Genomic DNA, 112,248 nt, shown 5'->3' with positions numbered 1-112,248 from the left:
CTCTCTCACCAGAAAGACCCCACCATGCTATGCGACCACCATCCCGACGCTCCCCAGCCGGCCGACCTCGCCCGGCTCAGGCCCGGTAACAGCATCGGCGCCGGCTCCGGTGACACCTTCGTGATCGTCGAGGACTTCCCGCCGAGCGGACCGAGCAGCGAGCACGTCGTGCTCAACCGACCCGACGGTCGTCGTGGCCACGAGGACTGGGCCGCCGCCGTCACCGTGGACGAGATCGCCACCCTCACCCGTATCGAACCGGACGGCAGCCGCACATGGTCGCCCACTCCGGATTCCGAGGCCGGCGTATGACTTCGCCGGCCTCGGGCCACGCTCCGAACAAGAACAGGAGACTCTCTGTGCAGCGTGACAACGGCCGTACGCTCTACTCCCGCGCCGACCTTCGCAAGGTCCACCACCTCAGCGAGCCCACCCTCCAGAACCTCTGGACGGACCGCGAGAACAACGCTCACCCACCGGTCGCCGAGACCATCGACGGCGTCATGCACTGGGACGGCGACGTCTGGGCGAAGTGGCACCACGAACTCCAACGTGAACGTGCCGCAGCCGCCACCACCCACGCCCCGAACCTCACCGGCGACCCCGACGAGGAAGTCGGCCCCGCCGAAGCCGCCCGCGTCTGCGGCTTCGCCGACTCCGCCACCGTCTCCCACTACATCAAGAGCCCGCCCGAGGGCTGGCCCGAACCCGACAGCTACGACCAACTCCCCAGCGGTCGGCAACGCCCGAAGTGGAAGCGCTGGAAGCTCTGGAAGTACGTAGCCGAACGCAAGGGCCGCGGCCACGCCGGCGGACGCCCCAAGGGTCGCCCCCGAGGGCAGACCTACCCGTACCAGGGAGACGAACGGCTCACCCTCGCCCGACAGGCCCTCGCGGCGAACCCCGGTGCGAAGAACTCCGAGCTGATCCCACAGCTCCAGCAGACGACCGAGAAGACCTACTCCCGCCCGACCTGGAACCTGATCCTCAACTCCGCCCGTGAGCACCCGGAGGAGTAGTCGCACCCGATCCCCGCGCTGCGGTGGCCCACTTGTGAACGTTCGCGCTCCCCGGCCTACGGCTGGCGAAAAGCACGCCACCGTCCCTCCGGGCCGACCGCGCTCGTTCTACGCGGTGGATGTGGTCGTGGGCCGCTGAACCTCCAGGACAACCGCGGTACCTGCCACGGATCGGTCCTCGTACATGGTGATTACTTGGCCGGGCTGAAGGTGCTGCCAATGCGAGGGGTCAAGAGGAGCCAGCCGTACCGGGGCACGCCCACCGGGCTCTAGGAAGTGCGTGAACTCCACCCAGAGCCGGGCGATGTTGAGGGTTGGTTCGCCGGTAGGGGTGCGGTTTCCGATGTTCCACATCGGTCGCAGGACGCCGACGCCGGAGATAGGTGTCTGTCGTCGCGCTTCGGCGGCCAGGCGGAGGGTGAGGTCGGCTCGGATGATGCCGTTGCGGGTCTCGTAGCAGCGCCAGTGGCACCAGGCCGCGCTCTTGTCCAGCCGCATCTGTTCGGCTGCGGAAGCCAGGGCTTCCCAGAAGCTGAGCGGAAGCGGTTGGACGTTACCGAGTTCTTCCAGCAGCCCGAGGGCCACTTCCCATTCGTCGTGGGTGAGGTACTCCCAGACGTCGTCCACCGTGATGTCGTTCTCGGTGGCGTTCTCCTCAGGAACCAGCAGAGAAGCGGCTTCCAGCAGCTTGGGCACGTCCATGCCCTGATTCTGAACCACGGTTTTCCGCCGACGGCAGGAGCTGCTCGATGACCTCATCGAGCCCATCGAGCAGGTCGTGACACTCGGCAGGCTGTATCAGGCTTCGATGCGAAGCCAGGTGTCGCCGGCGCGAAGCCACAGAAAGCCGTCGCGTCCTTGACCGCAGTGCATGACAACCCGTCCGGGCACCCGGATTTTGCGTCGCTCAGTCACGCTCCAGGTATCGCCGACCAGTTCGGCTCGGACCACTTCGGTTGCCCGCCGGTTGTGAACGCGCTCGGTCAGGACCGCTCGATGGCCGCGTACGGCGAATCCGTCCGGATGAGGTACGGGGCTGAGCCAGCTGGTCACCTCACCTGTGGAGGGGGTGATCCGCGTCAGGAACGTGTCGCCGAGCCGACCGCCGGAGTACCAGATCAGCCACACCCGATCGCCCTCGGTGGCGGTGGTGTGGCCCCCCAAGGGCACGTCGGGAAGGCGGTCTTCCGGCGCCCAGATCGCTTGCCCATCGGCGCTCCAGCCGGCGAGCCCGGCTCCCGACTCGGGATGCCCTCCGTAGATGCCCTCATCTCCATAAGCTGTCCAGATTGATCCGACGTGATCGGTCACCAGAGCAGGGATGTCGTCGCCGATGCAGAAGGTGCCCTCCTGCTCGCCGCTCTTCAGCGAGAGCACCACGGCGTTCGGCTTCCACGAGCCGGTGTCCTCCTTGCGCGTGCGACTACCTGCGATGAGGAGTCGGGAGCTCGGGAGAAGGGCGATGTGACTGGGCCAGACCTTTATGTCCTCGATCGGCCGACGCTGAACTGATCCGTCGGCCTGGCGAATCACCAGTACCCCGTCGAACGGCACCTTTGGGTGCCATCCCACCCAGCCCTTGATGTAGGGGGTTTGGCGTAGGTACGTGCGATGGACAAGCAGAACAGCAAGTTCTCCTGCCGGGCCAACAGTCCACCACAGAGGGCGTCGCCCTGCCCGGAAATCCGTAGCAGACGGCCTCCAGACCTTCTCCATCTCAACGACCACCGACACCGCATCCCCCGTTCCCGACCGCAGCTCCCGAACGTAAGAGCTGATGAGGGAGTGTATGGATAGAGGACCAAGGTATCGTCACTTCGTGACGATACAAACGGACAAGATGGCTGGTTCTGCCTGAATCAGCAACGGGGGGTGATCGGGCCGATGGGGTGGGTGACCATGATCGGCCCCTCCGGCGAGCAGGTTGAGTACCGCCTGACCGGCGGTCACGGCTGCGGGAAGTCCACCACGGTCGACGCGGCTCCCCTCGTCGCCGCCGTCGAGGCCAAGGCCGAAGCGGCCGGTGCCCCCGTCGCCTCCCTGCTCGGCTCCCGCGAGGCCAAGCGCGCGTTCTTCCGCGCCCGCGGGCTCATACGCAGCAAGGGCGCCGCGCGCTTCACCGGGTTCGACGCTGTCGAAGTCGCCGTCGCAGCCGGGTTCGACGCCCGCGAGCTGTACGGCGAACAGGCCCTTCCCCGACCGGCCGCCGACGGGCAGGTGGACTACCACCTGGATGCCAGCGAACGGCCCCTGGTGTGGATCGGCCACGGACTCGGCGAGTTCGGCATCACTCCCGGCAGCGTTCTCGCCCCGGAGCACTTCCAGGCCGCCCGCCGCCTCATGCACGGTGAGGACCCCCGGACCGGCCAGACCCTCGTAGAGCCCAAGCTCGCCATCGCGCCGGCCGCGAAGCTCCCCGCCGCCCCGCTGGCCCGTGCCATCCGCCGCGCTGCCGCCGAGCGCAGCGTGCACCCCGTGACCCTGCTGGATTCCAAGCGGAAGCAGGACGCTTTCCGCAGGATGGAGAGCCAGCTCAAGCGGTTCGGGGAGTCGCACCGCGTCCCGGCCTCCACCCTGCTCAAGCTCGCCGACGCGGTCGGCATCGACGCCGTCGGCCTGTACGGCGAAGACGCGTTGGAGAAGGCCGTGGCCGCCGAGGCGGGCGGCCACCTCGACGCCCGCGCCCTTCTGCGTGCCGTCGAAGCGCGCGCCGCCGAGACCGGGCAGCAGCCCGCCGACCTGTTCACCGCCGCGTCCGCGAAGCGTCGTTACGCCCAGACCGCGGGCGAGGGTGAACGCCGCCTCCGGGACCTGCCCATGGACGTACGTGAAGCCGTCGCCATGGCCAAGGCGGCAGGGCTCGCGCCCGAGGACGTGTGGGACGCCGAGGAGATCAAGGCCGCCCTCCTCGAAGGACGCGTGCAGGTCGGCAACTTCGGCGCCGACGTCACCTTGGATCTCGCGAAGTCGAAGTCCGCGTTCCTCGCCTACGCACCCGAGGAGATCGCCGCCGAGGTGGAGGGCATCTACACCGCCGCCGGCCGCGAGTCCATCAGCGCCCTGGAACGGTGGACGGCGTACGGCATGCGCGGTCGCCACGGCGATGGTGACGAGGCGGAGACCGTGAGGACGAGCGGGTTTTCCGGCTGGATGATGGTGCACCGCGCGGCCCGTCCCGTGGACGGTGCCCCGTACGGCGACCCGCATTTCCACCTGCACTTCACCCTGGCCAACATGGTCAAGGGCACCGACGGTAAGTGGTCCACCATGGCCGGCGGGGGCCGGGACCTCCACCGGCACACTCGCGCCACGCAGTCGCTCATGAACGCCCGTATCCGGAGGGAGCTGACGGACAAGTTCGGCATCAGCTTTCGGCGCGAAGAGCGGACCGGTGCGTGGGAGATCGCGGCGATCCCCGAGGCCACGATCCGCCTGTTCAGCAAGCGCGACAATCAGGTCCGGGACCTGCTGACCAAGCTGGGCATCGACTACGACAGCGCCACCACCCGCGAGCGCACCGCCGCGTCCACCGCGTCCAAGGCCGCGAAGAACGGCGAGGCCGCCGGGGTCGGTGACGATGTCCTCCGCGCCTACTGGCAGGCCGAAGGCCGCGCGGCCGGAGACGACCCCGACGCCATCGCAGCCACCGCAATGGAACAGGACCGAGCAGACCAGAACCCCACCCTGGACGAGCTGTGCGCCCAGGTCTTCGACCCCAAGACCGGCCTCACTGCCCATGCCAAGGAGTTCACCCACGCCGCCGCCATCGCCGCCGTGCTGGACGCACTCCCGTACGGAGTCGCGGACGCCGAGGAGGGCGAGCGGCTCACCGACTCCGTACTCCGGCATGCCGGATACGCGGTCCAGCTGAACCCCAAGGGCGCCCAGCACTTCACCCACGCCGACCGGTACACGACGGCGGACATCGTGGCCGCGGAAACGCTCATCGTCTCCGAGGCCACGAGCCGTCTCGACACGCAGGTCGCCGTCGTCAGCCGCGACACGGTCGACTTGACCCTTTCCACCGTCGAAGCCCAGCACGGCGGCACCTTCACGTTCTCCGACGAACAGCGCGCCGTACTCGAACGGTTGCTGACCGCCGGACACGGCATCGACGCCGTGGTGGGCATCGCCGGAGCGGGCAAGACCACGATCATGGACACCGCCCGGCAGGCGTGGGAGGCCCACGGATTCGTCATCGCCGGAGCGAGCACGGCCGCCGTCGCCGCCGCGAACTTGAAGGCCGAGGCGGGTATCGAGTCCCGTACCCTCGCGTCCTGGCTCACCGGCATCCGTACCGGCGGCGCCGGGCTCAAGGGTGTTGACGTGCTGGTCGTGGACGAGGCCGCGATGTGCGACGACCGCGACATCGCCGAACTCCTCGCACACGCCGCCACGACCGGCACGAAGGTCGTCGGCATCGGTGACCCGAAGCAGCTGCACTCACCCGGCATCGGCGGCAGCTTCGCCGCCGTCCACCACCTCGTTGGCGGCCTCAGCCTCAACCAGAACTTCCGGCAGAAGGACATGGTCGAGCGCCGGGCACTGGAGCTGTGGCGCGACGACAACAGGGTCGAAGCGCTCCGCGCCTTCGCCGGAACCGGCCGCGTGCACGCCCTCGCGGACAAGGACACGACACTCGCCGCGATGCTCACCGTCTGGGCAGACAAACGCGCCGCGCACACCGACGACCACACCGCCGTGCAGCAGCTCCTCATGCTCGCCGCCACCAACGAGATCGTGGAGGAACTGAACGTCGGCGCCCGCGCTCTGCGCAAGGCCGACGGCCACCTCCCCGGCCCGGAGCACGTCTACGCCCTGCCCGGCGGAGGAGAACTGACGCTGTCCGTCGGTGACCAGGTCCTCATTCGGGCCAACGACTACCGGGGCAAGCGGAGCCGAGGCGAGAACGAAGACGTGCTGAACGGCTACCGCGGAATCGTACGAGCGGTGGACGCCGAGCGCCGGGTGCTGGTCGAGTGGCGCGAGAAGACCGCCGACGGACACCGTGACGTCGCCGAATGGGTCGACGCCGACTACATCGCGCAAGGCGGACTCAGCCTTGGATACGCGATCACGGGCCACAAGTCGCAGGGCCTCAGCGTCCAGGAGGCCCTGGTCTACGGCCCCGGCGCGCAGGCGAACGCGCTCTACACGATGATGAGCCGGGACAAGAAGGAGTCCCACCTCTTCCTCCCGCTGTCCGTGTACGAGACGGACGCCGACCGCGCACGCGCTGGCGACGCGCTCACCGAGCAGGAGCAGCTTGACCGTGCTGTCGCGGGCCTCATCCGCGAGATCGAGAGTGGCACCGAGGAACGCATGATCCTCACCGAACTCCCGAAGAACGCGGTCCCCGCCCACTTGCGCCAGATCGTGGCCGACCTCCCCACGCCGCGCGCTCCAGGCACCAACGAGCCGGAGCAGGAGCACACCCCGAAGCGGAACGCCCAGCCCGCACCCAACGGCTCTCCCGCTCCCGCGGCGGACAGCACCGAGCCGGTTGCTTCGACGCCCTATCGCCACCTCAGCGACGACGTCTTGCGCGCCGCCGTCCGGAAGGCAGCCACCGCCACCCGCACGACACGAAGTGCCGCTGAAGCCAACGAGGCAAAGGCCGCACATGCCGAGCAGCAGGCAGCGTCGGGCACCGGGCCGAACGCGCTCGCGCTCATTCGACGGCGACAGGACCTCGACGCCCGCGCCGCCGCCATCCACGAGGTCCCGACACTCAACAACGCCATTGCCGAACTCACCGCGAGGCAGCACGGCACGGAAGAGCGCCTGCGGCTGCTCGAACACCAACTGACCGCCACCAGCCGTTTCGGACGTACCGCGCTGCGGGGCGACGACCGGGTGCGTACCGAGGTCGCACGCGAAGCACTGCACCGGAACCACGAGGAGAACGGGCACGAACTGAATGCGCTGAACAGGAAGCTCCGCGAGCTTTCGTCCCTTGCCGGCCCCGCCGAAGAACACGAAGACGTACTGACTGAGGCGGCGAAGGCCGAGCGTCACAAGGACGCCCTGCTCCGCCAGGCCCAGGAGCAGGACAGCGAGATCGCGAAGAACCTCCGAAAGGATGCCCGGGATACCAGAGGCACCGCGCACGGGGCTGCCCACCGCGAAGCCGGCCTGCGTGCTGAGCTGGAACGCCGCCGGTCCGCGCCGCCGCAGGCGAATCACGGGGAACGGTCACAGACACGGAAGCCCGTGAGCCCCTACAGCATGGGCCGACACCACATGACAGATGCGGTAGACCAGGCTTCCACGGGACCGGATGCTCCGTCCGCCGCACCATTGCCATGAGGCTGGACCTGCCCTGCTACGGAGCTGGTACGGGCTCCGTCGGGCTCCTCCCTATCTGGATCCAGCGCCACCTGTGACGCACCGTCCAGCCCCTCCGTACCCGAAGTGCGACAGAACCGGCGCACCTCTTCGGCGATTCCGGTAGTGCCGCTTCCTGGACTTCGGCATCGTCGTCTCTGGCCGCCCCGCATCCGGGGCGGGCCGGACACGACGGGCGAAGGGGTGGGTGTCATGAGTGAGCGGGAGACCTGGACGACAGAGGAGTTCGGCGCCTCGCACGAAGGGGCGGTCGGCGTGCTCCTGGCCGATGGCACCGTTCCGGGCCCTGTCCTCGTCGAGATGAATTCCAGCGGGAGCGGACGGTCGGTCTCGGAGTGGAGCGCCTATGACGGACGCCTCGGGCACGGCCCGCGGGCGGCCGTGCTGCGCGCGGTGTGCTCCTGCGGCTGGACCGGTACAGAGCACCGGCTCGACTGGGACGAGATCGGCGACCAGGACCTGTTCGATGCGGATTTGGCGGCGCCGGACGCGTGCTCGCAGGAATGGGATGAACACACCGATGAGGTGGCGATGTCCGCTATTCCTCTGCCGGAGACGTTCACCGATCTCCTGGGCCAGGTGGAGAAAGAGATCGAGAAGCTCGCCAAGACCTCGCCGCTGGCGGCGCTGCGGGCAGCCCGCCGGCTGGAGGTGACCGCTGTGGAGACCAGCTACTGGCCAGCTCGCGATGCCCAGCAGGATACGACCACCGAACAGGCCGCCGCCGCCCTCGGGCTGAACGAGGACGCGGCGCGGAAACTGCTGGCCCGCTTCGGCCGTTGGAGCCCCTACCTCTGAGCACCCATGTGAGGTAGGCGTTTGGGCCGGGTACTCGGGGCGTGTGTGACGATCGTGCCGGGTGGCACACAGGAATGGCGGGTTCGCACGGTATCGCCGGTAGGTGTAAGGAGAATGACCGGGAATGTTCGTAGGGGGGAACAGCACGGATGGTACTCAGCAACAACAGTGTGGTGCCGCTGGAGCTGACCGTGGAACCCTGGGCGGATATCCATTGGATGCCGCCGATGCAGGCGTGTGTCGTTGTGACCCACTCGCCGGCAACGGATGGTTCGTGGTCCGGGACTTTGCGCAGGGACGAGTCATTTCGGGTCGACCATCGACCCGACTCGATCACGGTGTGGGTCAACGGCAGCTGCTTCCACCTCAGTGACGCGGACGGAAACGCGATCAATGCGGCCGACTGGCATTGCCCTGCGCAGAACCCGGCTTCCTGAGGAAGCCTTGCCACTCGGTGAGGATCTTGGCGAAGGTCGGCGGTCAGTCGCGGTCACGCGCCCGTGACGTCCTTGAGGTCGGCGCGTAGTTGGAGGACGCCGCGGTGGGTGCGCAGGTCGCGGCGTCGGGCGAGGTCGGTTTCGAGGTCGTGCAGGATGCCGCGGACCTGGGCGGATCGTACGGTCGCGGCGTACTGGAGCAGCGAGGTGGCGGTGATCAGAGCCTGCTCTACGTCGTCGCGGCGCAGGTAGGAGCGGGCGAGCCAGGTTCCGTGGAGGAGGGCGTCGCGGTCCTCGGTGCGTTCGGCGTGGGTCCCGAGCCAGCCGGTGATGAGCGGATCGGCCTCGGTGAGCAGGGCGGTGCGGTGAGAGTCCGCCGCGTTGCCCGCGAAGGCGGCGACGATGAGGCTCTGTCCGGTGACGACCTTCAAGTCGGTGAGCCAGTAGAGCCACGGCGGCCGGCTGGCGAGCGCGTCGGGGTGGTCGAGGTGGCGCCGGGCTTCGTCGGTGGACTGGCGTAGCCCGTGGATGTCGCCCAGCGCGGCGTGGGCGTGGGCGTGTCGGGCGGCGGCCAGGGCCCGGACGGCGGGGGGTGCGTTGCGGGCGGTGGCGATGGCCGCGTTGGCGAGGTCGATCGCGTCGCGGAGGCGGCCCAGGGTGATGGCCTGATAGGTCAGGCAGCCGTGGATGTGGGAGACGAGGGCGGGATCGCGGGATTCGTGGGCGGCGGTCAGGCCGGTGAGGAAGTAGCGCTGCGCGAGGCCGTGGAGGCCGGCGTCCATCGCCATCCACCCGATGGTCTGGGCGAGTTGGGCCCAGAGGTTGATGGTGCGGTTGCGGGTGGCCGGGTCGGTGTAGTGGTTCGCCCGTACGTAGTCGGCCACGCCCGTGAACTGCCGGTGGGCGTAGCGAAGGGTGGAACGGTCGCCGCCCTCGGAGTCGTCAAGCCGGCGGACGGCATCCACGGTGGCGCTGACGGCGTCGGTGATGGCGGGCGTGACGACAAGGTCGTGTGCCGATGTGTGGTGTGCCGACGTGTTCGGAGTGGTGTCGGCGTGAGCCGCGGTACCGTTGAAGGCCGGGCCGGTGAACGTTGCCCCGCTGATGGCGAGGAAGGTCCTGCGGTCCATGTCGCCCCCGTCTTGGAGCACCCATTGCGTGGCTGTCTCCACGGTAGCGCCGGGTGCGGTGGGCGGGGGCAGGCCGTCGTCCGCCCGTACCCAGGCGGCGGAGGGACGCCGTAGCCCTGGCCCCCAGAGGTGGTGGAGCGGCACCGGGCGGCCGAGGGCTTCGGCGAGGACGTGTGCGGTGACGGTGGGCAGTGGGTCACGGGGGATACGGCCCTTGGTGATCCAGTCGGCCACGGTGGTACGGGCGACGTAGCCGGGCCCGAGAACAGCGTTGACGGCGCGGGCAAGACGCGCGGGCGACCACTTCAAGTGCTCTAAATACTTGGCTAGTTGGGCGTTCTGCGTGCCGCTGCGCTCAGTCATGGTCTCCCTTGCGCCGACCCATGACGGTAGCGGAGGAGAGCGGGCGCGGGAGGCTGTTTGGCCAGTGGCAGGAGGTGACGACTTCGCCCCTGACTCGCGCCAAGTCGTCACCTGACGAGATGCGTTGGGGCTGAGTCAGCACTCGGGCGGGGGTGGTGGGCGGTGTGGCCGAGGCGCTGGACTGTGGGAGCGCGCCGATCCGGCCCGCTAAAACCCCCTTTTTCAGGAGGAGTCCCATGTTCATGCCCAAGTCTCAGATCGCTGCCGCGGCCGTCCAGCCCGTGGAGGAGACCGAGCCCCTCACCGGGCCCGTGGTGGTCGCCGTCGACGTCGAGGACGAGGAGTAGTCCTCTCGCACGTCCTGACCCGGGTGTCCCTCCTCGCCGGCCTCCCCGCCGGGGAGGGACACCCCTCGCACCCCTCGCGATTCGCCAGGAGGCCGGAGTGATTCATGTATTCGTCGGACCGACGCTGTCACGGTCCGAACCGGAGCTCGACGAGGTGGGCATGCGGATGTGGCCACCGGCGCGGCACGGCGACCTGTTCGACGCCGCGATCCGTGGCGGGGACACGGTGGTGCTCATCGACGGGGTGTACCACCAGGCCCCGGCACTGCGCCACAAGGAGATCCTGGCCGCGATGGGCCGGGGTGTAACGGTGATCGGGGCGGCGAGCATCGGCGCGCTGCGGGCGGCCGAGCTGGCACCGTTCGGGATGCTCGGGGTCGGCCGTATCTTCACCGCCTACGTCCGGGGAGAGATCGACGGCGACGACGAGGTGGCGGTGGGGCAGGCCCCGGACGGGGGATGGTCCGCGCTGACCTGGCCGGTGGTCACCCTGCGCCACATCCTCCGGCTGGCCCGGTCGGCCGGTGTGATCGATCAGGAGCGGGCCGCCGGGCTGCTGGCAGGGCTGCGCGCGGTGTACTACCCGCAGCGCACCATGGCGGCGGTACGGGCGGTCAGTCGTCACCACGGCGAGAGCGAGTTCGCCGGGTGGCTGGCCGAACAGCGGGAACGGGACCGTCACTTCGGCGACATCAAGCGCGACGATGCCCTTATGGCCGTACGCGCCGCACGGGACGGCTGGACACCGCAGGCCGTGCACGTACCGGTGCGCGAGACCACGCACCTTCGCCGGTGGTCCAACTTCTTCGCCCGCAGCCGGGTGGACGGGCGGGAGCTGTCCACCGAGGATCGCGTCGTCTACCAGCAGGTCTTCGATCCAGGTTTCGCGCAGAGGTGGGCGGCGTACCTCGAACACTGTTCGCGGCAGCTCGGTGACGGAGGGCCGGGCCTGCCGCTCGCCGCCCGGCTGGCCGAGGCCGGCGGCTGGGTCCTGGCCGCCCATCAGCTCTTTCATCCGGCGGTGGATCTACGGGACGAGGAGAGCGCAGCCCTGCTGCTGGGCGGCGAGACCCGCGAGGACCGGCAGGCGGTCGCCCGGTACGCAGAGGCTCTCGCGCTGGCCCGCCGGGGCCGGCCCGGGTTCTCGACCGGTGCGGTGCGCGACGACGTCACCCGCGCGCTTCTGCTGGAGGTATGGAGGTGTCCTGCGGAGCGGCTCGACGCGGAAGCGTCCGCCCGTGGGCTCGTGTACGGGGCGCGCGCGGTGGAAGCGGCCAAGCGGCTGGTGCCCGGATTCCTTGCCGAGCGGAACGAGCGCACGGCGTACGGGCACACGGAGAGCGAGCACACGGCGTACGGACACACGAAGAACGGGCACACGGAGAGGGAGACGGCACATGGTGAGCGGTGATGGCCTGGTGGTGCTGCCGGGCACAGTACGGGCCCGGTCCCCCGAGGAGACGTGGGAGATGGTGGCCGGGCGCCTGCCCGACTTCGGGATCACCCGCGTCGCCAACCTGACGGGCCTGGACTGTATCGGGCTGCCGGTCTGGACGGCGGTACGGCCCGCCTCCCTGACCCTGAGTACGTCCCAGGGCAAGGGCGCCACCGATCTGCTGGCGAAGCTGTCGGCGGTGATGGAGGCGATCGAGCTGTGGCACGTCGAACAGCCCCTGCTCGTCGCGGCACGTGGCCCGGCCGAGGACATCGCCCCGGGCTGCCCCCTGCCGGCGCTCCCGCTGACCGTCCCGTACGGCGAGCGGAACCTTTCCCGGATCGTGTGGGAGTGGACGCCCGGTACCGGCCTGGTCAGCGGCGAGAAGGTACTGCTGCCGCTCGACCTGGTCCGCCGCCGGGCGCAGCGACCGCCGTGGAGCCCGGATCTGCTACGTGCGACCAGCACCGGCCTGGCCTGCGGGAACACCCGTGATGAGGCGCTGCTGCACGCCCTGTACGAAGTGGTCGAGCGGGATGTGCTGTACCGGGACGGGGCGGCGGGCGGGCGCTCGCGGACGCTGATCGACCCGGGGACGGTCGAGGACCCCGACGGCCGGGAGGTGATCGACCGGGTGACGGCCGCCGGAATGTCGGTGGAACTGGCCCTCGTGGACGGCCCGTACGGACTGCCGGTGTGTCTGGCCTACCTGTGGTCGGAGGACTTCCCGGTGGTGTTCGCCGGTGGCGGCTGCCACATCGACCCCGGCATCGCGCTGACCCGGGCGCTGACGGAGGCGGCGCAGTCGCGGCTGACGGCCATCGCCGGTACGCGCGACGATCTGCCCAGCGATCCCGGCTCGTTCGACACCCTGCCCGTACACCCGGTACGGAGCGGCAGGTTCGCACCGTGGCCGGAGGCAACGGCCCGCTACGAACAGACCGGGGACGGCTTCGCCGCCCAAACCAGGCGAGTGGCGCGCCGCATCGAGCAGGTCACCGGGCACGAGCCGGTGGCACTCGACCTGTCCGACGCCACCGAGCCCATCCACGCCGTACAGGTCATCTGCCCCGGCACACGCTCACGGATCAGAAGGGCGATGCCCCGATGACACACCCCACCACCACTCCCACACACTGCACCGACACTCCGCCCACCACGCCGGCCGCGCCCTTCGAACAGCTCGCGGCGCAGTTCGACGCGTTCCACGCCGCGCGGACACGTACCGACCTGGTCGCGCGCCTCTACAGCGCGGCGATGGGAGAGGACTACCCGCACGAGGTCGCCGACTCCAGCTCATGCGATTGGCCCCTGCTCGGGCTGATGGCCGCCCGGCTGCGGATGCGGCGCGGCCAACTCCTCGTGGACGCGGGCTGCGGCACCGGCGGCATCGGGCTCTGGCTGGCCCGCGCCCTCGCCGCACGCCTGGCCGGCTTCGACATCTCCGCCGTCGCGGTCGCGCAGGCCACCGCCCGCCGGCCCCGCTTCATCGCCCCCGCCGACCGCGCGGCCTTCCACGTAGCCCGGCTGGACGCCACCGGCCTGCCCGACGGCTGCGCCCACGGCATCGTGTGCGTGGACGCCTTCAGCATCGCCCCGGACCGGGACGGCGCGATGCGCGAACTCGGCCGCGTACTGGCGCCGGGCGGCCGACTGGTCATGACCCGGGCCCTGCGACGTGGCGCCGTACCGGCCTGGGAGAAGCAGGCCCGCGCCGTCGGACTCACCGTGGAGCACGTGGACGAGCGGCCCGCCGAGCCCGAGATGTGGGAACGCCTCTACCGGCTGTGGACCGGCCACGCGGAGGACCTGCGACGCGAACTCGGTGACGTCCAGGCGCGGAACATGCTGCGTGAGGCGCACAAAATGCTGCCCGCGCTCCCCGGGCGCCGCGCGGTCCTGCTGACCCTGCGCCGCCCGCCGCAATCACCAGCGGCTTTCGGGCCGGCCGGTACGATGACCGGGCCCGTACGCCCCTCGGACGACGGCTCCGAGTCCAGCGAGAGGACCCCACAGTGAGCCAGCACCGCCCCGCCCGTGCGGCGGTGTTCTCGGCCGGGTCGTGGGGTACGGCCGTAGCCAAGATCCTGGCGGATGCCGGCACCGACGTGATCGTGCACGCCCGCCGGGACGAGGTCGCCAACGCGATCAACACCAGCCACCGGAACCCGGGCTACTTCCCGGACATCGAACTGCCCGCGTCCCTGACGGCCACGACCGATCCGGCCGCCGCACTCGACGGCGCGGACTACCTCGTACTGTCCATCCCCGCGCAGTCCCTGCGGGCCAGCCTCGCGGCGTGGGCTCCGTACATCGGACGTGACACGGTGATCGTGTCGCTGATGAAGGGCATCGAGCTGGGCACCGGACAGCGGGCGAGCGAGGTGATCGCCGAGGCGACCGGCGTCCCCGCGGACCGGATCGCGGTGCTGTCGGGGCCGAACCTCGCCCGTGAGGTGATGGACGGCAAGCCCGCCGCCGCCACCGTCGCCTGTCCGGACGAGGACGCCGCCCGCCGCTTCCAAGTCGCCTGCCACACACCGTACTTCCGGCCCTACACCAGCACCGACGTGATCGGCTGTGAACTGGGCGGCGCCGTAAAGAACGTCATCGCTCTCGCGGTCGGCATCTCCGCGGGCATGGGCCTGGGCCACAACGCGGCGGCCATGCTCATCACTCGGGGCCTGGCGGAGGCCACCCGGCTGGCCGTGGCCCTGGGAGCCGATCCGGCCACCCTCGCGGGTCTGGCGGGCATGGGTGACATGACGGCCACGTGCTCCTCCCCGCTCTCCCGCAACCGCACGTTCGGCACCCACCTCGGCCGCGGAATGACCGTCGAAGAGGCCACCACCCACACCCGGCAGACCACCGAAGGCGTCAAGAGCGCGGAGGCGATCCTCGGCCTCGCCCGCGTCCACGGGATCGACATGCCGATCACGGACATCATCTCCGCCCTGCTCCACGAGAACGTCACCCTCGACGAGGCCGTTGCCGCGCTGATGCAGCGGCCCCCGAAGCCCGAGCGCTGACCCCGCGCGCCCTGCTACCAGGCTCTGCCGCCGGGCGCGCACCCATACTTCGCCCTCCCCCTCACACGGAGGCTCGTATCCCATGCACGTTTCTGTGCCGCCCGCTGTCCAAATCGCCGTCACCGCTGCCCTGGTGGTGTGGATGGCCACCGGCTTCACCCGCTTGCCCGGCCGCTGGCTGCGGTGGAAGATGTTCTGCCGCGCTACCTTCACCATCGTCACGCTGACCGGCACCAAGGACGGCCGCACCGAGCCGGTGAACGTGTACGACCACCTGTCCCCGGGATCCTTCATCCTCGGACCGCCTCAACTCCAGGCGATCGTCTCCCACCTCATCACCAGCGGACGGTACGACCGGATCGACGGACACGGCCGCGTCCTGTCCGAACGGGGCGAGCAGCGCGTCGAGGTGAGGGACGGCCATGTGGTTCTTTGACGCCCTCGCTTCCGGCTTCCAGCACCCCACCGACCCCGGACGGCTCCAGTGGTTCCGTGTCATCTTCGGCACCGTCTGTACGCTGAGGTTCGCGCTCTCGATGGGACAGGGCGGCTGGGACCGCTTCGCCCCCGGATCACTCAGCTCGCACCTCGCCGAGCAGCGCTTCGGACCCGCGCGCGCCCGCCTCCTCGCCGGCGTCTACCGGCCCGTGCTGGTGGCCCGCATCGCCGCTGCCTTCGCCCTGGCGGTCGGCATGGTGCCGCGCCTGTCGCTGCTGCTGGTCCTGGCCGGAGTCGCCATGGAACTCCTCTACCTCCGGAGCCCGAACGCGGTCCGCTACACCCTGCTGACCGGCGCCTGCCTCCTCCTCGCCGGCGACCTCGGCCACGGGCTCCACATCGAGCACGGCTCCAGCACGGCGAACACGTGGGCCCAGTGCCTCCTCGTACTGATCACCACCGACATCTACTGGAACAGCGCCTGGCAGAAGCTCCGCTCACCCCAGTTCCGCACCGGCCTCTACCTCGCGCAATGGATCCATGTATACGGCCAGGTCAAGGACCAGCTCCCCTACCGACGCCAGTACGCCGTACCCGGCCTCGTACGCCGCCACATGGGCAACCTCACCGCCAGGGACATCCGCCTCTGGCGCCTGGCCGCCGCCACCGTCATCACAGCCGAGATCGCGCTGCCGCCCGCGCTGCTCATCCCCCAGACGACGCCGTACGCGGTCGCCGCCGGCATCGCCATGCACGCGGCCTTCACCTGCCTCAAGCCCCGCCAACTCCTCACCTTCTCCGGCCTCACGGTCGGCACGTACGTCGCTTTCTCCGCCTGACCGGCAACCTCTCCGACCGACCGGCTCGGCCAGCCTCGGCTTCGTTCGAAGCGTACGACCTGCGCTGGAGGACTTGCTGGGTGCTGGCGCGATCATTGCGGCGCTGGAGTCGCGACGCATTGGCCTGTTGTCCTGTGAGGCAGTTGCTGCACGGACCTGCTTCACACAAACCGTCAATTATGAGAATCCAGGCGGCAGCGCATTTTCCCTGAGCCAACGGCGGACTGCCTCCGCATCGTCCTCACGCCCGAGCCCCTTAAGGAGATCTGCCTGTAGTCCCAGCGCAGTGTGGAGTCGTGGAAGCTCAGACGGCGCCGTGGCAACGTGCCTGCGGTAGAAGGCCACAGCCTCCTCCGTTGCGCGTAGCGCCACGGAAAGGTAGCCCTCCGATGCCAGAAGCATCGCGAAGACAGTGAGTGAAGTGGCGAGGTTGGACAGAGAGGCGGCGAGGTTGGGTTCGTGGGCGGCGGGGTTGTCTGTGGCCAGCCGACGCCGGATCTCCACCGCTTCCTGGGTGGTGGTCAGGGCTTCGCTCTGCCGCCCTGCCTCCGCCAGCCGGATACCGAGGTTGGACAGAGAGGCGGCGAGGTCGGGTTCGTGGGCGGCGGGGTTGTCTGTGGCCAGCCGACGCCGGATCTCCACCGCTTCCTGGGTGGTGGTCAGGGCTTCGCTCCGCCGCCCGGCCTCCGCCAACTGAACGCCGAGGTTGGACAGAGAGGCGGCGAGGTCGGGTTCGTGGGCGGCCGGGTTGCCCGCAGCGAGTTGCTGGTGAGTGCGGGCGATGACGCTGGTGAGGCGAAGGGCGAGGGGGGCGATGACGCGGGATGGGTAGGGGAGTGCGTCTGCTGCGGTCTTGACACCTTGGTAGGTCAGGGGGGCGGCGCCCAGGGCCGTGTTCATGGTGTTGAGGACTTGTTCGCTGGCGGTCTTGCGGCCGCTGTTGTAATGGGCAATGGCGGCACGGGCCAGGACGGTGATGAGCTGGGCCTGTTGTCCGGGCGCGGCCGCGCCGAGCAGGGCGGGCAGCAGGATGTCGCCTTCGGTGAGGGTGCGGGAGGCGTGGTATTCGGCGATGCGGTCGGGTTGGAGGGAGCCCCAGTAGCGGTCGCCGTCGGCCGGGTACAGGGAGGCGAGCCACGCAGCGGCGGGTTCCGTCTGGTGGGCGGGCAGGCCGGGCAGGGTCGTGATGACGCGCAGAGCCTCGTCCTTCGTGCCGGCGCCGCACAGGGCGGCCACCGCCACTGCGGCGCCCAGGGTGGGGGCGGGCAGGTCGAGTCTGTAGGCGGGCGAATTGGCGCTGGCTTCCCAGTCGCTGACGTCGATGTCGCCGCCGCCGGGCTGGTGCGGGGTCAGTTTCACGGTAACCGTGTGGGTGGCCTTGCTGCCGCTTTCCTTCTTGCCGCCCAGGCTGATCACGCTCCAGCGCAGTCCGCCGTTGACGCCCTTGGTGCCGGTCAGCTCCAGGCCGAGATCCAGCGTGATCTCCCCCAGGGTGAACAACACCCCCTGGTCCCCCCGGCCCGTGGGGTCGGCGATCCGGTCCTGAGCCTCGGCGACCTGGTCCCGCAGCAGCGTGATCGCGTCCGCCAGGTCCATCCACTCGTGATCCGAACCGCTTGCGTTACCCACCACAGTCCCCCTCCTCATCTTCCTCACCCCCTGCCGTACGGCAGGAGGCGTATCCGGCTACTTCTCCCGGCGCGAACCAGCCGAAACCACGCCACGGCCGTCGCGTTCCCGAGAACCTGTCACGCTCCGGCCCGCCGACGCTCCGGGCCAAGCCCCGGACGCGATGACCCCGTATACCCGGCCCAGGGTTCGCGCCAGCGCCGTACCCGCCGTCCGCGTCTGCGGCCGGCGGGTACGGCGTGCGTCTACGCCCGCCCGTGCAGAGACCCCCGGAACTTGCGCCCCCACTACGGATCGTCGAACTCCCGGTAGCCATAGCGCTTGCGGATCTCCCACGAGTGCTCGTACGCCGTCGGCTTGCGGTCGGTGTACCGCTTGATCACCGAGGCGTCCTCGATGTGCCAGTTGCTCGGCGAGGTAGTCCACCACCTTCCACGGCACCGCCAGCGGGGCCTCCAAAAGGAACAGCCCGACGTAGCGCACCGTGCGCAACTGAAAGGCGAAACCGGTGGCTGTCCGCCCTCCGCAGCGCGATCAGGTCCCGGTCGTCGTCATCCAGGAGAAAAAGCGCTCCAGCTCAGGACGCGTCGGCACCTCCTTGAAGGTCCCGTACAAATCGGCCTGCTCGTCAGTCAGGAATTCCACCGGCACGCAGTGACCATAGCCATGCCACAAGCCCGTCCAGCGGGTTTGCCCGAACTGCCCCACGACCGCCGATCGCTGTGCTAAATGGCCAAGATCAATATCACCGTTGCTGAAAGGGACATGGTGCCCAGCACGAGCGCGACGCGAGCGGCTGACTCTGGCCCCGTACAAAGCGACACGACCCTGCGGGGGACACGGCAACTGCCGCGACTCCCGACGTTCAGAGAACGACAACGTTCAGCACGATTCCCAGCGAGCCGAGCTGGTTCTATCCGAACTGGCCCAGCTCGGTGGCGGGTCCGCCCGCGATCTGAAGTTCCCGACGGAGGGTATTCGTGAAGAGGTTGGGTGGACGCGTTCCGTCGGGCGTGTCGATCGCGTCGTCCCTGTGCGCTTCGCGGTCCTACTGTGAGAACGCGTAGGTCCGGACGGGGTCGAGGTGCAGTTCGTTGGGCCCGAAGCAGTCGGCCGCGAGGGTCGCGACCGGAGCGCCGCAGGGGCAGGCCCGGTTGAGCCCCTCGTCTCCGGTCGGTCCGCAGCACCCAGTGCTGTTCTCCCAGTTGGGCAGGGGCTGGAGGCCGGCGGCGTCGTCGGGGTGCACCAGCACTGTCTGTCGACTGCCCGCCGAGATGACGAACCCTTCCTCCCGGCAGACCACAGGGCCGCGTGACTGAGCTGGCTTCGGGCCCTCCTGATCGTCCTGCTCGACGAAGGGGGGTCCCCAGGGCTCTGGATCGATCGCGTAGTGGCCCCGCGGAACGGTGGAAGGTGCCCGGCGTGTCTCCTTGTCCCGGTGGCGCTCGTTGTCGGAGACGTCAGGGATGGCGGCAAGCTCGGCCAGCTCCGGGGTGATCGCGGTGCCGCACTTGGAACAGAGGAAGGCGGTCATCCCCTCGTTGTAGTGCTCAGGGCTACTGCTTCGCATCCTCGTTTCGCTGCTCGGAGTCGATGTTCGCGACGAAGCGGGCCGCTTCCTGGAAGGCCCCGCAGTCGGTGGCGCGGTCAATGCGCCGCATCTTCTGGTCCGGCAGGTCCGCGAGCTGCGGGGCGTAGGCCGCAGGGAGCAGGCTCTTGACGAGGCGGGCGAGGTTCTGGGCCCTGTGCGCGGCTGCGCGTGGGGTGGGCGGGGGCGGAAGGCGGAAGGTGGAGCCGGCGGGAGGCTTCGTCGAGGGTGGCCCGCGCGCCTGTCGCGGCGTCCGAGTCCAAGGGGACGCTGCGGACCAGCGTGCGCAGATCCGCAGCAACGATCCGGCTGTACTTGGTGAACTGCTCGGATGCGCACAGCGCGACATCGACTGCGGGGAGATCGGGACTCGTCAGGTTCCAGGTGAGGGCCATGTCGATGTTCGCCAGGACCTCGGCCCTGTCGGGCACGACGGGGATCAGCGAAGCCATTCGCCTACCACGTCAGCGGTGAGGAGCTGGAGCTGCCACGCACGGGTGACCACGTGGTTCCGGTTGTGAGCGCCGAGGGTTACGAGGAGTTCGCGGCCGTTCGCGCGTACGTCGTTGATCGGCAGGTTCAGCTCCGTTGCCATCTGGGCGGCCCGCATGCCGCGTGCGATGAGCGGGACGAGGTCGCGTTGTTCGGGCGGCAGGTGCAGCGTCTCGGATTCGAGCAGCGGCGGGCGGGTGATGGCCCTGGTCGCGTAGCCGACGGCGATGGCGGCGGCCGTTTCGCGTACGCCATGCAGTTTGTGCTTCGCCATCTTGAGGTAGCTCGCGGCGGTACTCTCGCGGATCTTGAGGTCCAGCGCGACCACGGAAAGCGTGCTGCCGGCGGCCAGGCCCTCAAGGACCTGTCGCTCTCGGGGCGCGAGAACTACTGTCGCGATGATCATGCTGGCCACTGCTTAACTCCTCGGTGTGTGTGGGTGATCCGCTGGCACAGCGCGGCGTGCCGTAGCTCGTCCGGCGCGGGGGCAGTGGGGCGACGGACACGGGCCCGGGGTGGGTGGCGGCCGTCACGCGATTTCCCTCATCGAACCGGTCGCGGCGAGCCGTTCCAGCAGGGCGTTCGTAGTCCCGGCCATGCGCCGCAGGTGCCCGAGCGCGGTGGCGTAACCACCTGGCAGTTCCTCGGAGCGCAGAGCGCGGGCCCGCGTTACGAGGCCGACCACCTCGGCGTCCTTGTCTTCAGCGACGACGGCGATGTCGACGAGCCTCTTGAGGTCGCCGCGTAGCTGCTCGGCGGTCTCCTCGAACTCGTGCGGGGGCGGGTCCTGGTCGCCGAGCACGTCGCCTACGTCATCCAGAATCGCGTCGAGGGGCTTCAACTCGCGGAGCAAGGAGGCGAGAAGGGCGAGAGTGTCGGCGTTCAGGGCCGGCTTCCACCGTTCGACCGGGCGAAAGCCGGGGCTGTGGGCCTGCGTGGCGGCGGGGGAGCACATCAACAGCTCCCGATGGCGAGCGTGCACCAGGTGGTGGCGCCATCGGCACTGGTGCCCCACGAGCCGTCTCTGCTGTCGGCGATCGCCTGCACGAGGGCCAGTCCGCGGCCGTGCTCGTCGTCGTCGCCGGGGCTCCGCACGGCGAGGCGGGAGGAACCGGGAACTCCGTCGTCCACGCGGATACGCAGGATGCCGCCGTCCAAGAGGTCGACGGTCAGCCTGATTTCCCAGCCCCCGCTGTGCAGGATGGCGTTGGTGATCAGTTCTGAGACGACGAGCGTCGCGTCGTCGGCGACGCAGTCCAGACCGTACGAGGCGAGACGTTCGCGGGTTACGCGTCGCATGGCGCCGACATGGGACTCGTCCACGGGCGCGGGAGGCTCGCCGGGCTGACGTTCGGCGATGCGGAACCGTACCTCCACCAGCCCGCAGTCGCGGATCGCGGTCGGGCGCTGCGGCGCCGGGGCGTTCACCGCTCCGTTCCGATCCGTGCGGGTTCGCTGCTCCTGTGTTCGGGGGTGCAGTCGAGGGAGTCCACCAGGACGCGGGAGCGAGGGCTCCGGGCGGGGACGCGTCGGTGCAGCATTCCGGTGTAGACCGGAAGGTCGGCGATGGACGCGTCGGCCAGGTTCCGGCGGCGGGTCAGGTCGTCGGGAGTACGTCGGGACGTCACTGCGCGCCTCCGCCCGCGATGGGGGAGAGCGTGCCGAGCTTCCTGTAGAGCGCGACCGTGTCATCGGCCGTCAGAACCAGCGGTACGAGAGCGAACTCCGCGGTCCCCTCATGGAGTTCGAGGGGAACCGCGAAGCGTCCGGCTTGGGTCGGCGCCGTTTCGGCCTGGCGTGCGAGGCGGAGGTGGCGCGTGGCGGATGGTGATACGGGCGCGGTGCCGTCTTCGGCCTTCGTGTGACTCTTCGTCATGACCCAGAAAAGTAGGGCCATTTCATTGCGTCAGCCCTGAGAAATATTCAGGGCTGAGTAACGCTCAGGGTTGGCGCGATCACTAAGCGGCAAGTCCGATGTGTGTGGCGACCGCACGCAGGTCATCCCGCCACATGGGCTTCTCCCGCTTCAGCAGGTCGGCCACGGCCTCCCTGACCAGGGACGAGAACACGATCTCTTCGGGGGATTGCGCCTTCAGCTTGCCGAGGATGTGCACCGTGGCGTAGTCGTCGCGATGGACGCGGTTCAGGTTCATCACCTCGATGAGGTACCTCGTCCGACGTTCGAGCGGTAGTTCCGGATTGACCTGGACGTGGTCAGCCGCGCGCAGGGCCTCGGTCGTGTCGCCTTCCTCGGCCTTCAGATGAACCTCGTGCATCGCGAAGTTGGTGGGACCGAAGCACGTGTGCCAGTGGTTGAGGTCGGCCCCGACTCTCTGCACAGCCGCCTTCGCCCCGAGGTACAGGTCCCAGGCCCGGGGTCCCTTTGTCGCCCGTACGGCGGCGACAGCGCCTTGCAGGTGCAGCGCACCGTACGCCGACCAGTGCTCGGGGCCGGCATCGTCGCCCGGCCGGCACTGGTCGATGGTCTGCCGCGCCAGCTCGTAGCTGTCGTCCACGTCGCCCGAGGAGGTGAGCACGCAGGACAGGTTCCAGGCCGCTGCCGCCAGGAGGGCGGGGTCGCCGGCGTTGTCCGCCAGAGCCAGGCCCCGGTCGGCCGCGATCCGGGCGAGGGTGGGCTCGCCCACCCGGCGAAGCCAGATCTGGTGCAGCCCGTAGACGCTGATGAGCTGGCGAAGGACCGAACTCTCCTCCCCCGGTGTGGCGTCCCGCAGGGCCGCGTGCCCCTGCCGAAGGAGATTCGGCAGGCGTTCGCCCACGTCGAGGTAGCGGTCCTCGGCCTGAGTCTCGTACACCGTCCAGGCACCCGTCACGGACTCCTCGAAGTCGTCCGTGGCGACCTCCGCGATCCTCTGCGGCAGGAGGGACGACGGAAGCGAGAGAGCTTGGCGGATGGCGGGGACGTGCTGGTGCTCGGCCCCCGCGGTGGAGATGCCGGACACGTAGCCGCCGGTCAGATCCTCAATGCCGCATCGCAGGGTCTTACTGAGAGCGACGAGAACGGTGACCCGGTCCAGCGGCATACGGTCATTCTCGATCTTGTAGACCCAATTCTCCGACCTGCCGATAAGGTCACCCAAGACCCGTTGGGACATCCCACGGCGCTCTCGGAACCACTTGATCCTCTGCCCGATACTGAACAACTCTCCGTCATACGCCATGGATTGACCATCCGTCGTAGGGGGACAGGGCACGCACGTTCAGCGTATGCCCGCGCGGATTGGTCAGGGGCGATACTGGTTCTCTCTCCTTCGGGAGGGAACTCAACGGTCCTCCTGCGGACATGCGGCCGGGGGATCGCGTATACGCACGAGCAGATCGGCAGGGAGGCCCCTATGCCAGCCCCGTACCGTGGCCTGATTCTCGACTTCGGTGGTGTGCTCACCACCCACATGAGACTGAACGGCGAGGCATTCGAGAGGTCCGAGGGATTGCGGCCCGGGGCTTATTTCGCAGCCCTGGACGACAACCCGAAAGGCGTAGAGATCTACGCCGCTCTTGAGGTCGGAGAGGCCACTCAAGAGGACTGGAACCGCGTCATCGGCGGCATTCTCGGCATCGATCCCACGGACCTGATGCGGCGCGCCCTTGCCAACCTGCATCCGGAGCCACAGATGGTCGCCGCGGCGCAGCGCGCCCGCGCGACCGGCATCAAGGTGGCGATGCTCAGCAACTCGTTCGGGATCGAGCCCTACAACCCCTACGAGGACAAGGGCATGTGGGGAGACTTCTTCGACGCGGTGATCCTGTCGGAGCTGGAGGGCGTACGGAAGCCGTCCCCCGTCATCTACCAGCGGGCGCTCGACGCCTTGGGGCTGACCGGGCCCGAGTGCGTGTTCGTGGACGATCGCGAAGTCAACCTGCCTCCCGCCGAGGCGCTGGGTATCCGGACCGTGCACCACACGACCGACCCCGCGGCGACCGCGCGGCTGCTGGACTCGCTCCTTCTCGACCCGACCCCGGCCTGACCGAAGCGGAGGCTCCATGCGGGACGCGAATCCCTATGAGCGCTCGGCCGGACCGGCCGCGGCGGCGCTGCCGAGCCGACTGGTGGCGGGCCCCGCGGCGTTGTTCGTCTACGGCACTCTTCAGTTCGACGCCGTTCTTTCCGGGCTCATCGGACGCGTGCCCGCGCGGATTCCCGCGGTCGCCTCCGGGTGGCGGGCCGCGGCCCTCGAAGGGCGCGTCTACCCGGGGCTGGTGGAGTCACCCGGCGCAGCGGCATCCGGCTTCCTGCTGACCGGCCTGAGTCTGCGGGAGTGGGTGATCCTCGATCTGTTCGAGGACGATCAGTACGACCTGCGGGAGGTCGCGCTCGCTTCCGGTGCGCGTGGTTGGGCGTATGTCTGGCCGGTCGGAGAGGTCCGGAACGAGGTCCGGAACGGGGTCCGGACCGAGGACTGGGACGCGGACGAGTTCGCGGCCTCGCACCTCCAGGAGTACGCCGCGAGGTGTGTCCGGATCTCCGCGCGACTGGCGGCGGACGCGAGCGAGATCGTCCCGTAGAGGTTCGCTGCCCGTCGCGTGTCTTCTTGCGCTGTCCGTCGTTGCGGAGGCATGACGGTGATTGCTGTATGAAGGGCGATCGGCACCCGAAGCCGGATGTCGAAGCGGCTCTGCGGCGGGCGGAGAGCACGGGTCTGAAGGTCAAACGGGACCAGAACGGCCACCGGTGGGGATACGTCATCTGCTGTCCGTGCTCGGCCAGCACGAAGGTGTGGTCCACGCCGGCGAATCAGGGCACGGAAGGTAAGAAGATCGATGAGTTCACCCGTCGGCACAGCAACTGTGCGTGAGTGGTCGTTCATCCTGTACCCCGAGAACGAGCCGACGCAGGAGCAGTCCGACCGTTTCGACCACGCGGACGCCCTTGCCGGGGGTCAGGTCGGCTGGGAGGAGGACGGGCAGGGCACGCGGTTTCCCTGCGTGGTGGAGGCAGCCCACTTCGACGAGGCCGTGGCGTGGGCCATTGAGCGTCTGGGTGAACTGGGGTTGCCGATCGCGCGGGTCGAGGCAACGGGGTAACTGGTCACGGAGCGTCCAGTTACCTGGCCATGGACGCCGCCGGGGCGGAGGGCCAAGCGGCGAGTTGGAAGCGGGCCGTGCGAGGGTCGTGGCGGCCGACTCGGCAGTCGTCGGCGGCCTTGCCGAGGGCGTTGTTCATGCGGGTGAGGAAGCGGTCGTACTGTTCGTGCCAGAGCACGGCCGAGCCGGCTTCTTGGTAGGCGTCGGTGCGGGCGAAAGCGAGGGCCGTGATCTCGTGGACGAGGTGGTCGTGCTTCGCCCAGCACGGTGGGATGACGTGGTGGGGCTGCCAGGCGTACGTCTGGTTCAGCCAGCGGCATACGGCGTCGAGCCATTCCGGCAGCGGCGCGAGCAGCTCCGGTGGCAGTGTGCCGATGTCCCAGGGCGGAGGGCCGTCCGCTGCTGATCCTCCGGTGGCTCTCTCGGCGAGGTAGTCGGTGATCAGCGCAGGGGGTTCGGGGAAGGGCGCGAGGCGGGCGAAGGGGTTCTCGGTCATGCGGCGGTAGTTCCTCGGAGGGCCGTCCATGTGGCGGCGTGGGTGTCGGCCTGGGTCTTGTGTGCTGCGGCTTGCCTGGTGCGCTCCGTTTTGTTGGCCTCGCGAAGGTCTCGTACGTGGGCCTCGATCTCCGGCCAGGAGTTCCACGTCCACATGCCGTCGAGGCGGGTGATGACCGGGGGCAGGTTGTCGGCGAGGACGAGGGCGTGGCCTTCGTGCAGGGCCTTGATCTCGTCGCTGCGGAGGACCGGTTCCAGGGCCGTGTGTGTTGCGGTCGAGTGGCCGGCGCGGTCGCCGCCGGTGGTGGTTCTGGTCGTACGTACGCGTTCGACCTGGCCGCAGAGTTCGGACATGTCCCGGAGGAACGCGGGGTCTTTGGCGCCGCCGAAGACGACGACGTGGTTGGTGAACGACGCTAGCTCGTTCGCGGTGTCCTCGCCGAAGCGGGCACGGGCGGAAGCCCAGCCTTGGAGGCCGTAGATGACAGTGATGCCGCGTCCGCGGCCGTCGGCGACGCGTTGGCGGAGGGAGGGGATCGGCGCGATGTTCGGCGCCTCGTCCAGGGCGGCCAGCAGGGGTGGGTCGAGCCGCCCGGCTCGGGACGTGAGTGCGTGGGATTCGGCGGTGTCGAGCAGGTCCTCGGTTACGGCTGTGGTCAGTGGGGCTACGGAGTTCACCTCCGAGTCCTTGCCCAGCAGGTAGACGGTGCCGCCCGCGTCGAGAAAGGCGCGGAAGTCCGTCGGGGCCTCGCCATTGCCCTGAAGGGCGTCGATCACCGGCTGGTGGATGAGGGGTTCGAGCGCGGCGTCAAGGGTGGCGGCGGTGTTGCCGACGGTGCGGCTGTCGCCGGTGGTGGCCGTACGCAGCATGTCGGCCCAGCCGGGGCCGGCGCCTGGGTGGGCATGGAGGATGCCGAGCGGCGCGGGGTCGGTCAGCTTGCGGGCCCACTTCAGTACGGTGCCGATGCCGGCGCCGTCGAGCGCGGCGGCGTGGAGGAACGCGGCGAGGATCTTGGCTGCCTGGCCCTTGTAGAAGGCGCTGCCCTCGCTGGACTGAGCGGCCGAGCCGGGGGTGCGGGAGCCGGCGATGAAGCCTTTGGCCCGCATCATCGCGGTCTCGGTGTTCTCCGCGCGGCTGACGGGCGACCACCGGAATCTCGGCAGCGCGGGCGCGATGTTCTGCGGGTCGAAGACCAGGACCGGGCGGCCCTCGCGCCGTCGGGCGTCCAGGGTGAGTTCGACCAGGTCGGGCTTGGTCGAGGTGGCGAGGACCGGTCCGGTCCAGTTGCGGATGGTGGGCGCGAAGAACCGCAGGGTCTTTCCGCTGCCCATCGGGCCGATGACCCGGCACGCCTTGTCGGCCCGGGACCACAGCTCTACGCCCTTGGGACGCTGCGAAGTGCCGAGGGAATAGCCGAAGTCGTGAGGATCGAGAGGGTGGCGCATGACGTGCTCCGGAGCGAGGGGAGGGGCGGTCAGGAGTCGGCTTGGCGGCCCTTCGTTAGGCTCACCGCCGATGTCCGGGCGGGACGGCCTTCACTGCGGACCAGGGACGGGCGGATCTCCGTGGCCTTCAGGACCGTCCTGGCCGACAGATGCCGCTTGAGCTGGGATTTGGCCGCGAATCCGGCGTTGCTGCGGCCCCGGTTCGTCAGAATCCAGACGGTGGCCAGGGTCACCGCGCACACAGCGGTGAGGGCGTACAGAGCCACGGAGATTCCGCTCGGCATGAGGTCCATCAGCCGGCCTTCCGCGCTCGGGCGGCGAGGTAGCGCATCCGCCGGCCGCAGAGCCGGGACAGCGACGCGTCGGGACCGGCACAGCGTGGCGGAGCTGTGTGGAAGGCCAGGTGGAGGTCTTCGGCCGCACGCCAGATGTGGGTGACGGCCGTACGGACGCGGCCACCCGCGGCCGAGTAGTCGCCGTGGTCGAGCACGGCGGCCAGGGCCTTCGTCCGTTGGGCGAGTGCGAGGGCCTCGGCGTGCAGCCGGTCGATGTCTTCTCGTACCGCGTGCTCGTCGGTGGTGACGGTCATGGAGAGGGCGCGCTCCGAATCTGCGGGGAAAGGTACGGCGGCGACGAGGCGGCGGTACGCGCTCATTCGGCGTCCGAGGTGGTGCTGGTGAGGTCCGTCATCGAGCCGGAGGAGAAGCACAGGTGCTGCTCGGCCTCGACCAGGAGGTGTTGGACGCCGGGGTAGATGACCTCGCCGACCTTCCACAGCGCGATCCCACGCCGCAGGCGCATGATGTGCTCCGCCGTCCAGGACGGGAGCCCGAGACGCGACACCGTTGCCTCCGCTTCGGCCTTCTTCTGCGAGTAGATGACGATGGTGTCCGCCATCTTCAGAGCCGCCTGGGTCTCCGGGCTGTCATCGATGTCCGACAGGTGGTGGACGATGAAGATGCAGGACAGGCCGTAGCCCCTCGCGAACTTGAGGAACTTCTCCAGCAGCGAGGCGAGTTGCGGGGTCCCGAGGATGTGCCACGCCTCTTCGCAGACGAGGATGCGCTTGCGCTGTGTGTAGCGGCGGCAGCCCGATTCCGGGTTCGGTCCGAGTTCCCAGGCGCCGGAGTTCGCGTCGACCACGACGCGCTCGTGCCGGCTCGGCTCCGTACCGCACTCGCACAGCGGGCGCAGCCAGACCTCTTCGAGGAAGACGCTGATGACGGCCACGAGGATCGTCATCGCGACGCCACCGGACGGGACCTTGGTCAGGTCGAAGACGATCATGTCGGCGTCGAGGTCCACCCCGAGGCTGGTCGGTCCGTCGAGCATGCCGGTGAGATCGCCGGTCGCGTCCTGCTCGCTTCCGCAGAGCCGGTCCAGTACGTACGACGCCTCCAGGCCGTCGCCGAGGAGTTCGTCCCGCGTCCGCTGCTTCGCTGTCGCGTCGGCTTCCTCCGGTGACCGGAGCGCGGCGGCGACGTCCGCGAGGACCGGCGTACGGCCGAGACCGCCCGCGCGCCGGTGGGCCCGGCGGATCGCGATGCGCAGGGCGGAGCCGGCGAACTCGTCCAGGGCCTTGCCGAGGCCGAGTTCTACGATCGTCCGCACCAGCTCGATCTGGCGCTTGCCCGCGATGGCGGGGTCCATCGGGTTGATGCAGGAGGCGGCGCGCCCGCCGCCCGGGGCGAACTTCACCGGAGCCTTGCCGGTCAGCGAGCGGCCGAGCGCGGCCCACTCGCCCTCCTCCCGCTCCTTCTGCTCCTTGGTGTCGAGCACGACGACCTGACGGCCGAGGCGGATCTGCCGGGCGGTGTAGGTCTTGGTGAGCGCCGACTTTCCCCGGCCGGTGTCGCCCATCACGATCATGTTCCCGCCGGGCAGGCCGTCGCCGAACGCCGAGAAGGGGCAGTAGATGAACGCCTTCCCGCTGTACAGCTCCCGGCCGATGATCGCGCCCGCGGTGCCGAGCGTCGGCGGCGCGATGGGCAGGTAGAGGGCCTGGCTGGTGGTGGTTTCGGTGTGGAGGGGGCGTCGTACGGTCTCGTGTGCCGGCGTCAGGGGGCGGAGGTCGAGCAGGTCGGTCGTCGTCACTTGATGCCTCCGGCGAAGGGGAGTGTGGTGGCGAAGGCCCGCGCGTGTTCGAGGTCGAGCCACTCGATGCGGAGGTGGGCGTTGCGGGCTCGGGAGGCGGTCGTACGTTTCGTACGGTCCAATGCCTCCCTGCTGCGCGCGGAGACGGTGAGGTAGCCGACGACGGCCGCGCCGGCCGCGCCCGAGGCGGCCAGGGCCATGCCGCGTGAGCCGGTGGCGGTGGCGGCGATCATGTCGCGCGGGTCGACGTTCTTGCCGCGCCGGCGGTCGCGCAGCAGCTCGGCCTGGTTGTTGGTGTCCTCGGCGAGCATGCGTTCCACGGCCTTGTCGTTCGGCTCCAGGGCTTGAGTGATCGCGATGGTCCGGATGACGTCGGGCATTCCGATCAGCAGCGGGGAGAGGAAGTCGGGCCCGACGGGGGTGGTCGGCCACGCGGTGACGGCTGCCGTCGCGTGGTACCAGCTCTCGGTGGATCCGGCGGCGCGCGTCGCGACGTACTCCCCGTCCCGGACATCGATGTTGCGCGGGAACGCGTGTGCCTGCGGGAGGCCGGTGTCCCAGATGGCGTGGTCGGGGTCGTACGCGTTGCGGATGAACGCGGTCATCCGGCCCTCGTCCAGCGGGGCGATCACGGAGAGGTCGGCGTCTTCGCAGCGGGCCCACAGCTCCTCCAGGTACGCGGCCATCGCGGCGGCGACACCGTCGTCACCGGCGCCCCGGGCCGCGCCGTCTGCCGCGAGGTCGCGGGTGAACTTGGCGTGGATGGTGACGTAGTAGCGGTGTTCCTCGGCCGAGGTCGACACGGCGTTGGCGAGGGTGTCGTACGAGTCCTTGAGCCACGGCGGGACGGCGGCGGTGGCCGCGGACTCGTCGCGCTGGGCGATGAACCGCTGGTGGGCGTGCGGGTCGCTCTTCATCTGGCGGGCGAGGACCTGGATCCGCTTGACGGGGTGTTCTTCGACGTTGCCGAAGGCGTCGAGCAGTTCGCCCCACCGCTCCAGCGCGACGACCTGCTCGCCAACTTCCTTGCCGCCGAGGCCGGGTGAGGCGATCTCCAGGGTGGCGGTGACGCAGCGGGCCTCGGGCTGGAGTACGACGACAGCGTGTTGGCCGCGTACGGTGACCGGCACCCACGTCATCCCGGCGATGCCCTCCGGCTCGGTGAGGGCGGCGTCCGGCGGCGTACCGTCGCGGCGCACGCCTGCCTCGACGGCGGGGGACACCCACACGCCGCCGGAACGGGCGAGGGCACGGCGGTGGTAGCGCTTGATCCGCCACCAGCGGTAGACGGTACGGCGCTGGGACGTGCCGCGCGGGCGGTACGGGGCGTAGACGACGAGGAGCGCGAGGACGACGGGCAGGACGAGGCCGGCGGCGGCGAGCGCCGTGGCGCCGCTGAGGGCGTAGCCGAGCAGGATGCCGGTGGCCGCACCGCCGCCGAGGACGACTTGTTCGCCGAGGTCGCGGCGGCCGACCAGGCCGGTGGGGCGGTGCTTTCCGAACTGGTATGTGCGAGCGGACATGGGTGGGTCACTGGTCCTTGCTGGGGTTCGGCGGTGATGGCGGGCCCGGCGCGATCGACGGGCCTGGGGCGGGAAGGGGAGGGGAAGCGGGGCTGTTACCGCCGACGACTCCCCCGCCGACGACCGGACCCGATCCCGATCCCGATCCCGGGCTCGGGCCATGGCCGCGAGCGGAGGCCGGTGCCGCGGTGTCCCCGCCCTGCTTCGGCTCGGGACCGCCGCCGGTCGCGGCGTCGGGTCCCTGGGCTCCAGGGGCGCTCGTGGCCTTGTTCTTCGCGAGGTCCACGCCCGCCGTGACGACGGCGGTGACTGGTTCGGCCACGGTGCTGGCACCACTTCCGGCAGCTCCCGTAACGGCTTTTGCTCCGGCCGTCTTGGCGCTCGCCGTACCGGCCTGCCCGCCGACGGTGGCGGACGATGCCGTCGCCTTGCCGCCTGCCGAGGGAGCCGTCGCCGTACCGCCGGCCGACCTTCCGCCGCCCACCAACGCGTCCTGTACGTGCATGCCGAGGGCCCGGTTCGTGTGCGCGGCCGGGCCGTCGACCACGGCGGCCGGACCGGAGGACTGGGCGCTCTTCCGGTCGTGGTGGAGCTGCGCCATCTCGTCCCCGAAGGCGGGCACCCACTTGTAGAGGGTGGCGGAGGCGAACACCGCGAGAAGGAGGATCAGCGCGCCGACGAGCGTCTGGGAGACGGCGTCGGACATGCTGCCCGTCGAGTCGCTGAGGATCGCGCCGCCCAGGCCGAGCAGGGCGAACAAGACCGGTTTGGTCAGGCCGATGGCGAAGATCGCCCCGATCCACTTCTTGCTCTTGCCCCACAGGTCCTTGTCGACCAGCCCCGCGTTCACGAGCGGCCCGAGCGCGACGGCCACGTAGATCGCGGCGCTGCGGATCAGCAGCTCGATCCACATCAGCAGCGCGCCGCACAGCATGATCACGTTGACGACCATCAGCTGGCCGATGCCGTCCTTCGGATCGGCGGCCAGGACCTTGAGCAGGTTCTCAAGGAAGGGTTTGAAGTTGTCGGTCGCGTACGGCTCGAAGACGGCGGTGACCTCGTCGATCGCCTGCATCAGCAGGGCGATGGCCCCCGGCGTCAGCGCGTTGACCACGAACTGGAGGACCAGGAATCCGACCGCCTCACCCACCGCCGTCGTCAGCGCGACCCCACGCACCGCCCGCTTGGCCACGGCGATCAGCCACAGAGCCACCGTGATCAGCGAGGAGGCCGCGAAGATGAGCGCGTACTGCTTGAGGAAGTCGCCGCTGGTCAGGTCGATCTTCGTCGTGCTCTGCATCAGCTCCAGCATCTTCCGCAGGAACCAGATGTTCGCCTCGGTGAGCTTCTGGAGCAGGAACCCCAACGGGTCGGTGGCGAAGTCGACGGCCGCCTTCGCCTCGCACACCATGGGGATGTAGCAGAACGGATTCGCCGAGGCGGACGGCACGAAGACGAACCCGAGGAACACGACGGCCCCGACCACGGTCCCGAGGCGCCGCCCCCACCGATAACCGGCGTCGTCACGGAAGCGCAGGCGCATCGCCGGCACCTCCCACGGACGCGAAGCTCGCGGCTGACGAAGCCTGCTCCTCTGCGGGCGGAGCGGGCACCAGGGGCTCCGACGGGGTGACCGCGAGCGTCTTCCAAGTTCCTTCGGCCCAGGTGAGTTCCACCGCCATACGGAGGAAGGCGACGCGCGGGCGCTGCGTCTCGTCCGTACCCGCGACGCCACCGACGGACGCCGTCCACAGCTCGACGCTCGCGGCCTGGCCGGAGTACGCCACGGAGCGCGTCGCCAGGACAGCGGTCCGCGTGACGAGCGCGCCTCCGTCCACGGTCCTGCCGTCCGCGCCGAGCGCGCGGTTCTCGACGACCAACCGCGCGGTCGTGTCGGCTTCGGACGTGACCGTCCCCAGCACACTGGGGGCGGCCGTGGCATTCAGCATCCGGTGCCGCCAGCCGCTGTCCGTAAAGAAGCGTGGATCGCCGTAGAGCATCGCGGCGCTGGTCGCCGCCGCGCGCGCTTCCCGCTCATTCCGTACGTACGCGGCAGGGAAACCACCCGCACCCACCGCACCGCTCATGACCGGGTCGGCGGCACTGGCCGGTACGTAGTCCGCGAAGTCCCGCGTGACATTGGACGCCTGCCGGGTATCGATCGGAGCGACCAGCCCGCCAGCGGCAGAACTACCCTGCATCTTCCAGTCGTTGTCCTCCCAGACCAGGATGAGCGTCACCGACTGGAAGGCCGCACGCGGCGTCGCGTGCCCGGCCGCATTGCCACGCACAGTGGTTATCCATAGACGGACTGCGGCCTTGTGGATATCGAATCCCAGCACCCGCGCGGAGAGCACACCGGTACGCGCGATCGCCTGTCTGGGATCGGCCTTGGCGTTTTCACCGCGCAGCTCGCCGACCACCCGATCGGCCCTGCGATCGGCCTCCCTGGCCACTGCTGAGGCAGCACTGCTCACACCCAGGACCGACACGGCGCGACGCCGGAAGCTTCTGTCAATGAGGAAGCGCGAACTCCCCATAACTACCGTGTAATTCGCAGCAGCGGCCTTGGCGCCGGCTTCCGTGTGGGGATAGCCGACGGGCACACCATGGACGAGACGGACCCGGCTCTCAACGTTCTCCTGCGCCATGTGCCCCGGGGAGGAGGTGACGGAAGACGGTGTCGCAGTGTCGTGGGTGGAGAGGCTCAGGATCAGCCCGGTCGCAGTGACGGCGGCGACCGCGCCGGCTGCGAGACCCCAGAGTTTCGCTCGGACTCGGACAGGCATGGGTCACACCCCCATGCCGTAGGTGATGCCGACGATCGTGCCGAGGGATGCCACGAGGAAGATGCAGGCCAGACCGCCGACCATCATGCCCTTGCCGCGTGAGCTGTCCATGGTGGAGTGCCCCTCGCCGAACCACCCCTTGCTCTTCCCGATCCCGGCGAGGAAGGCGCCGACCCCGACGGCGAGAACGATGGCGGCGAGCACGCCGAGCAGGACCTTCGCCGTGTTCCCGAGCTTCCCGAACGGGCCCCAGTCCGGCTTGACGCCGGTGACGACATCGGCGCCGGCCGCGAGTGTGGTGTGAAGGGATGGATCGGCAGCAGCAGAGATGAGGGCGTGCATGAAGGTTCCTTCGTTGTGAAATGAGGAAAAAGGGCTACGGGCTACGGGCGCGATCAGCCGACGTGGCGCATCGCGACGATCTGCGGCGTCCAGTAGCTGAGGGGCTTGATCCGTACGACGGCCCCGGTGTGCGGCGCGTCGATGACCTCGTTGTTGCCGATGTACATCCCGACGTGCTCGGGGCCGGCGCTGCCTGGGACGGTGAACAGCAGGTCACCGGGCTGAAGTTGGGAGACGCTCTCGACCGCGGTTCCCGACCGCACCTGTTCGTAGGTGGTGCGGGGCAGGTTCACACCGGCCGAGGCCCAGGCCATCTTGGTGAGCGAGGAGCAGTCACAACCGCCCTGCCCGGAGTACGGCGAGACGCAGTTCCCGCCCCACTGGTACCAGGACCCCAGCGCCGTCCTCGCCGCCGCGATGGCGCGGGCGGCCCCCTTGCCCGCTGGCAGGCCCGGGTTCACGGCGGCTGCCCACTCGGTGGCGAGGGTGCGGATGCTCTTCACGTAGCCGCGCGTTTCCGCGTAGGGAGGAACGCCGCCGTACTTGATCACATTGCCGTCGCCCGCGTTGTACGCGGCGAGCATGTTGTCTGTGGAGTCCCCGGGGACGTCCTTGACCGCCTTGGCCAGTACGCAGTCATAGCGGGCCTGCGAGGCGATCGCATCGGCCGGGTTCAGGATGTCCTTGACCCCGTCACCGTCACCGTCCACGCCGTACAACAACCAGGTGCCCGGCATGAACTGCGCGATCCCGCGAGCCCCCGCAGGCGACTCGGCCTTCGGATCGAAACCGCTCTCGGTATACAGCTGCGCGGCCAGCAGCGAAGCTGTGACCTGCGGACACGTCCCGGCCTGCTTCTCGACGAGCACACGCACCCACCCGGGAACCGGCGCGTCAGCCAAAATGACCCCACCCGGCCCCGAGCCCAACGCCGAGGCACGCCCCGACCCGCCGAGCGTCATCAGCAGAACAACCCCCGCGACCACCAAGGCCACAAGGAAACCCAGCCCGACACTGACGATCTTCATCACCGCAGCCCGCCCCCGTCAGACCCAAGGCAACGCAGTAACGCGCCAACCGCCGCCGACGTACTCCAGCCGCAGCACGAGCTGCTCGCTACTACGCCGTGACGGCCCCGACTTCGGCGTCGTCACGAGGACATACCCCACCCGCACGAGAGCGGACGCGGAGGTCACGGCCGGGGCGCCGTCCGGCACCACGACAGAGGAGATCTCGACCCTCTGCCGCGCCTGCTCCGCGCGCAGGACAGCCCAAGGCGCATCCTGCCCAGGCCGCTCCTGCGCAAGGACATCCACCAACCCACCGGCGGCGAACCCCGCCGCCCGAACACCGGCATCCGCGTACGCCCGATCCCGGCCGTCCCGAGCGTCGTGCTCCGCGTACGCCGAGGTGAACGCACGCGCCGTACGGTCAACGGCGGCAGGCAGGGCCTGGCTCGGAGCCGCGCTCCTCTCTGCAATCACGGTGGTTGGTGAACTGCTGCCGACGGACATGGGACGGGGGTGCGAGCCCGTGGTGTCGATGACTGAGTTGGAGCAACCGGTCGCCAGCATGAACGGGGAAGTCACGGCACCAATCGAGAGGAATATACGAATGAATCGGGTAGAGCAGGGCATGCGGGAACCACGGCCTCGGTACGGATGGAACAAGTAGGTGAGTGGGTGTTACGACTCCAGGGGAACGGTCGCAACACCCCTTCGCAGAAGCGGGGTGGATCCCGCTCCTGCGGTTTTATCAGCATCAACTGCGAATAGTTTTGTGGTCGCGCAAACTGTCGTAGCTCATAACAAATCAATCCACCCTCACGCTGGATAGGCATTGATACGCGGAACCCATGCGCCCAACCGCATTGCGCGTTGGTTGCGCTGCAAGATTGACAGGGGTCTGCGGACAACTCGAATGAGAGGGAAAGGGGGAACTGGTTTCCCGGAATTTCATTCCGGGAAGTTCACTGTTCTGGTAAATGCGGGTGCGCACTCGTCACCTTCGGCTCGCACAGCCGGAGGAGACGGCCTCATCGGCCGGGACGACGGTGCTGCCCTCGATCTTTCTTGACGGTCCGCCGACTCCGTCTGCGGACCGTTTCGCATCCGGTGGCTGAGAGTGGGCAGCCCGGCAGTCAGAGTGTCGCGTCGGGTGGGCGCCAGGTTCCACGGTCCGTGGGATGTTGCCGCTCGCGGACGGCCGCCCCCGCCTCCAGGCCATCGTCCCCCGGCCGGTGACCGACCCGCTGGCGGCCTGCGCGACGGGGATGGTGCTGGTGGGCGGTTGGCGCCCCGGCGGAGACCAGAGCCGCGCTGCTTGCCGTGCCCGGCGTACGGGACGCCCTCGTGGTCCCGTGGCGAGACCACCGGGACGTACAGCGCCTGGTGGCCTATGTGGTCGCCGACGCCTCCGATGTGGCCCACCTGCGCCGTCTGCTCTCCGCCACCCTGCCCGCCGCTCTCGTTCCCGGCGTTTTCGTCGCACTCGACCGTATCCCTCTGACGGCGAACGGCAAGCCGGACCGATCCGCTCTACCGGAACCCGAGACGCCTGCCGACCGCGCCTTCCTTGCCCCGAGCACTCTCGTCGAGCAGACGATCGCCGACATCTGGTCGCAGGTACTGGGCCTGGAGCGGGTGAGCGCGCACGACAACTTCTTCGACTACGGCGGGGACTCCTTGCTGACCATCAGGGTGATCGGGGCGGCACGCCGCCGTGGTCTGCCCCTGACTCTGCGGATGTTGTACGAGTACGACACCCTGGCCGCCCTGGCCAAGGCCGTCGACTCGCTGACGGAAGGACAGAGCATGACGACCGAGATACCTCCACGCTCCGGGGTGGCCCGGCCCGTCCCGTTGCCACAGACCTTCAGGGAGGAACTCCAGGAGGTCATGAGGGCCCACCACGTACCCGGTGTGAGCATCGCACTGCTGCACGGCGGCGAGGTGGTGTCCGTGGAGGGGCACGGAGTGACGGCTGCCGACCACCCCGAACCTGTCACCTCCCGCACCGCCTTCCAGGTGGCCTCGGTAAGCAAGCACGTCACGATGCTGGCCGTGCTCCAGCTTGTCGGCGACGGTCTGCTCAACCTCGACGCCGACATCAACCGGTACCTCACCACCTGGCAGGTCCCCGGCGGCGCCAGAATCACCCTGCGCGAGCTGATCAGCCATCAGTCTGGCCTCAGTCATGTCGCCCCGACCAACTACTTGCCCACCGAACTCATGCCGGAGATCCCCGAGATCCTGGCCGGCCACTCGCCTGCCACCAACGCGCCAGTGCACGCCGAGCACCTGGCGGGCACCGTCTTCAAGAAGTCGAACATCAACTTCTCGGTCCTGGAGCAGTTGCTCCTCGACGTCACTGGTGAGCCCTTCGAGTCGATGATGCGGCGCCTCGTTCTGGACCCGCTGTCCATGGCCGACAGCACCTTCGACCAGAATCACCCCGTTGACGCGTCCGTCCCGGTGGCTGTCGGCCACGCCACCGATGGCACGCCGATACCCGGCCGTTGGCGCATCCGCAACGAGGTCGCGGCCGGCGGGCTGTGGGCGAGCGCCGACGACCTCGCCAAAGTGGCGCTGGAGATACGCCGCGCATACCTCGGCGAACCCGGCACCCTGCTGAGTCGCCCACTGGCGCAGCAGATGCTGACGATCTGGCATCCCGGCAGTTTCTACGGCCTCGGCACCGTCGTCGACATCACCGGAGGCGATCTGGAGTACGGGCACGGTGGCCGTACCGTCGGCTACCGCGTGGGCACCTTCACCCGCGTCGACAGCGGCGAGGGCCTCATCGTGCTGACCAACTCCGAGAACGGCAAACAGGTCAACACCTTCGTCGCGGACGCCGTCCGGCGGGCGGACGGCGGCCTCGGAACGGGGGAGATGATCACCACATGGGCTCATGCCGACGACGAGCCGGTGGAACGGGGGACATCGGGTGAATGAGGCGCTCGAAAAGGCAGTGGGGAAGCGCCCGGACAACGAGGCCACCGCAGTACTTCTGCGGGTCGAAGGACCGCGGGGCCCCTGGTCGGCGGCTTCCGGGGTGGCCGACCTCACCACCGGCGAGAAGGCCCGCCACGACCACAGGTTCCGCATCGGCGGAGTCACCAAGACCTTCGTCGCGGCGATCGTGCTCGGGCTGGTCGACGACGGCCTGATCGACCCGGACGAACCGCTCCAGCGTCACTTGCCCGGGCTGCTCAAGGAGCCCGTGACGGTACGCCAGCTCCTCGACCACACCAGCGGACTCGCTGACGACAGCGACGTCCGCTACAACGACACTCCCTGGTTCCTGCGCCACCGCTTCGACGTCTTCACCCCGGCCCAGCTGATCGACCTCGCTCTGCGGGAGCCGCTCACCTTCGCCCCCGGCACCCGGCAGCAGATCACCCGTGCCAACTACGTGGTGGCGGGGATGCTGGTCGAGCAGCTCACCGGACGTCCGTACGCACAGGTGATTGAGGAACGTATCCTGCGCCCCCTCGGGCTGACCAGGACCACGCTGCCGGGCACCGACCCCACCATGCCCACACCGCACATCCGTGGCTATGAGAACGAGGTCGACATCACCGAACACAGCCCGACGATTCACGGTGCCGCCGGCGAGATGATCTCGTCCGTCCCGGACCTGGACCGGTTCCTGACAGCCTTGTTCGGCGGCGAACTCCTCACCGGGGAGAGCCTCGCGCACATGTTCCGGGTCCCGGACGTCCCCTACGTTAGAGGCGGCCAGGCATTCTGCGGCGCGGGACTCGACAGCATGGTCCTGCCCGACGGTACGACGGTGTGGGGCATGGCCGGCGTCGTCCACGGCTATCTCGGCGGAATGGGGGCCACCCGTGACCTGGAGCGCCGAGCCGTCTACATGATGAGTCCGCGTACACGAGGTGACCTGCGGGTGCCACCGACGGTTCAGTCGCTCCTCACGGCGGCCCTCACACCCGGCCGCTGACACCCCGGATGGCAACGGCCGAAGACCGGCGCGGTGCCCGAACAGAGCTACCGCGCCACCTCGTCGGGACAGGTCCGACGCCTGGGGACGCCTCCCCGGGCGTCCCCAGGCGTCGTGCCTGCGTCCCGCGCGGGCGACGAGGGCTGCCGCACGACGTGGGGGCCGACACCAGGCTCGGGCTGAGGAGGGGAACGCCTGGTGCCGGGTTGACGGGTCACTCCTGTAAGCCCGCCAGCTCCACCGCCCTGCGGCGCAGGAGGAGGCCGGCCGGGGCCACCGCCGCGACGACGGCGAGCACCGCGCAGGCGGCCACGGTCGCAGCGAGCGTCGCCCACGGGATCTCGATCGATGTCCACACCGAGAGCAGGCCCAGCGCGCTCCACATGCCCATCAGATTGAGCACGGCGACCAGCGCTCCCAGCACGCCTCCGAGCACCACCACCATCAGCGCCTCGGCACCCACCAGGCGCAGTACCTGCCCCTGGGTGGCCCCGGCCAGGCGCAGTACGGCCAGATCGCGGGCCCGGTCCGAGGTTGCCATGACCATGGTGTTGGCCAGCGAGATGCCGGTGTACAGCAGGGCGATGCCGAGGACCAGCAGGAAGCCCATCTGAGTCGTCCGGTTGGTTTCTGGGTACGCCGCCTGCACCCACTGTTCATTGGTGGTCACCTCCCCGCCCGACACCCCCACCGCGTCCCGCAGTCCAGCGGCGGAAGCGGCCGCGTCGGCGCCGTCCGCGAGGCGTACGTCGACCCGGTCGACGGGCGCGTTGGGAGCGTTGCGCGGCGTGACGTAGACGCCGTTGCCGCCGGTGCCGATCGCCATGACCGCGGCGATCTTCAGGGGCTTCTTCGTGCCGTCGCCGAGCCAGACGTCCACGCTCTGCCCGACGGCGCGCCGCTCCCATTCCTCGTTGACGATGATCGAGTCGTCGTCGAGGTCGCTCACCTTTCCGGCGATGACCGGCAACCGGGTGGTGCCGGCGAGCAGACGGGGATCGGTGGCGCGGGCTTCGGACTTGATGAGCGCTACGCCGTCCTCCAGGACGTACACGGCACTCGACGAGGTCGCGGAGACCTCGGCGCCGGGTACGGCGCGCAGCTTCTTCAGCGTCGCGTCGTCGAAGCCCGCGTTGCCCGCAGAGGTGACCACGAAATCGGCGGTCGTCTGTTTGCGGACTTCGGTGGCCTTTGCCTCGTTGAGGGTGGCCGTGGCGCCCAGCAGTGATCCCGCCAACGCCACCGTGACCAGGACGGGCGCCGCGACGGCGGCTGTGCGCCGGACACCAGCGGCGGCGTTCTCACGCACCAGCATTCCTGTGGCGCCGGGCAGCTGGGCGGGCAACCAGGCGATCAGCCGGGCCAGCGGACGCACCAGCACCGGCGCGAGCAGTGCCACGGCGGTGATCAACGGCATCGGGCGGCTCACATAGGTCTTACGGTGCAGCAGGTCGCTCGGGTCCGTCATCAGGGCCAGGGCCAACGTCACGACGGCGGTCAGCAGCAGGGCCGAGCCGAGCAGCCAGCGGCCCCACGTCATCGCCCGGGCGTCCACGGCCGCCTCGCGCAACGCCTCGGTGGGGCCGGTGCGTCCAGCCCGCCAGGACGCCGCCAGCACCCCGGCCAGGGAAACGAGCAGGCCCGTCCAGAAGGCCATGTGGTACGGCCAGGTGAAGTCGCCGATGGTGAACCAGCGGGGTGCGAGGCCCTCGTCGACCGCCCACTGGGCGAGCTTCGGCGCCCCGTAGGAGCCGAGCACGCATCCGGCCGCCGAGGCGAGCACACCGATCAGCACGGCCTCGAAAACGACCATGCGGCGAATCTGCCCGGGGGTCGCCCCGGCCGTGCGCAACAGCCCGAACTCGCGTCGGCGCTGGGCGACCGCGAACGCGAAGGTCGACGCCACCACGAACACCGACACGAACCCGGAGACACCTCCAGCTGTGCCGAACATCGCGTTCATCGCGGTGAGAGCCTCGCTGTCCCGGTCAGGGTCAGCATCGGCGTACCGGCGAGCGTCGCCTGTGAGTACCTGGACGTCGTTGCTGCCGGCCACCGCCGTGCGCACGGCTGCCGCGTCCGCGTCGACGGCGAGCTGGAGGCTGCGCGGCGCCAACTCGGCGGCCCGGGCATCGGTGTGGAAGACGGCGTTCTCGAAACCGAGTCCGGCCACGGTGCCGACGACCCGTACGGTGCCGGTGTCGGTGCGCACCTGCATGCCCGGCCGGGCCCAGTCGCCGCTGACGACGACCTCGTTGGCGGCCTTCGGCGGGCGTCCCCCGTCGAGCCGGTAGGACGCGAAGGCGGCGGTTGACCAAGGGTGGCCCACCAGACCGTCCGGGCCGCCCTGGGCCTGTACGGTGAACGATCGGTCCTCGACGACGGTTCCGAGCTTCTTGAGCTTGGCGACCACGATGTCGGGCACGGCGCGCGGCTGCGCGAGTTTCTGCGTTCGCTCGCCGATCAGGGTGGACACCCGCAGCGTGTCCACGCCCTTGACAACGACCGGTGCCACAGCGAACCGTTCCGGTCTGCGGTCGGGCGCATCCAGCGAGGACGCCAGGGCCAGCCCCATGACGGCGATCAACGCCACGCCCAGCGAAAGCGCGACGAAGGTACCGACGAAGGTGACCCAGCGGGTACGCAGAGTGCGCAGTGCGGTGCTCAGCACGGAGACGCCTCCAGCTTGGTCATGCGCGCGGCGATGTCCTCGGCACCGGCGCCGATCAGCTCACCGTTGACGCGCCCGTCGACGAGGAGGACGACGCGGTCGGCGTAGGAGGCGGCGACCGGGTCGTGGGTGACCATGATGATTGTCTGCCCCTCGCGGTCCACCATGCCGCGGAGCAGGGTGAGCACCTCGCGGCTGGTCTGTGAGTCGAGCGCACCGGTCGGCTCGTCGCCGAACAGCACCTCAGGGTGCGTGATCAGCGCGCGGGCCAGGGCGACCCGCTGCTGCTGGCCGCCGGACATCTCCGTCGGCCGGTGCCGCGCCCGATCACCCAGTCCCACCTGCCCCAGCACCTCGCGGACCCGAGCCTTCGCAGGGCGCCGACCGGCCAGCCGCAGCGGCAGGGCCACGTTCTGCTCAGCGGTGAGAGAGGGCAGCAGGTTGAACGCCTGGAACACGAATCCGATGCGTTCCCGGCGTAACCGGGTCAGCTTGGTCTCGCTCAGCTTCGTCAGATCGGTCCCGCCGATGGTGACAGTGCCCGACGTGGGCCGGTCGAGGCCGGCGGCGCACTGGAGCAGGGTCGACTTGCCGGAGCCGGACGGACCCATCACGGCGGTGAACGTCCCCGTCGGGAAGGCGAGCGATACCTGGTCGAGGGCGGTGACGGACATGCCGCCCGCGCCGTAGCGCCGGGTTACGGCGTGCAGTCGGATTGCGTCGTTACTCATGAGTTCCCACTCGTGTCGGTGCCGGTCCTCCCGCACACTCGGGCGGGACGAAAACTTCTGGAAACGGTGCTGAAGCGCTCATTGTTGGGGCGGCGGGGACGCCTGGGGGCTGTGACAGTGACAGGTGTCCGCCGTCGCGGGACCCTGCGCACCGGTTGTCACCCGGGCCCGGCCGACCCGATGACGTAGCCGATCAGGACGAAGGCCGACGCCCAGATCGTGCTGCTGAGCACGGACCACAGCAGGTAGCTGCGCAGGGGAATCCCAGCCGCCCCGCACAAGGCCGGTACGAGGGTGCGCAGGACGACGGTGAAGCGGCCCACGAACACCGCACTGGCGCCCCGGCGCTCGACCAGCCCCAGAGCCAGCCCGGCGTACCGGCTGGGGCGGGAGCGGGCCCCCAGGCGGTCCGTCAGCCGCCCTTGCCAGCGGCGTCCGACGGCATACCCTGCCAGGTTTCCGAGCACAGCACCGGTGAAAGCGGTCAGCAAGGTCGCCTCAACCGCGACGTGACCGTGCCAGGCAAGCGTTCCGCCCATCACCGCCGCGGTCTGCCCGGGCATCAGCGCGCCGATCGCCGGAAGCGCAGCCTCCAGCGCGGGCAGCAGCAGCACCGCTGCGAGGATGCCCAAGCTACCGTGCGCCAGCACCTGTCCAGCCGGCCAAGTCGCCATGGGGTGCCTCCTCCCTCGTCTCCGTGATGCTTCTACGAAACCGCGAGAGGCCCGCACGACGCACTGTGGCAGGGGCGAGACTTGAGGTAGGGCCAGGCCTACCCCACGGCGTCGGCCCAGCTCACCCCGAGCTGCGCCCACTGGCCGACATCCTGGGGCGAGCGACGCGCCTCAACCCGCCGCAGCAGCTCCCTCTCCGCAGGAGACTCATCCAGGCTCGCCGCGGTGAGACGGAGCAGGGGATGGAAGCGGTAGCAGGGTGCGCCCATGGCGTCGATGCCGCACACCTCCAACAGTGATGCCTCGACCAGCCGCTCCAGGAATTCCTCCGCCACGTCTTCGAGCAACCCGAGCAGCACCGCGGCCCGCACCATGGTCAACTCTCTCTCCGAGTCGACGGCGAGTCGTCGGATCAGCTGCAGATCAGGCGCCGGCCGTTGCTGGAGGGCCGTGGACAGCGTCCGCCGTATGTCGAGCGTGCCCACCCGCAACTCATCGAGCCGGGAAGCCGGATCGGCAAGGCGGCGGGCGATCCGCGCCATCGGCCAGTGCGGCCGGGCTGCGAGGCGGGCGGCCGCCGCCCGCAGAGCCAGCGGTAGCCGCCCGCAGGCATCAACGACGGCGTGGGCCGCCTCGGGGTCCGCGGCGATCCGGCTGTCCCCGGCGATCCCGGCCAGCAGGGCCAGCGACTCCTCGGCCCCCATCGGGTCCAGCACCACGGTCCACGAACCGGGCACCGCGGAAAGCCGGTTCCGGCTCGTCACCAGGACGGCCGCGTCCGTCGTGGTCGGCAGCAGCGGGTCCAGTTGCAGCTCGCTCGCCGCGTCGTCCAGCAGGATCAGCAGCCTTCGACCCGCCGTCCGGGCTCGGTATCTGTGTACCAGCTCGTCCGTCCGGGCGGGCTCGCCGGCTGGCGTCAGCACGTCCTCGGAGGTGTCACCGAGTCCCCGTAACAGTGTGACCAGTATCTTGTCGCCGTCCACGACACTGCCGTCGTCGTTGCGCAGCCGGGCGTACAGCAGGCCATCGGGGAACTCCCCGGCCACGGCGTGCGCGACCCGGCCGGCGAGCGCGGTCTTGCCGACGCCGGGCATTCCGGTGATCAGCAGTCGGCGAGGCTGGAACGCAGCACGCCGATCCGCCGACGACGGCGTCAACCGTCGGCACAGCTCGTCGAACTCCTGCTCACGGCCCGTGAAGTCGGCCGAGACCACCGGCATCATGGCAATGGGCGCGGCCACCGGCGGCGTACCGGACGACAAGTGCGGTTCCTGTTGCGGGAGGGTGCTCAACTCTCCGCTCAGCACGGCCTGATAGGTGGCCGCGAGGTCGACCCCGGGGTCCACGCCCAGCTCCTCCGCGAGCACCTCGCGCCCCTCTTGATAGGCGTGCAGGGCCCCGGCCTGTCGCCCGCAGCGGTACAGCGCGGTCATCAGTTGCGCGCGCAGCCGCTCACGCACCGGGAACTCGCTCACGTACCGCATGAGTTCCGAGGTCAGTCGCTCGTGCCGGCCGAGTGCGAGCTCGGCCTCGATCCGGTGTTCCAGAGCACTCATCCGGATCTCCTCCAGCTGCGGCAGCTCCGCCTCCGCGAGGTGCGCAGTGACATTGGCCAGCGCCGGGCCCTGCCACAGGTCGAGGGCCTTCCCAAGGGTTTCGGCGGCCTTCGTGAACTGCCGTTCCTCCAGTGCCCGGCGCCCGAGCCGTTCCAGGCGCTCGAACTCGATGACGTCGACGTGCGCTCCGGCGGCAACCAACTGGTAGCCGGGCTGTCGGCGGACCAGATCGACCCCGGGGCCCAGGAGTTTTCGCAGCCTCGAAATATAGGTGTAAATCTGAGCGTTCCACGTGGCCGGCGGATTCCACCCCCACAACAGTTCGCTGAGCCTCCCGTCACTCACCACTCGCCCTCGGGCGAGCAGCAGCGCAGCCAGTACCGTGTGCGCCATGGCGCCTGGCATCGCGATGCGACGCGCCCCGTCTCTCGCCTCGACCGGACCGAGAAGCTGGAATTCCATGTAAACCCCCCACTGGGTTCAACCACAGCCGCACGAAGGCGGCGGCAGCCGGATCAGAACATCGGAGTGTCGGCCTCACGGCCCGTGCTTGCGTTGGAAGTTGAAGGAACGGCACCTGCCCGTCGGCGGTAACCTTCGGGGGCAAGTCCCTGCGGCCTCTGCCTCGTGATCTCAGCGGGGCGGCTGCGTGAGCCTGTGGCCTCCTGGCCCAGTACGGGGGCATGGCTAGCCCTACCCCCGGTCTAAGCCCTGGACCGATGGCACCGGAGGCGTGCACCCCCTACGGTGATCCCCATGCACCCGCGGAATGTTTGGGAGGCCATGTCCCGGCCGGGCTTCCTGCTGTCGGCCTGGCCCTGGCGCTCGGTCGCGTACCTGCTCACGGGGGCAGTGACCGGTGTCGCCGCCTTGGTGGCGATCCTGGTGGTGGTGGTGGTGTGCGGGGCGCTCGCCGTCATCGTGGTGGGGATCCCTCTGCTCGTCGTGATCGCCCTCAGCGGGATTCCGGTGGCGTCGGTGGAGCGGCGCAGGCTGCGCCTGATTGACCGCGATCCTGCGTGGGGTCAGCATGGCGAGCCGACTGCACCAGGACTTTGGGCTTGGTTGACCACCCGGCTGCGCGAGCAGGCGACTTGGCGGGAGCTCGGGTACGCGCTGCTGTTTGCCGGGTTGCTGTGGCCGGTCGACGCTCTGGCGATCACGATTGCCCTGCTCTTCCCGCTGTCCATGGTCGCCACCCCGTTGCTGATGGCCACGGTTGGCGGCGGCCACGAGACGAAGGTTCTCAAGCAATGGACGGTCACCACGTGGCCGACCGCGTTCGGCGTCGCCGTGTTGGGCCTGCTTCTCATGGGTCTGTGCTGCTACGTGCTTGGTGTCGCGGCGGGTGCCCGCGCTGAGTTGACCCGGCTGCTGATCGCCTCCCGCGAGGGTGAACTTGGTGCCAAGGTGGTCGAATTGGCCAGCTCCCGCTTCCGGTTGGTGGACGCCTTCGAGACGGAGCGGCGCCGCATCGAGCGCGATCTGCACGACGGTGCCCAACAGCGGTTGGTGGCCCTGACGATGGCCCTTGGCCTGGCCCGGCTGGACGCACCGCCCGGTACACTCGCCGACCAGCTCGCCAGGGCCCACAATGAGGCGGGCAAGGCACTCGAGGAGCTCCGCGAGCTCATCCACGGCATCCACCCCAAGGTCCTCGCGGACTATGGCTTGCAGGCCGCGGTCGCCGACGCCGCGGACCGCTCCGTGGTCCCTGTGGACGTCGACCTCGAACTGCCTGGCCGACTGCCGCGGGCGGTCGAGTCCGCGGCGTATTTCGTGGTCTGCGAAGCGCTCACCAACGTCGCCAAACACAGCGGGGCCGACCACGCGCAGGTGAGCGGCGGTCACCGAGACGGCCGCCTGTTCCTCCAGATCCGCGATAACGGCGGGGGTGGTGCGGACACTTCAGCCGGTAGTGGACTCACCGGCCTTGCGGACCGGGTGTCCGTTCTCGATGGCAGACTTGCCCTGTCCAGTCCGCCGGGTGGGCCGACCCTGTTGCTTGTGGAGTTACCTTGCGAGTTGACCATGGCAGCCGATCGCTCCGCGTAGTGCTGGCCGAGGACAGCGTGTTGCTGCGTGAAGGACTCATTGGCCTGCTCAGCCGCTGCGGTCACGAGGTGGTGGCTGCTGTCGGGGACGCGGAGGCGCTGGTCGCTGCGGTCGAGGAGCACGCCCCCGACATCGTGGTGACGGACGTGCGCATGCCGCCCGGTTTCCAGGACGAGGGGCTGCACGCGGCCGTGAGTCTGCGCGAGCAGCGGCCGAGGTTGCCGGTCCTGGTTCTCAGTCAGTACGTGCAACGAACTTACGCCTCCGAGCTCTTGGATTCTGGTGACGGCTCGGCGGTCGGCTACCTGCTGAAGGACCGTGTTGGCCAGGTCGAGGAGTTCGTCGATGCACTTCTCGAGGTCGCGGATGGCGGGACGGTGGTCGACCCCGAGGTGGTGCGCCAGTTGCTTCGCCGACGCCGCGATCCGCTGAGTCGGCTCACGCCACGCGAGCGCGAGGTTCTGACACTGATCGCTGAGGGTAAGTCCAACGGCGCGATCGCAAAAGAGCTGATGGTTTCCGAGGCTGCGATCGGCAAGCACATCAGCAGCATCCTCACCAAGCTGGACTTGCCTCCGGCCGACGAGACCCACCGCAGAGTGCTGGCCGTCCTGACGTATCTGAGGGCCTGACTGGTGGTCCAGGCGTACCTGAGCCACCGTTCGGCCTATGAGACGGGCCCGAGGCGCCGTCCGGTCGCGTGCCCGCCGTTTCGATCTCCCAATACGACACCCGCGTTGATTGAGTTGTGATGACATTTACGGAGTCCCTGATGCGGTCCGGGCCATGGTTGAGACGACCTCTTCCTCGCGGTGCTGGTGATGTCTCCCGCATGTGTCTTGGCGGGCATAGAGATGCACATGGAGCGGCAACGCTGGTGTCGTCGATGCAACCTTCGGACTTCAGATGTCGGCGACCAATACATGACCTTGCGAGCCTCAGAGGCCGGGGTCCGCCTGCTTCCGGCAGGAAGAGGGGCGCTCTACAGTGAATGGAACGGGCAGTTGAGCCGTATGCCGGACGCCCTCTGATCACTGAAAGGTGAAACTATCGCCTTCTGTCGATCCGTTCAAGTGCCTAGATTTTTCTAATCAACCAACTCTGTGGAGGACCTGTGCCCGACCGCGTCTTCGACGGCAGCAAGCTGCGCGATCGCCGTGTGGTTAAGCGTCTGTCGCAGGCCGATCTGGCGACAGGCTTGAACGTCAAGACGAACGCCGTCTACCGCTGGGAGAGCCAGCTGGCCACGCCGCCGCAGGAACGCTTGCCGACGATCGCCGCGATGGTCGGAGCCGAACTCAACGAGCTCTTTCCGCGGCTGGAGCCGCCCAACCTCGCCGATCTGCGCTGCGACGCCGGCATGAGACAGTCGGACACCACGTGCTACACCAACTCCGCGTCGCCGATGCCGATCCGCGCAGCCGAACAGGGAAAGCGAGTGTTGTCCGATGAGGCGGTGACTGCGCTGGCAACCGCGTACAGCGTCACCCGCGCAGAACTGCTGGCCGCACAGAGACGCTCGTTCGGTCACGACGTACCGGCCGTGAAGCCGGTGAAGAAGGCGTCGCCACAGGCCGTCGACTCTATTGCAGAGAAGATCAAGTACCTGCAGACAGAGGTCCAGGATGGGGCTGTGCCCTCGGACGCGGACCTTGCCTCGTCCGGCAACTGTAAGAGCGGCCGGTCTCTCCTGACGGAAGCCCTGGTCAGGGATTTGCGCGTGGGCACGCTGCCGACTGCTCCGGACGACGTTCTCGATGCCCTGGCGCTGGCGTTCGGCGTCCCTCCGGTGTTCTTCCGCAGTAGTGATCCGGAGATCGACCGCTTGGTCGTCTCGGCGCGCGCTGTGCGCCGCCAGTTCACGATCATGGCCGCGCGCGGCGGCGAGGGGGAGATTTCACAGGAAGCGCGGGACCAGCTCCGTGACTTCATCAGCCACACCATGGCGGAGATCCTCGGCTCTGATGGGAACGGCATGCCGTAGCAGTCGCCCCCACCGCCGACATCTCCTAGTACTCCAGCAGGATTTCGCTGTCTGAGCTGCGGGTTTGGCTGGGCTGCCGGAGTGTAGCGGGATGTGGAACGGTCGGGGGTGGTTTCACGGGGGCCGTCCCTCGATCGTGCGACAACGCCGCACGTAATGACAGCGACGGGGAAAGTGCCCCCGTGTGATGACCGAGCGTGCTGCCGAGCAGTGGGACCTGGAACTGGACGACCTCTTCGTGACCATCGGCCACCGTTTCGGCCGTGTGGAACTGCGCCGCCGCATGCGGGACTACGTGCGCGGGCTGCTCGCACCGGTGGCCCGCAAGAACAGCTGGCAACTCGCCGAGCAGGCAGGCCACTCGACTCCCGACGGACTGCAGCACCTGCTCGCCGGCGCGAAGTGGGAGTCCGAGGACATCCGCGACGACCTGCAACAATACGTCGCTGACAAGCTCGGGGAAGACGACGGAGTCCTCATCATCGACGACACCGGCTTCATCAAGAAGGGCACCACTTCCGCCGGGGTCCAGCGCCAGTATTCCGGGACCGCCGGCCGCACCGAGAATTGCCAGATCGGCGTCTTCGCCGCCTACGCCACCGTCCACGGTCGGGCTCTGGTCGATCGCGAGCTGTACCTGCCCAAGTCCTGGACCGAGGACCGCGAACGCTGCCGCCTGGCGAAAGTCCCGCACGAGCGGACTTTCGCCACCAAGGGCGAACTGGCCCGGCACATCGTGCTCCGCGCGCTCGCCTCACCACTGCCCGTCGCCTGGGTCACCGCGGATTCCGCCTACGGACAGGAGAGCCGCTTCCGCCGGCTCCTGGAGCAGTCGGGCGTCGGCTACGTACTGGCCGTGCCCAAGTCCCAGTTCAGTGTGGGCGGTCCCCGCATCGACGGCCTGTTCGCGCAGGCGCCGGACGAGGCATGGGAGAAGATCTCCTGCGGTGACGGCGCGAAGGGCCCGCGCGTCTACCACTGGGCGGCGGTGCGGCTGCCGGCTGTCGCCGAGTTCGACCACCAGGGCGAGGTTCCTCACCGGATGCGGTGGGCGCTGGCCCGGCGCAGCATCCGCAAGCCCGACGAGATCGCCTACTACCTCGCCTACGCCCCGTTGGAGACGACCGTTGTGGAGCTGGTGCGGATCGCCGGGTCGCGCTGGGCGATCGAGGAGTGTTTCCAGGCTGCAAAGAACGAATGCGGCCTGGACCAGTACGAAGTCCGGCGTTACCCGGGTTGGTACCGGCACATCACTCTGGCGATGCTCGCGCACGCCTTCCTCGCCGTCACGGCACACCGGGCCCGGGAAAAGGGGGCGGGACCGGTGAGGCCGCCGGGGCCGTCGAGCTCACTGTGGCAGAGGTTCGGCGACTCCTGGCAGCTTGTCGTCCCCAACCCCCGCACCTGCTCGGACGCCGAGGCCGACACCACGCGCTGAGCTGGTCGAACTGGCGCCGGCGACGCCAAGCAGTCGCCCGTCGCTGTCATTACGTGCGGCGTTGTCGCACGATCGAGGGACGGCCCCCGTGAAACCACCCCCGACCGTTCCACATCCCGCTACACTCCGGCAGCCCAGCCAAACCCGCAGCTCAGACAGCGAAATCCTGCTGGAGTACTAGCTTTTGTTTGCGCCGGTACCTTCTTCGAGGCGTCCCGCCCGGTTGTGGCCTCGGGCACCTCGGCGGCGGCATGGAGACTCTGCGTGCTCGGGTCGGCCAATCGCCCCCGGCCCTCACGCACCTGCCAGCGCAGCAGGTCGTCCGCGCTGCACATCATTCGGCCCTGTCTGTGAGGTCGTCTACGAAGATCGGATGTGCTGGCATCACTTTGATTGTTTTCGGGGCAGGTTTATTGATTACTTTGTGGATCTCATGATGCAGATCTGCCCACATTACAGTGAGATCTTCAGGGGGCGGTCCTGCATCCAGGAAGGCGATGGGGACTGGCCTGCCTTGCACCTTGCAGGAACTCCACATAGTCGCGTTCAAGATCTGATCAGCCAGTTTCCCCACGCCAATCGGTGACACCGCGCAGAAGTCGAGACGGGCGTAACTGGCCTCCTTGGCCGCGTGGCCGATCGCTTGAAAACTCCGCCGAAGTTCGCTGGTTGAGGAGTCTTGCTGCTTCGCCGCCTGAAACGCGAGAGAAGCCGTGAGCCACATCTCGATGAACACGCGGAACTTTTGGTAGGCCGCCAAAAAGTCAATGTGATCGGGATGCATAGCGAGAGCGTACGGAGAGAACGGGCTCAGGTTCGCCTTGTACTGGAGCATAGACAGGCGGTCGATGTGGCCTCGATCGAAGAGAGTGTGGCAGTTTGGGCAGAGTGCGATCAGGTTCTCGAACTCATGTCGCTTTACCTTGGCCCAGGGCCGGATGTGGGCAATCTCGGTGACGGGGATGCGGCAGACCGGTATGGCGCAGCGATGGCCAGCTTCCACACGGACTCGCCGGTCCAACTTACGAGGAATTTTGGGGCGATTGGCAGGCACGATTCTCATGCTAGAGCGGCCCACTGACAGTCGATGTCCGATGCCCACCGCCTGCGCGAGCGCACCTTCCAGGAGCCAAGGCGGCAGCCCCGATCAGCCAGCGTCCGCGCCCAAGTCACGCCCAGATGTGTTGCCTGCTACCGAGTGGTGCGGCGCAGGTGCTCGACCGCGACGCCGAGCCACGGTGCTGCTGGGCCAGTGAGGAGCAGGGGCGCGCACACGCTGTACGAGAGCACGATTTCGGGCTGTCCCGCCGTGACCCCGGTCAGGAGAGCGTGGTCGAACGGCAGCCAGGTACGCGCCCCGGTAGGCCGGAGTCGTACTCCGGTGGAGGTGAGCACCACCCGCGCCATGGTGTGATCTCGCCACTGCGGTACGGCGGCGTTCTCCGCGTTCTGGCGTTGCCGGGCGTCGAGGCGTCGGTTGGGCACCCACTGCCGGCCGAAGGTCGGGTGGTTCTCGAAGTAGCCGGCCGGGGGCGAGTAGACGACCTCGGTTCCGTAGAAGCGGGCCACCGAGCATGCCGCGTCCGCGAACGTGACCTCCCCGTCCGTGAGAGGAACGTCGTCGACCTGGACCGGCGTGAGTTCGCCGCCGTTCTGGAGGTGAAGCGCGAGCGCGGACGCCGCCTGCGTGGCGTCGGGCCGGGCTGTTTCCTGCGCGCGGTCTCGGCGGCGAAGCCACATGGCCATTCCTTCCTGATCAAGCGAACTGTCCGGGGCCTCTACGGTGCGAGCCGCAGAGGCCCCTGGGCGCTCAACGCGATGAGATCACCAGAGGACGCTGGAGTCGGCGGTAGGTGTCCTCCCCGGTTCTTCCTCCTCTTCCTTCAACCGGGCCAGCAGCACCCCCAAGCGGTCGTTGCTGATCGGCTGGTGTGCGCGGACGGCACCTGCCACCGCGTCACGACTGATCCGTCCGGCCTTCTCGGAAGCGGCCCGTGCGATCGGCAGCAGCTCCGCCAGCCACTCGTCGTCAGCCTCTCGGCCCTGCGGGAAGTCTGCGTGGTCCGGGGCGGGCGGATTCTCGCCGTCTGCAGATGCGCGGACCGCCGCTAGGGCGGACGGCTCGGCCGCCACGGAGAGGGCCGTCCCGTCCGCCCGGTCCGCGAGGGCTACTGACGGTCCGTCCGTATCGTGTCGGCCCCTGTCCGAGCCGTCCGCACCTGCGGACGAAGCCGGGTGGGGATCTTCCGTACGGGGGCCACCGGCACAGTCAGCCGTGCGTTTATGCAGTTCAACGGAGGTATCAGCAGAGCTTTCCGCAGCGGACGGATGAACGAGGAGGGGCCGGGTCTCGGCCGCCGCCGTTGTATCCAGCGGACGAGGCTCCGGCTGTGCCTCGATCCTTCCGAGCTGCGAAACCTCTCTGCGGACTGGTCCGGGCCCGTTGTCTGCACCGTCCGGGACGGACGACTCGGCCGTCCGCGCCATCAGGATGTAGAGGTGTACGGAGCCCGCCAGCGCCAGTGGCGCGAGCGTCGAGAGGACGCCGACGACGCCGTCGGCGAGGTGCAGTGCGGACCGTCCGGCGTCCGGTCCGCGGTTCAGGGTGATCGCGTGGAGCGCGTTCGCCCAGAGGCTGGCGCCGGTGGCCGCGAGGAAGAGGAACCAGGCGTACAGGCGGGCGCCGAAGTGGCGGTTCCGTAGCAGTACGAGCGCCCGCACCCCGTACGCGATGAACCCGTCGATGAAGACCGGGAAGAGGTACGAGAGCGACTCGCGCGCGTGGATCGCGACGGCGATCTGGCGGAGGGCGTCGTACGAGAAGGCGAAGCCGGCGGAGCCGAGCAGGATGATCGCGGCGCCGTCCCAGAGGGTCATTCCGCGGAGGCTGGGCCGGTTCTGCTGGCCCTCCCGGTCTTCCGCGTCCTCGACATGCGGCGAAGGCGCCGTCCGTATGTGGGCGCGGGACATCAGCGGACACCGCCGTTCCGCGGGTTGATGAACTGCCAGGCGGGCGTCTGGGAGAGGAGCTGTCCGAGCTGTTCCAGTGACGTCACTTCGTGCACGTGCTGGCTGGGGCAGCTCACGCACGACACACGCAGCTCCAGCCGTTCCGTGCCGCCCTGATCCGTGAAATACAGCTCCAGGTGCTGGCCGCCCACCGTGTCGAGAGACGCGACGGCTTGCAGGTGTTCCTCGAAGGAGAGGAGCCCCAGAACCTCCCAGCCGAGCGTCGCCGCCTCGGCGCCGAGGACGTGACGTGCGTACCGGGAAGCGGCGGCCACCGACCTCGGCCCCCAGGTACGGAAGGCGTCCTCGCGCGCGGCGGTGCGCCGTTCCTCGGCGGTGGTGAGCTGCTCGGCCGCGGCGAGCATGATCGGGTGGGTCATCGGGGGCCTTCCAGGGAGCAAGCGGTGCGGTGTATGTCGCCGTCGGCAGTGTCAGGCGTGTTGGCCAGGCGCAGGAGGACATCGGCGTGGCACGGCGCGTCGAGGGGGCAGGGGCATACGAGGTCCAGGCCGCGAAGCGCGCGGGCGAACAGGGCGGCGTAGCGACGACCCACCGGGCCCCGGAGCGTGGCGGCGTAGAGGCCGACGGTCTCCGCCTCGTCCATCGGGCCGCCGAGCACGGAGGGGCCGGAGTCGCCGGGCCGGAACGGATTCGCGTACGTGCTGCCGGGGCCCACGTACGCGCAGGACGTGGGGAGCGCGACGGCATCGCGCGCCGAACCGTGTCGTCGTACGGGCATCACGCCGCCCTCCCGCCGCGCCGCCGGTCGCCGCCGATCATCGGGACGAGGGCGGTCACCATCTCGGCCAGGCGGCTTGCCACGCGGGCGCCGACGAAGTCGGTCAGGTCCGGGCCTTCGGCGTTACGGGCGGGAAGGTTGGACGTGATGATCGTCGGAAGGCAGTGGTTGTACCGGTAGTTGACGAGCCGATAGGTGACCTCCTCCGTCCACTCGGACGTCTTGGCGGTCCCCAAGTCGTCCAGCAGGAGGAACTGCACCTCGCTGAGCCGCCGCAGCTCCCGTTCTGAGGCGCCCATGACCTGGGACGGCCGCAGGCTTCCGTACATGTCGGCGCTGTTCACGGTGGTCACCTCGAAGCGGTCCGGGCCGCCGGCCGCGATGCGGCGGAGCGCTCCGTAGGCCTGATGAGTCTTGCCGGTGCCCGTGAGGCCGGTGAGCAGTAGCGCTCCGGCAGACGCGGTGTCGGCGAGCGCACGGTCCGCCCACGCGGTGACCTCCGGCAGCGTCGCTTCGGCGGTGCGGAAGCGGGGTGGTGTGGCGGTCTGCCAGCGGTTCAGCGCGTACTCGGCGCGGGCGCGGCGGTGCCAGTCCAGGTCTCCGGGGTTCTCCTCCCGGGGGTGATCGCCGCCAGGTGCGAGCGGGATCCCCTTCGAGGCGAGGATGCGTTCGAGGGCGCGCATTGATCGGGCGCTGCCCACGCGTTCGGGCTTGGCCATGATCAGAATCCGTTCTCGTACGCGCTCGGCTTTGCTGTGTTCTGGAAGGGCACCCACCCGCCGGACTGGCGGCGCAGGGGTACGACGTTGCCTTTCCCCGGCAGGTTGGAACCGGTAGTGGGAGCGGGAGCAGCGGCGGGGCCCTGGGCCGGGAGATCGGCCCATATACGCAGCAGATAGCGGGCGGACTGGGGAGGCCGAGCTGTATTCCAGCGACGGGCGACCAGCTCGACCAGCCGATTGTGTCCCCAAGTGGCGGCGAGAGCTGTTACCCGGGCCCATTCGGATTCGGTGAGCCGCCATCCGACGAGCATTCCGGCGTTCGTTATCGCCTCGACGAGGCCGCTGGCGCCTTCCGGTACGTCAACCGGCTCCAGGCCGGACAAGCTTGCTTGCTTTTTGGTGGTGGTAGTACTCCCGTAGGGAGTACTACCACCACGCGTACGCGAGGAAGAAACTTCCTGATTTCGCCGCCGCGAGTTCCCACTTGAAGCCGGGTGAGGATCGTTCTGGGAAGAAGATTCCCGGACATCCGTTCCGTCTTCGTGGCCTGCGACGAGCAGGATGGTGTAGCTGTTGGGGTTGTCGCTGCCTCCGCCCCGTTCGTAGCTGATCTCACCGAGAGCGGTCAGATCTCCAAGGCATTTGGTTATGGCGCGCGTTGTAAGTCGGGTGATCTCCGATATGCCGTCCAGGGTCAAGCTGACCTTGCCCTGATGATCCGCTTTCCGGGCGAGGGCCAGCATCACCAGGCGTGATCCTCTGCGCGATTTCGAGGACGACCAGACCAGATCCGTTGCTGTGTCGCTCATGAGTCGGCCCTGCCGGATGTGCCGATGTAGCGGGTCGACGCGATGCCGAAGGAGGAGTCGTCCTCCGGCACGTAGCCGCTCTGGAACGGCTCGGGAGTGCGGTAGAGGGCCCTGGTAGGGAGGTGGAAGTCATGAGCGCGACGCCAGTCGGCAGCGCGTGCGAAGCGTCTCCGAATCAGGCGTGCGGCATCTTCTTCGGACTCCCTGTCCACCAGAATGCGATGGAAATCCAGACCGTAGAGATGGGTAACAGCTTGCTCTGGCGGAAATACGCGTACCAGGACTGCCGCCGGCGCGATGGCTCTGATGGCATCGCTGAGATCGGCGCATGGCGAAGCAGCCGAAGGATTCTGAGACATGGGAGAACTCCCGTGAAGCGCAAGGAATTCCTTGCGTGAAGAATGGTTGCCCAGATCGGGCAGGAGATTCAGGCGGCGTCAGCAGCGGGCGCGGCAGCCGAGCCGGACGCGGCGGACGCGGAGGCCGAGGAGGGAGCCGCCGCAGCGCGCTTCCGGTGTCGCCGGGCGAGCTTCAGCAGGTAGGCGTGCGTGACACCGAGCCCCCGAGCCACGAGGACCGGGTCCAGCGACGTATCAGCCGCGAAGCGCGCCACCACCGCTTCCCGCTCGACCTTGCCGAGGGCCGCAGTCGCACCGCCAAGGGCACGGGATACGGCGTCGTCGTCCATGCGTTGCTGCCACGCGGACCGCAGCGCTGACCGCTCGGAGGCCAGCAGCCCCGCGCGGATACCGAACTCCTCGTCGTGCTGGAGCGAGTCGACCAGACACCGGGCGGCGATCGCCAAGGGGCAGGCCGCGCACAGGTTGAGGGGGCGGTTCAGCGACACGCCCAGCTTGGCCCTTACCTCGCCGGGCTCCTCGTACGGGCCGTCTCCCGGCGGGACGAACATCTCCGTATCGTGCCCGTCGCATTGAGCGTCTTCCGCCCAGTGCTTTCCGGGAACCTGTCTCGCCTTCTCGATAAGGGGCCGCCAGTCGCCCTGACTCGCGCCCTGAATCAGGCCGTATATGTCTGTGCTCATTTTGACTCACGATGTGCGGCACTCAGGCAAGCTGTGCTTGCGTACGAGCGCGGGAGGAGGAATCAGAGACGCTTACGCGAACGCTTGGAGGGCTGTAGCGACATAATCGTCGACTGCCCCTCTTTCACGTCGGACCGGCCCGGCTGCACGAAATGCATATCGGAAATGGACCGCAGATCGTCCTCGGTGAACTGAACGAACTTCCCGAGCTTCCGGTGAGGAAGCGTGGAGATCCGTTCCCTCAGCCACTTCTCCGGGATATTCAGCCGCTCGGCTGCTTCGCCATACCCGATGTGAAGGCGGTTGTCCCGAGGCTCCGGGCTCCGGCCCAGCAGGGCGTCGAAGTCGCCGGTCCGCGCGAGCAGGCTCGCCACAGCGGCGAGCCCCTGCCACGCGGCGGGTCCGAGGTCGGCCGGGGGTGCGTCCGCCGGGGCTATCGCCGTCGCCGTCATCGCGCTTCCAGCCCGTGGAGCTTGGCCGTACGTAGGTCGAAGGCGTGACCGTCGGCCGCCCAACCGGCGTGCGGGAACGAGCGGATGATCCAGCGCGCGATGGTCAGAGCCTTGGCCCGGGGGATACGAAGGACGTGTCCGCGCTCGTTCACGGCGGTGAGCCGCAGATGCGGCCACAGGGTCCGCGGACCCATGAGGCGCACCTGAACGACGACGGCATCGGGAAGTATCGACGCCAGCTGCTCAGCCAGCCGCTCCGCCGGAGGAGCGCAAGCGGGCGGCGCGGAAGTGCGCGGCGTGGAAGCGTGCGGCGCGGGCGTGGGCCGCGCGGCAGCCCTCGGGTTGCAGTCCGCAATGGGGGACATGCGACACTCCTCTATGTGGTACGCCACTCCACCAGTGCCCTGCAAGGACCGCGGAGTGGCTGTTCAAGTGACGTCCGCACCCCCTGCAAGGGGTCGGAAATCATGAGCTGTCCGGCGTCCGGGAGGTGCGAACTCTCGGACGCCGATGGCGTTTTGGAGGGAAGGGGAGCGCACGAGTCGTACGCGTCTTCTCCTCTCCACCGGCCGGTTCACAGGTGGGTCGGTGGGTGGGTGAAAGCGGAGGGGGTGCGAACACCCTCGTTTTTCACTAAACTGAAGCTATCGCAGCTCCCCAGAAAAGTCAACGGACTGAGGTTTCCTCGGTTCTCCCGAAAAGGCGAGGTCTGATGCCAGCCCGACGCTTCGATCGAGCCCGCGTTCGCGCGGTACGTCGAGCTGCCGAGATCTCGCAGTCCGACGTGGCATCTGCCCTCGGCGCTGCGGACTCGACGGTGGCGGGGTGGGAACTGGGCACAAACGTCCCCGACCAGGAGAAGCTGCCCGCCCTCGCCGGGGTACTCAAGAAGCCGTTGGACGAGCTGTTCCCCCGCTCCGGTTTGCCCGACCTCACCGACCTGCGCTGCGACGCAGGCCTCTACCGGTACGAGATGGCAGCTGTCATCGGTACCAAGAGCGATGGTCCAGTGGCCGGCGCGGAGAATGGCATCCGGCGCCTCAAGGACCGGTACCTCGCTGATCTGGCGGAGGCGTATCGCGTCACCGTGGACGAGGTGAAGCGAGCGCAGGAGCGGTCCATGGCGAAGGCCCGGGGCGAAGAAGCGGAGGGTGAGGCCGCCGACGCTGCGGATGAGGAGCCGCCCCGCACGCTCGCCGAGAAGATCACCCTCCTCCTGGAACGCTCGTATCCGGCGGGGGCGACGCCGGGGGACGGAGAGATCGCGGAGGCCGTGAACGCTTACGCGGGGGCGAAGGTCACCACGGCCGAGAAGGTGGAGGCTTTTCGTACCGGCACCGACGAAGCCGAGGCCCCTGTTCCGGTCGTCCTGGAAGGTCTCGCTCACTTCTTCGGCGTCACGCGCCTGTACTTCGAACCGGACGATGCTGTCGCCCGGCAGGTCTACGAAGGACTTCGCCTGATGTCGGCCGCCAAGAGCGGGAAGGTGGGCCGAGTCCGGGCCCGTGGCCTCGGCGGGGAGGGTCTGCCGGCCGACGTGCTCTCGATCCTGAACGACCTCGCGACCGAGTTCGAGAGGAAGGCCGCCCCCGACGCCTCGGACGGGTGAAGGTCAGTCAAACGCCTCCACCGACGTGCACGGACACGCATGATCGGCCCGAGCGTGCGCGGTCGGCGCACCGGCAAGGGAAGGCACTGTCGTGGCCGAGGTCGAGTTCTCGTACGATCCTCCGGAAATTTCCGAGGAGGGGGACACGGTCACCTGGACCTGGCGGGTGGTGAACAACCTGCCCGAGGCGGCCGAGAAAGTCGTGCTGAAGCACGTCATCCGCCCGGAGATTCCCATCACGTCGGTCACCGGCCCGTCCGAGATCGTCGGGCAGGGTGTGAGGTCCCAGTGGGAGACCCTGGCCGCCGGTGAGACGGCGGAGGGTCAGATCATCGCCAAGCTGCCCGAAGACGTGAGCGGCTCCATGCAGATTTCGGGCCGGGTGACCTGGAAGAAGTCCTGACCGCAGCGATCACGGCGAAGGCGCCCACCCCGTCTCGGGGCGGGCGCCTGCTTCGTGTCGAGCCCAGCCCAAGATGCAGGGAGTCGCGGGAGCAGGGCACTGAACGGCTACTTCTGCTCGGCCGCCGCGTTGGGCTCGTGGCGCAGGCCGGAGGCGAACACGGCCCGGACGTTCTTCAACGCGTCGAGGTCCGAGAGCGGGTCCCCGTCGACCACGAGGAGGTCCGCGCGGTATCCGGGAGCGATCCGCCCCGTTGTGGAGCCCAGCCCCAGTGCGGTGGCCGCTTCGGACGTCGCCATGTCGAGGATTGAGGCATTCGCCAGGCCCAGGTGGGAGTAGAACGACAAGGCCGGGACCAGGCCCTCGAAGCCCGCGCGCTGCACGCCCGCGTCCGTTCCGGCCACCAGGCGTACGCCCGCGTCCGCCATCCGCCGCACCAGATCGAACATCGCGGTGGCACGCTCCTCGCCGAAGATGCGGGGGAGCATCTGCCAGTGGGGGCTGACGGCCGGGCAGACGGTGATTCCCCGGTCGATGATCTGCTGCACCACGTCCGGACGGAAGTCGAGGCCACCGCTCGTCATCCAGGTGCAGTGCTCGATCGTGTCCACACCGGCCTCGACCGCCGAGGCGATGCCGTCGGCGCCGTGCGCGTGGGCCGCGACGGGGACACCGCCCTTGTGGGCCTCGTCCACCAGGGCGGTCAGCTCCTCCGCGGTGAACTGGGACTGGTGGCTCTTCGGCCCGTCCTTCGTCAGACCGCCACCGGTGACCATGGCCTTGATGACCCCGGCCCCCGCCGCGAGGTTGCGACGTACGAGGTCGCGGATCTCGGCTTCACCGGAGACCTCGCCGCCGAGGAAGTGGCAGTGCCCGCCCACGGTGGTCGCGGGCGTGCCCGCGGACACGATCCGGGGACCGGCCGTACGGCCGTCGGCGACCTCGCCGGCCAGCCGCAGCGCGAGGCCGCCACGATCGCCGAGGTCGCGCGCTGTGGTGACACCGCTGCGCAGCAGCTGCTCCGCGCGGTGGCGCATGTCCTGCAGCAGCGTTTCGTCGGTCGACTCCTGGAGCGTGGCGACGGGGTCCGCCCCACCGTCGAACGCCAGGTGCACATGGGCGTCGATCAGCCCGGGCAGGACGGTTCCCGAGAATGCGAAGCGGGGCACCTCGGCGCCCGCCTGCTCCTCGATCCGGGCTCGGGGGCCGACCGCGGCGATCGAGTCGCCGTCGATGAGGACCGCACCGTCGTTCAGATAGGTCCCGGAGCCGACAAGCACCCGGTCCCCAGTGATCAGCAGCATCTCGTCTCCTTCGTTTCCTTCGGTGTCTTCGTCATCGCTGTCTACGCGGCGGGCCGGAGGGCGTCCGACACCGCGATCAGTTGTCGTACGTCCGACTGCCGGTCGCTCCCCAGCGCCATCGCCAGCGGCACCGCCCGGCGCGGCGCCGGACCCCCCTGCCCGATCCTGGCCACGGCCTCGCGGAGCCGGCCCGCCAGCTCCGCGGAGTCGAGGTCAAGGAGTGTGCCGTCGTCGTCCTCGTCGACCAGGTACGGACTGATATCGACCAGGCCGTCACGACATTCCACTATCCGACGGTGGTACCGCCGGTGCACGCCACGCGCCCGCCACCGGTCCCGGGCGGCCGGGGATGCAGGTCGCAGCACGTTCTCGGGGTACGCCTCGGACAGCAACCGCCACAGCGGAGTCAGCCGACGGTGGTCACGCCAATGCCGCAGCCAGAGCCGCGTGGACGTGAACCTCGCGCGGGCTCCCGAGTAGGTGATGCCCGCTACGAAGAGCAGGATGGACACCATCAACAGCACCGCAACCCCCGCCATGAGTGGCTGCGGTACGGTCCGCCCCGTCCACCGGATGACGACGATCACGGCGCGAACCGCGCAGGCCACCGCCATCGCGTCGAGGCCGACGGCCGCCATCCAGAGCCCTGTTGAGTGCGGGCGCCGCGACATCCGCGCATACCGGCGGGTCCATCGGCCGGCCATGCCCAGGGCGTACATGAGGTAGAGGCCGGCGCCGCCGTAGAAGAAGGCGATCTGCGGGACCGTCATGTCTGCCGTGCTGAACGAACCGGCGAATACCCTGTGCGGAACCGTCACCGCGGCGACGGTGATCGACACCGCTACTACGGTGACGACGATGGCCTCTGTGCGTGCCCGGCGCCGCCCGGTCTGCCCGTCGGCCGAGTACAGGTAGAAGCACATCAGGAAGTAGACAGTCAGAAGCAGCAGCACGTTCTGGAGCAGCTTCGCCGCCCCGTGCCCGGCCACTGTGTCGACGCCGGACGCGCCGCCCGGCATGGCCAGGGGGTACGAGAGCGCGGCGCAGACCAGGCACAGGGTGACCGAACGGAGAGGTGTGTCGTGCGGGGACCGCGTCAGCTGGTACAGCTTCCAGACGACAGCAGCTGCGAATCCCAGGAGGAGCAGTTGCACGGATTACAGCCATCCCCGCCGGTCACCGAGGGCTGACTCGACCCGGCGGAGCGAGGGATCCTCCGACATCGGGGTGACACCGTCGAGGACCGACGACCACTCCAGGATGATCGTGGCCACCAGCTCGACCTCGCACTCCTCGCCGTCCTCGTACGAACAGCGCCGTGCAACCCGGCGGATCAGCGCGGGATCGAGCACCGGGATCATGGTGGCCCAGCCCTCGACGAAGTCGTCGGCGGGCTCGTGGTTGTCAGCGACGCCATCGTCCTCGGACACGAGGATGTGGCCTACCTCGTGCAGGATGATGTGCTCCTGGTGCAGGCGCGTCGTCTCCCGCTGGTAGAGGATCACGTCCATATCGGCGAGGTCGACCCAGAGCCCGGAAGGCCCCGGCTTCTCCAGCGGCGCCGCCCGGAGAACAATCGGCCGATCGCGCCTCTCACCCAGCGCCCGGCACAACTCCTCAACGTCCAGCGGGGGATGGATACCGAGGTCTTGCAGCTCCCGCCGGATCCGGCGGTGCAGATCCTTCTCCACCGTACGATTCGCGGCAGTCCGCCACCGGCCCAACCGGCCCCGGCTCACTTCGCCCCGCACCGGAGCCTTGGGTGCAGCGGCCTCACGGCCACTCTTCCCGGACCACATGAGTAATCCCCTTCGTACCGGCTGGTGTTCGTTCTCCCCCGAACCGGGCGACAGCCGCGCCCCGTGACGATGACGGTCAGTTCCCGCGCCGAAAGAGGAGGCGCAAGCGCAGCGTCCACGTCTCCTCGCGCGCCCAAGATATTGCGGGCGCGAACGGGCAATGAAGTGCCACCGAGTGGTCTCGGCGGCGCCTCCAGGAACCTCGTTGGACAGTACGTGAAGTCCCAGGACAAGGTGTGGCCGGAAAGTGGTGGTAGGTCCGTGTGGTGAGTAGTCCTAACGGTGCGTCAAATCGCTCCAAATCATCATCTATGTGTCTCGATCATGCCCCTGAGCTGGCGATTCGCTCCCGCGGCGGGTGTGTCTGATGGATTGAGTGTCCCGTTATCGATTTGAAACCTTCCCTCGGTGTGTGACTGGATCATGTAATGACCAAACGGGCAAATCCGTCTCCGGTGAGGCCCTGGTGGTGGAGTGTGGTCATGCTCACTTGAGGATAGTTCGGGCAAATCGGCGATTACGCTTTCGGCATGTCCAACGAAATGCTGAACCAAGCCGATGGCTACCTGGAGTTCTGGAACGAGTACCACTTGTGCACGCTCACGACGGCTCGTCCTGATGGGCGACCTCATGTTGTCCCCGTCGGTGTGACGATCGACGCTGATTCCGGTATCGCTCGGGTTATCACCCGCAAATCCAGCAAGAAAGTCGCCAACATCCTGGCGGCGCCCCACGGTGAGGCGCACGTGGCCGTCTGCCAGGTGGACGGCGGACGGTGGGCCACGCTGGAAGGCGTGGCGACGGTTCACGCTGAGCGGGCAGCCGTCGAGGCTGCTGTGGCTCGTTACGGGGAGCGGTACCGCCGGGTTCCTGCCCCCGACCCGGAGCGCGTGGTGATCGAGATCCAGATCGAGCGGGTCATGGGGCAGACGGTTCAGGGACGGCCGACAGGCCGCGCGGCATAGCCCGAGGAGCCTTCGGCCGACCCCCGCCGACGGGCGTGCGGCGGCGGGGGACCAAATGATGAGTAGGTCATGCCGCCATGGGGTTCATGCTCCACTCGATGGCCTCAATGATCTCGTCGTCGAGCATGGCGAGGAGGTGGCCGTACCTGTCGACCGTCGTCGTGATCGACTCGTGGCCCAATCGGGCTTGGATGCCCGGCAGCGGCACCTTCTTGGCGATGAGCCAGGAGGCGTGTGTGTGGCGGAGGTCGTGGATGCGTGGCCTCTTCGTCAGCCCGTCGTGAGTGGCACGTGTGAGGGCGGTCTTCCAGCGTGCGTGGTAGAAGCCGCCCGAGTCCCACGCGCCGCCTTCCGGCGCTGTGAAGACGAAGTCGTTCGGCTGTTTCCCGGCGCAGTTGCGCTTGAACAGCTGCACCAGATATGGCGAGAGGACCAGGGTCCGTCGGCTTCGCTTCGTCTTGGGGGCGCCGAGCGTCTTTCCTCCGTCTATCCGCTTCCACGCCCGTTGGACGCGCAGCATCGGGCGGGAGCCGTGGAGGGTCAGGTCGCGGGGCTGGAGCGCGGCCATCTCGCTCCAGCGCAGCCCCGTGGCGGCGAGAGCGTCCACCAGGTCCACGGAGTCGGCGTGGACATGCGAGCGGAGGATGGCGAACTCCTCGCGTTCCAGGAACACCTGTTCATCAGCTGTGTGTTGGTCCTCCGGCAGTCTGGTGTGGACGCAGGGGTTCGTGGATCGCAGTGGCGGCTCTGCGATGACCGCCGCTTGGAGGATGCCGTACAGCAGGCCGTGCAGGTTCCGGATCGTCTTGGGCGCGAGCGCCCGTCGCTTGGCCTGTGGCGGGTGATGAGGTCCGGGCCGGCCGCTTTGGAGGTCGTTGATCCAGGCGCTGATTTGGTCCTGGCCGATGCCGCCGGGGCCCTGGCGCACCGAGAGTTCCTTGAACCAGGGGACGAGGTGGGTGGCCAGCATCTTGCGGTAGTTGGAGCGTGTCCCGTCCTGAACACCGGTGAGGAGGTCTATGTACCGCTCGGCGTACGCCGGGATCATCTGCTCCGGGGGGAGATCCGGTTCGTCTTCGTCGTCCGTTTCCTCGACGAAGCCCTCGCCCTTCACCCAGCCCGGTGGCCATTGCTGTCCGTGACCGTTGACCAGGTCGCGGAAGCGCTTCGCCAGTTCCTCGTCATCGAAGTTCTCGTTGTTCCACGCGCCGTCGCGGGTGCCACCTGTGCGCCAGACGACGGTGTACGTGATCTCGCCATTGGCCCGTTTGCGCGGCTTGATTGATGCCATGGCGAAGAATCTTAGGAAGGTCCCGTGTGGACGTTCGTGTGGACACGAGGGGCGCAAAAAACCGCCCCCAACCTGTTTTCGCAGGTCAGGGGCGGTTCTTAAGGGCGGTAGCGGAGGGATTTGAACCCTCGGTGAGTTTCCCCACACTCGCTTTCGAGGCGAGCTCCTTCGGCCGCTCGGACACGCTACCGAGAGAGAGCTTAGCCCACAGTGGGCCGTGGTTCGAAATCGATAGGGGGTGGGGGGTCAGCGGTCGCGGAAGAAGGTGGTCAGCAGGGCGGAGCACTCGTCGGCGAGTACGCCGTGGATCACTTCGGGGCGGTGGTTGAGGCGGCGGTCGCGTACGACGTCCCAGAGGGAGCCGGCCGCGCCGGCCTTTTCGTCGTGTGCGCCGAAGATCACGCGGTCGATCCGGGACTGGACGATCGCGCCCGCGCACATCGTGCACGGTTCCAGGGTCACCACCAGGGTGCAGCCCGTCAGCCGCCACGCGCCGAGGCGGGCGGCGGCGCGGCGCAGCGCGAGGATCTCCGCGTGGGCCGTCGGGTCGCCGGTGGCCTCGCGCTCGTTGTGGCCCGACGCCAGCACCGTGCCGTCCGGGGACAGTACGACCGCGCCGACCGGCACGTCACCGGCCCCGCCCGCCCGTGCCGCCTGGTCCAGGGCCAGGCGCATGGACGCCCGCCAGGGGTCGCGTACGGGGTCGGGGCCGGGCGCGGTGTCGTGCCGGGTGGTCACTAGCGGACGGTCTCCAGTACCTCGGAGGCGCCCAGCGCGTCGGCGATCTCGGCCATCGCGTCGGACTCCAGGGCCAGCAGATCCGCCTCGGACAGTCCGAGGTCGGTGAGGATGCCGCGGTCGCCGACGGGGCCCGCGGGCGCGGTGTCCCCGGCCGTCAGGCCGCTGTCCGCGCCGTCGTTGTCGTCGTCGGCGGCGTCGTTGTCGTATCCCTCGTCTCGCTCGTCCGGCTCGCCGTCCTCCGTACCGTCGAGGTCCAGCGCGTCCAGGTCGTCGGCCGGGTCGTCGTCGTCCCCGCCGAGCAGTTCGTCAATGAGGATCTCCCCGTACGAGGAGCGGGCGGCCGCGGCCGCGTCGGAGACGTAGATCCGGGGGTCCTCCTCACCCTCCACACGGAGGATGCCGAACCAGGAGTCCTCCTGCTCGATGAAGACGAGAACCGTTTCCTCGTCCACCGAGGCTTCGCGGGCCAGGTCGGTCAGGTCCGACAAGGTCTCCACGTCGTCGAGATCTGTATCGCTCGCTTCCCATCCGTCTTCGGTGCGCGCGAGCAGTGCGGCGAAGTACACCGTGACTCTCCCACTGGTCTGAGGTGTGACGATTCAGAGATGTAGAGATCTGATGTGACGATTCGGCGGGTGCGCTGCGGTGCTCCGACCCGCCCAATCGGCATCGTGACAGAAACGAGCGCTTCGCGAGAGGTCTTCCGCCGTTGCGTCGTCACGGCATTTTATTAGGCCCCTGTTCGGCCCTCGGCACGGGATCCCCAAAGGGACGCCTCTTCACCAGCGGAACGTACGCATCCGCATCTGCTGCCGCATCCGCGCGGCCCGCGCCCGGCGCGGCTTCACGCGCTCGCGCAGCGCCTTGGCCTCGTACAGCTCCCGCAGGAACTGTGCGCGCCGTCTCCGGCGTGCCGCCTCAGCCTCAGCCTCAGCCTCCGGTTCCGCCTCAGCCTCCGGTTCCGCTTTCGGGGCTGTGTTCGCTGCTTCGGGGGGTTGTTCGTCCCGCATCGGTGCCTCACCGTTCCACGGCCGTCGCTCGTCCCCCACCTTGCCCCGTTACCGGCGGTCGGTGCCAGCGCGTAGCGCCTTGGCCCCCGGTTACTGTTGACGCCATGCGGATTCATGTCGTCGACCACCCGCTGGTCGCGCACAAACTCACCACCCTGCGCGACCGGCGCACCGACTCCCCGACCTTCCGGCGCCTCGCCGACGAGCTGGTCACCCTGCTCGCGTACGAGGCGACCCGGGACGTACGGACCGAACAGGTCGACATCCAGACCCCCGTCCAGGGCACCACGGGGGTGAAGCTCTCCCACCCGCGCCCGCTGGTCGTCCCGATCCTCCGGGCCGGGCTCGGCATGCTGGACGGCATGGTGCGGCTGCTGCCGACCGCCGAGGTGGGCTTCCTCGGGATGATCCGTAACGAGGAGACGCTCCAGGCGTCCACGTACGCCACCCGCATGCCCGAGGACCTCTCGGGCCGCCAGGTGTACGTGCTCGACCCGATGCTCGCGACCGGCGGCACCCTGGTCGCGGCGATCCGTGAGCTGATCAAGCGCGGCGCGGACGATGTGACCGCGGTCGTGCTGCTCGCCGCGCCCGAGGGCGTCGAGGTGATGGAGCGCGAGCTGGCGGGTACGCCGGTGACGGTCGTCACGGCGGCGGTCGACGAGCGGCTCAACGAGCACGGCTACATCGTCCCGGGGCTCGGTGACGCGGGCGACCGTATGTACGGGACCGTCGACTAGTCAGCCGGTCTTTTGGTAGTCGGCTTGTAGTCAGCTTTTCTTTTTGCAGGAGGGCGTGGCGGGTGCGCTGAGAGTGGCCAGCGCCTCGTCCACGTCCTTCTGTACGTTCAGCTTCTTGAACGCCGTGCCGATGACCAGGTCGACGTCCTTCGTCTTGCGCGCGTCCGTCTTCACCGTGGCGCCCGTGAGCTGCGTGCCGAGCACGGTCATCGCGGTGTCGGTGACGGCGGCGGAGCCCAGCAGTATCCCGGTGCCCGGCACCTTCTTGTCGTACGCCTCCGGGGCGTTGCCCACCTCGCCGATCACGAAGCCGCGCTTCTTCAGCTCGTCGGCGGTGGTCTTGGCGAGTCCGGCCGTCGGGGTCGCGTTGTAGACGTTGACCTTGATCTGCCGGGGCTTGGGCAGCGCCTTCGCGGTCTTCGCGGACGCGGCGGCCAGGGCGGAGGCCGAGGCCGCGGGCTCGCAGGCGGGGTCCTGGCCGGCGGTGGCCGTGCTCTTCCTGCCGCCGCTGCCGTCGCCGCCCGAGAAGACGTCGATGAGTTGCGTCGTACCCCAGCCGGCCAGGCCGAGGGCGACCGTGGCGGCGACAGCCGCGAGCACGATCCTGCGGCGATTGCGGGGGCGGCGCATGCGGGGGTACTTGGAACCCGTGATGCGGTATTTTCCGCCCATGCCGGGGGGAGTCAGCATGCTCATGGCCGCAGCGTAGTGCGCGCCGGAGATGTTTCCTACTAAATGATCAACAGGTTGCGCGGTATGGGTTCGGAATGGGTCCGAAAGGGTTAGTCGTCATCGGCCGAGGGCCGGCTGACGGCTCAGCCGGCGTCCAGTTCCAGTACGCGCGCGTGCAGCACCTGGCGCTGCTGGAGCGCGGCGCGTACGGCGCGGTGCAGTCCGTCCTCCAGGTAGAGGTCGCCCTGCCACTTCACGACGTGCGCGAACAGGTCGCCGTAGAAGGTGGAGTCCTCGGCGAGCAGCGTCTCCAGGTCGAGCTGACCCTTCGTCGTCACCAGCTGATCGAGGCGGACCGGGCGCGGCGCGACATCCGCCCACTGCCGGGTGCTTTCCCGGCCATGGTCGGGATACGGCCGCCCACTTCCGATGCGCTTGAAGATCACACGGAAAGCCTACCGGGCGATCGGCGCCGGGCGCAGCCGTGGCGGGGGAGAGGGGCGGAGCGTACCGGCCGGTAGCGATGGCATTCCATAGGAAAGCGGACGTCGCGGGCCGGAAGTGTGCCCGAAGAGTGCGGGAGCGGCGCCGGATGGGTGCCGGACGGGTGCCGGATGGGTACGGACCGATGGGGGAAGCGGGCACCGGAACGGACCTGTCCGGCCCTGAATCCGGTCCCTGTCCGGCCGGATCAGGCATCTGTCCGGCCCCCGTCAGTTCTTCGGGGCGTCGATGATCTTGCCGTTCTCGTCGAGGGTGTGCGTGTTCCAGTAGGTGTCCCACTTGTCGCCCACGTGCTCGGGGACCTTGCCCTCGGGGTAGCGGGCGTAGCCCTTCGGGGGCTCCTCGCCGTTGGGTACGCAGGCGCTGCCCGTGCTGCCCACGTTCAGTACGGGGTACTCGCCGCCCCCGCAGGTGGCGTCCTCCGTCGAGCACGCGGTCAGGGCCAGGCCCATCACGACACCCGCGAGGGCGAGGGCGGGCGCGGTGCGCATACGGCGGCTGCGGGTGATGGTGCGGCGTACGTTCATGGTGGTAACTCCCCTGGGCTGTCGCGGACTTGGCGCCTGCTGTTCGATGAGTTCAGTCTTGTCGCCGCCCGGCGGGAGCGTATGAGCGCAACTACTCAGATGATCTGGATGATGTGCTTACCGCGGACGCCGCCCGCCTCCAGGGCACGGTGGGCCGCGCCGATCTCCGACAGCGGGCGCACGGTGTCCACGACGGGGCGGATGCCGTCGGTCTCGACGCGCTCGGTCACATCGGCGAGGAGCTGGTGGTCCGGGTTGCCGCTGAAGACGCGGATCCGGCGCGATCCGTGGACGGTGGAGGCGAGGATGCGGGCGAGGCTCGGGAGGACATGGGCCTCGTCGAACGCGATGGCCACCATCCGGCCGCCGGGGGACAAGAGCCTCCGGTACGCCGGTTGTTCGGTGCCGACCGTGTCCAGGACGACATCGAAGCGGCCCAGGTCGGCGGCGCGGTTCGTACGGTAGTCCAGGACCTCGTCGGCGCCGAGGCCGCGCACGAAGTCCTCGCTCGCCGCGCTCGCCAGGGCGGTCACATGGGCGCCGAGGCTCTTGCCCAGCTGGACCGCCACGCTGCCCACGCCGCCCGCGCCGCCGCGTACGAGAAGGCGTTCGCCGGGCCGGAGGCGGGCCTTGTCGCGCAGCGCGGTGAGGGCGGTCGTGCCGCCCGCGAGCAGTGAGACGGCCTCCGCCGGGGTGAGACCGGCGGGGGCGGGGGCGATCTTGCCGGGGCTGACGGCCACGTACTCCGCCGCGCTGCCGAGCGTGGTGCGGCCCATGAAGCCCCAGACCCGGTCGCCCACCTGGTTACCCGCCCGGCTTCCCGTTACCGACGGTCCGGCCTCGGCGATCTCGCCGACGAAGTCGATCCCCGTACGCTGCGGGAAGCGGCGCCCGGTCACGAGGCGCACCTTTCCGGCCCGGGCGCCCAGCTCGCCGCCGTTGACGCTCACCGCGTGGACGCGGACCAGCACCTGGTCCGGCGTGATGTCCGGGACGGGCAGGCGGCCCTCGTACAGCACCTCCGGAGGGCCGTAGCGGTCGTAGAGGGCTGCGCGCATGTCGTTCATGGGTCCGTCCTGATGTCGTCGGCAACGGGCGATGTCCCGGTGCCGCCCACTCACGCTACGGCCGTAAGCGGACGATGCCTTCCACTTGGCCTAAAGTGAGAGACATGCCTGATCAGACCTCGCAGAAACCGGGACTCCGTGCCGACGCGCGGCACAATCGCGAGCGCATCCTCGACGCCGCCCGCGAGGCGTTCATGGCGCACGGCATCGATGTGCCCCTCACCGCGATCGCCCGGCGCGCGGGCGTCGGCGTCGCGACCCTCTACCGGCGCTTCCCCACGCGTGCCTCCCTCGTCAGGGAGGCCTTCGACGAGCAGCTCGCCGTCTGCGCAGGGGTGCTCGACGAGGCGCTGGCCGACCCGGATCCCTGGCGCGGGTTCTGCACCGTCGTCCACAAGGTCTCCGCCATGCAGGTCGGCGACCGGGGGTTCACCGCCGCGTTCCTCAACCAGTTCCCCGACGGCGTCGACATCGACCTCGCCCTCGAACGCACCCGCGCGCAGGAGGGCCTGGAGCTGCTGGTGCGGCGGGCCAAGGAGACGGGCATACTGCGGGACGACTTCGAGCCCAGCGACCTCGTGCTGCTCCTGGTCGCCAACTGCGGCCTCGTCGGGGCGCTGCCGTCGGCCGCGCCGGCCGCGGAGGCGTCGCACGCCGCGTCCCGGCGGCTCGTCTCGTACCTCCTCCAGTCCTTCCGGGCCGACCACGCCACGCCCCTGCCGCCGGCCGCGCCGCTGGAGCTGCGGCAGATCACTGCCCGGGGAGCCTGAGCGCGGCTCTCCGGGCAGTGGGCGGTACCTGGTGGGGGAAAGGGGGCGGTTACGCCTTCGGGTCGTGCTCGTGGTCGTGGTCCCGCGCCTTGGTGGTGGCCTTGAGGCCCTTCGGCGCCACGGCCGCCTTCTTGACGGTGCTGACGTCGTGCGCGTATGTGCCCACCGCGTTGGCGATGACACCGATGTTGATGCCGAACGCCTTCATGTTTACGTTGCCGATGTCGTCGCAGGCCGCGTGGTAGCACGCGTCGTACGCGACGTCCGCCTCACCGCCGTAACGCTTCGCCTGGGCCGCGGTCTTGATGCCCTCGGCGCCCGTGAACGTACCGCCCGCCGGGATGCCGACCTCGATGAACGGGCCGTAGTCCGAACGGCCGTTGAACTCGGATCCCTCGTGCGGGATCCGCTTCGTGTCCAGGTACTTCTGGATGGCCTTCTCGATCTGGGCCGAGCCCTCCGGGCCCGGTTCGGCGGTGTCGCTGTCCGAGCCGTCGCCGTCGTACACGAACTGCGCGTGGTTCGGGCTCGCGATCATGTCGAAGTTCAGGTAGAGCGCGAGGTCGGCGCGCTGCTTGTCGGTCAGCTCCGCCACGTAGTGCTCGGAGCCCAGCAGGCCCAGCTCCTCCGCCGACCACCACGCGAAGCGGACCTTGTTCGTCGGCTTCTCGTGCGTCTTGGCGAGTTTGAGGGCGACGTCGAGAAGACCGGCCGAGCCCGAGCCGTTGTCGTTGATGCCCGGGCCCGCGTCGACCGAGTCGAGGTGGGAGCCGAGCATGACCGTACGGTCGGAACGGCCGCCCCTGGTCTCGGCGATCACGTTGCGGGTGGTGCGCTGCTCCTGGAGCTGGCGGACCTCGAAGGAGACGCTCACCGGGCCCCCGGCGACGTCGGCGGCGAGCGCCCGGCCGTCCTCCTGGCTGATGCCGCCCGTGGGGATCACGCCGACGTCCGGGTCGCCGAGGGTGCCGCTCAGGGCGCCCGTCGTGTTGTTGTAGATGATCGCGCCGACCGCGCCCGCCGCGCCGGCCTCCTGCTGCTTCTGGGCGAAGGTGCAGCCGCCGCGCTGGATGAGCGCGATCCTGCCGGTGTACGCGTCGGCCGCGTAGTCGCCCGCGGCGCAGCCGGTGGCCGCGCTGACCGGGACGGCCGCGATCTCCGCCGTGACGCCACCCACCGGGGTGGACCTGGTGTACGACATGGCGTGGATGTCGATGTCGCGCGGCGTCGGCGCGGTGACGGCGAGCTTCTCGGCCAGCGTCTTGATGTAGGTGATCTCGAAGTCCTGGTACGAGACCTGGTAACCGGCCTTCTTGAGCAGGTCGTGGACGTACGACGCGCTCTTGTCGTGGCCGGGGGTGCCCGCGGCCCGGTTGCCGTCGTTGGCCTCCGCGATCGCCTGGAACTTCTGGAGGTGCTTGTAGGCGTCCTTCGCGGACGAGTTGCGGACCAGCTCCTTCGCGAGCTTCGCCCCCTCCTTGGCGGGGTCGTGCCGGCCGGCGGCGGAGTGCTGCGAACCGTTCTGCGAACCGGCTACGGCGGGCGAGGAGGCGGAGAGCAGAAGGGGGGCGGCGAGCGCGGTGGCGGCTGCTACTGCCACGAATCTGCGGGACGTTGCGGTCACAGGAGTCCTCTCGGTGCGATCGAACGTGAGCGAAGTTCCAGGAAAACTAGCGACCTGCGCGGCGGTTGTGAACACATGTGGCGCACGTCACGGAACGTTTCCGCAGATCGCGGCGTTAAAGGGGCGCGTCTGCGCCGGAGATCGGCCGGAACTTGCTCAAGTCGCCTTGCCGCGAGGTGACTTGCGGGTAGCTTTGGTGGCGGACGCCGGCTTCGCGGCCGTCTTCTTCGCCGCCGTCGTCGTCTTTTTCGCTGTCTTCTTTGCCGCTTTTTTCGCCTCCTGCTTGAACGCCCGTACCTTGGCCAGCGATTCGGGGCCCGTGATGTCCGCCGCCGAGCGGTACGCGCCCTCGTCGCCGTACGCGCCCGCCGCCTTCCGCCAGCCCTCCGGGCGTACGCCGAACTGCTTGCCGAGCAGCGCCAGGAAGATCTGGGACTTCTGCGCGCCGAACCCGGGCAGCTCGTTCAGCCGGTTCCGCACCTCCGCGCCCGTGGTGGCGTCGCGCCAGATCGCGGTGGGATCGCCGTCGTAGTGCTCGACCAGGTACTGGCAGAGCTGCTGTACGCGCCCGGCCATGGACCCCGGATAGCGGTGCACGGCGGGCTTCTCCGCGAAGAGCGCGGCGAAGGCGTCGGGGTCGTGGGCGGCGATGGCGCGGGCGTCGAGGTCGTCCTGGCCCATGCGGACGGCGATGGTGTACGGGCCGCTGAAGGCCCACTCCATCGGGACCTGCTGGTCGAGGAGCATGCCGACGAGCGCGGCCAGCGGGCTGCGGCCGAGCAGGGCGTCGGCCTCGGGCTGCTGTGCGAGATGAAGGGTGGGACTCATCCCACGATGATCGCCCGGGGCGGGTGGTGGGGCAGGGAGCCACGCGCCATCTGTGTGTTCATATGACTATTTAATGGTCCGGATGGGGGATTCTCCGGCTGGGTAGATCACGGTGTCAGCGCAATCTCGGGAAACGCGCGTCTGCGGAAAGCGCATCGTTCGGAAAGGCCGTTCCACCGTGACTCAGCCCTTCGTACTGCCGGATTTCTACATGGCGTATCCGGCCCGTCTCAACCCCCATCTGGAGGAGGCCAGGGTGCACTCCACGGAGTGGGCCAGGGGCATGGGAATGCTGGAGGGATCGGGGGTCTGGGAGGAGTCCGACCTCGCAGCCCACGACTACGCGCTGCTCTGCGCGTACACCCATCCCGACTGCGACGGACCGGATCTGTCGCTGGTCACCGACTGGTATGTGTGGGTGTTCTTCTTCGACGACCACTTTCTTGAGGTCTACAAGCGCCCCCAGGACCGGGAGGGCGGCAAGGCGTATCTCGAACGGCTGGCCGCCTTCATGCCGATGGATCTCGCGGACGGTTTCCCCGAGCCGACGAACCCGGTCGAGGCCGGCCTCGCCGACCTCTGGGCGCGTACGGTCCCGAGCATGTCGCCGGCCTGGCGGAGGCGGTTCGCCGAATCGACGGAGAACCTGCTCAACGAGTCCGACTGGGAACTGTCGAACATCAACGCGGAGCGCGTGGCCAACCCCGTCGAGTACATCGAGATGCGCCGCAAGGTCGGCGGCGCGCCCTGGTCCGCCGGGCTCGTCGAGTTCGCGGCGGGCGCCGAGATCCCGGCCGCGCTGGCGGACTCCCGGCCGCTGCGGGTCCTGAAGGACACGTTCTCGGACGCGGTCCATCTGCGGAACGACCTCTTCTCGTACCAGCGGGAGATCGAGGAGGAGGGCGAGCTGAGCAATGGCGTGCTCGTGCTGGAGACCTTCCTCGGCTGTACGACACAGGAGGCGGCCGACGCCGTCAACGACCTGCTGACCTCCCGTATCCAGCAGTTCGAGAACACCGCGCTGACGGAGCTGGGGCCGCTCTTCGCGGAGACGGGCACGGACCCGGTGGGCGCCGCCGCCACGCTCGCGTATGTGAAGGGGCTCCAGGACTGGCAGTCCGGCGGGCACGAGTGGCACATGCGCTCCAGCCGGTACATGAACGGCGCGGGGGAGGGCGGGGGCGAGGGTGCCGGAGAGGGTGTGGGCGCTCCGCCGCCGCTGTTCTCCATGACGCCGGTCGGGCTCGGTACCTCCGACTTCGCCCGGGTCATCGGGTCTCTCGGTGCGGGAGCCCCCGCGCGGGCGCGCAGCCACAGCCATATCCCGTTCCAGCAGGTCGGCCCCTCCCAACTGCCCGACTTCCAGATGCCGTTCGCGCTGAAGCTGAGCCCGCATCTGGACCACTCGCGGGAGCACACCGTCGAGTGGGCCCACCGCATGGGGATCCTGGAGGCGCAGCCGGGCATCCCCGGCTCCGGCGTCTGGGACGAGGAGCGGATCCGCCGGATCGACCTGCCGCTCTGCTCCGCCGGCATCCACCCGGACGCCACGCCCGAGGGCCTCGACCTGACCTCGGACTGGCTCGCCTGGGGGACGTACGGGGACGACTACTTCCCGGTGGTGTACGGGAACGCGCGGGATCTGGCGGGCGCGAAGGCGTGCAACGACCGGCTGGCGCTGTTCATGCCGGTCGAGGACCTCACCGCGACGCCGGAACCGGCCACCGCGCTGGAGCGGGGGCTGGCCGACCTCTGGGTGCGGACGGCGGGGCCGATGGAGCCGGAGGCGCGGCGTACGTTCCGTACGACGGTGGAGGAGATGACGGCCAGCTGGCTGTGGGAGCTGGCCAACCAGGCGCAGAACCGTATCCCCGACCCCGTCGACTACATCGAGATGCGCCGCAGGACCTTCGGCTCGGACATGACGATGAGCCTGTCCCGGCTGAGCCACGGCAAGCGGGTGCCGCCCGAGATCTACCGCACGGGCCCGATGCGCTCCCTGGAGAACGCGGCGCAGGACTACGCCTGTCTGCTGAACGACGTCTTCTCATACCAGAAGGAGATCGAGTTCGAGGGCGAGGTGCACAACGGGGTGCTCGTCGTGCAGAACTTCTTCAACTGCGACTATCCCACCGCCCTGCGGATCATCGACGACCTGATGAACGAGCGGATGCGGCAGTTCCAGCATGTCGTCGCCCATGAACTGCCCGCGCTGTACGACGACTTCGCGCTCGACGCGGACGCGCGCGCGGTGCTGGACGGCTATGTGGCCGAGCTGGAGAACTGGCTCTCGGGGATCCTCAACTGGCACCACGGCTGCAAGCGTTACAAGGAGCACGAGCTGCTGGAGGACCGCGCCGGGATCGCGGGCTGGCTGCCGCCCGTGCCGAGCGGTCTCGGCACCTCGGCGGCGCGGACGCGGCTGCTCGGCTGGGAGCCGACTCGGTCATCCGTACGAGAGGTGCCCCAAATGGCGCAGTAACTCGTTCGAGCGTCAGGGAGTTTGGCATCCGGTCAGGGGGATCGACTACCGGATGGGGGCCGCGGGTGGTGAGCGGAGACGCGCTGAACGGGCGCGGGGACGCGCGGTACGGACGGGGGGACGCGCGGTACGGGCGGGGCGGTGTACGGGCGGCCGTGCTGACGGCCGTCGCCGGCTGGGTGCCGGGCGAGCCGGTGCGGAACGAGGCGCTGCCCGCCGCGTGGGAGGTCGACGACGCGTGGGTGCGCAAGCGCACGGGCATCGGCAGCCGGCACCGGGCGGGCGCGGGGGTGTCGACGGGGGACCTGGCGTATGAGGCTGCCCGGCGGCTGGTCGGTCCGGGACCGGGGCCGGGGCCGGGGCCGCGGCCGGACGCCGTTGTGCTGGCCACGGCCACGCCCGACCATCCCTGCCCCGCCACCGCCCCCGCGCTGGCCGCGCGGCTCGGGCTCGGCCAGGTGCCCGCGTTCGACATCGGCGCGGTGTGCAGCGGCTTCGTCTACGGACTCGCGGTCTGCCACGGTCTGATCGTGTCCGGGCTGTACGACCGGGTGCTGCTGGTCGGCGCGGACGTCTACTCGACCTGGCTGGACCCGACGGACCGCTCGACCGGCGTCGTCTTCGGTGACGGCGCCGGCGCGGCCCTCATCGGCGCGGGCCGGCCCGGCGATCCGGGCGAGCTGCTCGCCTTCGACCTCGGCAGCGACGGTACGGAGCACGGTCTCGTCACCGTGGCCGGCGGCGGCGCCCGGGCGCGGTCGCTGCCCGGTCCCGACGGCGAGCGTGACCCGTACTTCCGGATGCGTGGCCGGACTGTTTATCAGCACGCGGTTGAGCGAATGACCGGTTCCTGCCGATCGTTGCTGCACACCGTGGGCTGGGAAGCGGACGAGGTCGACCATTTCGTACCGCACCAGGCCAATGTCCGGATCCTGCGCTCCGTCGCGGACCGGCTCGGGATCGGTGCCGAGCGCTGTGTCGTCCATCTCGACCGCGTGGGCAATACGGGCGCCGCGTCGATCCCGCTGGCCCTGGCCGACGCGGCGGCGGACGAACGGTTCCGGGCGGGCGACCGGATGCTGCTGACCGCCTTCGGCGGCGGCCTGACCTGGGGAACGGCCGCGCTGCGCTGGCCCGGCCCGGCCCCCCGAGAGCAGAGACGTACGACGGAAGGAAGGGAAGGGCAGTCATGACGTGGACGACAGCTGAGCGGGGGAGCGCGGGCGGGGGAGCCGATCGGGGGAGCGGGCGGCGGGGGCCGGCCGAGGTCGCGGTGACCGGGCTCGGGGTGGTCACACCGGCGGGCACCGACGAGCGGGCGTTCTGGACCGGGCTGTGCGCCGGGTGGTCCGTCGCGCGGCGGCTGCCCGAACTGGCCGGGATGCCGGTCGACTTCGCGTGCGCGATCGGCGACGCGGCGGAGGCGGGCGGTCCGGCGGAGGCGGACGGTTCGTCCGGCGCGGGGGACCCGTTCGGCGCGGGGGACCCGCCCTGGGCGGGGGGCTCGCCCTGGGCTGCGGAGATCGATTTGGACGCCGTCGTGGGCGGGCGCTCGGTGTGGCGGATGGCGCGCTTCGTGAAGCTGGCGCTGATCGCGGCCCGGCAGGCGGTGGCGGACGCCGGGCTCGACCCCGCGACCTGGGAGGCGGGCCGGGTCGGCGTGGTGCTCGGGGTGGGGGTCGGCGGGGTCTCCGTACTCGTCGACAACGCGCTGCGGCTGCGCGACGAGGGACCGGAGGCCGTCTCCCCGCTGCTGGTGCCGATGATGATCCCGAACGCGGCGGCCGGGGAGGTGGCCATCGCGCTCCGCGCCCAGGGCCCGAGCTTCTCCCCGGCGACGGCGTGCGCCTCCGGGGCCACCGCGATCGCCCTGGCCCGCGATCTGCTGGCGGGCGGGCAGTGCGATGTGGTGGTGGCGGGCGGCGCCGAGTCCGTACTGACCCCGCTGGTGGTGACGGCGTTCGCGCGGATGGGCGCGCTCTCGGTCCGTACCGGCGACCCGGCCGCGGCGTCACGGCCGTTCGCGGCGGACCGGGACGGGTTCGTGCTCGGTGAGGGGGCGGCCATGGTGGTGCTGGAGCGGGAGGCGGACGCGCGGGCGCGGGGGCGTGCGCCGCGCGCGCTGCTCGCGGGCGCGGGTTCGAGCACCGACGCACACCATCCCACGGCGCCCGCGCCGCACGGGCGGGTGGCACAGGCGGCGGTGGAGACGGCGCTGCGGGAGGCGGGGTGGAGCCCGTACGACGTGGAGCATGTCAACGCGCACGGCACATCCACGCAGCTCAACGACGCCATGGAGGCCGCGCTGATCGATCGTGTCTACCCGCGCCGGCCGCCCGTCACCGCGCCCAAGGGCGTGCTGGGGCACACGCTGGCGGCGGCCGGGGCGATCGAGGCGGTGGCGACCGTACTGACGCTCGAACAAGGGATCATTCCGCCGATCGCCAATCTGGACGCGCCCGCGGTGGAGTTCGACGTGGACTGTGTGACGAAGCAGCCGCGCCGGCAGTGGGTGGAGACCGCGGTCAGTCACTCGTTCGGTTTTGGCGGGCACAATGTCGCGCTGGCGTTCCGGAGGGCTTGACGTGGTGTGACCAGGGACGACGAGGTGACTGGCGGGGCGCAATAGGGGCGCGTTCGGAGCGTGCGGGGAGGCGCGCGGGTGGCGCCGTTGTGCGCCCGTCGAATGGATGTCTTGGGGCCACCTTGGGCTAGAGAGTCGTTTCTTCGTGATCGCTTGATCGTTCTACCTCTGTGACCGTAATGACCAACAGCGACGCCGTGAATCCCGTCATTCCACCGGACCGGACGGATCCGGCGGGTCTGGCGGATCCGGCAGATCTGGCGGATCCGGCGGGCCCTACCGTGGAGCGGTTGACGGGCGTGCTGTTCGGTACGGACTTCGGGCGCGAACACGAGCCGTGGCGCCGGCTCGCCGCCTCGGAGCCGTTCCGCCGCCGGCCGGGCGCCACGGCGGAGCGGCGGCTCTCGCTGGCGTACGACCGGTTGCGTACGGTCAACGACTCGCTCGCGGATCCGGCGGCCCTGGTCGCCGACCCGCGCGCGCTCGCCGCGCTGCACGAGTGGCTGAGCCCGGTCGATCCGGTGTTCGCGACGGTCGCCGGGATCCATTACAACCTGTTCCTCGGCAGCCTGGCCGACCATCAGCCAGGCCCGGGGGGAGGCCGGGATCTCTCCGACTTTCTCGCGCTGCGCCGCGTGGGCACGTTCCTCTGTACGGAGGTGGCGCACGGCAACGACGCGGTCGGCGTCGAGACGACCGCGACGTACGACCGCGAGCGGGACGGCTTCGTGCTGCGCACGCCGCACGCGGGGGCGCAGAAGTTCATGCCCAACACCGGTCCTGCGGGCGGCCCGAAGAGCGGGGTGGTCGCGGCGCGGCTGCTGGTGGACGGCGTGGATCACGGCGTCTTCCTGTTCCTGACGCCACTGACGGAGCTGACGGAGCTGACCGAGCTGACCGAGCTGACGGGTGGGGCATCCGCTTCCGTACGGCCGCTGCCGGGGGTACGGGTGCGCGCGCTGCCCGCGCGGCTCGGCGCCCCGGTCGACCACTGCCTGACCTCGTTCGACGACGTCTTCGTCGGGCGGGACGCGCTGCTGGCGGGCCCGCACGGCGGCCTCGGCGCGGACGGGGCCTTCCACAGCGAGAGCCCCAACCGCCGCCGGCGCCTGCTGCTCTCCATCGCCCGCGTCACCCCGGGCAAGCTCTCGATGAGCGCGTGCGCCGTCGGCTCCGCGCGGCTGACGCTGGCGCTCGCCGTACGGTACGGCGGCCACCGGCTGATCTCCGGCGCGCGCGGCGCGGGCCCGGTGCCGGTCCTCGCCCACCGCAGCCACCACGGCCCGCTGGTGGAGGGGCTGGCCATGGTCTTCGCGATGACCCTGCTGCACCGTACGGCGGTCGACGCGTGGGTGACGCGTACGGCGGCGACCGAGGCGGCGGCGGAGCGGCTGGTCGCGGTGGCCAAGGGGTGGATCACCTGGCGGGCGCGCGAGGTGATCGTCGAGTGCCGTGAACGGTGCGGCGCGCAGGGCCTGTTGGAGAACAACGGCATGGCCGAGCTGCTGATCGGCGTCGAGGGCGCCATCACGGCGGAGGGCGACAACCTCGCGATCCACGTGAAGGCGGCGGCGGAGATGCTGTTCGCACCGGAGGGCGACGGCGTTCCGGCGGACGGTGGCGTCCCCGCCGAGGCGCGCGAGCTGGCGGATCCCGACTTCCAGGACGACCTGCTCGCCGCCGTCGAGGACCTGTGGCTGGACCGGGCCCGCCGCCGTATGGCCGACGCGCCCCTCGGTGACGCCCTCGTCCGCTGGAACGCCGCCTCCGGTGCCGCCCTGCGCGCGGTCGAGGCGCACGCGTACCGCCGGGCGGCCGAGGCGTATGGAACGGCGCTGGAGGGGACAGGGGCGGAGAAGGAGACAGCGGCGGAGGAGGGGACAGGGGCGGAGGAGGGGACAGGGGCGGAGGAAACGGCGGAGGCGCGGGCCGCGGGTCTGGTGCGGTCGCTGCGCGGGCTGTTCGTGCTCCGCTGGGTGGCGCGCAACAGCGGCGATCTGCTGGCCGCCGGGCGGCTCGCCGCGCGGCACGTCGCCGAGCTGCCCGAGGCCGTCGAGGCGCTCGTCGAGCGGCTGGCGCCGGACGCGCCCGTGCTGGTGCGCGCGTTCGCGCTGCCCGAGGAGCTGCTCGCCGATCTGCCGATCGCCGGGGCGGGGTACGTCGAGGCGTACGACGACCCGGAGGGGCCCTGGCACGCCGAGGGGCATCCGGACGTACCCCGGGCCGCCCAGGACGCCCAGGACTCCGGGGACGCCCAGGACGCCCAGGACGCCCAGGACTCCGGGGATGCCCAGGACCCCCGTGCCCTCCAGGACCCCCGTGACCTGCGGCGACGAGGTGCGGTTCCGTGCGGGACCGGATGAGCGAGTCCGCCGCCCCGCCCCGCCCGCCCCGGCTGCCCGATCCGCATCCGCGCGACCCGGCCGACCCGGCGTACCCGGCCGCCCCATCGACTTCGTACGACCCGCGCGTCCCGCGAAGGCGCGCTTCCGGCGTGTGCCCAGCACGTATGACCGTGACTGCGTACGCGCTCCCCACCCACCCTGCGAGAGGAACCTGCCATGACCACGAACGTGACCCCGATCCACCCGAAGATCGCCGAGGTGCTCACCGGAACCTTCAAGGTCCCCGCGGCGGAGATCGTCCCCGAGGCCACCATGGACAGCCTGGAGATGGATTCCCTGGCCGTCGCGGAGTTCGCCGTCATCATCAAGGAGACGCTGGGCGTCGTCGCCGACTCCGAGGCGGTTCTCAAGGGCGCCTCGCTGGCCGAGATCACCGCGTACCTCGACCAGACGGCCGAGGACGACGGCCGATGACCGGACCCACTGTCGCCATCACCGGCCTCGGCATGATCACACCGGCCGGCCTGGACACCGGATCCACCTGGGACGGTGTGTGCGCCGGTGTCTCGCTCGCCCGTACGATCCCCGAACTGCGCGGCGGCGCACTGGACTTCGCCTGTACGGTCGGCGGCGGACCGGGGGACGGACCGGGCACTGCTTCGCATGACGGCCGGGGTGGCGGCGTCGATCTCGACGCGTTGATCGGCGGGCGTACGGCCTTCCGGATGGGCCGGTACGTGAAGTTCGCGCTCCTCGCCGCGCGCGAGGCGGTCGCGGACGCCGGGCTCGACCCGAAGAGCTGGGACGGTACGCGGGTCGCCGTGGTCGTCGGCACCAGCAGCGGCGGCACGGCGAACCTCACGGAACAGGCCGTGGTGCTCGACCGGCGCGGTTACGACGCGACCTCGCCGTCCGCGATCCTGCTGACGATCCCCAACATGCCGGCGGCCGAGATCGCCATCCGGATGCGGGCCACCGGGCCCAGCATGGCGCCCTGCACGGCCTGTTCGTCCGGTGTCACCGCGCTGCACGTGGCGCGCGACCTGCTCGCCACCGGGCAGTGCGACATCGCGGTGGCGGGTGCGACGGAGTCGATCATCTACCCCGTCGCCATGGCGGGCTTCGCCCGCTCCGGCGCGGCGGCGCTGGCCGGGCCCGGGGACGATCCGGCGCTGCTGTCACGGCCGTTCGCGAAGGACCGCGCCGGTCTGGTGGTCGGTGAGGGCGCCGCGATCATGGTGCTGGAGCGCGAGGTCGACGCGCGGGCGCGCGGCGCGGCGCCCCGGGCGCTGCTGGCGGGCGCCGGTGCCACCACCGACGCGTACCACCCCACGAGCCCCCACCCGTCGGGCGTCGTGGCGCAGCGCGCGGTGGAGGCGGCGCTGCGGGACGCGGGGTGGAGCCAGTACGACGTCGACCACGTCAACGCGCACGGCACCTCGACCCAGCTCAACGACGCGACCGAGGCGGCGCTGATCAGCAGGCTCTTTCCGCACCGGCCGCCGGTCACGGCGCCCAAGGGGGTGCTGGGGCACTGTATGGGCGCGTCCGGGGCGATCGAGGCGGGGCTGACGGTACTCACCCTTCAGTACGGTGTCGTACCGCCGATCGCCAACCTGGACGCGCCGGCGGTCGAGTTCGACATCGACTGTGTGACGAAACAGCCGATGCGGATGCCGATGGACCGGGCGGTCACCCACTCGTTCGGCTTCGGCGGGCACAACGCGGTGCTCGCGCTGGAGCGCGCCTGACGCGGTCCGCGTGCGCCCAACTCCCGTTACCGGCCTGTGCGCCCACCCGGCGTATCGCCGTCCCCTTCCCGCGCGTACCACGCGTAACGCGGGGGACGGCCCAGCGGCTGCGGCTCCTGTTTCCTGCTGCTGCTCTTGCTGCTGTTCCCGTTTCCTGCTCCACACCCAAGCCCCCTTTCGGCCACCCCTCAGCCCTACTTGGAGATCCCCCCATGCCCAGGCGCCGCCCACGCCCGTCGTTCCGCGGACGCACCGTCGTCATCACCGGCGCCGCACGTGGTGTCGGCGCGCAGCTCGCCCGTACGCTCTCGGCGCGCGGCGTCCGGGTGGCGCTCGTCGGCCTGGAGCGCGCCGAACTCGCCTCCGTCACACGGTCGTTGGTGGGTGAGGCGGACTACTGGTACGCGGATGTCGCCGACGCCGAGGACATGTTCCGTACGGCGCGGTCCGTCGCGCGGCGCTTCGGCGGGGTGGACGCGGTCGTCGCCAACGCGGGGGTCGCGGTGGGCGGGCCGTTCCTGCACGCCGACCCGGCGACGTGGCGGCGCGTCATCGAGGTCAACCTCGTCGGCGGCGCCAACACCGCCCGCGCGTTCCTGCCCGCGCTGCTCGACTCCCGCGGCTACTACCTCCAGATCGCCTCGCTCGCCGCGCTCGCGCCGACGCCGATGATGACGGCGTACTGCGCGTCCAAGTCCGGTGTGGAGGCGTTCGCCCACGCCCTGAGGGCCGAGGTCGCCCATCACGGGGTGGGGGTCGGGGTCGCGTACCTGACCTGGACGGACACGGACATGGTGCGCGACGCGGAGCGCGAGCCGATGCTCCGCGAGCTGCGCGCCCGGCTGCCCCGGCCCGCCGGCCGTACGTATCCGCTGGCGCCGGCGGTCGACCGTATCGCCGACGGCCTGGAACGCCGCGCCCCCCACATCTACGCCCAACGCTGGCTGCGCGCCGCCCAGTTCCTCCGCGCCGCCCTCCCGGCGGCGGCGGCCCGCCGCGCCCCGGACTACATGCCCGCGCTGGAGTCCCTGACCCCGCCCCTGACCACGCCCGTGACCACTGCCGTGACCACCCCTTTGGTCGGCCCGGGCGGCGCGGCAGACGCGGCGGAGTGGTCCGCCGGGACGGCGGCAGTTCTGCGACGTTAGATTCATCTCCGGCAAGATTTTTGACTCTTGTGTCGCGGCTGCGTGGAATTGGGCGGGCCGCGTCGCGAAGAGGGGGACGCGGTTGACGTCGGCCCGTAGGCTTGTGGTATGAGCGATGCTGGGAAGCACATCAAAGAGGTACGTAAACGTCGTGGACTGAGCCAATCCGAACTCGCCGCCGCTTCAGGCGTTTCGCTGTCCATCATCCGCAAGCTTGAGCAAGGCGAACGGGAATCCGCTCGCCTGGAGACGCTTCGCAAGCTGGCGTCCGCCCTTCGAGTGCCGACGATGCGGCTGACGAACGGTCCACGGGAGGAGGGGCCCACGGCAGGTACCGAAGAACGCTGGGGATCTGTACGGGCGGCCCTTGAACGACCGCCGCAGGATCCGGACCTGGAAGACGAGCGGCCGACCAGCGGCGGGGTGTCCCGGGCTCTCGCGGATCTTCAGGAGCAGCCGCAGTACCGGAAAGACAGGTTCAGTGAACTGACTGCCTTACTTCCGGCTCTCCTGCGTGACGCGGAGGCGCTGGGGACGGAGGGGCGTGAGGTACGCGTCCGTGTTCTGCAATTCATCGGCGTGCTCATGGTCCAGACACGGCAGTTCGACGTGGCGGAGCTTGCACTCAACCGAGCCATGGATGACGCCGCCGACCGTATGGAGCGGGCCACTACGGCCAACACGCAGAGCTGGTTGCTGCTGCGACAGGGCAAGTTGGACGACGCCTTGAACGTGGCCGTGAAGTGGGCGGATGAAGTGGAGCCGCGCCTGTCCCGGGCGACACCGGCGGAGCTGAGCACATGGGGGCTGATGCTCCTGAAGGTCTCGTCGGCCGCCATGCGCAACAACCAGCCCGGACAGGGCCACGATGCTCTCAAACTGGCCAAGGCCGCAGCTGTGGCGATGGGTCGGGAAAGGGTGACGGAGGCGGACGCGAACCGCACGTTCGGCCCCACGCGCGTGCAGTTGATGCAGGTGGAGAACGCGGGCGTACTCGATCGGCCGGACGCCGTACTTCGTCTTGCCGAGCGTGTCCCGGCGATCACGCTGCGGCCCACGAGTGGCAGCCGCAATCGGCATCATCTCGACGTGGCAGAGGCGTTGGCCAAGACCGGAAACTATGTTGATGCCTTCGAAAGGCTGGCGGCTGTCGGTCGGGCGGCGCCCGAATGGCTGCCTCATCAGCCCTACGCGCGAAGGGTTCTCAAGCGAGTCATTGAAGGACGTCGAACGCTGACACCGGAGATGCGCACTATGGCAACACACATCCACCTGGAGGTGTGAGCGGTAACGTGGCACTTCTGGCCAATGGGTAATCGAAGTGACACAGACAGTGACGGACGATTCCTCTTAGTGTGACGTCAACCACCCATCCCATGGGGATACCCCCGCAACCGTGCGACCGGTCCGGGGGCGTGGTCAACGCCAACTGGGAGCGTCAACATGCGCCACACTATCGCCCGTTTGATGAGACGGGCGGAGCGACCTCCGGTTTCCGCCCAACTCCCCTCCCCCTACGCCCGAGCCAGGGCGTTCCCCCTGGTCACCGCCCCTCGCACGCCGGCCGTCCTGCTCGTCGACAGGATGGAGTTCGGACGCTGGGAGCGTGCCCGGCAGCGTCGGCGCCGGTGGGGCCTGCGGGCGGCCTGGGTCGCGCGGCAGGGTGGCGATCCCGGGCCGTACATGAATCCCGGGCCGTACATGGTCTCCGGCCTGGGGGTGGCGTGATGGAGTGCCACGGCTACGGCCACGGCGACGGCCAGGAGTGGGCTCCCGTCATCCTGCGGTGGAAGCGGCACGCGTGTTCCGTGGGGCTGGCGCGGGCGGAGTTACGTAAGACGCTGGGCGCTTGGGGGCTGGGCGCGCTGGAGGAGTCGGCCGTGCTGGTCGTCTCCGAGCTGGTCACCAACGCCGTACGCCATGCCCATGTGCCGCCCGGGCGGGAGATCGAGACCCGGTTTCTGGCCGTGCCCGAGGGGGTGCGCCTTGAGGTGCATGACGCGTGTTCCGTGCGGCCGGAGGCGCGGCGGGGACCGTCGGGTGCCGTCGACGGGCGCGGGCTCGTCCTGGTGGAGGCGCTGGCCGATGCGTGGGGCGTGGCGGACCGCGACGGTGTGGGCAAGGCCGTCTGGGCGGTGCTGCGCGGATGACATGGCTTCTGTTCCGGCTGGTGCTGGGTTCGGCGCTGGGGTTCCCCGGCGCTGATCGCCCGCGCCTGCCGGCGGGCGCGTGCCCGTGCGCACGCTGCGCCGGACTCGGTGGCCCGCCCGATCCGCACCTCATGGACCGGCTCCTCGCGTACGAGCGCGAGTCGGCGGAGTGGGAATCCCTGATCGCCTGGCTCCGGGCGGAGAGCCGCACCGGATAGGGACGGGTCTGTCCCGTTGCCGTCGGGGGAACGCCGACCGCGGTGGCCGCGCATTCGACTGCACCGCCACGGCAGTCGATGCGCGGTGGCCCGCGCTCCGTCACCGGGGCCCCGACCGGCGAGTACTGATGCGGTCAGCGAAGCATGAGCGGTCCTTGGGGCCGATGTGAAGCCCGGGGAACTGATACGGCAGACCCGGCAGGCAAAGGGCCTCACGCTCGCCGAACTGGGGAAGTTGACCGGATACTCCGGGGCCCAGGTTTCCCGGTACGAACGGGGCATCTCCCCGATGACCGACGTCGATGTGCTGCGGTGCTTCGCCGACTCCCTCGAACTTCCGCACCGGGCATTCGGCCTGGCCCCGCTCATGCCGCGACCGGAGCTCCGACACGGGCAACCGATCGGAGCAACTGGTGCCTTCCCCCGCATGCCCGCCCATAGGCTGGGTAGACCCGGGTCGGAGGGCGGTGAAGATCCTTTGCAGCGCAGGAAGTTGCTTGCGGGCCTGGCGGCCACCGCCGCAGCGGCCGCAACCCCAGTGCTTGGGAGCGGAACCGTTCAGGCAGATGAAGCCCTGCTCGGCGAGCTGCTCGTCGCTCGCTTGCGGGACGCGATGCTCGGCCTGGGGAAGGCCCCCGCCGCACCACCGGCCGAGACTCTGTCCAGCGACTTCCCCCGTGCGCTCGCAGACTTCGACGCCTGCCGTTATGCCTCTCTCGCCGTGCGCCTGCCCCGCCTCATCCGCGTCGGCCACGCGCACACACCTGGCGGCGGTACCGAGGACGACTACAGGCTCCTGGCCAAGAGCTACCTGCTGGCCACCCGCATGCTCGTCAAACTGGACGAGCAGCAGTTGGGCTGGATGGCCGCCGACCGCGCCCGCCAGCTCGCCGAGGCCGCCGGCGACGTCCTCGCGGTCGCCGAGTCAGCCCGCCAACTCGCCGTGCTCGCCCGCAAGGCCGGATGGCATGGGGAGGCCCTGTCGATCGCGCTGTCCGCCGCCGACCACCCCGACCTGCGCGACGCCGGACGAGCCGGTGCGGCAGTACGCGGTCTCCTTGTCCAGAGTGCGGCCTACACCGTGGCCAGGCGGGGCGACCGCGACGGGATGCGGGAGCTGACCGACGAGGCCGCGGCCATCGCCAAGGAACTCGGCGGCGCCACCCTGGTCCGCGACCACGGCGGTGGCTTCAGCCCTGTCACCGTGCAGCTCCACCGCATCTCCGCCGAGAACTACGCCGGCGATCCACTGGCCGCGCTCGCCGCCGCCCGCTCCATCTCCCTCAAGGCGCTGCCCAGTGTCGAGCGCCGCTCCCGGGCACTGAGCGACATTGCCGTCACCTACGACAGGCTCGGCCGCCGCAGCGACTGCATCCGCACCCTCCTGGCCGCCGAGCACTGCGCTCCCCAGGAGACCCACGCCCGGCCGGCGACCAAGTCGCTCATCTCCAGCCTCCTGGTGTCCGGACCCGCCTCAACGGAGCTACGCGGTCTCGCGGTACGCAGCGGCGTCCTCGCATAGCACCGGGGGCTGGTAATCCCCGGTGCCCGCGGACGTGGCACAGATCACCGTGGCGGCCAGCCGTGACGAGGGGGAACGGTTCGGCGATCTCGACGGGCTCCGGCTGACGGTGACGCCGACGCGCGGGGCGCCGATGGGCGGGGTCTGACCCGTGCCCGTTCGGGGAACGCTGACCGCGGTGTACCGGGGCCTGCGCTCCCTCACGGGGTGCCGTCCCGCCCCTTTCCGATCCTGACGATCGGCTACGGGAACGGGAACGGGAACGGGTACGTGGCGCGGCACGGGTCAGTGGCCATGGTCCGGAAGGTCGTTGACCGCGTGCGTTGATGTCTCGCGGAATTGTTTGGGCGAGCAGCCGACCACGCGGCGGAACGCGGTGCTGAACGCGCTCTCGGATTTGTAGCCGATCGCGAACGCGAGTTCGGAGATCGTTCGCGTGCCACGGCTCAGAGCGTCGCGGGCGAGGCTCATTCTCCACTGGATCAGATAGTCCAACGGCGTCGTTCCGACCTGGTTCTTGAAGGATGCGGCGAAGGCGGACCGTGACATGCGGCTGATACCGGCGAGCTCTTGGAGAGTCCAGGGGTGCGCCGCGTCGGCGTGCATGGCTCGAAGTGCTGCACCGATGGCGTCGTCGTTGAGCGCGCCCAGCCAGCCGGTGGGCCGTTCGGCCCCTTCGGCGTGGGCGCGCAGCATGTGGACGAACAGGACCTGTGCGAGGTGGTTCAGGACGAGAGCGCTGCCGGCGGCGGCGGTTCTGGTCTCGGCGAGCAGGAGCTCGCAGAGGTGCGCCAGGAGCTTGCCGCGGGGATCAGCGGCACGGACCAGCACGAGCAGCGGGAGAGCCTGGGCCAGGACCGGGGCGTTCGTGTCCGCGAACGAAAAGTGCCCACCACAGAGGTACGTGTCTTCCTCGTCCTCCGGGCCGATGCGTACGACACCGTCCCTGGCGCTGTCCCACACCGGCTTCGCCGGGCGCGGTGGTGCGCTGAGTGTGCTGCCCAGGATGTAGGGCGGGGGGTTGCCCAGCAGGTAGAAGTCGCCCTCCTCCAGCAGTACGGGCTTGTGCCCGTCAAGGGTCAGCCGGCATGTGCCGCGCGCGACGATACCCAGCCTGACATGGGAGGACTGATCGAAGCGCAGCGCCCACGCTCCTGCCGTTCGGAGGCCGGGGTCGAGCAACACGCGTGGGCGCAGGAGACCGATGGCGTCGGTGATCGGATCGCCGGAGCCGAGCACACGCTTCTCCTTTCGTGATGACTTTTCGTGACGAATCTCTGGACGATGCATAAAGAAATAAGGACTATGCGTGATGCATCGTACCGGGGTGTTCCTGCAGTATCGCTATCGAAGCAGGTCAGCACAGAGGGCTATGGAGGCACTCGCATGGGACACCTTGAGGGCAGAACAGCTGTGGTCACCGGCGGCAGCACCGGAATCGGTCTGGCCACCGCCGTACGTCTGGCGGACGAGGGCGCGCACGTGTTCATCACAGGCCGGCGCAGGACCGAGCTGGACGCCGCCATCGAGACCATCGGAACAACCAGGGCCACCGCGGTGGCCGGCGACATCTCCGAGGCGGCCGACCTGGACCGGCTGTACGACGCGGTGCGGGCCCGGGGGCAGGGACTGGACGTGCTCGTCGCGAACGCGGCGATCGGTGCGTTCGTGACACTGGAGCAGACCACCGAGGAGCACTTCGACCGGACCTTCGGTGTCAATGTCCGGGGGACTCTGTTCACCGTGCAGAAGGCGCTCCCGCTGCTCAATGACGGTGCCTCGGTCATCCTGACCGCTTCCACGGCCGCCGACAACGGCCAGGAGGCGTTCGGTGCGTACGCGGCGTCCAAGGCCGCAGTCCGGTCGTTCGCGCGGACGTGGTCCAACGAACTCAAGGGCCGGGGCATCCGGGTCAACGCGGTGTCGCCGGGCGGGGTCGAGACTCCCGGGCTCACCAATCTTCTCGGCGGCGAGGAGACTCTGTCCGTCGTCAAGGAGCATGCCGCCGCGACGGTGGCCAAGGGCCGCATAGGGCGTCCCGAGGAGGTCGCCGCCGCCGTGGCGTTCCTCGCGTCCGACCAGAGCGGCTACATCGTTGGCGCGAACATCTACGTCGACGGCGGGCAGAACCAGATCTGACGGACCTGACTGACCGGGGGCGGCGTCAGCGCGCGCCGAGCTTCCGGATGCGATCCGAGGGGCGAGCCGGTGGATCCCACAGCGTCAATCGGCGTGGTTGGCGAAGCCTGACCTGAGCTAATTTCGGCCGGGCAGATCGGGCGGATCAGGCAGAACGGACAGATCGCTGTCCGGATCGGACAGATCGGCCGACTCGGTGCGCTGGTCGGCCGGCTCGGTGCGCTGGTCGGCCGGCCGCGTGGCCGCCCGGTCGGCCGCCTCCCGTACGTACGTCTCCGCGCTCCGTACGAACATCGCGTGCAGGTCGCGGGCGGCCTGGGTCATGGTGGCCGACAGGGGGTGCTGGATGACCATCAGGACGGCCGGGGTGTCGGCGTCGAGGGGGCGGGTGGTGATCATGCCGGCGCGTTCCAGGGGGTCGCCGATGACACTGAAGTCCGGCAGGACCGTGGTGCCCAGGCCCTCCGCGACCATCAGCTTGCCCATCTCGGCGCCGTCCGTGGAGTACGAGAAGGTCGGGCTGCGGCCCTCCAGGAGGCGGTGCACGTAGCGGTGCATGACGTAGCCGGAGCGCATCACGATCAGCGGTTCGGAGAGGAGGTCGGCCACCGAGACCGTACGGAGGGCCGCCAGGCGGCTGTCGGAGCGTACGCAGACGACCGGGCGGCCCCGGAGGAGTTCGGTGGTGTGGAAGCCGGGCGGTTTGTCGTCGCCCTGGAGGTAGTTGACCAGCCCGAGATCGAGCCCGCCCTCCAGCAACTCCCGGTGGATCTCCGCCTGTTGAGCGCCGGTGACCTCGACCTGGGTCTCGGGGTGCGCGGCGCGGAACGCCTGGATGGTGGGGACGAGCAGCGGCACCGTCGCCGCGTTCACCGTGCCGAGCCGGATCATCCGGGTCGTACGGTGCTGGTCGTCGGCCGCCCGGCGCAGTGTGTCGACCGCGTCCAGCACACCGATGATGTGCGGCAGCAGCTCGCGCCCGGCGGCGCTGATCCGGGCGCCGGAGCGGCGCCGGTCCAGGATGTCCACGCCGAGCTCGCGCTCCAGATTCCGTACGGTCTCGCTCAGCGCGGGCTGTGAGACGTGGAGCGCCTCGGCCGCGCGGCGCAGGGACCCGAGCCTGGTGACGGCCTCGATGTATTCGAGTTGCTCTATTCGCATCCGGGCGTCTCGCATTCAACGGTGGAAGGGAAACCCTATCACCGGGTCGAATTTGCCGAATCGACCGTTGATGGGTCCGGGGGTACGCTCATCCACGTAAGAAGCCTGGGAAGCCGGGAAGCTGTCGAATAAGCCGGAAAGGCGGTGGCGCGGCAATGAACGATCTTCGGGAACTCACCCGGCGGCGCCATGTCGACCTGGTCCGTGTCTCCAGCTCCCTGTGTCTGCGGCGCCCGGTGCTCGCGGCTTCCGCTCCTGTGTCCGCGTAACGGCTGAGTAGCTCCACACCGCCGTAGCGGCCGTAGCCGGACGTAGCGCTTTCTCTTTCCCGTCTCGCGGGATTTCTTCGCGCCTTCGCGCCTCCGTGGAATTCATCCACTTTTCACATTCGCCTGCCTGAATCCGTACACCGGGAGTTCCCGATGTCTTCTCCGTCTTCTCCGTCTGCTCCGTCACCTCTCCGCTTCGCCTACTGGGTGCCCAATGTGAGTGGCGGCCTCGTCACGAGCAGGATCGAACAGCGCACCGACTGGGGATACGACTACAACCGCGAACTCGCCGTACTCGCCGAGAACAGCGGCTTCGACTACGCGCTCAGCCAGGTGCGCTACATGGCCAGTTACGGCGCCGAGTACCAGCACGAGTCGACCAGCTTCAGCCTCGCCCTCCTCCTCGCGACCGAGCGGCTCAAGGTCATCGCCGCCGTACATCCCGGGCTCTGGCACCCGGGTGTGCTGGCCAAGCTCGGTGCCACCGCCGACCACCTGTCAAAGGGGCGGTTCGCGGTGAACGTCGTCAGCGGCTGGTTCAAGGACGAGTTCACCGCACTCGGCGAACCGTGGCTGGAGCACGACGAGCGCTACCGCCGCTCGGAGGAGTTCATCCGCGCGCTGCGCTCCGTCTGGACCGAGGACCACGCCGAACTGGCCGGGGACTTCTACCGGATCAGGGACTTCTCGCTCAAGCCCAAACCGCTCAACACCCCCGAGCGCCCCCACCCGGAGATCTTCCAGGGCGGCAACTCCACGGCCGCCCGCGCGATGGCCGGCCGGGTCTCCGACTGGTACTTCAGCAACGGCAAGGACTTCGACGGCGTCACCGAGCAGGTCAGGGACGTACGGGCCGCGGCCGACGCCGCCGGGCGGGCCGGGCGGGTGCGGTTCGGGCTCAACGGGTTCCTCATCGCCCGTGACACCGAGGCCGAGGCGCGCGATGTCCTGCGCGAGATCGTGGCGAAGGCGGACACCGAGGCGGTCGAGGGCTTCGGCTCGGCGGTGAAGCAGGCGGGCCGGTCCGCCGCCGACGGCAAGGGCATGTGGCAGGACTCGTCCTTCGAGGACCTCGTCCAGTACAACGACGGCTTCCGTACCGGGCTGATCGGTACGCCGGAGCAGATCGCCGAGCGGATCGTGGCGTACAAGCGGCTCGGCGTCGACCTGTTCCTCCTCGGCTTCCTGCACTACCTGGAGGAGGTCGAGTACTTCGGCAAGCGGGTGCTGCCGCTGGTGCGGGAGCTGGAGGCGCAGCTGCCTGAGGAGGAGCGGGAACGGCTGGAACGGGGCGAGCCTGTGGCCGCCGCCGGCTCCTCGTCCGTCACGGTCTGATCCCTCGCCCCTCCCTCGTACCCCTCTCGCTCCTCCCTCGCCCCTCTCTCGTCCCCCTCTCGTACCGTCAGCCACAGGAGACGCACCCGCATGAGCACCCTCGCCGCCGCCGACTGGACCGCCCTCCCCACCCCCACCGACGCCCCCGGCTGGCTCGCCCGCGCCGCCGACGTCGCCGCCGTCCTCGCCACCGACGCCGCCGCCCGCGACAAGGCGGCTGCCACCCCGTACGCCGAGGTCCAGCTGCTCAAGGACGCCGGCCTGGTCACCCTGCTCGGCCCCGTCGAGCACGGCGGTGGCGGCCAGGACTGGACGACGGCGTACCGCGTCGTCCGCGAGGTGGCGAAGGCCGACGGTTCGATCGGCCAGCTCCTCGGCTACCACTACCTCTGGAACTGGGCGGCCCGGCTCGTCGGCACCCGCGCGCAGTGGGAGGCGGTGGAGGCCGAGGCCGCCCGTAACCGCTGGTTCTTCGGCGGAGCCGTCAACCCGCGCGACAACGACGTCGCCGTACGGGAGACGGCGGACGGCGAGTCCCTCGTCTTCACCGGGCGCAAGACCTTCTCCACCGGCAGCAAGGTCTCCGATGTCACCGTCCTGGAAGGGGTGTTGGAGGGTACGGAGAACCACGTCTTCGCCATCGTCCCCTCCGACAGCGAGGGCCTGACCTTCCACGACGACTGGGACAACATCGGCCAGCGCCTCACCGAGAGCGGCGGTGTCACCATCGACGGTGTGCGCGTCCCGTGGGCGGCGGCGGCCGGTTACACCGACAAGGTGTTCACCCCGCGCGTGTACAACACACTGAACGTCCCCACCATCCAGCTCGTCTTCATCAACTTCTACCTCGGGATCGCGGCGGGCGCGCTGGAGACCGCCACCACCTACACCACCACCAAGACGCGCCCCTGGCTGCACGGCGGGTACGAGCGCGCGGTGGACGAGCCGTACGTCATCGACGTGTACGGGGACCTCACCGCCAAGCTCTGGGCGGCCGAGGCCCTGGCCGACCGGGTCGCCGAGGAGGGGCAGCGGCTGCACGCGGACCCCGACGCGGTCACACCGGAGGCGCGGGGCGCGTTCGAGGTGCGGGTGGCGGCGGCGAAGGCCGTCGCGACGGAGGTGGCGCTGGAGGTCACCGGCCGGATCTTCGAGGTCACCGGCGCGCGGTCCACGGCGAGCGCCGAGGGGCTCGACCGCTTCTGGCGGAACGTCCGTACGCACACACTGCACGACCCGGTGGCGTACAAGCGGCGCGAGGTGGGGCGGTCGGTGCTGCTGGGTGAGCTGCCCGAGCCGACTTGGTACTCCTGATCGGTCCGGTCCGCTCCGGTCCGGTTCAGTCCGGTTCGGTTCGGTCCGGTTGCGATCGCTGCGTTCCCTCCCCTCCCCTTCTGCTCCCCTTCCTTCCTTTCCCCGAGGTGAATCCGTATGGCCACCATCCTCTCCGTCTCCGGCAGCCCGTCCCCCACCTCCCGCACGGCCCGGCTGCTCCGCCACCTCGACGGCCGGCTCGCCGACCAGGGGCACCGGGTCGTCCCGTTCGATGTCCGTACGCTGCCCGCCGACGCGCTGCTCGGCGCCGACTTCGGGCATCCCGCGATCGTGGCGGCGCGGCGGCTGTTCGAGGAGGCCGACGGGGTGGTGATCGGGACGCCCGTCTACAAGGCCGCGTACTCGGGGCTGCTGAAGTCCCTGCTCGATCTGCTGCCGCAGTACGCGCTGGCGGGCAAGACCGTGCTGCCGCTCGCGACGGGCGGTTCCACGGCGCATGTGCTGGCGATCGACTACGCGTTGCGGCCGGTGCTGTCGTCGATGGGCGCGGCGCACATCGTGCAGGGGTGGTTCGTGCTGGACAAGCACATCACGGTGGCGGAGGACGGGGTGTCGGTGGCGGTCGATCCGGCGTCGCGGGAGGCGCTGGAGCAGGTGGTGGACCAGTTCTCGGCCGCGCTGGGGTCGGCGGCATCCGGCTCCCGTCTCTCGGCCGTGGCGGCCTGAGATGGCCGTACGTGAACAGCGTGCGCGGGTTATCGCGGACGACGCCGAGGCGCTCGCCGTGGCCGCCGCCCTGGCCGAGGAGTTCCGTACCGGAGCCGCCGCCCGGGACGAGGAGCGCGCCCTGCCGCGCGCCGAGCTGGACCGGTTGTCGGCGTCCGGGCTGCTCGCGGTCTCCGTGCCGCGCGCGTACGGCGGCGCCGAGGTGTCCGCCCGTACGCTCGCGGAGGTCTTCCGGCTGCTGGCGGCGGCCGATCCGAGCCTGGCGCAGATCCCGCAGAGCCACTTCGTGTACGTGAACGTGCTGCGGAGCCAAGGGACCGACGCGCAGCGGAAGTTCTTCTTCGGGGAGGTGCTGGCGGGGCGGCGGTTCGGCAACGCGCAGTCGGAGAAGGGGACCGCGCATGTGCGGGACATCCGGACCCGGCTGGTGCCGCGCGCGGATATCGATGGTGTGCTGCTGCTGAACGGTGAGAAGCACTACGCGACGGGCGCGCTGTTCGCGGACTGGATCCCGGTGCTGGCGCGGCTCGGCGCGGGGGACGAAGGCCAGGGGAACGGCGACGACGACGCGCCGCTGCACGTCGCGTACGTACGGCGTGACGCGCCCGGTGTGACCGTTGTGGACGACTGGGACGGCATGGGCCAGCGCACCACCGCCAGTGGCACCGTACGGCTGGTGGATGTCGAGGTGGCGGCGGATCGTGTCGTACCGCACCACCTGACCTTCGAAGGGCCGCAACTCCATGGAGCGGTGGCCCAGTTGCTGCACGCGGCCATCGACGCGGGGATCGCGGTCGGCGCGTTGGCGGAGGCCGCCGCGTTCGTCCGTACGCACAGCAGGCCGTGGTTCGAGGCGGTCGGGGAGGGCTACGGGACGACGGCCGAGGACCCGCTGCTCGTGCAGCGCTTCGGTGAACTCGGCCTGGACGTACGGGCGTCGGACGCGCTGCTGCGCGCGGCGGCGGACGCGGTGGACACCGCATCCGCCGACCTCACGGACCGGTCGGCCGCCGAGGCGTCGATCGCGGTGGCTGCGGCGAAGGTCCACGCGGCGCGGGCTGCGGTGGAGACGGGCAGCGCGCTGTTCGAGGTGGCGGGGACGCGGGCCGCCCTGGACGGGCTCAATCTGCACCGGTACTGGCGCGACGCGCGGACGCACACCCTGCACGATCCGGTGCGCTGGAAGGTGCAGCACATCGGCCGGTATGTGCTGAGCGGGACGAGGCCGCCGCGCCACGGCCTGCTCTGACCTCATCTTCCTTTCCTTGTACGGTGTTTGGAGAATCCCGTGAGCCTCACCTTCCACTGGTTCCTGCCCACCTACGGCGACAGCCGCCATGTGATCGGCGGCGGTCACGGTGTGGCGGCGGGAGCCGCCGGAGCCGCCGGAGCCGCCGGCGGGCAGCGGCCGGCCGATCTCGGCTATCTGACCCAGATCGGCCGGGCGGCCGAACAGCTCGGCTTCGAGGGCGCGTTGACCCCCACCGGCGCGTGGTGCGAGGACGCCTGGCTGACCACGGCCATGCTGGCGCGGGAGACCGAACGGCTGAAGTTCCTGGTCGCCTTCCGCCCCGGCTTCGTCGCGCCGACGCTGGCCGCCCAGATGGCCGCCACCTTCCAGCGGTACGCCCCCGGGCGGCTGCTGCTCAATGTGGTGACGGGCGGCGAGAGCCACGAGCAGCGCGCGTACGGCGACTTCCTCGGCAAGGACGAGCGGTACGCGCGTACCGGTGAATTCCTCGACATCGTACGGGCGTTGTGGCGCGGCGAGAGTGTGACCCGGCTCGGTGAACACCTTCAGGTCGAGGACGCCCGGCTGGCCCGCGTCCCGGATCCGGTGCCGCCGATCTACTTCGGCGGGTCCTCCCCGGCGGCGGGCGAGGTCGCGGCCCGGCACAGCGATGTCTATCTGACGTGGGGCGAGCCGCCGGCGCAGGTCGCGGAGAAGATCGCGTGGATCCGCGCGCTGGCGGAGAAGGAGGGCAGGACCGTACGGTTCGGCATCCGGCTGCATGTGATCACGCGCGACACCGCCGACCAGGCGTGGGCCGAGGCGCGGCGCCTGCTGGACGGGTTCGACCCGGCCGCGATCGCCGCCGTACAGGCCGGGCTGGCGCGCAGCGAGTCGGAGGGCCAGCGGCGGATGCTGGCGCTGCACGGCGGGTCCGCGGACGGGCTGGAGGTCTCACCGAACCTGTGGGCCGGGATCGGCCTGGTGCGCGGGGGCGCGGGGACGGCGCTGGTGGGCAGCCACGGGGAGGTGGCGGAGCGGATCGAGGAGTACCACCGGCTGGGGATCGACGAGTTCGTGATGTCGGGGCACCCGCATGTGGAGGAGGCGTACTGGTTCGGGGAGGGCGTACTGCCGAGGCTGGCGGCAACGGGCCTGTGGACCCACCCGGCGGGCGCCGCCACCGGTGCCGCTGATGTCTCCGCCGCGGTGCCGTTCGCGGCGGGGGTACGGAGGTGAGGCCGGCGCCGGTGCCGGTGGTGCCGGTGTCCGGGGGTGCCGGGGTGCCGGGGCAGCCGGTTGGCGCCCGCCTCGGTCACCAGTGCCTCAGAGCAGCGCCACTCCCGTCACGACCGTCGCCACGAGCACGACGAGTACCGTGAAGTCGAAGATCGTCTCCCGTCGCGCCGAGCGGTGTTCGGCCGTGGGGTCCAGTGTGAACTCGGCCGGGTCGGCGGGCGGGTAGTGGACCGTGACCTCCCGGCCGTACGCGCGGGCGGGGTCCGGGAGGTGTGACATGCAGTACGCGGTGACGGCCGTGCCCTCGCGCGTGGTGAACGCGACGACCGGAGTGATGGTGGTCGAGGTGTGGCCGTCGTCCTGGTCGACGCTGACGTCCTTCAGGACCGCGACAATCCGGCCGGGGACGGTCTCCAACGCGGCCAGCCGCTCGACGCGGCGGTTCCTGTCGCGTACCGATCCGGGCAGATAAACGGCGCCGGAGAGCGCCCACGGCCCGCCGAAGCCGATCAGCGCCCACGGCCACCCGCGCTCGACCGCGGCGAGGACCACCAGCCCGGCGTAGACGAGGAAGACCGCGACGCCCGGCAGCCACAGCCCGCGACCGGGCTCCAGCGGGACAGCGGAGAACCGGTACGCGTGCGGCCTCCCCCGCACATAGCTGACCCCGATCTCCCGGCCCTCCCACGCGGCGGTGACCGAGTCACCTCGCTCGCCGTCATTCGTCACCCTCACCTCCCGGCCCGAGACCGGGTCACGGTAGGAGACCACCACCGAAATCCCACCCGTGCGGGAGCCACCGTGCCGGGACTCCCGCACCCGCTCGATCCGCCCTGTCAACCGGACCGTCCGCTGCTCCTTGGTGACCCCGGCCAGCGACATCCCGTACCCGACCAGCGCCGCCACGCCCCACACCGCACACCACAGCGCCACCCACCCGTCCCACCCCATACGCCCGTTCTCCTCCAGCCCGTCCGGGAACCGATCAACTTCCGCTGCGCCGCAGCACTTTGCCCCGGCCGTCCGCCTCCACCACTCCCGTATCCCCACCGTCGCCGGTGACCACAACCCTCAGCGTGAGCGTGCCCGCGACGCCGTCGGCGGTCACCTGCCAGCTCCGCGGCGACCCCGCGCCGAGACCGGTCCCGGCCTCCTCGACCAGGGCGGGGACGCGGTCGTAGGGCAGGGACCTCGGATCGAACCCGGCGGTCGTCACACCGGTGGGGGAGAAGACGATGGTGAGCAGGCGGTCCTGCACGACGGCGGTGAGCGCCTGTCGTCCGTGCGCACCTCGTGTCAGCGACTCGACGGCCCTGCGCAGTTCGCCCTGGTCGAGCATCGACCGGCCAGGGCCGAGGGTGACCGTGCCCGTCGCCGATGTCACGGTAGTTGTGGATGTGGACGTGGACGACGATGAGGAGGTGGAGGCGGAGACGGACGGCTCGGGCGCGCCGCTCCCGCCGCTCCCGCCCTTGGAGGAGTCGAACAACTCCGCGCGGAACAGCAGGAGTACGGCGGCCACACCGAGCAGCAGGCCGAGCATCGTGAGGAGCCCGCCGGCACAGCCCTCCGGGGTCTCGCTCGTCATGGCCGGACCGGGCACCGAGTCCAGCGCGGCCCCGGCCGCCCGCTCCTCCCACTCCGGGGTGGGGCGCCTCACGATCCGCGTCTTCCACGGCCGGTCCGGCGGATACTCCACCACCACGACTCCGCGTGGCCGGTATTCGGCCAGCTCGACCAGGTTGATGTCCTGCCGTATCGCGACCCGGAACGCGGGCGCGTCGTCCGGCATGACGGACAGCTCGAACCGCACCGGCACGTCGCTCGACTCACCCCCGACGGCCTCCAGACCCTCGATCACCGCCAGCGCCGTACGCGGCACGACGGCCGCCTCCCGAAGCCGGCGCGGCAGCGTACCCAGGAAGAAGAGAAGCCCGTAGACCGCGGGCAGCACCAGCCCCGTGACGATCAGCGGCGCCCTCTCGACGACACACCCGCCGATGAAGGCGGTCAGCGACGCACCGACCACCCCGCCCGTCAGGAACCCCAGCGCGAGGCCGGCAGGCGTGTTGTGCGTGGGCGGCGCGCCCGCGGCGATCGTCATGTGGCCGATTCTGCACCTCACGGCCAACGGCCGACAGGGCCTGGACGCCTCGCTCAGCGGAAAACGGTCGTCGGAAATATGATGAATATGTTCCATTCCTTCTGAATTCCATCAACCCATCCATGACGACGTACCTCGGAGCGGTGATGACCAGGCGTCGTCCTCCCGGCAGGTCCGACATCGAGTCCGCGAGCGCCGACGATCTGCTGACCACCCTCGGCCGGCTCACCGCGCAGGCGCGGCAGGGCGCGGAGCTTCAGCGTGCCCGGGTGGAGCTGGCGCAGGCGCTGCAACGGGAGATGCTGCCGGCCGAGCTCCCGGCGGTGCCCGGACTCCGTACGGCGGCGAAGTACGCGCCCGCGCGCGACGGCCTGGACATCGGCGGCGACTGGTACGACGGCTTCGCGCTGCCGGACGGCGCGCTGGCGTTCTGCGTGGGCGATGTGCAGGGGCACGATGTCGAGGCCGCCGCGATCATGGGGCAGGTACGGATCGGGCTGAGGGCGGTGGCGGCCACGGCGGGCGGCTGGGACGCCCGGGGCGGCTGGGGGACGGGTGCCAATGCCGGTGGCGGTGCCGGTACGGCCCCGGTCGTCGACCCCGGGCTGGTGCTCAGCCGGGCGAACGACCTGCTGCTCTCCGTGAACTCCAGCCTCTTCGCGACCTGCAGTTTCCTCCGCTACGACCCGGTCACCCACGAGCTGGAGAGCGCGCGGGCCGGGCACGTCGGCTCCGTCTGGGCCACGGCCGACGGCCGGTCGGGCGTCGCCGAGGACGCGGGCGGCCTGCCCCTGGGGATCCAGCAGGGGGAGGCGTATCCGGTGACGCGGCGCCGGCTGACGGTGCCGGGCGCGTTCGTACTGCTCACGGACGGTGTGGTCGAGGGGCCTTCGTTCCCGCTGGACGAGGGGCTGGCGCGGGCGGCCGGGTTTCTGTCGGCCGGGGTGCTGGCGGGGGAGGGGCCCGAGGAGCTGGCGGCGCGGGTGATGCGGGTCGCGGAGCTGACGGGGAACTCGGACGACGCGGCGGTGCTGGTGCTGTGCCACGACGGTCAGACGTGACGGTGTTCCTCGGTGCGCACGTGGTGACGTAGGGGTGGGGGCCGCGTGTCACGGCGGAGCCGGGCGGTGGGCGTTGTCTGATGGCGGGTGTGGTGCGCACCGAGGGAAACAGCAGCCCGGAACCCGGCAGACCGGAACACGGCAAACCGGAACCCAGCGGTCGGCCAGGCCCGCCCGGCCCGCCTGACCCGCCCGGCCCGCCTGACCCGCGCGGCCCGTCCGGCCCATCCCGCCCGCCCGGCCTCCTCGTGACGGTCGCGCAGATCCTCTGCGTCGCGGGCGCGTACTACGCGGTCGGACGGCTGGGGCTGCTGAGGCAGGTGGTGATGGACGAGTCCAGCTCCGACGGTGTGGTCATCACGCCGCTCTGGCCGCCGACCGGGGTGGCGCTGAGTGCTCTGCTGCTCCTGGGGATGAGGATCTGGCCGGGAATCACGCTGGGTGTCTTCTTCAGCATCGTGACGATCGGGCCGTTCCGGGCCACTGACATCGGGATCCTCGCGGGAAACACCCTCGCCCCCGTCTGCGCGTATCTGCTGCTGCGGCGGGTGGGCTTCCGTATCGCCCTGGACCGGCTGCGGGACGGGGTGGCGCTGGTGTTCCTGGGAGCGCTGGCCGGGATGCTGATCAGCGCGAGCGTGGGTACGGCCGTGCTGGTGCTCAGCGGCCGGCTGCCGGCGCACGGCGTCTGGCCGACCTGGTCGGCGTGGTGGACGGGCGACGCGATGGGCGTTCTGGTCGTCACGCCGCTGATCCTCGTACTGCGCAGGGCCCGGCTCCCGCTGCCGCGCGAACCCCGGCGCTGGGCGGAGGCGGCGGCCCTGACGGTCACGGCGGTCTGCGTCGTGCCGCCGGCCACGCGCAGCCCGCTCTGCCTGCTCTTCCTCGTCTTCCCGCTGCTGGTCTGGGCCGCCCTGCGCTTCCAGCTCGCCGGCGCGGCGCCGTGCGCGCTGTTCGTCTCCGTACTTGCCATCACGGCGGCGATCGACCGCGTCGGGCCGTTCGCCCGGCACAGCTTCGTCGAGGTCATGGTCAGCCTCCAGGCCCTCAACGGCTCCGCGGCGCTGACGGCGCTGCTGCTGGCCGCGATCGTCACGGAACAGCGCAACATCCGCCGCAAGATCGAACAGGCCTGCCTCGAACTGGCCGAGGTGGTCACCCGCTTGACGCCACCGCCGGACGCGGCGGAGCGGCGGCGGCCGTACGGGGACTGACGCGGAGTCGGGGGCGGACGTCACGCGCGCGAGTGAATCATGGCCCAATTGCCCGTATTGAGAGGCCGGTTCACACCATAGTTCGAGCCCTGACAGCTGAGGGAGTTCGGAGATGGCGTGGATTTGTCCCGGGTGCGGTACACCTGATGCGATCGCTTACATCGAGAACGAGGACGGCTCGCACCCGTTCCCCTGTCTCTTCTGCAACCACTCGGTACTGGACAGCGGTGGCCGCTCCACGGTCTGGGCCTCCCACGCGTGTGCGGTCAAGGAGTGTGCGGGGATCGTCAGGGACCTCTTCCACTACTCGCCGCGGGCCGGGCTGACGGAAGTGGCGCGGCTGCCGTGCAACGAGTGCGGCGCGGGGAAACCGCGGCAGGCGGTGCACTACGGGATGGCGGCACGGCGAACGAGGTAGCGCGATCCGCTGTTCGGTGGATTGATCAATAAAGATCGTTTTTCATATTTTCCGCACGGCATAACCTCTTCATGTCGTCTCTCTGTGGCTTCAGCCGCGTGGCCGCTGTCGGCGCGCTCGCGCTCGCGCTCTGCGGATTCGCCGGTACGGGTATGGGGGTAGGTACGCCTGCGGGCGCGGAGAGCGGCGCCTCGGCTTTCCCTTCGCCGGTTTCCTCGGCTGCGGTTCCCTCTGCCGGGGATCCGTCAGCTGTGGCTCTGTCAGTACCTGCTTCGTCCGTGCCGGTTCCGGACGCTGTATCGCCGTCCACGGGCGCCACACCCATCCCCGTCCCGGCCCCCGTCCCCGCCCCCGGCCCCCTCGTCGGTGCCGGCCACGCCGATCTGTCCGTCACCTCGTCACCGGCCCGCACCGCCCCGGCCGCCACCGGCCTCCGTACCGGCCCCGACGACACCTTCCGCTACACCATCACCGTCCACAACCACGGCCCGTCGCAGGCCACCGGCGTCAAGGTGACCGACCTGCTGCCCGACTCGCTGGTATTCGTCTCCGGGCAGCAGGGGTGCGCCGCGGAGGGGCAGCAGGTGACCTGCGGGCCGCTGGCGACGCTCGGGGTCGGTGACACCTTCTCCTGGGTCATCACGGTCCGGCTGGCCGACGGATACGACGGCGACGGCTCCGACATCGTCAACGAGGCCGCCGTCACCGCCGCGACCCACGACCCGGTGACGGACAACAACACCTCCTCGGTCACCGGCCTCCCCGTGCCGCCCGGTACGCGCGGAAGCGCCGACCTGGAGCTGACCAAGCGCGCGGAGCTGCCGGAGGGCAAGCGCTACGTCTCGCCGGGCGACTACTTCGCGTACGTCATCTCCGTACGGAACCACGGGCCCGCGACGGCCCTCGGTGTGCGGGTGACCGATCCGCTGCCGCACGAGCTGCGGTTCGAGTCCTCGCCCGACGGCTGCGCGCCGGCCGGTGCCAGGACCGGGCAGAAGATCGTCTGTCCGCTGCTTGACCGGCTGCCCGCCGGGGAGACGGCGGTGTTCCGGCTGGTCGTCCGCGTTCACGACGCCGGCTCCCGGGCGCTGCTGCACGGCGTACAGCTCGACAACATCGCCTCCGTCACCGCCACGACGAAGGACCCCGACCTCAGCAACAACCGGAACAAGCCCGGTACCACGGGCCCCAACGGCGGCCCGCTGTACCTCAAACCGGGACACGGCGGTGGCGGTACGAGCGGTGGCGGTACGGACGGAGGCGGTGCGGACTCGGGTGGCAGCCACAGCGGTGGCAGCCACAGCGGTGGCGGTGACAGTGGCGGCGGTGACACCGGTGGTCACAGCGGCGGTGGTCACCACTCCGGCGGGCACCACGGCGGCGGGCAGCTCCCCGACACCGGCTCCGGCGTCCCCTCCTGGCTGATCTGGCTCGCCGCGTCCGCTCTGGCCGCCGGCTCCGGGCTCGTGGTGCTGGCCCGGCGGAACTCCCTCCCGCACCTCACGAAGGACGAGAGGCCCCTCGTATGAGAATGAGATCCTCCCTCTTCCGCGTCCTTCTCATCGCCCTCTGCGCCGCCCTCTCCCTCGGCGCGGCTCCCGCCTCCGTCCCCGCCCCCGCCCCCGCCCACGTCCACGTCCACGCCCATGCCCATGCCCAGCCCCGGGCGCTCTCCTTCCCCGTGCACGAGACCTTCGACGCGACGCCGAACCTCGGCACCACCACCGGCAACGCCTCCTACCCCGGGGGTGGTTGGCTGCGCCTCACCAGCGCAGCCACCGGGCAGGCGGGCTCGTGGGAGATGAACGACTCGTTCTCCACGAACCTCGGCATCGTCGCCGAGTTCACCTACGCCACCTACGGCGGCACCGCCTACGACGGCAGGCGCGGTGACGGCCTCACGTTCTTCCTCGCCGACGGCACCGCCGCGAACGGCACCGGCGCCTCCGGCGGCGGCCTGGGCTACGCCTGTGCGGGATCGGTCAACTCCTGTAACCGCGGCGGGGTTCCGGGTGCCTTCCTCGGGGTCGGGCTGGACGAGTTCGGGAACTTCTCCTCGCCCGACGTCGGCAACGGCGGCCCGGGCCCCCGGCCGAACGCCATCGCCCTGCGCGGCGGCGGCAGTGGCACCAGCGGCTACCGGTACGGCACGGCGGCCGACGGCCCCGGCGGCAGCGTCGAGACCGGCAGCCGCGGCAACTACCGCACCGTGCGCGTCCAAGTCCTCCCCAAGAACGGCCGGTTGCTGGTCTCCGTCTGGTCGGACTCGGGCCCGGGCACCGCGCTGAACAAGGTGATCACGGACTACGACGTGTCCACCATCGCCAACCAGCCGTCCCTTCCCGCCACCCTCAAGGTCGGCTTCTCCGGCGGCACCGGCGGCGCGACCAATATCCACGAGATCGGCGATCTGACGATCAACGTCCCGGCGAATCTGTCGATCACCAAGTCCGGTCCGGCGAGCGTCCCGGCAGGCAGCGCCCCGGCCACCTACAAGGTCACCGTCGGCAACAGCGACGTGAACGACGTCGAGGGCGCCGTCATCCAGGACACCGTCCCCGCGCTGACCCAGGTCAGCTGGGTCTGCACCGCCACCACCGGCAGCGCCTGCCGGCCCGCGTCCGGCAGTGGCAACGCCATCAACACCCTCGCCGACATCAAACGCAACGGCTCGGTCACCTACACCATCACCGGCACCGCGCCCGCCCAGCCCGTCACCCTCCGTAACACCGCGACCGTGACCGCGCCCGGCAACCGCATCGACACCGACCCCTCCGACAACTCCGCCTCCGTCACGACGACGGTGACCGCGCTCGCCGACGTGGCGGTGACCAAGGCGGGGGCCGGCGCCGGGCCCGTACGTCCCGGCGACCAGTTCGACTACCGGATCACCGCCACCGACAAGGGCCCGTCGGACACCACCAACGTCCGGGTGACGGACACCCTGCCCGCCGGGCTGACGTTCGTCTCCTCGGCCGACGGGTGTACGGCGTCGGGCCGGGTGGTCGGCTGCCCGGCCAGGAGCACGCTGGCGGCGGGGAGTTCGGCCGTCTGGACGTTCCGGGTCAAGCTGGACGACACGTACACCGGTACCGGATCCGACCTCGGCAACGTCGCGACCGTCAGCCACGACATCACGGACCCCGACCCGTCGAACAACACCAGCGGGGCCGCCGCGCCGCCCGGCGGGGTCACGGCCCCGCAGGCCGACCTGCGGGCCACGAAGGCGACGGTGACGACCACCCCCGTGGCGCCCGGTGAGTCGTACGAGTACACCGTGACCGTCACCAACCAGGGCCCCTCCGTGGCCCGTCAGGTCCGCGCCACCGATGTGCTGCCGTCGGCCCTCCGGTTCGTCTCGGCCACCGGCGGCGCCTGTACGGCGGTGACCGCCACCCGCACCGTGACCTGCGGCCCCGCCGCCACGCTGGCCGTGGGCGCGACCGTGACATGGACGTTCCGGGTGGCGCTCGACGCCATGTACAGCGGCGACGGCACGGACCTCCGTAACACCGCCACCGCCGACGCGGACACGGCGGACCCCGACCGGACCAACAACAGCGGTACGGCCCCGCCGCCCGGCGGGAAGGTCAAGTCCCCCACCGCCGACCTGGAGTTCGACAAGAAGGCCGCGAGCTGATGGCCGGCCGGACGACCCCATTTCTTGACATGAACGGAATCGATGCGATGAGAAGGACAGCAACCGGGACGCCCCGGCGGCGCGGTGGCTTCGCGCTGTGGCCGGCGCTGGTCGCGCTGGTGTGTGTGGTGCCGTTGTGGTCGTCCGGACAGGGCACGGCCACCGCGGCCTCCGCCGCCGCCGTACCGCCCGGCGGGACCTTCACGTACACCCTCACGGCGAAGAACAACGGGCCCTCGGTGGCCCGCAACGTGACGGCGAAGGACACCCTGCCGAACGGCGTCGAGTTCGTCTCGTCGGTCGACGGCTGCACAGCTTCCGGACGTACGGTGACCTGCGGGCCCGAGCCGCAGCTGTCGGTCGGGCAGACCAGGAGCTGGACGATGCTCGTACGGCTGAGCGCCTCGTACCAGGGTGACGGATCGGACCTGGGGAACACGGTCACCGGCTCGTCCGACGCCACCGACCCGAACCCGGGCAACAACCAGAACCCGACCCCCGTAAAACCGCCGGGCAGCTTCGAGCCCGTATCGAACCTGTCGACCGAGAAGCGGGCGCTGGGCACCGGGCCGACGGTCCCCGGGCAGGAGTACGAGTACCGGATCACCACGGCGAACGCGGGCCCCTCGGACGCCCGCAACGTCACCGCGACCGACACGCTCCCCGCCGGGCTCAGCTTCGTCTCGTCGGCCGACCCGTGCACCGCCTCGGGCCGTACGGTGACCTGCGGCCCGCGCGCGCGGCTCGCGCCGGGGGCGTCCGTGAGCTGGACGTTCCGGGTGAAACTGAGCGCCGCGTACACCGGTGACGGTACGGATCTGCGCAATACGGCGACGTCCACCTCCGACTCGCGCGACCCCGACCCGTCGGACAACACCAGCCCGCCCGTGACCCCGCCCGGCGGTGTCAGCGAGCCGCAGGCGGATCTGTGGGCGGCCAAAACACCGACCACCAGCACCCCGGTGGCGCCCGGCGAGAACTTCTCGTACGCCGTGACCGTCACCAACGACGGGCCCTCGCGAGCCGTGAACGCGAAGATCACGGACACACTGCCCGCCCGGCTGAGATTCGTCTCGTCGGCCGACGGCTGCACGGCGCCAGGGACCGACTTCGGGACCACCGTGACCTGCGGTCCGCAGGCCGTGCTGGAACCGGGAGCGTCCAAGACCTGGACATTCACCGTGCAGTTGGACCCGAACTACCGGGGCGACGGCTCGGACATCCGCAATACGGCCACCGCGTCCTCCGACACCGAGGACCCCAACACCAACAACAACACCAGCCCGCCGGCCGGCCCTCCCGGCTCCACCGTCAACCGGCCCAACGCGGACCTGTCGGTGACCAAGCAGGCGGTCGGCACCGCGCAGCCGGTGCCGGGGACGACGTTCGACTACCGGATCACGGTCAGGAACAACGGCCCCTCGGCGGACGCCTACAACGTGACGCTCGCCGACGACCTGCCCCAGGGGCTGTCGTACGTGGCATCCTCGCCGGACGGCTGTACGGTCTCGGGCCGGGCGGTCTCCTGCAAGCGCACGGCCCCGCTCAGGGTGGGGGAGACCACCGAGTACCTCCTCACCGTCAAGGTCGACCCGGCGTACACGGGCGACGGCAGCGACATGAAGAACACCGCCCGGGTCACCGCCGGCAACATCGACCCGAGCAGCGACAACAACAGCAACACGGCGAATCCGCCGGGCGGCGGGATCGCACCGCCGGCCGCCGACCTCGGGATCGTGAAGAAGACCGTCACGGACACCCCGGTCGCGCCGGGCGAGACGTTCGAGTACGCGGTCACAGTCACCAACAACGGTCCCTCGCAGGCCCAGCAGGTGCGGGTGACGGACGCGCTGCCGGCCGCGCTGAGCTTCGTCTCGTCGGACGACCCGTGCGTCTCGGGCCGTACGGTGGTCTGCGGCCCGCTGGACACACTGGCGCCCGGCGCGTCCGTGTCGTACGTGTTCAAGGTGAAGCTCGCCGCCGACTACACGGGCGACGGCAGTGACATCGGGAACCGCGCGACGGTCACGTCCCCGACGGGCGACCCGAACACGGGGAACAACACCAGCACGGTGACGGGCCCGCCGGGCGGCACGGTGACCAAGCCGACGGCGGACCTGGAGGTGACGAAGGAGACGCCGTAGCGGATGTCGTTGCCGACGTCGTAGCGGCCACCGCTGTGTGACGCGGGGCGCCGGGCCGGCCCGATGAGCCTGGGGGGTTGTCAGGGTTCATCGGACGGCCCGGCTGGTCTGTGTCTGTGCGGGGGCCGGGCGGCTCAGGCCGCCAGCGCGGTGGGCGGGGCGGCCGTCGCGTAGGAGCGGTCCCGCAGGATGTCCAGGAACAGCGCGCCCGCCAGCAGATGGGCGCTGCCCCGGGGCCGCAGTCCGTCGGCGCGCAGGGTCCGGTCGAGGTCGCGCAGCGCCTGCCCGCCCGCGTCGCTGCCGGCGCCGCCCGCGTCGAGCACGGCGCGGGCGCCGTTCTGGACCTGGCGCAGCCCGTGCGGTCCGGCGGCGTGGAGCAGGCCGGTGTCCTGGAGGGTGCACATGATGGTCAGGAGCGCGTCGAGGCGGGCCTCGGGCTCGCGGGCGCCGGCGGCTCGTGCCGTACCCAGGGCCGTCAACGCCCTTCGTATGTGCGGGAATCCGGCGCGCGCCTCGCCGCGCGCACCGGCGGCTCCGTAACGGGACGCCACCGTGGCCCCGGGGGAGGGGACGCGCGGCGCCGACGGATCGGGGAGCGCGGCGAGGCGTCTGGCGGCGGCGGGCAGCTGGTCGGGGGCGGTGCCCGGCTCCAGCGCGGCGGCGGCCACGAGCAGCCCGAGCGGCCAGACCGCGCCGTGGTGCAGGGCCGTGCCGGTGTTGGCGCGGGCCATGGTCCGCTCGGTGTGACGGCCGATCGCGCCGAGTTCGCGGCGGAGTTCGCGGCCGGGCTCGCGGGGAAGCGTGGGGCCCGGGCCGCCGCCGCCCGAGCGGCGGGCGGCGGCGGCCATGGCCGCGAGGCCGGGTGCCAGCGAGCGCGCGGACCAGCGCAGCGCGCCGAAGTCCGCCTCCCGCCGGTCGGGGAGGCCGGGCTTGGGGGTCAGCTCGGCCTCGGCCAGCAGGGCGTCGATCGCCGCTTCGGCGAGCACCTCGTCCTCGCGGTTCATGGGCATGGGGGTCCCCTTACGAGTCGGTAGTCGGTCGTGCGGGCGGTGAGGGACGAGCGGTGGTGTGGGGTGTACCCGCAACCGGGCCGGATTACGGGTACACCCCGTGCCACGTTCGCGTTACGAGGAAGACGGCTCCCCGGTGGGCGGCGTACCGGTCGGGGGCTCGCCGCCCTCGCCACCGCCACCGCCGGCGCCGCCACCCGCGCCGGTGTTCTCGGCGTCCGGGTCGATGCCGAGGACGATCGTGCCCTTGTACCCCTTCGACGGGTCCTTCTTGTGGACGGGCGTGAGCGTCAGCAGCCCGCCGGCCGCGCCGTTGCCCTCGTACACCATGTCGTCGTCCAGCTTGGTGTAGCTGCCGGAGTGCTTCGCGTACGGCTCCAGCGTGAAGATCTGCTCGGCGACGTCGTCGTCGAAGAAGAGCTGGCCGGTGAAGTTGACCTTGCCGCCCTCGTACGTCCCGTCGGCCTTCTGGCCGCCGGTGTGGACCTTGACGTGGATGTGGCAGGTGCGGGGGGTGTACCAACCGGGCACGATCGTCGTGAACTTGACGACGCCGTTGGCGTTGGCGACCTGGTAACCACGCAGATACGTCGCGTCGTTGGCGGTGGAGCCGTCCTCGTCCTCCGCCGGGGCGCTGCCGCCGGGGTTGGCCGTGGTGTAGCCGGAGTAGTAGCCCCAGGCGTCGCAGTGCCAGATCTCGACGGCCGCGCCGGCGACCGGGCCGCACGACTCCGTGGTGTCCTGGACGGTGATGCGCAGGCTCAGCGGGACGCCGTCCTTGCCCTCGGTGATGTCCTTGCGTACCAGCGCGCCGTCCAGGTAGTACGGGCCCTCGGTGACGCTCGACATCAGGACACACTGCCCGGTCGAGGCGGTGGTGGAGCCCGAGGCGGCCGTGGTGGCGGTGGCGGCGGTGTCGGATTCCTCCGAGGCGAAGGCGTTGACGCCGACCACGGCCACCGCGCCGGCACCGGCCACGGCGCCACCGCCGATGGCCAGGGCACGCCTTCTGCTGACCGTCTTGTCCACGTGTTTCGCTGTCATGTACTGAACGGTAGGGACCGAGCCTGGGAGGAACCCGGCCCTGGCCTGTGCGCTTCCTGTGAGGGGGGCCTGAGGGGGGCCTGAGGGGGGCCTGAGACCGGCCGGGGACGTCCGTACGGAGGCGTTCGGCGCGGCCCGAGCGCGCCGAACGCCTCGCTGAACACGGACGTGCGTTTACGCGGGGTGCAGGGTGTAGGCGTACGTGTAGGTGCGGCCCGCGGTGAGCCGGTAGGCGGCGAGCGGGGCCGCGCCCCAGGAGTTGATACCGCCGACGCCGGTCTGGCGGTGGTTGACACCGAGGACGGTCTCGTCGCGGCGCTTCAACTCGTGCGGGTGGCGGGTGTTTTCGAGGTCGGAGGGGGAGTAGTGGAGCGCGCTGATCTCCAGAAGGTCGCCGGTGTCGGCCGCATTGTTCTGAGGGTCGGCGGTGACCGTCAGGCCGTTGCCGGTGCGGTCGGTGAGCGAGAACCGGCGTACGTCCGTCATGTTGCCCATCTGCTGGGGCCGGATGTACGGCGCGACCTGGGCGTCCACCGTGGAGCGGTAACGGCCCACGAGCGCACCGGTGTTGCGGTCCCAGTAGTTCTCGTGCGGCCCGCGCCCGAACCAGTCGAGCCGCTCCAGCCCCGCCGGCACGGTCAGCAGCGCGCCCACCACGGGCAGGTCCGGGAGACCGGCCGCCGCGGTGAGGGTGTGCCGTACGCGCACCTCGCCGCTGCCGAGGACCCGGAAGACGGTGTGCCAGGTGGAGGCGGCGGGCGCGGTCGGGAGGGTCGCCGTCACCTCGATCACCACCTCGCCGGGCGACGGGTGGTCGACGGCCACGGAGGTCACCGTACGGTCGGCGCCCGCGTCGCGCCAGGTGCGGGCCGTCGTCTGGAAACGGCGGCCGATGTCGTTGTCCGTCGGGCCGCGCCAGAAGTTGGGCACGGGCCCGCCGGCCAGCAGCAGCCGGCCCCGGTGGCGGTACGAGGCGAGGGTGCCGGTCCGCGGGTCGAGGACGACCTCGCTGTTCCGGCCGGTGACGCGGATGCTGCTGGCGCTCTCGGTGAGGGTGAGGGCGGGGAGTGCGGACGGCTCGGGGGACGGTGATGTTTGTGGCGCGTGCCACGGCAGCGCGATCTGGTCCGCCGCCACGGTGTGTCCCGCGTCCGCCCAGCTCGTGGCCTTCCGGAGCACGAACGCGATGTTGAGCCAGTACTCGGTGCCGGGTGCTGGTGCTGGTGCTGGCGCCGGTGCTGGTGCGTCTGGCCTGCGGCAGGGGATCCGTACCGTCGCCGCCGCGCCGGGCGCGGCCTTCGGCGCGGGGAGGGTGCCGCGCTGTACGGGGTCGCCGTCGCGGGTGACCGTCCAGACGAGGTGGTACGCGTCCAGGCCGCTGAAGAGGTGCTTGTTGTGCACGCGGACGGCGACCACCGAATCGTCAGTCGTGACCTCGGCCACGTCCTCGGCTGCCGCGATGCCGATCGGCTCGTACACCTTCTTCAGCTCCAGCAGGCCCGGGTGGATCTGCCGGTCCGCCGCGACCAGCCCGTTCGCGCAGAAGTTGCCGTCCGACGGATAGCCGGGCTTCCAGTCGCCGCCGTACGACAGGTAGGTGCGCCGGGGAGCGCCGGGGGCCTGGTCGGGGATCGGGAGGCGGACGGCCTGGTCGGCCCAGTCCCAGATGAACGCGCCGTGCAGGTTGGGGTAGCGCTCGAAGACGTCCCAGTACTCGCGCAGATTACCGCCGCTGTTGCCCATGGAGTGGGTGTATTCGCACAGGATGTACGGCTTCGGGTTGCCGGATCTGCCGTACGCCTCGACGCCGGCCGGGCTGGTGTACATCTCGCTGTGTATGTCGGTGACGGCGTTCATGCCCTCGTAGTGGACCGGGCGGGAGTCGTCGCGGGCGTGTGTCCAGTCCGCCATGGCACGGAAGTTGTCGCCCTGGCCTGCCTCGTTGCCGAGCGACCAGACGATGACGCTCGGGTGGTTCTTGTCGCGTTCGACGAGCGAGCGCATCCGGTCCAGGCACGCGCCGGTCCACTCGGGGCGTGAGGCGGGGACGCGGTCGCGTACGCCGTGGGTCTCCAGATTGGCCTCGTCGATGACGTACAGGCCGTACTCGTCGCAGAGTTCAAGCCAGTGGGGGTGGTTGGGGTAGTGGGAGGTGCGGACGGCGTTGATGTTGTGCCGCTTCATCAGCAGGATGTCCTGGAGCATCCCCGACGCGGTGACGGCCTGGCCGAGTACGGGGTCGTTCTCGTGGCGGTTGGTGCCGCGCAGTACGAGGGGCTTGCCGTTGATGGTGAACGTACCGGGTCCGTAGTCGACTTGGCGGAAACCGAGGCGGGTGCGGTGGATGTCGACGGTGGTGCCGGAGGCGTCCTTGAGGGTGACGACGAGGGTGTAGAGGTGCGGCGCCTCGGCGGACCAGAGGGCCGGTGCGGGTACGTCGGCGGTGAGGGTGACGGTGGCGTCGCCCGCGCCGGGGGTGGGGGCGCGGCCGGTGAGGGGGCGGGGCAGGACGCGACGGCCGTCGGCGTCGTAGAGGACGGCTTCGACCAGCAGGTCCTCGGCTTCGGCTACGGCCTCGGCCCCGGCCCCGGCGGCTCCCCGGTTCCGAACGACGGCCGAGACGGTGAGTGTCGCGTCCCGGTACTCGGAGTCCAACTCCATACGTACGAAGAGGTCTTGGAGGTGCACCGGCGGGATCGCGTACAGATACACGTCCCGGAAGATCCCGGACAGATCGATCAGGTCCTGGTCCTCCAGCCAGCTCCCGTCGGACCAGCGGTAGACCTCGACGGCGAGCGTGTTGTGCCCCGGCCGGACGTACGGGGTGATGTCGAACTCGGCCGGTGTGTAGCTGTCCTCGCTGTAGCCGACACGCTCGCCGTTCACCCAGACGAAGAACGCGGACTTCACCCCCTGGAACGAGATCAGCGTGCGCCGGCCCGTCCAGTCGACGGGCAGGGTGAAGGCGCGGCGGTACGAGCCGACGGGGTTGAACTTGTGCGGCACCTGGGGTGGTTCGGGCGTTTCGTAGCCGATCCAGGGGTACGAGATGTTGAGGTAGATCGGCTCCCGGTACCCCTCCATCTCCCAGTTCGAGGGGACGGGTATGCGGTCCCAGCCGCTGTCGTCGTACTCCGGCGCATGGAAACCGACGGGCCGCGCGTCCGGATTCTCGGACCAGTGGAAACGCCAACTCCCGTTGAGTGAACGGTAGTACGGCGACCGCTCGTGCTTCCCGCGTAACGCGTCGACGGCGGTCGCGTACGGCACGAGCCGGGCCCGTGCGTCCTCGCGGTTGACCTGGAACACCTCCGGCTGGGCATCCCACTCGGGCGCCCCGGCGGCACGATGGCCGGAGGTACCGCCACTGCCGCCACTGCCGCTACTCGCCGCGAAGGCCTGCTTCTGCCCGACGAAGGCCGCCCATCCCGCGAGGGCGGCGCCGGAGAGCAGCAGTGAACGGCGGCGCGGATGTTGGTTATTGCTCGGACTTTCAGCACTCATGTGCGGCTCCGAACGGAAGGCAACAAGAACAACCACCCCAGCATCAGACGTAGCCGCGCGCCACACAAGACCGCTGCGACGGCGGGGGCGCGGGTCAATGCGACGCTGAGTGGGGTGGGTGGGTGGCGCGGGTTGTGGGGGAAAGGGGCCGCCCCTCCTGCTGTGAGTGTCGCGTCTCCGTGACAGGTGTAAAGGGCGCTCCTGCGTCG

The 112,248-nt window shown here is 69.9% G+C and carries 105 protein-coding genes, 1 tRNA gene and 2 pseudogenes; 50 read left to right on the top strand and 58 right to left on the bottom strand.

What is annotated here, in order from left to right:
• Positions 1-24 precede the first annotated feature (24 nt).
• Both AB0389_RS19285 and AB0389_RS19280 read left to right on the top strand, forming a co-directional pair.
• Positions 25-312: a DUF6211 family protein gene (locus AB0389_RS19285; protein ID WP_366396620.1), complete on the top strand. Its 288-nt coding sequence runs from the start codon at positions 25-27 to the stop codon at positions 310-312.
• A 47-nt stretch (positions 313-359) separates the two neighbouring features.
• On the top strand, positions 360-1,019 hold the full coding sequence (locus AB0389_RS19280; RefSeq protein ID WP_366396619.1) for a hypothetical protein: 660 nt from the start codon (positions 360-362) through the stop codon (positions 1,017-1,019).
• A 108-nt stretch (positions 1,020-1,127) separates the two neighbouring features.
• Here AB0389_RS19280 and AB0389_RS19275 read toward each other — a convergent pair whose 3' ends face one another.
• Both AB0389_RS19275 and AB0389_RS19270 read right to left on the bottom strand, forming a co-directional pair.
• On the bottom strand, positions 1,128-1,721 hold the full coding sequence (locus AB0389_RS19275) for a hypothetical protein (RefSeq protein WP_366396618.1): 594 nt from the start codon (positions 1,719-1,721) through the stop codon (positions 1,128-1,130).
• 96 nt (positions 1,722-1,817) lie between these two features.
• Positions 1,818-2,573: a hypothetical protein gene (locus tag AB0389_RS19270; RefSeq protein WP_366396617.1), complete on the bottom strand. Its 756-nt coding sequence runs from the start codon at positions 2,571-2,573 to the stop codon at positions 1,818-1,820.
• A gap of 345 nt (positions 2,574-2,918) precedes the next feature.
• On the opposite strand from AB0389_RS19270, the gene mobF reads away from it, so the two are divergent.
• The 3 genes from mobF (at position 2,919) to AB0389_RS19255 (ending at position 8,602) form a co-directional block, all read left to right on the top strand.
• Positions 2,919-7,328, top strand: coding sequence for a MobF family relaxase (mobF, locus tag AB0389_RS19265; RefSeq protein WP_366396616.1), 4,410 nt, complete (start codon positions 2,919-2,921; stop codon positions 7,326-7,328).
• A gap of 231 nt (positions 7,329-7,559) precedes the next feature.
• A complete protein-coding gene (locus AB0389_RS19260; protein ID WP_366396615.1) occupies positions 7,560-8,165 on the top strand; it encodes a hypothetical protein in 606 nt (201 codons plus the stop codon).
• Between the two features lie 149 nt (positions 8,166-8,314).
• Positions 8,315-8,602 (top strand): hypothetical protein, encoded by a 288-nt coding sequence (locus AB0389_RS19255; protein WP_366396614.1) that lies wholly within the window; start codon positions 8,315-8,317, stop codon positions 8,600-8,602.
• 53 nt (positions 8,603-8,655) lie between these two features.
• Here AB0389_RS19255 and AB0389_RS19250 read toward each other — a convergent pair whose 3' ends face one another.
• Positions 8,656-10,095 carry a hypothetical protein gene (locus tag AB0389_RS19250; protein ID WP_366396613.1) on the bottom strand — a complete coding sequence of 480 codons (1,440 nt, stop codon included), beginning with the start codon at positions 10,093-10,095 and terminating at the stop codon, positions 8,656-8,658.
• 444 nt (positions 10,096-10,539) lie between these two features.
• Here AB0389_RS19250 and AB0389_RS19245 point away from each other — a divergent pair, with 444 nt between their 5' ends.
• From AB0389_RS19245 to AB0389_RS19220, 6 genes are all read left to right on the top strand, one after another.
• Positions 10,540-11,853 (top strand): TfuA-like protein, encoded by a 1,314-nt coding sequence (locus AB0389_RS19245; RefSeq protein WP_366396612.1) that lies wholly within the window; start codon positions 10,540-10,542, stop codon positions 11,851-11,853.
• Positions 11,840-12,988: a YcaO-like family protein gene (locus AB0389_RS19240; RefSeq protein WP_366396611.1), complete on the top strand. Its 1,149-nt coding sequence runs from the start codon at positions 11,840-11,842 to the stop codon at positions 12,986-12,988. Before AB0389_RS19245 ends, AB0389_RS19240 begins: the two co-directional genes overlap by 14 nt.
• Positions 12,985-13,896: a class I SAM-dependent methyltransferase gene (locus AB0389_RS19235; protein ID WP_366396610.1), complete on the top strand. Its 912-nt coding sequence runs from the start codon at positions 12,985-12,987 to the stop codon at positions 13,894-13,896. Before AB0389_RS19240 ends, AB0389_RS19235 begins: the two co-directional genes overlap by 4 nt.
• Positions 13,893-14,906 carry an NAD(P)H-dependent glycerol-3-phosphate dehydrogenase gene (locus AB0389_RS19230; protein ID WP_366396609.1) on the top strand — a complete coding sequence of 338 codons (1,014 nt, stop codon included), beginning with the start codon at positions 13,893-13,895 and terminating at the stop codon, positions 14,904-14,906. The genes AB0389_RS19235 and AB0389_RS19230 overlap by 4 nt, the downstream gene beginning before the upstream one ends.
• Before the next feature lie 82 nt (positions 14,907-14,988).
• The gene (locus AB0389_RS19225; RefSeq protein ID WP_366396608.1) at positions 14,989-15,342 is read left to right on the top strand and encodes a hypothetical protein; all 354 of its coding nucleotides are present in this window, start codon (positions 14,989-14,991) and stop codon (positions 15,340-15,342) included.
• Positions 15,329-16,183: a hypothetical protein gene (locus AB0389_RS19220; protein ID WP_366396607.1), complete on the top strand. Its 855-nt coding sequence runs from the start codon at positions 15,329-15,331 to the stop codon at positions 16,181-16,183. Before AB0389_RS19225 ends, AB0389_RS19220 begins: the two co-directional genes overlap by 14 nt.
• Before the next feature lie 177 nt (positions 16,184-16,360).
• On the opposite strand, the gene AB0389_RS19215 is transcribed toward AB0389_RS19220, so the two are convergent.
• From AB0389_RS19215 to AB0389_RS19175, 9 genes and pseudogenes are all read right to left on the bottom strand, one after another.
• Positions 16,361-17,812: a trypco2 family protein gene (locus tag AB0389_RS19215; RefSeq protein ID WP_366396606.1), complete on the bottom strand. Its 1,452-nt coding sequence runs from the start codon at positions 17,810-17,812 to the stop codon at positions 16,361-16,363.
• Between the two features lie 290 nt (positions 17,813-18,102).
• A pseudogene (locus AB0389_RS19210) lies at positions 18,103-18,463 on the bottom strand (DUF4158 domain-containing protein); the annotation flags it as partial.
• Positions 18,464-18,860: 397 nt separating this feature from the next.
• Positions 18,861-19,382: a hypothetical protein gene (locus AB0389_RS19205; protein WP_366396605.1), complete on the bottom strand. Its 522-nt coding sequence runs from the start codon at positions 19,380-19,382 to the stop codon at positions 18,861-18,863.
• Positions 19,383-19,839: 457 nt separating this feature from the next.
• Entirely contained in the window at positions 19,840-20,298 is a 459-nt protein-coding gene (locus tag AB0389_RS19200; protein WP_366396664.1) for a LuxR C-terminal-related transcriptional regulator, read from the bottom strand.
• A 123-nt stretch (positions 20,299-20,421) separates the two neighbouring features.
• The gene (locus AB0389_RS19195) at positions 20,422-20,847 is read right to left on the bottom strand and encodes a DUF6415 family natural product biosynthesis protein (RefSeq protein WP_366396604.1); all 426 of its coding nucleotides are present in this window, start codon (positions 20,845-20,847) and stop codon (positions 20,422-20,424) included.
• Positions 20,847-21,320, bottom strand: coding sequence for an ATP-binding protein (locus AB0389_RS19190; protein WP_366396603.1), 474 nt, complete (start codon positions 21,318-21,320; stop codon positions 20,847-20,849). Before AB0389_RS19190 ends, AB0389_RS19195 begins: the two co-directional genes overlap by 1 nt.
• Complete coding sequence (locus AB0389_RS19185; RefSeq protein WP_366396602.1) at positions 21,317-21,520, bottom strand: hypothetical protein; 204 nt, start codon at positions 21,518-21,520, stop codon at positions 21,317-21,319. The genes AB0389_RS19190 and AB0389_RS19185 overlap by 4 nt, the downstream gene beginning before the upstream one ends.
• The gene (locus AB0389_RS19180) at positions 21,517-21,768 is read right to left on the bottom strand and encodes a hypothetical protein (RefSeq protein WP_366396601.1); all 252 of its coding nucleotides are present in this window, start codon (positions 21,766-21,768) and stop codon (positions 21,517-21,519) included. The genes AB0389_RS19185 and AB0389_RS19180 overlap by 4 nt, the downstream gene beginning before the upstream one ends.
• Positions 21,769-21,850: 82 nt before the next feature.
• Entirely contained in the window at positions 21,851-23,071 is a 1,221-nt protein-coding gene (locus tag AB0389_RS19175; RefSeq protein ID WP_366396600.1) for a helix-turn-helix transcriptional regulator, read from the bottom strand.
• 174 nt (positions 23,072-23,245) lie between these two features.
• Here AB0389_RS19175 and AB0389_RS19170 point away from each other — a divergent pair, with 174 nt between their 5' ends.
• The 3 genes from AB0389_RS19170 to AB0389_RS19160 all read left to right on the top strand — a co-directional run bounded on the left by AB0389_RS19170 (position 23,246) and on the right by AB0389_RS19160 (position 24,935).
• Positions 23,246-23,878, top strand: coding sequence for an HAD family phosphatase (locus tag AB0389_RS19170; protein WP_366396599.1), 633 nt, complete (start codon positions 23,246-23,248; stop codon positions 23,876-23,878).
• A gap of 16 nt (positions 23,879-23,894) precedes the next feature.
• Positions 23,895-24,416, top strand: coding sequence for a gamma-glutamylcyclotransferase family protein (locus AB0389_RS19165; RefSeq protein WP_366396598.1), 522 nt, complete (start codon positions 23,895-23,897; stop codon positions 24,414-24,416).
• A gap of 255 nt (positions 24,417-24,671) precedes the next feature.
• A complete protein-coding gene (locus tag AB0389_RS19160; RefSeq protein WP_366396597.1) occupies positions 24,672-24,935 on the top strand; it encodes a hypothetical protein in 264 nt (87 codons plus the stop codon).
• A 19-nt stretch (positions 24,936-24,954) separates the two neighbouring features.
• Here AB0389_RS19160 and AB0389_RS19155 read toward each other — a convergent pair whose 3' ends face one another.
• The 10 genes from AB0389_RS19155 to AB0389_RS19110 form a co-directional block, all read right to left on the bottom strand.
• Positions 24,955-25,431, bottom strand: coding sequence for a hypothetical protein (locus AB0389_RS19155; protein WP_366396596.1), 477 nt, complete (start codon positions 25,429-25,431; stop codon positions 24,955-24,957).
• Positions 25,428-26,876: a TraM recognition domain-containing protein gene (locus AB0389_RS19150; protein ID WP_366396595.1), complete on the bottom strand. Its 1,449-nt coding sequence runs from the start codon at positions 26,874-26,876 to the stop codon at positions 25,428-25,430. Before AB0389_RS19150 ends, AB0389_RS19155 begins: the two co-directional genes overlap by 4 nt.
• Before the next feature lie 29 nt (positions 26,877-26,905).
• Positions 26,906-27,160 (bottom strand): hypothetical protein, encoded by a 255-nt coding sequence (locus AB0389_RS19145; RefSeq protein WP_366396594.1) that lies wholly within the window; start codon positions 27,158-27,160, stop codon positions 26,906-26,908.
• Between the two features lie 8 nt (positions 27,161-27,168).
• Complete coding sequence (locus tag AB0389_RS19140; protein ID WP_366396593.1) at positions 27,169-27,531, bottom strand: DUF6238 family protein; 363 nt, start codon at positions 27,529-27,531, stop codon at positions 27,169-27,171.
• Positions 27,528-28,970: an ATP/GTP-binding protein gene (locus AB0389_RS19135; protein WP_366396592.1), complete on the bottom strand. Its 1,443-nt coding sequence runs from the start codon at positions 28,968-28,970 to the stop codon at positions 27,528-27,530. Before AB0389_RS19135 ends, AB0389_RS19140 begins: the two co-directional genes overlap by 4 nt.
• Positions 28,967-30,493, bottom strand: a complete 1,527-nt coding sequence (locus AB0389_RS19130; RefSeq protein ID WP_366396591.1) for an SCO6880 family protein — start codon at positions 30,491-30,493, stop codon at positions 28,967-28,969. Before AB0389_RS19130 ends, AB0389_RS19135 begins: the two co-directional genes overlap by 4 nt.
• Before the next feature lie 7 nt (positions 30,494-30,500).
• Entirely contained in the window at positions 30,501-32,036 is a 1,536-nt protein-coding gene (locus tag AB0389_RS19125) for a hypothetical protein (protein WP_366396590.1), read from the bottom strand.
• Positions 32,017-33,144 carry a hypothetical protein gene (locus tag AB0389_RS19120; protein ID WP_366396589.1) on the bottom strand — a complete coding sequence of 376 codons (1,128 nt, stop codon included), beginning with the start codon at positions 33,142-33,144 and terminating at the stop codon, positions 32,017-32,019. Before AB0389_RS19120 ends, AB0389_RS19125 begins: the two co-directional genes overlap by 20 nt.
• Before the next feature lie 141 nt (positions 33,145-33,285).
• Complete coding sequence (locus AB0389_RS19115) at positions 33,286-33,624, bottom strand: hypothetical protein (RefSeq protein WP_366396588.1); 339 nt, start codon at positions 33,622-33,624, stop codon at positions 33,286-33,288.
• A 53-nt stretch (positions 33,625-33,677) separates the two neighbouring features.
• Positions 33,678-34,493: a bifunctional lytic transglycosylase/C40 family peptidase gene (locus tag AB0389_RS19110; RefSeq protein WP_366396587.1), complete on the bottom strand. Its 816-nt coding sequence runs from the start codon at positions 34,491-34,493 to the stop codon at positions 33,678-33,680.
• Positions 34,494-35,942: 1,449 nt separating this feature from the next.
• Here AB0389_RS19110 and AB0389_RS19105 point away from each other — a divergent pair.
• Together AB0389_RS19105 and AB0389_RS19100 are read left to right on the top strand one after the other, a co-directional pair.
• Complete coding sequence (locus tag AB0389_RS19105; protein WP_366396663.1) at positions 35,943-37,580, top strand: serine hydrolase; 1,638 nt, start codon at positions 35,943-35,945, stop codon at positions 37,578-37,580.
• Complete coding sequence (locus AB0389_RS19100; protein WP_366396586.1) at positions 37,573-38,589, top strand: serine hydrolase domain-containing protein; 1,017 nt, start codon at positions 37,573-37,575, stop codon at positions 38,587-38,589. The genes AB0389_RS19105 and AB0389_RS19100 overlap by 8 nt, the downstream gene beginning before the upstream one ends.
• Positions 38,590-38,803: 214 nt before the next feature.
• Here AB0389_RS19100 and AB0389_RS19095 read toward each other — a convergent pair whose 3' ends face one another.
• The 4 genes from AB0389_RS19095 to AB0389_RS19080 form a co-directional block, all read right to left on the bottom strand.
• Entirely contained in the window at positions 38,804-41,260 is a 2,457-nt protein-coding gene (locus AB0389_RS19095) for an FtsX-like permease family protein (protein ID WP_366396585.1), read from the bottom strand.
• A complete protein-coding gene (locus AB0389_RS19090) occupies positions 41,254-41,991 on the bottom strand; it encodes an ABC transporter ATP-binding protein (RefSeq protein ID WP_366396584.1) in 738 nt (245 codons plus the stop codon). Before AB0389_RS19090 ends, AB0389_RS19095 begins: the two co-directional genes overlap by 7 nt.
• Before the next feature lie 158 nt (positions 41,992-42,149).
• Positions 42,150-42,665 carry a DedA family protein gene (locus tag AB0389_RS19085; protein ID WP_366396583.1) on the bottom strand — a complete coding sequence of 172 codons (516 nt, stop codon included), beginning with the start codon at positions 42,663-42,665 and terminating at the stop codon, positions 42,150-42,152.
• Between the two features lie 98 nt (positions 42,666-42,763).
• Positions 42,764-44,614 (bottom strand): BTAD domain-containing putative transcriptional regulator, encoded by a 1,851-nt coding sequence (locus tag AB0389_RS19080; RefSeq protein ID WP_366396582.1) that lies wholly within the window; start codon positions 44,612-44,614, stop codon positions 42,764-42,766.
• 363 nt (positions 44,615-44,977) lie between these two features.
• Between AB0389_RS19080 and AB0389_RS19075 the strand changes: the two genes are divergently transcribed.
• From AB0389_RS19075 to AB0389_RS19060, 4 genes are all read left to right on the top strand, one after another.
• Positions 44,978-46,276 carry a sensor domain-containing protein gene (locus AB0389_RS19075; protein WP_366396581.1) on the top strand — a complete coding sequence of 433 codons (1,299 nt, stop codon included), beginning with the start codon at positions 44,978-44,980 and terminating at the stop codon, positions 46,274-46,276.
• Entirely contained in the window at positions 46,276-46,908 is a 633-nt protein-coding gene (locus AB0389_RS19070; protein ID WP_366396580.1) for a response regulator transcription factor, read from the top strand. The genes AB0389_RS19075 and AB0389_RS19070 overlap by 1 nt, the downstream gene beginning before the upstream one ends.
• Positions 46,909-47,390: 482 nt before the next feature.
• Complete coding sequence (locus tag AB0389_RS19065) at positions 47,391-48,260, top strand: helix-turn-helix transcriptional regulator (RefSeq protein ID WP_366396579.1); 870 nt, start codon at positions 47,391-47,393, stop codon at positions 48,258-48,260.
• Between the two features lie 187 nt (positions 48,261-48,447).
• Entirely contained in the window at positions 48,448-49,698 is a 1,251-nt protein-coding gene (locus AB0389_RS19060) for an IS701 family transposase (RefSeq protein WP_366396578.1), read from the top strand.
• Positions 49,699-50,032: 334 nt separating this feature from the next.
• Here AB0389_RS19060 and AB0389_RS19055 read toward each other — a convergent pair whose 3' ends face one another.
• The 11 genes from AB0389_RS19055 to AB0389_RS19005 all read right to left on the bottom strand — a co-directional run bounded on the left by AB0389_RS19055 (position 50,033) and on the right by AB0389_RS19005 (position 56,665).
• Positions 50,033-50,752: an HNH endonuclease gene (locus tag AB0389_RS19055; protein ID WP_366396577.1), complete on the bottom strand. Its 720-nt coding sequence runs from the start codon at positions 50,750-50,752 to the stop codon at positions 50,033-50,035.
• Between the two features lie 137 nt (positions 50,753-50,889).
• Positions 50,890-51,438 carry a hypothetical protein gene (locus AB0389_RS19050; RefSeq protein ID WP_366396576.1) on the bottom strand — a complete coding sequence of 183 codons (549 nt, stop codon included), beginning with the start codon at positions 51,436-51,438 and terminating at the stop codon, positions 50,890-50,892.
• Between the two features lie 84 nt (positions 51,439-51,522).
• Positions 51,523-52,575: a DUF2637 domain-containing protein gene (locus AB0389_RS19045; RefSeq protein WP_366396575.1), complete on the bottom strand. Its 1,053-nt coding sequence runs from the start codon at positions 52,573-52,575 to the stop codon at positions 51,523-51,525.
• Positions 52,576-52,667: 92 nt separating this feature from the next.
• On the bottom strand, positions 52,668-53,087 hold the full coding sequence (locus tag AB0389_RS19040) for a DUF6195 family protein (RefSeq protein ID WP_366396574.1): 420 nt from the start codon (positions 53,085-53,087) through the stop codon (positions 52,668-52,670).
• Complete coding sequence (locus AB0389_RS19035; RefSeq protein ID WP_366396573.1) at positions 53,084-53,446, bottom strand: DUF4326 domain-containing protein; 363 nt, start codon at positions 53,444-53,446, stop codon at positions 53,084-53,086. The genes AB0389_RS19040 and AB0389_RS19035 overlap by 4 nt, the downstream gene beginning before the upstream one ends.
• Positions 53,446-54,165, bottom strand: a complete 720-nt coding sequence (locus AB0389_RS19030; protein ID WP_366396572.1) for an ATP-binding protein — start codon at positions 54,163-54,165, stop codon at positions 53,446-53,448. The genes AB0389_RS19035 and AB0389_RS19030 overlap by 1 nt, the downstream gene beginning before the upstream one ends.
• Before the next feature lie 2 nt (positions 54,166-54,167).
• The gene (locus AB0389_RS19025; protein WP_366396571.1) at positions 54,168-54,977 is read right to left on the bottom strand and encodes a hypothetical protein; all 810 of its coding nucleotides are present in this window, start codon (positions 54,975-54,977) and stop codon (positions 54,168-54,170) included.
• Complete coding sequence (locus AB0389_RS19020) at positions 54,974-55,336, bottom strand: hypothetical protein (RefSeq protein ID WP_366396570.1); 363 nt, start codon at positions 55,334-55,336, stop codon at positions 54,974-54,976. Before AB0389_RS19020 ends, AB0389_RS19025 begins: the two co-directional genes overlap by 4 nt.
• Positions 55,337-55,404: 68 nt before the next feature.
• Positions 55,405-56,019: a WhiB family transcriptional regulator gene (locus AB0389_RS19015; RefSeq protein ID WP_366396569.1), complete on the bottom strand. Its 615-nt coding sequence runs from the start codon at positions 56,017-56,019 to the stop codon at positions 55,405-55,407.
• A 62-nt stretch (positions 56,020-56,081) separates the two neighbouring features.
• Entirely contained in the window at positions 56,082-56,471 is a 390-nt protein-coding gene (locus AB0389_RS19010) for a hypothetical protein (protein ID WP_366396568.1), read from the bottom strand.
• A complete protein-coding gene (locus AB0389_RS19005; RefSeq protein ID WP_366396567.1) occupies positions 56,468-56,665 on the bottom strand; it encodes a transcriptional regulator in 198 nt (65 codons plus the stop codon). The genes AB0389_RS19010 and AB0389_RS19005 overlap by 4 nt, the downstream gene beginning before the upstream one ends.
• Before the next feature lie 518 nt (positions 56,666-57,183).
• On the opposite strand from AB0389_RS19005, the gene AB0389_RS19000 reads away from it, so the two are divergent.
• Positions 57,184-58,080, top strand: a complete 897-nt coding sequence (locus AB0389_RS19000; protein ID WP_366396566.1) for a helix-turn-helix domain-containing protein — start codon at positions 57,184-57,186, stop codon at positions 58,078-58,080.
• 91 nt (positions 58,081-58,171) lie between these two features.
• Positions 58,172-58,483 (top strand): hypothetical protein, encoded by a 312-nt coding sequence (locus AB0389_RS18995; protein WP_366396565.1) that lies wholly within the window; start codon positions 58,172-58,174, stop codon positions 58,481-58,483.
• A 107-nt stretch (positions 58,484-58,590) separates the two neighbouring features.
• Here AB0389_RS18995 and AB0389_RS18990 read toward each other — a convergent pair whose 3' ends face one another.
• Genes AB0389_RS18990 through AB0389_RS18980 form a run of 3 tightly spaced genes read right to left on the bottom strand, consistent with a single transcriptional unit; the run spans position 58,591 to position 61,478 of the window.
• Positions 58,591-59,784: an amidohydrolase family protein gene (locus AB0389_RS18990; RefSeq protein ID WP_366396662.1), complete on the bottom strand. Its 1,194-nt coding sequence runs from the start codon at positions 59,782-59,784 to the stop codon at positions 58,591-58,593.
• A gap of 44 nt (positions 59,785-59,828) precedes the next feature.
• Positions 59,829-60,941 (bottom strand): MAB_1171c family putative transporter, encoded by a 1,113-nt coding sequence (locus tag AB0389_RS18985; RefSeq protein ID WP_366396564.1) that lies wholly within the window; start codon positions 60,939-60,941, stop codon positions 59,829-59,831.
• 3 nt (positions 60,942-60,944) lie between these two features.
• Positions 60,945-61,478 (bottom strand): hypothetical protein, encoded by a 534-nt coding sequence (locus tag AB0389_RS18980; RefSeq protein ID WP_366396563.1) that lies wholly within the window; start codon positions 61,476-61,478, stop codon positions 60,945-60,947.
• A gap of 638 nt (positions 61,479-62,116) precedes the next feature.
• Between AB0389_RS18980 and AB0389_RS18975 the strand changes: the two genes are divergently transcribed.
• Positions 62,117-62,551 carry a TIGR03618 family F420-dependent PPOX class oxidoreductase gene (locus AB0389_RS18975; protein ID WP_366396562.1) on the top strand — a complete coding sequence of 145 codons (435 nt, stop codon included), beginning with the start codon at positions 62,117-62,119 and terminating at the stop codon, positions 62,549-62,551.
• A 67-nt stretch (positions 62,552-62,618) separates the two neighbouring features.
• Here AB0389_RS18975 and AB0389_RS18970 read toward each other — a convergent pair whose 3' ends face one another.
• The 5 genes from AB0389_RS18970 to AB0389_RS18950 all read right to left on the bottom strand — a co-directional run bounded on the left by AB0389_RS18970 (position 62,619) and on the right by AB0389_RS18950 (position 65,593).
• The gene (locus tag AB0389_RS18970) at positions 62,619-63,842 is read right to left on the bottom strand and encodes a site-specific integrase (protein WP_366396561.1); all 1,224 of its coding nucleotides are present in this window, start codon (positions 63,840-63,842) and stop codon (positions 62,619-62,621) included.
• Positions 63,843-63,947: 105 nt separating this feature from the next.
• A tRNA-Ser gene (locus tag AB0389_RS18965) sits at positions 63,948-64,032 on the bottom strand.
• 56 nt (positions 64,033-64,088) lie between these two features.
• Entirely contained in the window at positions 64,089-64,517 is a 429-nt protein-coding gene (gene tadA, locus AB0389_RS18960) for a tRNA adenosine(34) deaminase TadA (RefSeq protein ID WP_366396661.1), read from the bottom strand.
• A 62-nt stretch (positions 64,518-64,579) separates the two neighbouring features.
• Positions 64,580-65,149 carry a hypothetical protein gene (locus AB0389_RS18955; RefSeq protein ID WP_366396560.1) on the bottom strand — a complete coding sequence of 190 codons (570 nt, stop codon included), beginning with the start codon at positions 65,147-65,149 and terminating at the stop codon, positions 64,580-64,582.
• Between the two features lie 213 nt (positions 65,150-65,362).
• Positions 65,363-65,593, bottom strand: coding sequence for a hypothetical protein (locus tag AB0389_RS18950; RefSeq protein ID WP_366396559.1), 231 nt, complete (start codon positions 65,591-65,593; stop codon positions 65,363-65,365).
• A gap of 104 nt (positions 65,594-65,697) precedes the next feature.
• Here AB0389_RS18950 and upp point away from each other — a divergent pair, with 104 nt between their 5' ends.
• Positions 65,698-66,333: a uracil phosphoribosyltransferase gene (gene upp / locus AB0389_RS18945; RefSeq protein WP_366396558.1), complete on the top strand. Its 636-nt coding sequence runs from the start codon at positions 65,698-65,700 to the stop codon at positions 66,331-66,333.
• A gap of 30 nt (positions 66,334-66,363) precedes the next feature.
• Here the strand turns inward: upp and AB0389_RS18940 are convergent, their stop codons facing one another.
• The 4 genes from AB0389_RS18940 to AB0389_RS18925 all read right to left on the bottom strand — a co-directional run bounded on the left by AB0389_RS18940 (position 66,364) and on the right by AB0389_RS18925 (position 69,103).
• Positions 66,364-67,029 (bottom strand): LytR C-terminal domain-containing protein, encoded by a 666-nt coding sequence (locus AB0389_RS18940; RefSeq protein WP_366396557.1) that lies wholly within the window; start codon positions 67,027-67,029, stop codon positions 66,364-66,366.
• A 119-nt stretch (positions 67,030-67,148) separates the two neighbouring features.
• A complete protein-coding gene (locus AB0389_RS18935; protein WP_366396556.1) occupies positions 67,149-67,451 on the bottom strand; it encodes a type II toxin-antitoxin system VapB family antitoxin in 303 nt (100 codons plus the stop codon).
• A 267-nt stretch (positions 67,452-67,718) separates the two neighbouring features.
• Entirely contained in the window at positions 67,719-68,000 is a 282-nt protein-coding gene (locus tag AB0389_RS18930; RefSeq protein ID WP_366396660.1) for a hypothetical protein, read from the bottom strand.
• A 131-nt stretch (positions 68,001-68,131) separates the two neighbouring features.
• The gene (locus AB0389_RS18925; protein WP_366396555.1) at positions 68,132-69,103 is read right to left on the bottom strand and encodes an NAD(P)-dependent alcohol dehydrogenase; all 972 of its coding nucleotides are present in this window, start codon (positions 69,101-69,103) and stop codon (positions 68,132-68,134) included.
• A 104-nt stretch (positions 69,104-69,207) separates the two neighbouring features.
• Between AB0389_RS18925 and AB0389_RS18920 the strand changes: the two genes are divergently transcribed.
• Positions 69,208-69,873, top strand: coding sequence for a helix-turn-helix domain-containing protein (locus AB0389_RS18920; RefSeq protein WP_366396554.1), 666 nt, complete (start codon positions 69,208-69,210; stop codon positions 69,871-69,873).
• 49 nt (positions 69,874-69,922) lie between these two features.
• Here AB0389_RS18920 and AB0389_RS18915 read toward each other — a convergent pair whose 3' ends face one another.
• On the bottom strand, positions 69,923-71,497 hold the full coding sequence (locus AB0389_RS18915) for a M28 family metallopeptidase (protein WP_366396553.1): 1,575 nt from the start codon (positions 71,495-71,497) through the stop codon (positions 69,923-69,925).
• A 156-nt stretch (positions 71,498-71,653) separates the two neighbouring features.
• Positions 71,654-72,325 carry an HhH-GPD-type base excision DNA repair protein gene (locus AB0389_RS18910; RefSeq protein ID WP_366396552.1) on the bottom strand — a complete coding sequence of 224 codons (672 nt, stop codon included), beginning with the start codon at positions 72,323-72,325 and terminating at the stop codon, positions 71,654-71,656.
• 178 nt (positions 72,326-72,503) lie between these two features.
• Here AB0389_RS18910 and AB0389_RS18905 point away from each other — a divergent pair, with 178 nt between their 5' ends.
• The 12 genes and pseudogenes from AB0389_RS18905 (at position 72,504) to AB0389_RS18850 (ending at position 86,525) form a co-directional block, all read left to right on the top strand.
• A complete protein-coding gene (locus AB0389_RS18905; RefSeq protein WP_366396551.1) occupies positions 72,504-74,807 on the top strand; it encodes a family 2 encapsulin nanocompartment cargo protein terpene cyclase in 2,304 nt (767 codons plus the stop codon).
• A gap of 155 nt (positions 74,808-74,962) precedes the next feature.
• On the top strand, positions 74,963-76,000 hold the full coding sequence (locus tag AB0389_RS18900) for a beta-ketoacyl-ACP synthase 3 (protein WP_366396659.1): 1,038 nt from the start codon (positions 74,963-74,965) through the stop codon (positions 75,998-76,000).
• Complete coding sequence (locus AB0389_RS18895) at positions 75,997-77,391, top strand: beta-ketoacyl-[acyl-carrier-protein] synthase family protein (protein WP_366396550.1); 1,395 nt, start codon at positions 75,997-75,999, stop codon at positions 77,389-77,391. The genes AB0389_RS18900 and AB0389_RS18895 overlap by 4 nt, the downstream gene beginning before the upstream one ends.
• Before the next feature lie 179 nt (positions 77,392-77,570).
• Entirely contained in the window at positions 77,571-79,754 is a 2,184-nt protein-coding gene (locus AB0389_RS18890; RefSeq protein ID WP_366396549.1) for an acyl-CoA dehydrogenase, read from the top strand.
• Positions 79,755-79,964: 210 nt separating this feature from the next.
• Positions 79,965-80,210 carry an acyl carrier protein gene (locus tag AB0389_RS18885; RefSeq protein WP_366396658.1) on the top strand — a complete coding sequence of 82 codons (246 nt, stop codon included), beginning with the start codon at positions 79,965-79,967 and terminating at the stop codon, positions 80,208-80,210.
• Positions 80,207-81,487: a beta-ketoacyl-[acyl-carrier-protein] synthase family protein gene (locus AB0389_RS18880; RefSeq protein ID WP_366396548.1), complete on the top strand. Its 1,281-nt coding sequence runs from the start codon at positions 80,207-80,209 to the stop codon at positions 81,485-81,487. The genes AB0389_RS18885 and AB0389_RS18880 overlap by 4 nt, the downstream gene beginning before the upstream one ends.
• A gap of 212 nt (positions 81,488-81,699) precedes the next feature.
• On the top strand, positions 81,700-82,635 hold the full coding sequence (locus AB0389_RS18875; RefSeq protein WP_366396547.1) for an SDR family oxidoreductase: 936 nt from the start codon (positions 81,700-81,702) through the stop codon (positions 82,633-82,635).
• A 108-nt stretch (positions 82,636-82,743) separates the two neighbouring features.
• Positions 82,744-83,919 carry a helix-turn-helix transcriptional regulator gene (locus tag AB0389_RS18870; RefSeq protein ID WP_366396546.1) on the top strand — a complete coding sequence of 392 codons (1,176 nt, stop codon included), beginning with the start codon at positions 82,744-82,746 and terminating at the stop codon, positions 83,917-83,919.
• A 443-nt stretch (positions 83,920-84,362) separates the two neighbouring features.
• Positions 84,363-84,785 carry an ATP-binding protein gene (locus tag AB0389_RS18865; RefSeq protein WP_366396545.1) on the top strand — a complete coding sequence of 141 codons (423 nt, stop codon included), beginning with the start codon at positions 84,363-84,365 and terminating at the stop codon, positions 84,783-84,785.
• The gene (locus AB0389_RS18860) at positions 84,782-85,003 is read left to right on the top strand and encodes a hypothetical protein (protein ID WP_366396544.1); all 222 of its coding nucleotides are present in this window, start codon (positions 84,782-84,784) and stop codon (positions 85,001-85,003) included. The genes AB0389_RS18865 and AB0389_RS18860 overlap by 4 nt, the downstream gene beginning before the upstream one ends.
• 166 nt (positions 85,004-85,169) lie before the next feature.
• Positions 85,170-85,328, top strand: a pseudogene (locus tag AB0389_RS18855) (helix-turn-helix transcriptional regulator); the annotation flags it as partial.
• 213 nt (positions 85,329-85,541) lie between these two features.
• Positions 85,542-86,525 (top strand): XRE family transcriptional regulator, encoded by a 984-nt coding sequence (locus tag AB0389_RS18850; protein WP_366396657.1) that lies wholly within the window; start codon positions 85,542-85,544, stop codon positions 86,523-86,525.
• Positions 86,526-86,810: 285 nt separating this feature from the next.
• Here the strand turns inward: AB0389_RS18850 and AB0389_RS18845 are convergent, their stop codons facing one another.
• A complete protein-coding gene (locus AB0389_RS18845; protein WP_366396543.1) occupies positions 86,811-87,764 on the bottom strand; it encodes an AraC family transcriptional regulator in 954 nt (317 codons plus the stop codon).
• A gap of 147 nt (positions 87,765-87,911) precedes the next feature.
• Here AB0389_RS18845 and AB0389_RS18840 point away from each other — a divergent pair, with 147 nt between their 5' ends.
• Positions 87,912-88,664 (top strand): SDR family oxidoreductase, encoded by a 753-nt coding sequence (locus tag AB0389_RS18840; RefSeq protein ID WP_366396542.1) that lies wholly within the window; start codon positions 87,912-87,914, stop codon positions 88,662-88,664.
• A gap of 117 nt (positions 88,665-88,781) precedes the next feature.
• Here the strand turns inward: AB0389_RS18840 and AB0389_RS18835 are convergent, their stop codons facing one another.
• Positions 88,782-89,825 carry a LysR family transcriptional regulator gene (locus tag AB0389_RS18835; protein WP_366396541.1) on the bottom strand — a complete coding sequence of 348 codons (1,044 nt, stop codon included), beginning with the start codon at positions 89,823-89,825 and terminating at the stop codon, positions 88,782-88,784.
• Between the two features lie 155 nt (positions 89,826-89,980).
• Here AB0389_RS18835 and AB0389_RS18830 point away from each other — a divergent pair, with 155 nt between their 5' ends.
• The 6 genes from AB0389_RS18830 (at position 89,981) to AB0389_RS18805 (ending at position 95,900) form a co-directional block, all read left to right on the top strand.
• The gene (locus AB0389_RS18830) at positions 89,981-90,094 is read left to right on the top strand and encodes a putative leader peptide (protein ID WP_366396540.1); all 114 of its coding nucleotides are present in this window, start codon (positions 89,981-89,983) and stop codon (positions 90,092-90,094) included.
• 153 nt (positions 90,095-90,247) lie between these two features.
• Positions 90,248-91,429: a dimethylsulfone monooxygenase SfnG gene (gene sfnG / locus AB0389_RS18825; RefSeq protein ID WP_366396539.1), complete on the top strand. Its 1,182-nt coding sequence runs from the start codon at positions 90,248-90,250 to the stop codon at positions 91,427-91,429.
• A 90-nt stretch (positions 91,430-91,519) separates the two neighbouring features.
• Positions 91,520-92,743 carry an acyl-CoA dehydrogenase family protein gene (locus AB0389_RS18820; protein ID WP_366396538.1) on the top strand — a complete coding sequence of 408 codons (1,224 nt, stop codon included), beginning with the start codon at positions 91,520-91,522 and terminating at the stop codon, positions 92,741-92,743.
• A gap of 117 nt (positions 92,744-92,860) precedes the next feature.
• Positions 92,861-93,430, top strand: coding sequence for an NADPH-dependent FMN reductase (ssuE, locus tag AB0389_RS18815; RefSeq protein ID WP_366396537.1), 570 nt, complete (start codon positions 92,861-92,863; stop codon positions 93,428-93,430).
• A gap of 1 nt (position 93,431) precedes the next feature.
• A complete protein-coding gene (locus AB0389_RS18810; RefSeq protein WP_366396536.1) occupies positions 93,432-94,679 on the top strand; it encodes an SfnB family sulfur acquisition oxidoreductase in 1,248 nt (415 codons plus the stop codon).
• 39 nt (positions 94,680-94,718) lie between these two features.
• Entirely contained in the window at positions 94,719-95,900 is a 1,182-nt protein-coding gene (locus AB0389_RS18805; protein ID WP_366396535.1) for an LLM class flavin-dependent oxidoreductase, read from the top strand.
• Between the two features lie 87 nt (positions 95,901-95,987).
• Here the strand turns inward: AB0389_RS18805 and AB0389_RS18800 are convergent, their stop codons facing one another.
• Both AB0389_RS18800 and AB0389_RS18795 read right to left on the bottom strand, forming a co-directional pair.
• Positions 95,988-96,851, bottom strand: a complete 864-nt coding sequence (locus AB0389_RS18800; protein WP_366396534.1) for a DUF3592 domain-containing protein — start codon at positions 96,849-96,851, stop codon at positions 95,988-95,990.
• 34 nt (positions 96,852-96,885) lie between these two features.
• Positions 96,886-98,004: a hypothetical protein gene (locus AB0389_RS18795; protein ID WP_366396533.1), complete on the bottom strand. Its 1,119-nt coding sequence runs from the start codon at positions 98,002-98,004 to the stop codon at positions 96,886-96,888.
• Between the two features lie 146 nt (positions 98,005-98,150).
• Here AB0389_RS18795 and AB0389_RS18790 point away from each other — a divergent pair, with 146 nt between their 5' ends.
• The 6 genes from AB0389_RS18790 to AB0389_RS18765 all read left to right on the top strand — a co-directional run bounded on the left by AB0389_RS18790 (position 98,151) and on the right by AB0389_RS18765 (position 106,481).
• The gene (locus AB0389_RS18790) at positions 98,151-99,065 is read left to right on the top strand and encodes a PP2C family protein-serine/threonine phosphatase (protein WP_366396656.1); all 915 of its coding nucleotides are present in this window, start codon (positions 98,151-98,153) and stop codon (positions 99,063-99,065) included.
• Positions 99,066-99,313: 248 nt separating this feature from the next.
• Positions 99,314-100,279 (top strand): MASE1 domain-containing protein, encoded by a 966-nt coding sequence (locus AB0389_RS18785; protein ID WP_366396532.1) that lies wholly within the window; start codon positions 99,314-99,316, stop codon positions 100,277-100,279.
• Positions 100,280-100,391: 112 nt separating this feature from the next.
• Positions 100,392-100,697 (top strand): hypothetical protein, encoded by a 306-nt coding sequence (locus AB0389_RS18780; RefSeq protein ID WP_366396531.1) that lies wholly within the window; start codon positions 100,392-100,394, stop codon positions 100,695-100,697.
• A 278-nt stretch (positions 100,698-100,975) separates the two neighbouring features.
• Positions 100,976-102,226, top strand: a complete 1,251-nt coding sequence (locus AB0389_RS18775) for a DUF11 domain-containing protein (protein ID WP_366396530.1) — start codon at positions 100,976-100,978, stop codon at positions 102,224-102,226.
• Positions 102,223-104,337, top strand: a complete 2,115-nt coding sequence (locus tag AB0389_RS18770) for a hypothetical protein (protein ID WP_366396529.1) — start codon at positions 102,223-102,225, stop codon at positions 104,335-104,337. The genes AB0389_RS18775 and AB0389_RS18770 overlap by 4 nt, the downstream gene beginning before the upstream one ends.
• Before the next feature lie 47 nt (positions 104,338-104,384).
• Positions 104,385-106,481, top strand: a complete 2,097-nt coding sequence (locus AB0389_RS18765) for a DUF11 domain-containing protein (protein ID WP_366396528.1) — start codon at positions 104,385-104,387, stop codon at positions 106,479-106,481.
• 134 nt (positions 106,482-106,615) lie between these two features.
• Here the strand turns inward: AB0389_RS18765 and AB0389_RS18760 are convergent, their stop codons facing one another.
• The 3 genes from AB0389_RS18760 to AB0389_RS18750 form a co-directional block, all read right to left on the bottom strand.
• Complete coding sequence (locus AB0389_RS18760) at positions 106,616-107,491, bottom strand: triphosphoribosyl-dephospho-CoA synthase (RefSeq protein ID WP_366396527.1); 876 nt, start codon at positions 107,489-107,491, stop codon at positions 106,616-106,618.
• A 114-nt stretch (positions 107,492-107,605) separates the two neighbouring features.
• Positions 107,606-108,535 carry an intradiol ring-cleavage dioxygenase gene (locus tag AB0389_RS18755; protein WP_366396526.1) on the bottom strand — a complete coding sequence of 310 codons (930 nt, stop codon included), beginning with the start codon at positions 108,533-108,535 and terminating at the stop codon, positions 107,606-107,608.
• A gap of 174 nt (positions 108,536-108,709) precedes the next feature.
• Positions 108,710-112,039 carry a glycoside hydrolase family 2 TIM barrel-domain containing protein gene (locus tag AB0389_RS18750; RefSeq protein WP_366396525.1) on the bottom strand — a complete coding sequence of 1,110 codons (3,330 nt, stop codon included), beginning with the start codon at positions 112,037-112,039 and terminating at the stop codon, positions 108,710-108,712.
• Positions 112,040-112,248 lie beyond the last annotated feature (209 nt).

This window comes from Streptomyces sp. NPDC093109 (genome assembly GCF_040701725.1).
In the GTDB taxonomy this organism is placed as follows: domain Bacteria; phylum Actinomycetota; class Actinomycetes; order Streptomycetales; family Streptomycetaceae; genus Streptomyces.
Note: the sequence above shows the minus strand (reverse complement) of the source record. Positions and strands in the feature narration are given on the sequence as shown.

What these genes read in the sequence shown, in the direction of transcription:
- AB0389_RS19285 (WP_366396620.1), top strand. Translation starts at nt 25, where the DNA reads ATGCTATGCGACCACCATCCCGACGCTCCCCAGCCGGCCGACCTCGCC.
- AB0389_RS19275 (WP_366396618.1), bottom strand. Translation starts at nt 1,721, where the DNA reads ATGGACGTGCCCAAGCTGCTGGAAGCCGCTTCTCTGCTGGTTCCTGAG.
- mobF (WP_366396616.1), top strand. Translation starts at nt 2,919, where the DNA reads ATGATCGGCCCCTCCGGCGAGCAGGTTGAGTACCGCCTGACCGGCGGT.
- AB0389_RS19260 (WP_366396615.1), top strand. Translation starts at nt 7,560, where the DNA reads ATGAGTGAGCGGGAGACCTGGACGACAGAGGAGTTCGGCGCCTCGCAC.
- AB0389_RS19255 (WP_366396614.1), top strand. Translation starts at nt 8,315, where the DNA reads ATGGTACTCAGCAACAACAGTGTGGTGCCGCTGGAGCTGACCGTGGAA.
- AB0389_RS19250 (WP_366396613.1), bottom strand. Translation starts at nt 10,095, where the DNA reads ATGACTGAGCGCAGCGGCACGCAGAACGCCCAACTAGCCAAGTATTTA.
- AB0389_RS19240 (WP_366396611.1), top strand. Translation starts at nt 11,840, where the DNA reads ATGGTGAGCGGTGATGGCCTGGTGGTGCTGCCGGGCACAGTACGGGCC.
- AB0389_RS19235 (WP_366396610.1), top strand. Translation starts at nt 12,985, where the DNA reads ATGACACACCCCACCACCACTCCCACACACTGCACCGACACTCCGCCC.
- AB0389_RS19225 (WP_366396608.1), top strand. Translation starts at nt 14,989, where the DNA reads ATGCACGTTTCTGTGCCGCCCGCTGTCCAAATCGCCGTCACCGCTGCC.
- AB0389_RS19220 (WP_366396607.1), top strand. Translation starts at nt 15,329, where the DNA reads ATGTGGTTCTTTGACGCCCTCGCTTCCGGCTTCCAGCACCCCACCGAC.
- AB0389_RS19205 (WP_366396605.1), bottom strand. Translation starts at nt 19,382, where the DNA reads ATGCGAAGCAGTAGCCCTGAGCACTACAACGAGGGGATGACCGCCTTC.
- AB0389_RS19200 (WP_366396664.1), bottom strand. Translation starts at nt 20,298, where the DNA reads ATGATCATCGCGACAGTAGTTCTCGCGCCCCGAGAGCGACAGGTCCTT.
- AB0389_RS19195 (WP_366396604.1), bottom strand. Translation starts at nt 20,847, where the DNA reads ATGTGCTCCCCCGCCGCCACGCAGGCCCACAGCCCCGGCTTTCGCCCG.
- AB0389_RS19180 (WP_366396601.1), bottom strand. Translation starts at nt 21,768, where the DNA reads ATGACGAAGAGTCACACGAAGGCCGAAGACGGCACCGCGCCCGTATCA.
- AB0389_RS19175 (WP_366396600.1), bottom strand. Translation starts at nt 23,071, where the DNA reads ATGGCGTATGACGGAGAGTTGTTCAGTATCGGGCAGAGGATCAAGTGG.
- AB0389_RS19170 (WP_366396599.1), top strand. Translation starts at nt 23,246, where the DNA reads ATGCCAGCCCCGTACCGTGGCCTGATTCTCGACTTCGGTGGTGTGCTC.
- AB0389_RS19165 (WP_366396598.1), top strand. Translation starts at nt 23,895, where the DNA reads ATGCGGGACGCGAATCCCTATGAGCGCTCGGCCGGACCGGCCGCGGCG.
- AB0389_RS19160 (WP_366396597.1), top strand. Translation starts at nt 24,672, where the DNA reads ATGAGTTCACCCGTCGGCACAGCAACTGTGCGTGAGTGGTCGTTCATC.
- AB0389_RS19155 (WP_366396596.1), bottom strand. Translation starts at nt 25,431, where the DNA reads ATGACCGAGAACCCCTTCGCCCGCCTCGCGCCCTTCCCCGAACCCCCT.
- AB0389_RS19150 (WP_366396595.1), bottom strand. Translation starts at nt 26,876, where the DNA reads ATGCGCCACCCTCTCGATCCTCACGACTTCGGCTATTCCCTCGGCACT.
- AB0389_RS19145 (WP_366396594.1), bottom strand. Translation starts at nt 27,160, where the DNA reads ATGCCGAGCGGAATCTCCGTGGCTCTGTACGCCCTCACCGCTGTGTGC.
- AB0389_RS19140 (WP_366396593.1), bottom strand. Translation starts at nt 27,531, where the DNA reads ATGAGCGCGTACCGCCGCCTCGTCGCCGCCGTACCTTTCCCCGCAGAT.
- AB0389_RS19130 (WP_366396591.1), bottom strand. Translation starts at nt 30,493, where the DNA reads ATGTCCGCTCGCACATACCAGTTCGGAAAGCACCGCCCCACCGGCCTG.
- AB0389_RS19125 (WP_366396590.1), bottom strand. Translation starts at nt 32,036, where the DNA reads ATGCGCCTGCGCTTCCGTGACGACGCCGGTTATCGGTGGGGGCGGCGC.
- AB0389_RS19120 (WP_366396589.1), bottom strand. Translation starts at nt 33,144, where the DNA reads ATGGCGCAGGAGAACGTTGAGAGCCGGGTCCGTCTCGTCCATGGTGTG.
- AB0389_RS19115 (WP_366396588.1), bottom strand. Translation starts at nt 33,624, where the DNA reads ATGCACGCCCTCATCTCTGCTGCTGCCGATCCATCCCTTCACACCACA.
- AB0389_RS19090 (WP_366396584.1), bottom strand. Translation starts at nt 41,991, where the DNA reads ATGAGTAACGACGCAATCCGACTGCACGCCGTAACCCGGCGCTACGGC.
- AB0389_RS19085 (WP_366396583.1), bottom strand. Translation starts at nt 42,665, where the DNA reads ATGGCGACTTGGCCGGCTGGACAGGTGCTGGCGCACGGTAGCTTGGGC.
- AB0389_RS19080 (WP_366396582.1), bottom strand. Translation starts at nt 44,614, where the DNA reads ATGGCGCACACGGTACTGGCTGCGCTGCTGCTCGCCCGAGGGCGAGTG.
- AB0389_RS19075 (WP_366396581.1), top strand. Translation starts at nt 44,978, where the DNA reads ATGCACCCGCGGAATGTTTGGGAGGCCATGTCCCGGCCGGGCTTCCTG.
- AB0389_RS19060 (WP_366396578.1), top strand. Translation starts at nt 48,448, where the DNA reads ATGACCGAGCGTGCTGCCGAGCAGTGGGACCTGGAACTGGACGACCTC.
- AB0389_RS19050 (WP_366396576.1), bottom strand. Translation starts at nt 51,438, where the DNA reads ATGTGGCTTCGCCGCCGAGACCGCGCGCAGGAAACAGCCCGGCCCGAC.
- AB0389_RS19045 (WP_366396575.1), bottom strand. Translation starts at nt 52,575, where the DNA reads ATGACCCTCTGGGACGGCGCCGCGATCATCCTGCTCGGCTCCGCCGGC.
- AB0389_RS19040 (WP_366396574.1), bottom strand. Translation starts at nt 53,087, where the DNA reads ATGACCCACCCGATCATGCTCGCCGCGGCCGAGCAGCTCACCACCGCC.
- AB0389_RS19035 (WP_366396573.1), bottom strand. Translation starts at nt 53,446, where the DNA reads ATGCCCGTACGACGACACGGTTCGGCGCGCGATGCCGTCGCGCTCCCC.
- AB0389_RS19030 (WP_366396572.1), bottom strand. Translation starts at nt 54,165, where the DNA reads ATGGCCAAGCCCGAACGCGTGGGCAGCGCCCGATCAATGCGCGCCCTC.
- AB0389_RS19025 (WP_366396571.1), bottom strand. Translation starts at nt 54,977, where the DNA reads ATGAGCGACACAGCAACGGATCTGGTCTGGTCGTCCTCGAAATCGCGC.
- AB0389_RS19020 (WP_366396570.1), bottom strand. Translation starts at nt 55,336, where the DNA reads ATGTCTCAGAATCCTTCGGCTGCTTCGCCATGCGCCGATCTCAGCGAT.
- AB0389_RS19015 (WP_366396569.1), bottom strand. Translation starts at nt 56,019, where the DNA reads ATGAGCACAGACATATACGGCCTGATTCAGGGCGCGAGTCAGGGCGAC.
- AB0389_RS19010 (WP_366396568.1), bottom strand. Translation starts at nt 56,471, where the DNA reads ATGACGGCGACGGCGATAGCCCCGGCGGACGCACCCCCGGCCGACCTC.
- AB0389_RS19005 (WP_366396567.1), bottom strand. Translation starts at nt 56,665, where the DNA reads ATGGGTCCGCGGACCCTGTGGCCGCATCTGCGGCTCACCGCCGTGAAC.
- AB0389_RS19000 (WP_366396566.1), top strand. Translation starts at nt 57,184, where the DNA reads ATGCCAGCCCGACGCTTCGATCGAGCCCGCGTTCGCGCGGTACGTCGA.
- AB0389_RS18975 (WP_366396562.1), top strand. Translation starts at nt 62,117, where the DNA reads ATGTCCAACGAAATGCTGAACCAAGCCGATGGCTACCTGGAGTTCTGG.
- AB0389_RS18970 (WP_366396561.1), bottom strand. Translation starts at nt 63,842, where the DNA reads ATGGCATCAATCAAGCCGCGCAAACGGGCCAATGGCGAGATCACGTAC.
- tadA (WP_366396661.1), bottom strand. Translation starts at nt 64,517, where the DNA reads ATGCGCCTGGCCCTGGACCAGGCGGCACGGGCGGGCGGGGCCGGTGAC.
- AB0389_RS18950 (WP_366396559.1), bottom strand. Translation starts at nt 65,593, where the DNA reads ATGCGGGACGAACAACCCCCCGAAGCAGCGAACACAGCCCCGAAAGCG.
- upp (WP_366396558.1), top strand. Translation starts at nt 65,698, where the DNA reads ATGCGGATTCATGTCGTCGACCACCCGCTGGTCGCGCACAAACTCACC.
- AB0389_RS18940 (WP_366396557.1), bottom strand. Translation starts at nt 67,029, where the DNA reads ATGAGCATGCTGACTCCCCCCGGCATGGGCGGAAAATACCGCATCACG.
- AB0389_RS18930 (WP_366396660.1), bottom strand. Translation starts at nt 68,000, where the DNA reads ATGCGCACCGCGCCCGCCCTCGCCCTCGCGGGTGTCGTGATGGGCCTG.
- AB0389_RS18925 (WP_366396555.1), bottom strand. Translation starts at nt 69,103, where the DNA reads ATGAACGACATGCGCGCAGCCCTCTACGACCGCTACGGCCCTCCGGAG.
- AB0389_RS18920 (WP_366396554.1), top strand. Translation starts at nt 69,208, where the DNA reads ATGCCTGATCAGACCTCGCAGAAACCGGGACTCCGTGCCGACGCGCGG.
- AB0389_RS18910 (WP_366396552.1), bottom strand. Translation starts at nt 72,325, where the DNA reads ATGAGTCCCACCCTTCATCTCGCACAGCAGCCCGAGGCCGACGCCCTG.
- AB0389_RS18895 (WP_366396550.1), top strand. Translation starts at nt 75,997, where the DNA reads ATGACGTGGACGACAGCTGAGCGGGGGAGCGCGGGCGGGGGAGCCGAT.
- AB0389_RS18890 (WP_366396549.1), top strand. Translation starts at nt 77,571, where the DNA reads ATGACCAACAGCGACGCCGTGAATCCCGTCATTCCACCGGACCGGACG.
- AB0389_RS18880 (WP_366396548.1), top strand. Translation starts at nt 80,207, where the DNA reads ATGACCGGACCCACTGTCGCCATCACCGGCCTCGGCATGATCACACCG.
- AB0389_RS18875 (WP_366396547.1), top strand. Translation starts at nt 81,700, where the DNA reads ATGCCCAGGCGCCGCCCACGCCCGTCGTTCCGCGGACGCACCGTCGTC.
- AB0389_RS18870 (WP_366396546.1), top strand. Translation starts at nt 82,744, where the DNA reads ATGAGCGATGCTGGGAAGCACATCAAAGAGGTACGTAAACGTCGTGGA.
- AB0389_RS18865 (WP_366396545.1), top strand. Translation starts at nt 84,363, where the DNA reads ATGGAGTGCCACGGCTACGGCCACGGCGACGGCCAGGAGTGGGCTCCC.
- AB0389_RS18860 (WP_366396544.1), top strand. Translation starts at nt 84,782, where the DNA reads ATGACATGGCTTCTGTTCCGGCTGGTGCTGGGTTCGGCGCTGGGGTTC.
- AB0389_RS18840 (WP_366396542.1), top strand. Translation starts at nt 87,912, where the DNA reads ATGGGACACCTTGAGGGCAGAACAGCTGTGGTCACCGGCGGCAGCACC.
- AB0389_RS18835 (WP_366396541.1), bottom strand. Translation starts at nt 89,825, where the DNA reads ATGCGAATAGAGCAACTCGAATACATCGAGGCCGTCACCAGGCTCGGG.
- AB0389_RS18830 (WP_366396540.1), top strand. Translation starts at nt 89,981, where the DNA reads ATGAACGATCTTCGGGAACTCACCCGGCGGCGCCATGTCGACCTGGTC.
- sfnG (WP_366396539.1), top strand. Translation starts at nt 90,248, where the DNA reads ATGTCTTCTCCGTCTTCTCCGTCTGCTCCGTCACCTCTCCGCTTCGCC.
- AB0389_RS18820 (WP_366396538.1), top strand. Translation starts at nt 91,520, where the DNA reads ATGAGCACCCTCGCCGCCGCCGACTGGACCGCCCTCCCCACCCCCACC.
- ssuE (WP_366396537.1), top strand. Translation starts at nt 92,861, where the DNA reads ATGGCCACCATCCTCTCCGTCTCCGGCAGCCCGTCCCCCACCTCCCGC.
- AB0389_RS18810 (WP_366396536.1), top strand. Translation starts at nt 93,432, where the DNA reads ATGGCCGTACGTGAACAGCGTGCGCGGGTTATCGCGGACGACGCCGAG.
- AB0389_RS18800 (WP_366396534.1), bottom strand. Translation starts at nt 96,851, where the DNA reads ATGGGGTGGGACGGGTGGGTGGCGCTGTGGTGTGCGGTGTGGGGCGTG.
- AB0389_RS18795 (WP_366396533.1), bottom strand. Translation starts at nt 98,004, where the DNA reads ATGACGATCGCCGCGGGCGCGCCGCCCACGCACAACACGCCTGCCGGC.
- AB0389_RS18790 (WP_366396656.1), top strand. Translation starts at nt 98,151, where the DNA reads ATGACCAGGCGTCGTCCTCCCGGCAGGTCCGACATCGAGTCCGCGAGC.
- AB0389_RS18780 (WP_366396531.1), top strand. Translation starts at nt 100,392, where the DNA reads ATGGCGTGGATTTGTCCCGGGTGCGGTACACCTGATGCGATCGCTTAC.
- AB0389_RS18770 (WP_366396529.1), top strand. Translation starts at nt 102,223, where the DNA reads ATGAGAATGAGATCCTCCCTCTTCCGCGTCCTTCTCATCGCCCTCTGC.
- AB0389_RS18765 (WP_366396528.1), top strand. Translation starts at nt 104,385, where the DNA reads ATGAGAAGGACAGCAACCGGGACGCCCCGGCGGCGCGGTGGCTTCGCG.
- AB0389_RS18760 (WP_366396527.1), bottom strand. Translation starts at nt 107,491, where the DNA reads ATGCCCATGAACCGCGAGGACGAGGTGCTCGCCGAAGCGGCGATCGAC.
- AB0389_RS18755 (WP_366396526.1), bottom strand. Translation starts at nt 108,535, where the DNA reads ATGACAGCGAAACACGTGGACAAGACGGTCAGCAGAAGGCGTGCCCTG.
- AB0389_RS18750 (WP_366396525.1), bottom strand. Translation starts at nt 112,039, where the DNA reads ATGAGTGCTGAAAGTCCGAGCAATAACCAACATCCGCGCCGCCGTTCA.